This is a genomic window from Pantoea sp. GD03673, assembly GCF_029844725.1.
Lineage (GTDB): Bacteria > Pseudomonadota > Gammaproteobacteria > Enterobacterales > Enterobacteriaceae > Pantoea.
Genome location: NZ_JAOCKJ010000004.1, coordinates 57397 through 171980, shown reverse-complemented (window position 1 = coordinate 171980; position 114584 = coordinate 57397). Strand labels below are relative to the sequence as shown.

Genomic DNA, 114584 nt, shown 5'->3' with positions numbered 1-114584 from the left:
GTGATCATTTGCGAGCGCGGGATCATGATGTCACGCACGCGCTGCTCCGCAATATCCAGAACCCCTTCAAGCATGTCGCGGGTGTCCTGGTCAATCAGCTCTTTGTTATTCGAGTCGCGGATCAGCTCCAGTAGCTCGTCACGGTTTTTCGGTTCACCGTGAAAGAGTTGGTTGATCAACAGGGAAAAGAATCCCTTTTTACTACTGGGTGCATCGCTGTTTTGAGAATGGTCGTCGCTCATGGCGGTTTTTAAAGATCTCTCTGGTGAGGAATGAGTGCTGTCAGCATGCTGTGCTGACAGCCGGATAGCCTGAATTCAGGATTCAGGCGTCTTCTTTCTCCGAAATGTACGGATCAGGATACCCAAGAGCAAGCATTATCTCGGTCTCCAGTCCTTCCATCTCGTCAGCTTCGTCGTCTTCAATGTGGTCGTAACCCAGCAGATGCAGCGTGCCGTGTACCACCATATGAGCCCAGTGGGCTTCAACGCTTTTCCCCTGCTCAGCGGCTTCCTGCTCAACCACCTGACGGCAGATAATCAGATCGCCCAGCAGCGGCAGCTCAATGCCCGGCGGGGCTTCAAACGGGAAGGACAGGACGTTGGTCGGCTTATCTTTGCCACGATACGTCAGGTTAAGCTCATGACTTTCCGCTTCATCAACCAGACGCACAGTCACTTCGCTTTCAGGCTGAAAAGGGGCGACGGCGGCTGAAAGCCAGCGATGAAACTGGCTTTCATCAGGCAGATCAGCGGTATTGTCACAGGCGACCTGCAGGTCAAGAATCACCTCGCTCATTTGCTCTCCTGCGTTGCGCTCTGTGCAGCCAGCGCTTCGCGTTTGCGCTCTTCGGCCTGCTGGTCACGGCGGGTCTGATCGGCCGCTTCCCAGGCTTCATAAGCGGTAACGATACGGGCAACCACCGGATGACGCACCACATCTTCACTGTGGAAGAAGTTGAAGCTGATCTCCTCAACATCTGCCAGCACTTCAATGGCATGACGCAGGCCTGACTTAACGTGACGCGGCAGGTCAATCTGCGTGACGTCACCGGTGATAACCGCTTTCGAGTTAAAGCCGATACGCGTCAGAAACATCTTCATCTGCTCAATGGTGGTGTTCTGGCTTTCATCAAGAATGATAAACGCATCATTCAGGGTACGACCGCGCATGTAAGCCAGTGGCGCGACTTCAATGACGTTGCGCTCCATCAGCTTTTCAACCCGCTCAAAGCCGAGCATTTCAAACAGCGCATCGTAGAGCGGGCGCAGATAAGGGTCGACTTTCTGGCTCAGATCGCCAGGCAGGAAGCCCAGTTTTTCACCCGCTTCTACCGCCGGGCGGGTCAGCATGATGCGGCGTATCTCCTGACGCTCCAGCGCATCGACTGCCGCAGCCACCGCCAGATAGGTTTTACCGGTACCCGCAGGGCCAACGCCAAAGGTAATGTCGTGGTCGAGCACATTGGCGATGTACTGGGCCTGGTTCGGCGTGCGCGGCTTAATCACGCCACGTTTGGTCTTGATATTGACCGCTTTACCGTACTCCGGCACGCTTTCGGCAGTTTGTTCCAGTACCCGGCTCTCTTTGATCGCCAGATGAATCTGGTCAGGTTCGATATCCGGGATCTCGCCACGCATCGGCGCGGTATCGACATACAGGGTTTTCAGAATATCTGCGGCGGCATTGACGCAAAGTGGGCGTCCCACCAGCTTAAAGACGTTGTCACGACGATTGATCTCAATGCCCAGACGACGCTCAAGCTGTTTTACATTGTCGTCGAAAGGCCCGCACAGGCTCATCAGTCGACGGTTATCAGCCGGTTCAAGGGCGATTTCACGAGTTTCGATATTCAAACGAATCCTTTGGGTCACTCAGGGCCAGTTATGGGATGTGTCTGACACACCGGTGGGCTTAACCGGATGCACCATAACGAAATTATTTATGCCGTAACGCCTGGGCGCAAGCGTAAGGAGAGATATTTGGGCGACACTTTCAGAAACCAAGTGTCGCGGCGTGAAAATGGCGGCAACGCAATGCGCGCTGCCGCACAGTAAAGCAGGCATCACGGCTGGAACAGACCCACGCCGATTTCATTTTCCTTGCGGGTACGGGCAATCACAGACGCCGGGCTTTGCGCCATACGCAGGCCCATCTCTTCTTCAGTACGCACCAGTTTGCCGCGCAGCGAGTTGGTGTAGACATCGACAATTTCAACATCCACAAAGCGGCCAATCATCTCAGGTGAGCCTTCGAAATTCACCACACGGTTGTTTTCGGTGCGGCCAGAGACTTCCATGACGTTCTTGCGGGAGATGCCTTCAACCAGAATACGCTGCACGGTGCCGAGCATGCGGCGACTGATCGCCTGCGCCTGCTGGTTAATGCGGTCCTGCAGAATCCACAGACGCTGCTTTTTCTCCTCTTCGCTGACATCATCCGGCAGATCAGCGGCTGGCGTACCGGGACGGGCGGAGTAGACAAAGCTGAAGCTGACGTCGAAATTGATGTCGGCGATGAGCTTCATGGTCTGCTCGAAATCCTGCTGTGTTTCACCGGGGAAGCCGATGATGAAGTCGGAACTGATCTCAATATCCGGGCGTGCCGCACGCAGCTTGCGGATAATCGCCTTGTACTCCAGCGCGGTGTGAGCACGCTTCATCAGCGTCAGAATACGGTCTGCGCCACTCTGCACCGGCAGATGCAGAAAACTCACCAGCTCCGGGGTATCGCGATAGACATCAATGATGTCATCGGTGAACTCAATCGGGTGGCTGGTGGTGAAACGAATGCGGTCGATACCGTCGATGGCCGCGACCAGGCGCAGCAGCTCGGCGAAGGTACAGATCTCACCATCAAAGGTGGCACCACGATAAGCGTTGACGTTCTGCCCAAGCAGGTTAACTTCACGCACGCCCTGCGCCGCCAGCTGGGCGATCTCCAGCAGAATGTCATCGCTGGGACGGCTGACTTCCTCGCCACGGGTGTAAGGCACCACGCAGAACGTACAATATTTGTTGCAGCCTTCCATGATGGAGACAAAGGCTGTCGGCCCTTCTGCACGCGGTTCCGGCAGGCGGTCAAATTTTTCGATTTCCGGGAAGCTGATGTCGACTACCGGGCTTTTGGTGCCGCGCACGGTGTTGATCATTTCCGGCAGGCGGTGCAGCGTCTGCGGACCAAATACGATATCCACGCAGGGCGCACGCTGGCGGATATGATCCCCTTCCTGTGACGCCACACAGCCGCCCACACCGATAATCACATCCGGGTTACGCTCTTTGAGTTTTCGCCAGCGTCCCAGCAGGTGGAAGACCTTCTCCTGCGCTTTTTCACGGATGGAGCAGGTGTTAAGCAGCAGAATATCCGCCTCTTCAGGGACCTCGGTCAGCGTATAGCCGTGCGTACTGTTCAGCAGATCAGACATCTTGGATGAATCATACTCATTCATCTGACATCCCCAGGTTTTGATATGCAGTTTTTTTGTCATCGCGCTAGCCATTGATTCAGTGCAGTGAAGTGAGGGGCGCGTATTGTAATGCTTTGATGCTGTGGTGACCAGCCTGAGGGCTTTTCTGCCAGCCACCGGGTTTTCCGGTACACTTTGCTCTATTCAGCCCATGATGCGCAGGCTGGCGGGAATAAGAGAGGGATAATAGCAATGCAGGATAATCAGTTTGATGTAGTGATTGTCGGCGGTGGCATGGTCGGTGCTGCACTGGCCTGCGGACTGACGCAGCAACATTTTCGTGTGGCGGTGATTGAGCGTGCCGAACCCGCGCCGTTTGATGCCGACAGCGATCCCGATCTGCGAATTTCAGCGATTGGATCCGCCTCGGTAGCGTTACTGAAGCAACTCAACGTCTGGCCGCGGGTAGAAGCGATGCGCAGCGCACCCTATCGCAGGCTGGAAACCTGGGAGTGGCAAACGGCGCAGGTAAGTTTTGATGCTGCCTCGCTGGGTCTGCCCGAGCTGGGTTTTATGGTCGAGAACAGCGTGCTTCAGCGGGCGTTATGGGAAGAGATGCAGTCGCTGGGCGTAACCTGCTTTTGCCCGGCCACGCTGGAGAACCTGCAGCCAGAAAATGGCGGCTGGCGCGCCGACCTTAACGACGGCGTTGCTTTGCATACCCGTCTGGTGATTGGTGCCGATGGCGCAAATTCTCAGGTGCGACAGATGGCCGGGATCGGCATTCATGGCTGGAGCTATGCGCAGTCCTGTTTGCTGATCAGCGTGACCTGCGAACATCCGGCTGGGGATGCGACCTGGCAGCACTTCACGCCTCAGGGGCCTCGTGCCTTTTTGCCGCTGTATGACAACCGGGCCTCGCTGGTCTGGTATGACGCGCCCGCCAGAGTGCGTCAGCTTCAGGCGATGCCGATAGCCCAGCTGGAAAAAGAGATTGCCAGCCACTTCCCGGCACGCCTGGGCCGCTTCAAAGCGCATGGCGCGGGCGGCTTCCCGCTGGTCCGGCGTCATGCTTCACGCTATGTTCTGCCGGGTCTGGCGCTGGTTGGCGATGCCGCGCATACCATCAATCCGCTTGCCGGGCAGGGTGTGAATCTGGGCTATCGCGATATCGATGCGTTGATTGATGTGCTGGTCAGCGCACGCGGTGCGGCGGAAGACTGGGCATCGGAGCGGGTATTGCAGCGTTATCACCGGCAGCGTCGCAAAGACAATATGCTGATGCAGGGAGGAATGGATCTGTTTTACTTTGCCTTCAGCAATCAGCTGGCACCGCTGCGGTTTGCCCGTAATCTCGGGCTGATTGCCGCCGAACATTCCGGGGTACTGAAGCGGCAGGTATTGCGTTACGCGCTGGGACTGTAGCCGTTTGCGCGTTATGGCTCGCCGCAGGGCGGGCCAGCAATGAAGAGGGTGGGAAAGGTACAAAAACAACAAAGCCCGCAAAAGCGGGCCTGGTTGTGCAATTTGGCTGGGGTGCAGGGATTCGAACCCCGGAATGCTGGTATCAGAAACCAGTGCCTTACCGCTTGGCGACACCCCAATAATGGGTTTTTCAAATTGTCTTTGTATGGCTGGGGTGCAGGGATTCGAACCCCGGAATGCTGGTATCAGAAACCAGTGCCTTACCGCTTGGCGACACCCCAATTATATGGTGGCTACGACGGGAATCGAACCTGTGACCCCAGCATTATGAGTGCTGTGCTCTAACCAGCTGAGCTACGTAGCCAAATTGTACTGCATTTCAATGATGGCTGGGATACCTGGATTCGAACCAGGGAATGCCGGTATCAAAAACCGGTGCCTTACCGCTTGGCGATATCCCATTCGTCCGTTCTCAGCCTCGAGAATCATCGAAATTGGCTGGGATACCTGGATTCGAACCAGGGAATGCCGGTATCAAAAACCGGTGCCTTACCGCTTGGCGATATCCCATCCACGCTGCCGAATAATGAAATGGTGCGGGAGGCGAGACTTGAACTCGCACACCTTGCGGCGCCAGAACCTAAATCTGGTGCGTCTACCAATTTCGCCACTCCCGCAAAAAAAGATGGTGGCTACGACGGGAATCGAACCTGTGACCCCAGCATTATGAGTGCTGTGCTCTAACCAGCTGAGCTACGTAGCCATCTTTTTTTCGCGTTACCTTCATCGGCGTTGCGGGGCGCATTATGCGGAGTTGACCAGACAGCGTCAACAAGTTTTTTACCGTTTTTTGCCAGATAATCGCTGTTTGACTGGCTTATAACCAGCCTGGCGGTTTATTCGGCAATTTTTCAGTGAATACAAGGCTAATCGTAAAAAAAATGGGCCGCAGCGGGCCCATTCTGGCTGCTTTCTGTCGGCTTATTTATAGGCTGACTGATGCACACCCACGGCACGTCCGGAAGGATCGTCCATGTTTTTAAACGCTTCATCCCATTCAATCGCTTTAGCAGAAGAACAGGCGACGGATGGACCGCCAGGCACACACTCTGCCGCGCTCGCTAACGGGAACAGCTCTTCAAAGATCTCACGATAGAGATAAGCCTCTTTCGAACCCGGCGTGTTGAACGGGAAGCGGAAGTGGGCGGTAGCCAGCTGCTGATCGCTGATTTGCTTCGCAGCCACCTCTTTCAGTGAGTCGATCCAGCTGTAACCCACGCCATCGGAGAACTGCTCTTTCTGACGCCAGGCCACGCTCTCTGGCAGGTAAGAGGAGAAACATTCACGCAGAATGTGCTTCTCCATCTTACCGTTGCTGCCACACATTTTGTCGGCCGGGTTGATACGCATCGCCACATCCAGGAATTTTTTATCCAGGAAAGGTACGCGAGCTTCAACGCCCCAGGCGGACATCGCTTTGTTGGCGCGGGCGCAGTCAAACATATGCAGCGCCTGCAATTTACGCACGTTTTCTTCGTGGAACTCTTTGGCGTTTGGTGCTTTATGGAAATAGAGATAACCGCCAAAGACTTCATCTGCGCCTTCACCTGACAGCACCATCTTAATGCCCATCGCTTTGATTTTACGCGACATTAAATACATCGGCGTCGAGGCGCGAATGGTGGTGACGTCATAAGTTTCAATGTGATAAATCACATCGCGAATGGCATCCAGACCTTCCTGCACGGTGAAATGAATTTCGTGATGAACGGTACCCAGGTGTTCCGCGACAGATTTCGCCGCTTTTAAATCGGGTGAGCCTTCCAGCCCGACAGCAAAGGAGTGCAGCTGTGGCCACCACGCATCACTTTTATCCTGATCTTCGACCCGCTTCGCCGCAAAACGCTTGGTCACGGCTGAAATGATGGAGGAGTCCAGACCGCCCGACAGCAGCACACCATAAGGGACATCTGACATCAGGTGGCTTTTCACAGACTCTTCCAGCGCATGTTTCAGGCCTGCAGCGTCGGTAGTGTTGTGCTCGACGTTTTTGTACTCCATCCAGTCACGCTGCCAGTAACGACGGATCTCGCCATCGGTGCTGGAGAGGTAGCTTCCCGGCGGGAACTCTTTGATTGAACGGCAGGCTGGCACCAGCGCTTTCATTTCTGACGCAACAAACAGGTTGCCGTGCTCATCGTTACCCATGTAAAGCGGGATGATGCCGATATGGTCGCGGCCAATCAGATACGTTTTCTTCACGCTGTCATAGAGGATAAAGGCGAACATGCCTTCCAGCTCATCAAGGAAATCGACCCCTTTTTCCTGATACAGGGCCAGAATGACTTCACAGTCAGAACCGGTCTGAAACGCGTAGCGATCGCTGAGCTCAGCGCGCAGTGCCTGGTGGTTGTAAATCTCACCGTTAACGGCCAGTACGTGGGTGTGATCGGCGTTGTACAGCGGCTGTGCGCCGTTGTTAACGTCAACAATTGAGAGGCGTTCATGTGCCAGAATAGCCTGGTCATCTGCGTAGACGCCTGACCAGTCCGGGCCGCGATGACGCATTAAACGTGAACATTCCAGCGCTTTCTTGCGCAGCTCAACAGGATCGGTTTTCAGATCCAGCACACCAAAAATTGAACACATAACTGACTCCTGAGCTCACCTTACGGCGATGTTATCTTTTGCGTTGTCCGGCAGCCTGATGCTGCGTGATAGATAAGAAAATGCGCTATTTGGTGCGGTCAATGCAAGAGGAATCGTGATTTACTGATAAAAATATTGCTCACATGGCAATAAAATTGAATAAACGATAATTTAAATGGTGTTTCGTTGATGAATCGGCAATGAAACGGCAATTGTGAACAAAAAACAGGCGGCAGAAAGGGGGGCTGAAGGCGGGAAATGGCGTGACGCATCACAATTCAGCCGGATGCGTCATAAGCAAAATGAATCAGAACAGGTCGATATCGGCAACAGAAGGGTAGATCCAGTCCGGACGGAACGGCATGGCATCAATATCACTCAGCGTCGAAACACCTGACAGCACCAGAACCGTTTCCAGACCCGCCTGAAAACCAGCGAGAATATCGGTGCGCAGGTTGTCACCCACAATCACCGTCTCTTCGGAGTGGGCCTGCATTTTATTCAGCGCGGCACGCATGATGTAGGGGCTGGGTTTGCCCACAACAAAGGGGCTACGGCCTGAGATTTTCTCAATACCGGCACAGAGCGCACCACAGGCAGGAATAAATCCTCGCGCATGCGTATCGGGGTTGGTGGCAATAAAGCGAGCGCCGTTAGCCACGAAGAAGGCCGCTTTATGCATCATGTCCCAGTTGAATGAACGCGTCTCACCGACAATGACAAAATCGGGATTCACATCCGTAATGGTAAAGCCCGCCTTGTAGAGTTCATGAATCAGCGCACCCTCGCCAATCACATAGGCCTTTTTGCCCTCCTGACGGCGCAGGAAGTCGGCGGTGGCCATGGCAGAGGTATAGAAAACGGATTCGGGAACCTCAACGCCCGCCGAAGCAAATCGGTTAGCCAGATCCTGCTCGGTTTGCGAGGGATAGTTCGTCAGCACCACCAGCGGCATCTCTTTGGCCAGAATACGCTGTAAAAACTCCTGTGCGCCAGGAACGGCCGTGTTGTCGTGCATCAGCACGCCATCGATATCACAAATTACGCTTTTAATGGTCATAGTCAGATCCGATGTGGCCCGCCACAACAGCGGGTAAGCTTAGTCTTCCAGAAGATGTTGCAGCAGAATGCCGTTAAGCATGGCACGTTTAGCAAGCGCAAACGCGCCAATTGCAGACCGATGATCCAGGGTGGAACGCACGACCGGCAGATGTTTACGGAAGGCCTCTAATGCCTGGGTATTGATGCAGCCTTCGATGGCGGGCAGCAGCACTTTTTCTGCATCAGTAATCTCACCCGCCAGCACCACTTTTTGGGGATTAAACAGGTTAATGGCGATGGCGATCGCTTTGCCGAGATAACGGCCCACCTGTTCGACCACTTCACAGGCCAGCGCATCACCCTGATTAGCCGCTTTACAGATGTGAGATATCTGACACGCCTCCAGCGTCAGTACGCTGGGGTAGCCCTGGTTCAGCAGATGCCGCACGCGATTCTCAATAGCGCCATTAGCGGCAATGGTTTCAAGGCAGCCAAAGTTGCCGCAGTGACAGCGCTCGCCAAGCGGATCCACCTGAATATGGCCAATCTCGCCGACGTTGCCGTTGCTGCCGAGGAAGATGTGGCCGTTGGCAATGATGCCGGCACCCGTACCACGGTGTAAACGCACCAGGATTGAGTCAGCACAGTCGCGGCTTGCACCGAAGTAGTGCTCGGCCAGGGCCAGGCTGCGAATATCGTGCCCGACAAAACTGGTGACGTTAAACCGTTTTTTCAGACTGGCGACCAGCGGCCAGTGGCTGACAGCGATGTGCGGCATATAACGGATGACGCCGTTAATCGGATCGACCAGGCCTGGCAGGATGACGGAAATCGCGATCAGCTCGCGTATTTTACGCTGATGCTGCTCAATGAAGCCGCTGATGGCGTTAAACAGCGCATGTTCCAGCGTCTCCTGCGTGCGTTCCGGCAGCGCATAATCTTCCTGCGCCAGTGATTTACCGCTGAGGTCGAACAGGGTCAGAGTGGCATCGTTACGGCCCAGGCGGACCCCGATGGTATGGAAGTGGCGGGTTTCAGTGATAATCGAAATAGCGCGGCGACCACCGGTAGATGCCTGCTGGTCTACCTCTTTGATCAGACCGCGCTCAATCAACTGGCGGGTAATTTTGGTGACGCTGGCGGGGGCAAGATGGCTGAGTTCGGCAATCTGAATGCGCGATATCGGCCCCTGTTGATCAATCAGCCGGTAAACCGCTGCGCTATTAAGTTGCTTAACAAGATCGACATTTCCTATTTGTGACTGGCCGCCAGTGGTCATTCAGTGCTTACTCGCTCAGGACGTCGTCTCCGTTGACAAACGTCTTAATGATTTTAAAGTCGCGCGTAAACACAGCCAGGTTCGCGATTTTTCCTGCTTCGATCGAGCCTAACTGTTTTTCCACGCCCATCGCCCGTGCCGGGTAGAGTGATGCCATGCGCAATGCTTCGTCCAGTGCGATACCCACATGCTCGACGCTGTTCTGTACCGCTTCCATCATCGTCAGGGCTGAACCGCTTAATGTGCCGTTTTCGTCGACACAGAGCCCGTCACGATAATAGATTGTTTTTCCTGCGAAAATAAACTCGCTGATGTCAGCGCCAGCCGGTGCGGTGGCATCCGTTACCAGCACCAGTTTGTCGCCTTTAATGCGTTTCGCATTGCGCACGTTAGCGTAATGTACATGCAAACCATCCGCAATAATGCCGCAGTATACATCAGGCGAATCAAACAGCGCACCGATAAGGCCGGGTTCACGTCCGGCAAAGGTCGGCATGGCGTTGTACAGGTGGGTGGCGAAACTCACGCCCGCAGAAAAGCCCGCTTTCGCTTCTTCATAGGTCGCATTCGAGTGACCGGCTGAGACAATAATCCCGGCGTCAGTTAGCTGACGGATCACGTCGCTGCCTGCATTTTCCGGTGCCAGCGTGACTTTGGTGATGACGTCAGCATTGTCGCAAAGATACTGCACCATCGCCGCATCCGGCAGGCGAATCAGCGCCGGATCATGGGTGCCTTTTTTTGCCTTGCTAAGCCAGGGGCCTTCAAGATGCAGACCCAGCGCCTGATGCTGATGTTTCTGCAGGTAAGCGCGCATGGTTTCAATCGCCCGCTTCATCAGCGCGTCGCTGCTGGTGATCAGCGTCGGTAGAAAACTGGTGCAGCCAGATTTTTCATTAGCGCGCTGCATCGTTTCCAGCGTGTCCATGCTGAGCGCATCAAGGCTGTCATTGAACTGCACGCCACCGCAGCCATTGAGCTGGAGATCGATAAAGCCTGGCGCAATAATCGCACCCGCCATATCCCGCTGCTCAATATCGGCCGGGAGCGATTCACGCGGGCAGACGTGCGTAATTAGCCCGTCAGCAACCACGACCGCGTGATTATCCAGAATCTCATGGCCGCTGTAGATCCGACCGTTTACTAATGCGTACATCTTTCTTCTCCCGTCCCGTCCTGGCCTGCTGTCACTGAGGGTAACAGCAGGGCATGACAATGTTCTGTTACACGCCTTTCATATTTTCCGCTTCCATTTCGCGGAAATATTTCACGGTTTTCACTTTCAGTTCCATAGTGGCTGGTTCATCACATACCACCACCGATTTCGCATGCAGCTGCAGGCAACTGATGGTCCACATATGGTTAACGTTGCCCTCAACCGCCGCCTGCAGAGCCTGCGCTTTAACATGGCCGGTAACCAGAATCATCACTTCTTCGGCATCCAGCAGCGTGCCCACACCGACTGTCAGCGCATATTTAGGCACCTGATCAACGTCGCCGTTAAAGAAGCGAGAGTTCGCCACGCGGGTGTCATGGGTCAGGGTTTTAATGCGGGTACGGGAGGCTAATGAGGAAGCCGGTTCGTTAAATGCGATATGACCGTCGTTGCCGACACCGCCCATAAACAGGTGGATTTTACCCAGTGCGCGAATTTTCTCTTCGTACTGACGACATTCTGCGTCAATATCGGGCGCATTACCATTCAGCAGGTTGATATTTTCCGGTTGAATATCAACATGATCAAAGAAGTTGCGATACATGAAGCTGTGATAGCTTTCCGGGTGCTCTTTCGGCAGGCCCACATATTCATCCATATTGAAGGTCACGACATGTCTGAAACTGACCTGGCCCGCTTTGTGCATATCAATCAGGTGCTTGTACGCTTCCAGTGGCGTGCCGCCAGTTGGCAGACCGAGAACAAAGGGTCTGTCAGCCGTCGGGTTAAACGCATTGATGCGGTTAACAATGTGGCGGGCGGCCCATTTGCCCACCTGAGTTGGCGTCGCTAAAGGAATCAGTCTCATGTTTCACCTCAATAGAAAATGGAAAAGGGATCGCTAAACCGTTGCGTTAGTCTTCAGCCTGAGCAGATGATCTATTCTCGCCACGGGCGGAGCGTAATTCAATATTTCGGATCATAAAATAAGTTTGTAGTGATAGCCAGATGTTGCCGTGCTGCATGATGTTTTTTAGTGATAAAAATCACATTTACCGGGTATTAATTTGCGAAGCGAATTAATTTTTCATTACACTTCCCGGCGTGATAGGAAGTGTATTAACGATCTTTGCAGCTGACATAACAACTTTAAGCGGCGCAAAGTGACCAGTCAGGCTCATAGGGGGAAGGGGATATGTTAGGTTATTTACAAAAGGTGGGGCGCGCACTGATGGTGCCGGTCGCAACCCTGCCAGCAGCAGCAATATTGATGGGTGTCGGCTACTGGATTGATCCCGACAGCTGGGGGGCAGGTAATGCGCTGGCTGCGTTACTGATCAAATCCGGTGCGGCAATCATTGAGCACATGTCGGTGCTGTTCGCGATCGGTATTGCCTATGGCATGTCAAAAGATAAAGATGGCGCGGCGGCCCTGACTGGCTATGTCGGCTTTCTGGTTGTCACCACGCTCTGCTCACCCGCTGCAGTGTCGATGATTCAGAAAATTCCTTTGGATCAGGTACCCGCTGCTTTTGGCAAAATCGAAAACCAGTTTGTCGGCATCCTTGTCGGTATTCTGTCGGCAGAAGTCTACAACCGCTTCAGCCACGTTGAACTGCCTAAGGCACTCTCTTTCTTCAGCGGACGCCGGCTGGTGCCGATTCTCGTTTCGTTCCTGATGATCTTTGTTGCTTTTATCCTGATGTATATCTGGCCTGTGGTGTTTAATGGTCTGGTTAACTTTGGTGAGCATATCCAGAAGCTCGGTTCTGCCGGTGCCGGTATCTACGCCTTCTTCAACCGTCTGCTGATTCCGGTCGGTCTGCATCACGCGCTGAACTCCGTCTTCTGGTTTGATGTTGCGGGCATTAACGATATTCCTAAATTCCTGGGCGGTGCGCAGTCACTGGCTGATGGATCGGCAACCGTGGGCATCACTGGCCGTTATCAGGCGGGCTTCTTCCCGATTATGATGTTTGGTCTGCCGGGTGCTGCGCTGGCTATCTACCACTGTGCGCGTCCTGAGAACCGTGTCAAAGTCGGCAGTATTATGCTGGCTGCGGCGTTTGCTGCTTTCTTTACCGGTATCACCGAACCGCTGGAGTTCTCCTTCATGTTCGTGGCACCGGTGCTTTATCTGATCCACGCCGTTCTGACCGGCATCTCGGTCTTCATCGCGGCCAGCATGCACTGGATTGCCGGGTTTGGTTTCAGTGCCGGGCTGGTGGATATGGTGCTGTCGACCCGCAACCCGCTGGCCACACACTGGTACATGCTGATCCCACAGGGCCTGGTCTTCTTCGTTATCTACTACGTGGTGTTCCGCTTCACCATCAAAAAATTCAACCTGATGACGCCGGGCCGTGAGCTGGCGGTTGCCGGTGATGAAAGTGACGGTTATGACGTTAACGTGGATACAACGGACAATGGCGAAACGGCCACTGAATCGCTGGCGCGCCGTTACATTGGTGCGGTGGGAGGTTCAGCCAACTTAACCAGTATTGATGCCTGTATTACCCGTCTGCGTCTTAACGTGAATGATTCGGCTCAGGTAAATGAGGGCGTGGCGAAGCGTCTCGGTGCATCCGGTGTGATCCGCCTTAACAAGCAGAGCGTGCAGATCATCGTGGGCACCCAGGCCGAAAGCATCGCCTCGGCCATGAAAAAAGTGCTGACCAAAGGTCCGGTTGCGGCAGCCAGCACCAGCGGTGCGCCAGCAGAGCCTGACGTTAAACCGCAGGCCGTGCTGAACAGTGAGAAGCGTGTTATCGCGACACTGCTTGCACCTGTAACCGGTGAAATCGTCGCGCTGGATGATGTGCCGGATGAGGCCTTTGCCAGCAAAGCGGTGGGTGATGGTCTGGCGATCAAACCCAGCGACAAATGGGTAGTGGCACCGATTGCCGGTACGCTGGTCAAAATCTTCAACACCAATCACGCCTTCTGTCTTGAAACGGAAAATGGGGTTGAGATTGTGGTGCACATGGGGCTGGATACCGTGGCGCTGGACGGTAAAGGCTTTACCCGTCTGGCTGAAGAGGGGGCCAGCGTGGCCGCCGGTCAGCCTGTGCTGGAAATGGACCTTGAATTCCTTAACGCCAATGCCCGCTCGATGGTGAGCCCGGTGGTCGTCAGCAACAGCGATGATTTCGCCGGTCTGACATTACTGGCCCGCGGTCAGGTGGTAGCGGGTGAAACGCCGCTGTATGAAGTGAAAGGCTAATCCCCGTAACAGAACCCCACAGGCAGGAAGCGATTCCTGCCTTTTTTGTTTTAAAGGCTTAACAAACGGTTGTTTCCCTCAGACGCTTTGTGGATCATACTCCGTTACTTCGTGGTACAAATCACCCGTTATTCGTATTGAGGATTTTTGAGATGAGTGAGGCTGAAGCCCGCCCAACTAACTTTATTCGTCAGATCATTGACGAAGATTTGGCGAGCGGTAAGCACAGCAGCGTGCATACCCGTTTCCCGCCGGAGCCCAATGGCTATCTGCATATTGGTCATGCGAAATCGATCTGTCTGAATTTTGGCATTGCCCAGGATTATCAGGGGCAATGCAATCTGCGTTTCGACGATACCAATCCGGTTAAAGAGGATATGGAATTTGTTGAATCCATCAAGCGTGACGTCCAGTGGCTGGGTTTTGAGTGGAGCGGTGAGGTCTGTTACTCATCAAACTATTTTGATCAGCTTTACAACTATGCCATCGAGCTGATTTCTAAAGGTCTGGCCTACGTCGATGAACTGAGTCCGGATGAGATTCGCGAATATCGTGGCACCCTGAAAGAGCCCGGCAAAAACAGCCCTTACCGCGATCGCAGTGTGGAAGAGAACCTGGCCCTGTTTGAAAAGATGCGAAACGGTGAGTTTGCCGAAGGCAGCGCCTGTCTGCGTGCCAAAATCGACATGGCCTCCAATTTCATTGTGATGCGTGACCCGGTGCTTTACCGCATCAAGTTTGCGGAACACCACCAGACCGGCAACAAGTGGTGCATCTACCCGATGTATGACTTTACCCATTGCATTTCCGATGCGCTGGAAGGCATTACGCACTCGCTCTGCACGCTGGAGTTCCAGGACAACCGCCGTCTCTATGACTGGGTGCTGGATAACATCACGATTCCGGTTCATCCGCGTCAGTATGAGTTCTCGCGCCTGAATCTGGAGTATGCGGTGATGTCAAAACGCAAACTGACGCAGCTGGTGACCGGAAAGCACGTAGAAGGCTGGGACGACCCGCGCATGCTGACCGTTTCAGGTCTGCGTCGTCGCGGTTACACCGCCGCTTCTATCCGTGAGTTCTGCCGCCGCATTGGCGTGACCAAACAGGATAACATCGTGGAGATGGCTTCGCTGGAGTCCTGTATCCGCGATGATCTCAACGAGAACGCACCGCGCGCCATGGCTGTGCTGGACCCGCTTAAAGTGGTGATCGAAAACCTGCCAGCAGGCCACAGCGAAATCATCACCATGCCAAATCATCCGGGCAAGCCTGAGATGGGGACGCGTGAGGTGCCATTCAGCCGTGAGATCTGGATTGATCGTGCAGATTTTCGTGAAGAGGCCAACAAGCAATATAAGCGTCTGGTGCTGGGCAAAGAAGTTCGCCTGCGCAACGCCTATGTGATCCGTGCTGAGCGGGTTGCTAAAGATGAAGCGGGCAACATTACCTGCATCTACTGCACCAGCGATGTTGATACGCTGAGCAAAGACCCTGCTGATGGCCGCAAGGTAAAAGGGGTGATTCACTGGGTTTCTGCGGATCATGCGCAGCCTGCTGAGTTTCGCCTGTATGACCGTCTGTTCAGCGTGCCAAACCCGGGCGCAGCAGAGGACTTCCTGGCGGTGATCAACCCTGATTCACTGGTGATCAAACAGGGCTTTGTTGAACCGAGCCTGCGTGATGGTGAAGCGACGATACCGTTCCAGTTTGAGCGTGAAGGGTATTTCTGCGCCGACAGCGTTTATTCGAAGCCGTCGCAACTGGTGTTTAACCGCACCGTCGGTCTTCGCGATACCTGGGCGAAGATCGGCGAATAATCCTTTTTGCGGCTAACCTCATAAAATGACAAAAGGGCGATTGATCGCCCTTTTTTATTGTCCCTATTTCTCCCCTTGCCGACGTTTGTTCTGCACTAACTGCAACCTCTGAAATGCCGCATTGTGAGAGAAATCTGAGTTTAAAAAAATTAATCAGTTTCCGGATGTGAATTATCCGCTTTCAGGTAGGCTATGCGCTCTAAGAGGTTGCAAAGCGGGTTACAGAGGGAAAAAAAATGACCGTTCTCGCCCAGGAAGCCAGAAACAGTGTTGTCGTTTTACATCAGCTCATTGAACGTATTTTTAATCAGCCTGCCGGATCTGACGACAGTTTTGAGCTGCTGATGTCCTATTTTCATCCTGAATTCCGCATGGTGACCCCAAAGGGCAAAGAGTACAATCTGAACGAAGTTGAGGATCTTTTCCGTCAGTTGCAGGGGCAACGGGAAGGGATGCGCATTGCCACCTGCGAACATGTGATCCTCTCTCATCATGATAAAGAGATCACCGTGCAGTATCGCGAAATGCAGATGATGAATGGCAACAACCATAGTCGTATTTCGCTGGCGATCCTTGACTGCAGCAGCTCCATTCCACGCTGGCGTTATTTGCAGGAGACGCTGGTGGCCTGAGGCTGACGCATAAACAGACGAAAAAAAACCGGTGAAATCACCGGTTTTTTTATTTCAGGCCGCGTTACTGGTCGTGCAGGGTTTCGTCTTCCCGGCAATCGCCCAGTGTGCAGTGTCCATAGAGATAGAGGCTGTGGTTGGTCAGCTTAATGCCATGGCGGGTCGCGATTTCACGCTGACGCGTTTCGATCGACTCATCGCTGAACTCAATTACCTTGCCGCAATCCAGGCAAATAAGGTGATCGTGGTGATGCTGCTGCGTCAGTTCGAAAACAGACTTGCCACCTTCAAAGTTATGACGGGTCACGATACCGGCATCATCGAACTGGTTCAGTACACGGTAAACGGTAGCCAGGCCAATCTCTTCGCCGATGTCGATCAGGCGTTTGTACAAATCTTCCGCACTGACGTGATGGCACTCAGGTTCCTGAAGCACTTCCAGAATTTTCAGTCTGGGCAGTGTTACTTTCAGGCCAGCCTTCTTTAATGCGGTGTTGTTGTCAGTCATGCGGATTTTGTCCTGTTACTAATATTCACTTTTGTGGCTTGTCGCCTTGAATGTCGATCTGCGCTTATTCTCATTTGCGTCTCATTATAGAACTGAAGCGATGAAATGAAAACCAGAGGGCGTGCCTGAATCATCATGGGCTATGGGGGATAGGTCACCGGGCCGGGGAGGATTCTGGCAGATGTCTGTTGGTACATCGCTTAGTCTTGCCGTCTGAAAAAATAAGCGGAAGATCGATGCGGGTATTCTACAGATTAAACGGAGAAAGTTAAAAAAATGTGGCTATTATTTCTATAGGAATTTCCATTGGCCCAATGTGAGCTGGCGCTCACATTGAGTCGGGAAGGATCAGGCTTCGAGGATCTCTTTCAGCTGCAGTTCGTCAAAAATCTGCTTGACCCACTGCTCTACACGCTGGTTAGTCAGTTCAGGCTGACGATCTTCATCAATGGCCAGACCCAGGAAGTGGGTATCATCGGCCAGACCTTTGGAGGCTTCGAAGTGGTAGCCTTCGGTCGGCCAGTGTCCGACGATCACGGCACCGTGCGGCTCAATGATGTCCCGGATCGTGCCCATTGCATCACAGAAGTACTCTGCGTAATCTTCCTGATCGCCACAGCCAAACAGCGCAACCAGTTTTCCGTTAAAGTCGATCTCTTCCAGCGTCGGGAAAAAGTCATCCCAGTCGCACTGCGCCTCACCGTAGTACCAGGTCGGAATACCCAGCAGCAGGATGTCAAACGCTTCCAGATCTTCCTTTGTGCTTTTCGCGATGTCATGCACTTCTGCAACGTCTGTACCCAGCTGTTTCTGGATCATTTTTGCAATGTTTTCGGTATTGCCGGTATCGCTGCCAAAGAAGATGCCTACGAGTGCCATGAGTAAAATAACCTCTTAAATCCTGATAATGAGATGTGTGCCGCAGCACATTTCAGCGAATAATAGCAGACGAGAGAAAACCGGTGAACGGTTAAAGGCCCGACATTTGCTCCTGCGTGCGATTTGCCCGCGTTAATCCAGTTTGAGCTGTGCCAGCAGCATCTGTTCAATCAGCTCGCTGCGGCTGAGATTACGCTGTTCTGCCAGCGTGTTGAGTGCGTCGACGGCTTCACTGTTCATTTTCAGCTCGACACGACGAAGTCCGCGTCCTTTATCACGCTTCAGTTGATTGCGCTTGTTGATGCGCAGCTGTTCATCACGCGAAAGCGGACTGGTTTTGGGTCGACCAGGGCGGCGCTCATCAGCAAAGAGATCGAGCGTCGTGCGGTCAGTCTGTTCTTTTGCCATGGCTTAGTAAAACTGAATGGGGGCGGGCGCCAGTCACTCACCGCGCAGATTATAAATTATTGGCCATTGCCGCAGCAAAACTGACCTGCGGCAAAATTTTAGCGCGCCATCATACTTCACGCTCACTCCGGACGCCAATCCTAAACCTTTGCCGCCATCTATTTGCTTTTAAAGCGCAAAAAAGCGACGGACACTGCGCAAAACAGCATCGGGTTTCTCGGCATGAACCCAGTGACCCGCGCCGCCAATCACATGCGCCTGCGCGGCCGGAAACTGCTGCAGCAACGCATCACGATAGCGGTTATCCAGATAGCTGGAGTCGCCGCCGCGAATAAACAGCGCCGGATGATCCCAGGCAGGAACCGGCTGCCAGCCCGAAATCGTGGTGTAGTTATCCCACAGCACCGGCACGTTAAAGCGCCACGCGCCCTCCTGAAACGACTTCAGCAGGAACTGAATCACCCCTTCTTCATCTATAAGGGTGCGCATAATCTTCGCCGCCTCGCTGCGGGATGAAACGCCTGCGTCGGTTACAGCACGAATACCGGCAAAGATCTCATCGTGGCGACGGGTCTGGTAGTCGACCGGCGCGATATCGATCATCACCAGCCGCTCGATGCGGTCCGGCACCAGCGCGGTCATGGTCATGGCGATCTTCCCGCCCATTGAGTGGCCGATCACCGCGACGCGTTCAATGCCGTGTGCATCCAGCGTGTCAACCATGTCCTGCGCCATTACAGCGTAGTTCATCTCGTCAGATCGGGGTGAGAGTCCGTGGTTGCGGACATCAACCTGCAGCAGCGGCCCGGCATCTTTGAGCCCGCGTGCCAGCACGCCAAGGTTATCCAGACTGCCAAACAGACCGTGGATGAGCAGGACAGGCAGGGAATCAGCAGGAGATTGTTCAGTTTGCAAACGGGCGTTCAAAATCATATCAAAGTTCTTAAGTTTGAGACCTGTGCTTAGGTTATCATGGTTTCACCTTTTCAGGCGCGCCGGTTCCGGCGGCATTAGGACATATTCTGACTTTTGCCCGTAAACCGTTTGATTGCTAACAACCCGCCTGAATTTAACTTTATAATCCTGATGTTAGAACCCACACATCCGTTGAATTGCCTGACTATACTCAGAGCTTTTCAGGAAACAGGTGGTTCTGTCATGAGAAAGAACCGTACGGAATAAGATGAAAACGATCGAAGTTGACGAAGAGCTCTACCGTTATATTGCCAGCCACACGCAACACATTGGTGAAAGCGCATCCGACATTCTGCGTCGTATGCTGAAGTTCACTGCCGGTCAGACTGCACCCGCTTCGCCTGCTCAGCCAGCCTCAAAAGATGCAGCGAAAGAGTCTCAGCCTGCGTCTGTGGGATCACGCCCGCAGGATCGTGTCCGCGCGGTGCGTGAGCTGCTGCTCTCCGATGAATATGCGGAGCAGAAGCGGGCGGTGAATCGCTTTATGCTTATCTTGTCAACGCTCTATCGTCTTGATACCGCAGCTTTTGCTGAAGCTACTGCATCTCTGCAGGGCCGCACCCGCGTCTATTTTGCCGGTGATGAGCATACGCTGTTACAGAATGGCACCCATACTAAGCCGAAGCATGTGCCCGGCACGCCGTACTGGGTGATCACCAACACCAATACTGGTCGTAAATGCAGCATGGTCGAACACATCATGCTCTCGATGCAGTTCCCTGCGGAACTGACCGAGAAAGTTTGCGGCACCATTTAAAACTTAAGCGTCAGGGAGCAGCGCCAATGGCCAATCACCCACGTGCCGGGCAACCCGCCCAGCAGAGCGATTTGATTAACGTTGCACAATTAACGTCACAATATTATGTCCTGCAGCCCGATGTGGCGAACCCGGAACATGCGGTGAAATTTGGCACCTCTGGCCATCGCGGCAGTGCAGGGCGTCAGAGCTTCAACGAGATGCACATTCTTGCTATCGCTCAGGCCATTGCTGAAGAGCGTAAAAAGAACGGTATCACCGGGCCGTGCTACGTCGGTAAAGACACCCATGCGCTGTCAGAGCCGGCTATGCTGTCGGTGCTGGAAGTGCTGGCGGCGAACGGCGTGGATGTGATTGTGCAGCAGGACAACGGCTATACGCCAACCCCTGCGATCTCCAATGCCATCCTTGAGCACAATAAAGCGGGTGGCCCGCTGGCTGACGGCATCGTGATTACGCCGTCGCACAACCCACCGGAAGATGGCGGCATCAAGTACAACCCACCTAACGGCGGACCGGCTGATACCAACGTCACCAAAGTGGTAGAAGATCGCGCCAATCAGCTGATCAAAGCGGGGCTGAAAGAGGTGAAGCGTCTGCCGCTGGAGCAGGCGATGGCGAGTGGTCATGTGGTCGAGAAAGATCTGATCCAGCCTTACGTTGAAGGTCTGGCTGAGATTATCGACTTCCCGGCTATTCAGAAAGCCGGCCTGAAGCTGGGCGTTGATCCCCTGGGTGGTTCCGGTATCGCTTACTGGCAGCGTATTGCTGAGCACTACAAGCTGGATCTGACGCTGGTGAATGACGCGGTTGATCAGACCTTCCGCTTTATGCATCTGGATAAAGATGGTGTAGTGCGCATGGACTGCTCGTCTGAAAGCGCAATGGCAGGCCTGCTGGCTTACCGTGACAAGTTCGACCTGGCCTTCGGCAACGATCCCGATTATGACCGTCACGGCATTGTGACCCCGGCGGGTCTGATGAATCCAAACCACTATCTGGCGGTCGCGATCAACTATCTGTTCCAGCACCGTCCACAGTGGGGCCAGGATGTTGCCGTGGGGAAAACCCTGGTGTCCAGCGCCATGATTGACCGCGTCGTCAATGAAATTGGCCGTAAGCTGGTGGAAGTGCCGGTGGGCTTCAAATGGTTTGTTGATGGTCTGTATGACGGCAGCTTCGGTTTCGGTGGCGAAGAGAGCGCGGGTGCGTCATTCCTGCGTTTCGACGGCACACCGTGGTCAACGGACAAAGATGGCATCATCATGTGTCTGCTGGCGGCTGAAATTACGGCTGTGACCGGTAAAAATCCACAGCAGCACTATGACGAGCTGGCCGCACGCTTTGGTGCACCAAGCTATAACCGCCTGCAGGCATCAGCCACGTCAGCGCAGAAAGCCGCGCTGTCTAAGCTGTCACCAGAGATGGTGAGCGCGGATACCCTGGCGGGTGATCCTATCACCGCACGTCTGACCGCAGCGCCAGGCAATGGGGCTTCGATCGGCGGTCTGAAAGTGATGACGGAGAACGGCTGGTTTGCTGCCCGTCCGTCAGGCACCGAAGATGCCTACAAGATCTACTGTGAAAGCTTCCTGGGCGCTGAACACCGCGCACAGATCGAAAAAGAAGCTGTAGAGATTGTCAGCGAAGTGCTGAAAAACGCCTGATAAGTCAGCATAAAAGGTGCCTCTGGCACCTTTTAGCGTGTTGACAAAGTCCACTCCGGTTAGCTGCGGGAAGGTGCCAGCACAGGAAACGCGGCCAGATCGGAAAGACGCAAAAGCCGTCATCCATGCCCGGCTTGGCCCGCACCACTCCTGGCGCGGGACGCCTTCCTCTTCTGGCCGTATTCTCTGCGCTTTGAGTTTATTCATTGCGGTAAGATTTACAGGATCAGGCTTTATCAGCTGTCTGAAGGTGCCTCTGGCACCTTTTTTTATGGCATAAAACGGTAGCCGATCCCGGTTTCGGTCAGCAGATGGGCCGGTTGGGTCGGATTCGCTTCCAGCTTCTGACGCAGATGCCCCATGTAGATGCGCAGATAGTGGCTGTGCTCCACCGCATTGGGCCCCCAGACCTGGCTCAGCAGCTGCCGCTGCGTAAGCACCTTTCCGGCATTGTTCAGCAGAATACTCAGCAGACGAAATTCAATGGGCGTGAGGTGAATCTCACTGCCGCCGCGCTGTACCCGGCGTGCGGCAAAATCGACGCTGACATCGGCAAAATGAATTCTGGCGTCAGGCTGCTGACCACCGTGACGGCGCAACGCAACGCGGACCCGCGCCAGCAGTTCGCCAATGCCAAAAGGTTTGGTCAGGTAGTCATCCGCCCCGGCATCCAGGGCGGCGATCTTGTCCTGCTCATCACTGCGCGCCGACAGCACAATCACCGGTATGGCACTCCACTGACGCAAGTCGCGAATAAAATCGGTGCCATCCCCATCCGGCAGGCCCAGATCAAGGATTACTAAATCGGGTTTGCGGGTCGCCGCTTCAATCAGTCCGCGCTGCAGCGTATCGGCATCAAACACTTTCAGATCTTCATTTTCCAGTGCCAGCCGGACAAAGCGGCGGATCTCTTTTTCATCTTCAACGATCAAAACCGTGGTCACGCAATACCTGCCTTGAGTGGGGGCCGAAGCGCTACTTTATCAATATTTTACGCTGCCGTCCGCGCACTTCATCTTTCGCGTATTCCAACCCTTGCGTAACCGATCTGCAACTTACGTGTAACTTAATTACAGGTTAATTCTTAAACAGCAAAAATAGCGGCAAATAAGTGGTCAGATGAGTAGTAAAATTACACAACCTGGCGTAAAGTCAGACCCAGATCACATTCGCACATTTTTCATTCGCCGGGAGGAGAAACCATGTATCAGGCTTATCCACGTTACAAAATAATCGCACGTCGTACGCTGGTGGTGCTTCTCGGCGTTCTGGCGCTGCCGGTTATGCTGTTCCGACAGGATCGGGCACGCTTCTACAGTTATCTGCACCGCGTCTGGTGTAAGACCAGCGCAAAGCCGGTCTGGCTGGCGCAGTCTGAAGCCGGTGGTGGCGCATTCTGGTAATTTGCCCTGCCGCTGAACAGGCCTGGTCACCCGACCGGGCTTTTTTTTGCGTTTTTTCTGAGAATAAGCGGCCCGGAACAGCGTTTTAACCCTTTATTCCTGACCATTTTGCGCTAGACTTAAACCTCTACAAGATTTTGGAGGTTGTACAAGTATGAGCAAAAAAATCCCCGTTGGAATCAGTGCGTGCCTGCTTGGCGATAGCGTAAGGTTTGATGGTGGCCATAAGCGTCTTACTTTTGCGACTGAGGATCTTACGCCATTTGTCCGCTTTGAACCGATCTGTCCTGAAATGGCAATTGGTCTGCCAACGCCGCGTCCAGCCCTGCGTCTGGTGAAACAGGGTGATGATGAGCTGCATCTTTGCTTCAGCAAAGATGGCGGTGAAGAGGTGACCACGCAGATGCGTGACTGGTCTGCCGAGCGGGTTAAATCGCTGCATCATCTCTCTGGTTACATCCTGTGCGCCAAATCGCCCAGCTGTGGGATGGAGCGCGTGCGGGTCTACGAACCCGACAACAACAATAATCGCAAAGTGGGCACCGGAATTTTTGCTGAATTCCTGCAGCGTGAAATGCCCTGGCTGCCGCTGGAAGAGGATGGTCGTCTGCACGATCCCGCCCTGCGTGAGAACTTCATCGGCCGCATCTGCGCCCTGCACGAATTTAATCAGATGTGGGAAAACGGCCTGACCCGTCAGGGGCTAATCGCTTTTCACAGCCGCTACAAACTGATGATGCTGGCGCACTCGCAGGAGAAATACCGCGAGCTGGGGCCTTTTGTCGCCTCAATGAGCCAGTGGGCGTCGCTGGAGGCCTTTGCTTTTGAATATCGCAATCGCATGATGGCCCTGATGTCACGTCCCGCCTCACGTCGCAACCACACCAACGTGCTGATGCACGTACAGGGCTACTTCCGTCGCCAGCTGAGTTCACCGCAGCGTCAGGAGCTGGCAGCGTTGATTGATCGCTATCGTCAGGGCACACAACCGCTGCTGGTGCCCATTACTATTCTCAAGCACTACATGGCGGAGTTCCCGCATCCGTGGCTGGCACAGCAGCGTTATTTCGATCCCTATCCCGAAGCCTTGTGCTTACGCTACGGACAGTAATTCAGGAGGAGTATGACCACGCATCTGGTCTGGCTGCGTAATGATTTACGCATTAACGATAACCTGGCGCTACACGCTGCCTGCCGCGACAGCAAGGCGAACGTTATTGCGCTGTTTCTTGCTACGCCGGAGCAGTGGCACCAGCACGACATGTCCCCCAGACAGGCGGCATTTATTCACGCCAGCCTGGTGGAAGTACAGAATGCGCTGGCTGAGCGGGGCATTGCGCTTCACTATCAGGCATGTCATGCCTTTAGCGACAGTATCGATGCGCTGGCAGAATTCTGCGAGAAGCACCAGGTCGGACAGCTCTTCTACAACTACCAGTATGAGGTTAACGAGCGCCAGCGCGATGCGGAGGCTGAAAAGCGTCTCAACGATGCGGGCGTAATCTGTCAGGGCTTTGACGACAGCCTGCTGCTGCCACCGGGTAGCGTGCAGAGTGGCGATCGCTCGATGTACAAGGTCTTTACGCCGTTCAGCAAAGCCTTTGTCCGCCGTTTGCAGCAGAGTCTGCCGGAGTGCGTGCCTGCGCCTAAGCCGCGCGAAGGTGCGCCAGTGAAAACCACCCGGATCCCTGCGTTTGATTATCCGACCGAAGCGTTCGATCAGGACCTCTTCCCGGCAGGCGAAGCGGCCGCGCTGAAGCGGTTACGCCATTTCGCCACACAACCGGTTATCGACTATCCCGCAAAACGTGACCTTCCGGCGCTGGATGCCACCAGCCGTCTGTCGGTTTATCTGTCAACCGGCGTGCTGTCGCCACGTCAGTGTCTGCATCGCGTGTTGCATGAACATCCCGATGCACTGGACAGCAGTCGCGCATTTACCTGGCTTAACGAGCTGATCTGGCGTGAGTTCTACCGTCATCTGCTGGTGGCCTGGCCGTCACTGTGCCGGCACAAGCCGTTTATAGACTGGACACGCAACGTGGAATGGCAGCGTGATGACGCGCATTTTGACGCCTGGAAAGCGGGTAAAACCGGTTATCCGATTGTCGATGCTGCCATGCGCCAGATGAAGGCGCTGGGCTGGATGCACAACCGCTTGCGGATGATTACCGCCAGTTTCCTGGTCAAGGATCTGCTGATTGACTGGCGCGAAGGCGAACGCTATTTCATGCAACAGCTGATTGATGGTGACCTGGCCGCAAACAATGGCGGCTGGCAGTGGGCGGCCTCAACCGGCACAGACTCAGCACCTTATTTCCGCATTTTTAACCCGACCACGCAGGGTGAGCGCTTCGACAGGCAGGGCGAATTTATCCGTCACTATCTGCCGGAACTGGCAGACGTGCCTGACAGCCATATTCATCAGCCTCATCTGTGGGCGGAGAAGCATCACAAGAAACTCGATTATCCGGCACCAATCGTGGATCATAAGGCAGCCCGTAAAAAGACATTAGACGCCTTTGAGCGCGCTAAAAGCGCCGCCTGAGGCCTCGAAGGAGCCTGAATGAACCATTACGAATTAGAGACGCTGATCAATCAGCAGCTCGATAGCCACAGCTTCAGTGATTACGCCCCCAACGGTTTGCAGGTTGAGGGACGCCGTGAGGTCAAAACAATCATCACCGGCGTGACGGCCTGTCAGGCGCTGCTGGATGAGGCAGTGGCCCGTCAGGCCGATGCGATAATCGTCCATCATGGCTACTTCTGGAAAAGTGAACCGGCTGTGATTAAAGGCATGAAGCGCCGCCGTCTGCGCACGCTGCTGGCTAACGACATTAACCTTTATGGCTGGCACCTGCCGCTGGACGCGCATCCCGAATTAGGCAACAACGCCCAGCTGGCAAAAGGGCTGGAGATTGACGTGCGTGGCGAAGTCATGCCGCTGGTGTTCTGGGGAGAGCTGGCTGAGCCAATCTCTGGCGAACAGCTGGCCCGCCGAATCGGGGCGCACTTAGGACGTGAACCGCTGCATTGTGGTGACAATGCACCCGCGCTGATTCGTCGTATCGCCTGGTGCAGCGGTGGCGGGCAGGGCTTTATTGACCAGGCTGCTGCCGCAGGCGTCGATGCCTACATAACCGGCGAAGTCTCTGAACAGACCATTCACAGCGCACGCGAGCAGGGGCTGCATTTCTTTGCTGCGGGCCATCACGCCACCGAGCGTGGGGGTGTAAAAGCGCTGGGCGACTGGCTGGCACAGCATCACGATCTTGACGTCACCTTCATCGATATTCCCAATCCTGCCTGATTACCTCGCCTGTCCTGCGCGCCTGCGCAGGACCTAAATCTGTTGACACATCCCTGACACTTTCGCATAACTGTTTGCTTTATGTAGATAAGCCATCGGCTGATCCGGGCATCTGGCCCGATCGGCCGGGCACGATCGCCACCAGGCGGGAGGTAGCTGTTGCAACGAGCACGGTGTTATTTATTGGGGGAACGCGCTGTCGTGCTGGAGCTGGAACCGCCGGTCTCACTGGAGAGTCAGCAACGCATCTGGGGACTAAACCAGCGACTGCAGTCAGATGCGGGCGTGCTGGAGGTCATTCCCGGCATGAACAACATCACCCTGATCCTGCGTGATCCCCAGCAGAATGCGCTGGACGCAATAGAGCGGCTTCAGCGCTGGTGGGAAGAGAGTGAAGCGCAACTGCCTGCGTCGCGTCTGGTGGAGATCCCGGTGATCTACGGCGGTGAATATGGCCCCGATCTGGCGGTGGTGGCGGAACATGCCGGGCTGACGCCCGCGCAGGTGGTTGAGCTGCACAGCAGCTGCGACTATGTGGTGTTTTTTGTGGGTTTTCAGCCGGGTTTTCCCTATCTGGGAGGGCTGGATCCGCGCCTGCACATTCCACGTCGGGCTGAGCCCAGGGTTACGGTGCCCGCCGGATCGGTTGGCATCGGCGGCAGCCAGACAGGCGTCTATCCCCTGGCTTCACCCGGCGGCTGGCAGCTGCTCGGCCAGACGCGCACGGCGCTGTTTGATCCCCTGAAGCAACCGCCGACGCTGCTCCGCCCCGGCGACAGCGTTCGCTTTGTGCCGCAACAGGAGGGCGTATGTTAAATATTCTGCGAGCCGGACTGGCCGCCACGATTCAGGACGCGGGCCGCTACGGTTTGCGTCAGTATGGCATCAGCCCCGGTGGCGTGCTGGATCATCCTGCGATGTTCACCGCTAACCTGCTGGTGGGCAATGCGCCTGACAGCGCCGTGCTGGAAATGGTTCTGGGTCAGTTCAAAGCGGAGTTTACCCGCGACGGCTGGTTCGCACTAACTGGCGCAGGCTGTCAGGCACAGCTTGACAGTCAGCCCGTCTGGACGGGCTGGCGTACCCAGGTGAAACGCGGGCAGGTGCTGTCGCTGGCGATGCCGCAGCGCGGCATGCGCAGCTATCTGGCGGTACAGGGCGGTTTTGACATCCCCCTGGTACTTGGCTCTGCCAGCACCGATCTGAAAGCAAAATTTGGCGGATTTCACGGGCGCACCTTACAGGATGGCGATCAACTCCCGCTGGGTAAACCGACGCGTCAGTTCGACCAAAAAGTCGGGGTGCGGCAACTGCTGTGGGGCAACCGCATCCGCGCATTACCGGGCCCGGAGTATCACGCGTTCAGCCGCGACGCGCAGCAGGCGTTCTGGCGCACCGCATGGAAACTCAGCCCGCAAAGCAACCGGATGGGATACCGGCTGGAGGGGCGTGAGCTGAAACGCGAGCATCCGCGCGAGATGCTGTCGCATGGCGTGATGCCGGGTGTGATTCAGGTGCCGCCGAACGGGCAGCCCATCGTGCTGATGGCGGATGCCCAGACCACCGGTGGCTATCCGCGCATCGCGTCGGTTATCGAAGCCGATCTCTACCACCTGGCGCAAATCCGCCTTGGTGAACCGATTCACTTTATTCACTGCACGTTACCGGAAGCCATGCTGGCACGTCAGCACCAGCAACGCGCACTGGAGCAGATGAAATGGGGACTCAATGAACATTGATTTAAACGCCGACCTGGGCGAAGGCTGTGCCAGCGATCAGGCGCTGCTGCAACTGGTGAGCTCCGCCAACATCGCCTGTGGCTTTCACGCAGGGGATGCGCAGACCATGCTGCAGTCGGTGCGCTGGGCGAAGGCATCCGGCGTTGCCATCGGCGCACATCCCGCTTTTCCCGATCGGGAGAACTTTGGCCGCAGCGCCATGCAGCTGCCGCCGGAAACGGTCTATGCCCAGATGATCTACCAGATTGGCGCGCTGAAAAGTCTGGCAGAGAGCGAAGGTGCGCGGCTGGTTCACGTTAAGCCGCACGGCATGCTCTATAACCAGGCTGCCGCTGATCCGGTGCTGGCTGATGCCATTGCCCGCGCCATCAGGGCGGTTGACAGCCAGCTGATTGTGGTGGGGCTGGCGAACAGTGAATCGATACGTGCCGCATTACATTACGGCTTACGTACGCGGGAAGAGGTGTTTGCCGATCGTGGCTATACCCGCAATGGTGCGCTGGTGCCGCGCAGCGAGCCGGGCGCGCTCATTGACGATGAGCAGCAGGCTATCGATCAGACGCTGGCGATGGTACAGCAGGGCAAAGTAAAAAGTATCACGGGAGAATGGGTGGCAGTGAATGCGCAGACCGTCTGCTTACATGGTGACGGCCCGCACGCCCTGCAGTTTGCACAGCGGTTGTGTGATGCGTTTGCCGCTCAGCAAATCCGTGTCACCAGCGCCTGAAAGACAATGCTTAACCCGGCTTATGTCGGGTTTTTTAACTCTGGGAGAAATACATGGAAAGTGCAGTGAATCTCTGGCCTTTACTGGGCATTGCCGCGATCGTCGTCGGCTTCGTCTTACGTTTTAATCCGGTACTGGTGGTGATCGTCGCCGGGTTTGTGACCGGTCTGGCGGCGATGATGCCGCTGGCCGATATTCTGGAAAAGCTCGGAGCCGGTTTTCTTAACACCCGTAACCTGCCGCTGATCCTTCTGCTGCCGCTGGCGGTCATTGGACTGCTGGAGCGTCACGGGCTGAAGGAGCGGGCACAGGCGTGGATCGCTCAGATCAAAACCGCCACCGCCGGACGTCTGCTGATCGTCTACCTGTTTGTGCGTGAAATCACCGCTGCGCTGGGTTTAACCAGCCTTGGTGGGCATCCGCAGATGGTGCGTCCACTGCTGGCTCCGATGGCAGAAGGCGCAACGGAAAACCGCTATGGCGGGATCTCACCTGAACTGCGCCATCGGCTGCGTGCGATGTCAGCAGCCACCGATAACGTCGGCCTCTTCTTCGGTGAGGATATCTTCGTGGCATTTGGCGCGATTATCTTTATGCATAACTTTATGCAGGAGTCTGCCGGGATTCAGACCGAACCGCTGCATATTGCGCTGTGGGGCATTCCGACCGCTGTTGCCGCGTTCCTGATCCACTCGGCGCGTCTGGTGCGGCTGGATCGTCAGCTGGCGCGTGAGTTGCAGCAGCTGAACAATCAGGCGCTGAAAGCCAAAGGAGGTCAGTAATGTTCCAGCAACAATATCTGATGTGGCTGGCAGGCATTATCCTGCTGGTCGTCGCTGTCCTCTCCTGGCGTGACAGCGCCAATCCGCGTCGCTTTACCACCGGGCTGTTCTGGGCCTTATACGGACTGGTTTTTCTGGTCGGTGACTGGACGACGCAGCTGATGAGCGCCTGGATGGGGTCAGATGCCGCGGGCACACGTATGCTGCACATTGGCATCGGCGTCATTGTAGTGGTGATGGCGCTGATTGCGGGGTTTGGCGGTGTCCGGCTGGGTCGCTATCATCAGCGCAGCGATGAAGAAAAGCAGGCCAGTGCGCTGCGTCTGCGCAATAAGCTGTTTCTGCCTGCGCTGGCGATTCCGGTCGTGACCGTGGTGGGTGTGCTGGCGTTTAATCATATTCCTGGTCTGCAGGATGCGGTGTTCGGTCCCGGTAATCACGCAACGCTGGTGACACTCTTTTCAATGATGGTCGGCTGCATAACTGGCTGGCTGGTGGCGCTAAAACTCACCCATGAAAAGGCAGTCCAGTCGATGCAGGAGACCCGTCGCCTGCTTGATTCGATTGGCTGGGCCTTTATCCTGCCGCAAATCCTTGCCACCCTCGGACTGCTGTTTACCAGTGCGGGCGTAGGCGGCGCTATTTCCCATCTGACCGAAACCTGGCTGGCGGTGGATAACCGGTTCGTCGCGGTAACGGTTTATGCCGTCGGGATGGCGCTGTTAACCATGATCATGGGTAACGCCTTTGCCGCGTTTCCGATTATTACCGCAGGCGTTGGGATTCCGATTCTGGTATTGCAGCACGGTGGAAATCCGGCAGTGATGGCGGCGATTGGTATGTTCTCCGGTTACTGCGGCACACTGATGACGCCGATGGCGGCCAACTTCAACATTGTTCCCGCGGCGCTGCTGGAGCTGCCCGACCGCAATGCGGTGATCAAGGCTCAGATCCCGACCGGTGTGCTACTGTTAATCGTTAACATTTTCCTGCTCTATTTCCTGATGTTCCTGTGAGGCTGCATGAAAACTGTCCTGATGACCGCCTTTGAACCTTTTGGCGGTGAAACGATTAATCCCTCCTGGGAAGCGGTACGCGCGCTGGAAGGTAAACAGATTGGCGGGGCGACGATAGTTATCCGCCAGCTGCCCGTGGTGTTCAGTGAGGTGCTCAACGTACTGAACCGGGCACTGGAAGAGGTCAAACCGGACGCGGTGCTGTCGGTCGGGCAGGCGGGCGGGCGCAGCGACATTACCGTTGAACGTATCGGGATTAATGTTGATGACGCCCGTATCCCGGACAACGCCGGTCAACAGCCGGTCGATGAACCGGTTGTTCCGGGCGGCCCGGCTGCCTATTTTTCCCGTTTGCCCATCAAAGCGATTGTGGCAGCAGTGCGCGACGCGGGAATCCCCGCGTCGGTATCACAAACGGCAGGCACCTTTACCTGTAACCGCGTGATGTATGGTCTGCTGCACTGGCTTGAGCAGCAGGGCAGTGCGGCACGGGGTGGCTTTATCCATATTCCTTATCTGCCTGCCCAGGCGGCGCTGCATCCCGGCGCGCCGAGCATGGCGGTGGAGACCATTATTCAGGCGCTGGAGATCGCGGTAAAAGTCACGCTGGAGACCGGCGACGATATTAAACAGGCTGGCGGCGCTACCCATTAAGAGGATGTACGATGCCTGAAGGACCGGAAATTCGCCGTGTGGCGGATAAACTTGAAGCCGCCATTGTGGGGCAGCCGTTAACGGAAGCGTGGTTCGCGTTTCCTCAGCTTAAAACTTATGAACCTTCTCTGATTGGTGAGCAGGTGCAGGCGATTGAGACGCGGGGTAAAGCGCTGCTGACACATTTCAGCAATGGCCTGACGCTCTACAGTCACAACCAGCTTTATGGTGTCTGGCGCATTGTGAAACCGGATACTGAACTCAATACCACGCGACAGTTGCGGGTACGGCTGGCGACGGCGGGTAAAGCGATTCTGCTCTACAGTGCCTCAGATATTGAACTGCTTAATGCGGATACGCTGGCGGCACATCCGTTTCTTACCCGCATCGGGCCGGATGTGCTGAACAGTGCGCTGAACGTGGACGAGGTGAAAGAGCGGCTGCTGTCACCGCGTTTCCGGCGACGTCAGTTCAGTGGTCTGCTGCTGGACCAGGCTTTTCTGGCCGGGCTGGGAAACTATCTGCGCGCTGAAATTCTCTGGCTGGCGCAACTGCTGCCGCAGCATCGGGCGCAGGATCTCAGTGAAGACCAGCTGACTGCTTTCAGCGAGGCGCTGCTCTCGGTGCCGCGCCACGCCTATCGGATGCGGGGCACCATGAAGAAATATCATGAAGAAGCGGCGTTTCAGTTTGAGGTATTTCATCGGCAGGGCAAAAAATGCCGGCGCTGCGGAACAGTGATTGAAAAGGGCACGCTATCGTCACGGCCTTTTTACTGGTGTCCGGGCTGTCAGAGATAGAAAGGGCATGAAGTTAAAAGCGGGTGAGGGTAGAAACAGGCAGCTGTAAGACCGGGCCTGCTCAGGAAACACGGTCAGATCGGAAAGACGCTAAGGCCAGTCCATGACATGCCCGGCCCGCGCGATTACGCACCTCTTCCCTGAGGTGCGCCGTTGCCGGGCCAACGCGTTGCGTTGTTCAAAAACGCTTCCGGCGTTTTTTTCCCTGGCGCGGGACGCTTTCCTCTTCTGACCGTGTTTCCTGCGCGTTGAACTTATTCGTTGCGGCCAGATTCACCCGTATGCAGGCTTATCAACTGGCTGAGCGGAAATCCCTCTCCGCTATCCATCAAATCTTACTTCTTCAGCTGTGAGCTGAACTCGCGCTCGGTATAACCGGTGTAGAGCTGGCGCGGACGGGCGATCTTCATGCCTTCGTCGTGCATCTCTTTCCAGTGTGCAATCCAGCCAACGGTACGGGCCATCGCGAAAATAACCGTAAACATGGAGGAGGGAATCCCCATCGCTTTCAGAATGATACCGGAGTAGAAGTCCACGTTTGGATAGAGTTTACGCTCAATGAAGTACGGGTCGTTCAGCGCAATGTGTTCCAGCTCCATGGCCACTTCCAGCAGGTCATCCTTCATACCCAGCTCATTCAGTACTTCATGGCAGGTGTCGCGCATCACGGTCGCACGGGGATCGTAGTTTTTGTAAACACGGTGACCAAAGCCCATCAGACGGAAGGAGTCATTCTTGTCTTTGGCGCGTTTAACAAATTCCGGAATGTGTTCAACGGTGCTGATCTCTTCCAGCATACGCAGAGTCGCTTCGTTAGCACCGCCGTGCGCCGGTCCCCACAGGGAGGCGATCCCGGCGGCGATACAGGCAAACGGGTTCGCGCCGCTTGAGCCTGCGGTACGAACGGTAGAGGTAGAGGCGTTCTGCTCATGGTCAGCATGAAGGATCAGGATGCGGTCCATGGCGCGTTCCAGAATCGGGTTCACTTTGTACTCTTCACACGGTGTGGCAAACATCATGTGCAGGAAGTTACCGGCATAGGAAAGGTCGTTGCGTGGATAAACAAACGGCTGACCGATGGAATATTTGTAACACATCGCTGCCATCGTCGGCATTTTAGAGAGCAGACGGAATGCCGCGATTTCGCGGTGACGCTCAATGTTTACATCCAGTGAATCGTGGTAAAACGCAGCCAGTGCGCCAGTAACACCGCACATTACCGCCATCGGATGCGAATCACGACGGAAGCCGTGGAACAGGCGGGTAATCTGCTCATGAATCATGGTGTGGCGGGTAACGGTGGTACGGAACTCATCAAACTGCTTCTGATCTGGCGCTTCGCCGTTCAGCAGGATGTAACAGACTTCCAGATAATTAGAGTGGGTCGCCAGCTGGGAAATCGGGAAACCACGGTGCAGCAGAATACCTTCATCACCATCGATGAAGGTGATTGCAGATTCGCAGGACGCAGTAGACGTAAAACCGGGATCGAAGGTGAACAGGCCAGTTGAACCCAGAGCACGGACATCAACCACATCCTGGCCCAGCGTACCTTTCAGCACGTCCAGTTCAACAGATGTTCCATCTTGCAGGGTTAGCGTTACTTTTTTATCTGTCATTTTCGTCTCCATAGCGCCTTATGTAGGTAAGGATCTTTAGACACCTGAAACGCGTTCATGTTGCGGTTGGCAAAACTACACGGTATCACTCTGCGGGAATAAAGCGGGTGCAGGGTACAGAGTGAGCGGCGCGTTCCCAGCGGGAACCGGTGAGCCATGGACATGCTGCATATCGCGGTTGTTAAAGATCCGGTCAGGACATAACTTCTTGGTAACCAATAACCTGATGCTTTTTAAAGCTCATCTTCGCAATGTTACATAACTTGCGCTTAGGGGAAAGTGTATCCCCATAACTTTTGTGCATCATAGGAATTTACAGGCTTAGTTTGTAACTGAATTGTTGAACTATTGTCAAATCAGATAATTAAAATTGTATCAATTGTGAAAATCGTGAGTATGATCACTGTTCCACCTAAAATATACCAAAGAGTTTGTAGGGGAATTGTAATCAGAATGTGATCCTCCTATACTCCAGGCAGGTCTCCGGAACACCCTGACACCAGGAGCCACCCAGCGTTTACTACCGCGTCAATTAACACTGGATGTTGCTTTTTTGGTGACGGTTAAAGTCTGCCACGCGTTGTGATTAGACTCCGCCTCAGGTCCGGAGGAAGCAAAATAAAAAAGAGCTGTGTGGGCAAAACCGTGAAAAAACAAAGACCTGTCAACTTGGATCTCTCGACGATCCGGTTTCCCGTTACTGCAATATCGTCCATTCTTCACCGCGTCTCCGGCGTAATCACCCTGGTTGCCATTGGCATCCTGCTGTGGCTGCTCGGTCTCTCTCTCTCTTCTCCTGAAGGTTTCCAGCACGCTGCGTCCATCATGGATGGCTTCTTCGCGAAGTTCATTATGTGGGGCATCTTAACCGCGCTGGCCTATCACGCGGTGAGCGGGATTCGTCATATGTTGATGGATTTTGGTTATCTGGCTGAAACGCTGCAGGTTGGTAAGCGTTCTGCTCATATGACTTTTGTGATCACTGTCGTGCTGGCAATTCTGGCGGGAGTCCTCGTATGGTAAGCAATGCATCCGCGTTGGGTCGCAACGGCATTCAGGACTGGCTGCTGCTGCGTGCAACTGCAATTCTCATTACGCTCTACATCGTCTACATCCTCGGTTTCGTGGTGATGACAGACACGCTGACTTATGACCTGTGGCGTGGCTTCTTCGCTTCCGCATTCACAAAAGTGTTCACGCTGCTGACGCTGTTCTCCATCCTGATTCACGGCTGGATCGGCATGTGGCAGGTGTTAACCGACTACGTTAAATCACTGCCAACCCGCCTGTTGTTGCAGTTTGTGATTGTCGTGGCACTGTTGTGGTATGCGATTTATGGATTTGTTGTGGTGTGGGGTGTGTAAATGAGTTTGCCAATCAGAGAGTTTGATGCCGTGGTGATCGGCGCAGGTGGCGCAGGAATGCGGGCCGCACTGCAAATCTCCCAGGCCGGCCAGAGCTGTGCCCTGTTGTCGAAAGTTTTCCCGACCCGTTCCCACACCGTATCTGCGCAGGGCGGTATTACCGTTGCGCTGGGTAATACCCATGAAGATAACTGGGAATGGCATATGTACGACACCGTCAAAGGTTCCGACTACATCGGTGACCAGGACGCGATTGAATATATGTGCAAAACCGGCCCGGAAGCGATTCTGGAACTGGAACACATGGGCCTGCCGTTCTCGCGTCTGGATGATGGTCGTGTCTATCAGCGTCCGTTTGGTGGTCAGTCGAAGAATTTCGGCGGCGAGCAGGCGGCACGTACAGCAGCGGCTGCTGACCGTACCGGTCACGCCCTGTTGCACACCCTTTATCAGCAGAACCTGAAAAACAAAACCACTATCTTCTCTGAGTGGTACGCGCTGGATCTGGTGAAAAACGCCGATGGTGCGGTGGTCGGTTGTACCGCTATCTGCATCGAAACCGGTGAAACCGTCTACTTCAAAGCGAAAGCGACGATTCTGGCAACCGGCGGCGCGGGCCGTATCTACCAGTCCACCACCAACGCCCACATCAACACCGGTGACGGTGTCGGTATGGCGCTGCGTGCGGGCGTGCCGGTGCAGGATATGGAGATGTGGCAGTTCCACCCAACCGGTATCGCCGGTGCGGGCGTACTGGTTACCGAAGGCTGCCGTGGTGAAGGCGGCTATCTGCTGAACAAACATGGCGAACGCTTCATGGAGCGTTACGCGCCGAACGCTAAAGATCTGGCGGGCCGCGACGTGGTTGCGCGCTCGATGATGATCGAAATTCGTGAAGGTCGCGGCTGTGACGGTCCGTGGGGTCCGCACATTAAGCTGAAACTGGATCACCTGGGTAAAGATGTGCTTGAGTCACGTCTGCCAGGCATCCTTGAACTGTCACGCACCTTTGCCCACGCCGATCCGATCAAAGAACCTATTCCGGTTATCCCGACCTGTCACTATATGATGGGCGGTATTCCGACCAAAGTAACGGGTCAGGCACTGCGTGTGAATGAGCAGGGTGAAGATGTGGTGATTCCTGGCCTGTTCGCCGTCGGCGAAATTGCCTGTGTATCGGTCCACGGTGCTAACCGTCTGGGCGGTAACTCACTGCTTGACCTGGTGGTCTTTGGCCGCGCAGCAGGTCTGCATCTGCTGGAGAGCATTCAGGAGCAGGGCGACCTGCGTGATGCCACCGAAGATGAGATCGCTGTGGCGATGGCGCGCTTCAACCGCTGGGAAAACAACACCACCGGTGAAGACCCGGTTGAGATTCGCAAAGCACTGCAACGCTGCATGCAGAACAACTTCTCTGTATTCCGCGAAGGCGATGCAATGGCGCAGGGTCTGGAAGAGCTGAAAGAGATTCGCCAGCGCCTGAAATCAGCGCGTCTGGATGACCGCTCACCGGATTTCAACACCCAGCGTATTGAGTGTCTGGAACTGGATAACCTGATGGAGACGGCCTTTGCCACGGCGGTAGCGGCTAACTATCGCACCGAGAGCCGCGGTGCGCACAGTCGCTTCGACTTCCCGGATCGTGATGATGAAAACTGGCTGTGCCACAGTCTTTATGTCCCGGAAACCGAAAGCATGACCCGCCGTGAGGTGAACATGCAGCCGAAACTGCGCGCGGCCTTCCCGCCGAAAGTGCGCACCTACTAATTCCGGAGACGATGATGAGACTCGAGTTTTCAATTTATCGCTACAATCCAGACGTCGACGACAAACCGCGCATGCAGGATTACACCCTGGAATCGGAAGATGGTCGCGACATGATGCTGCTGGACGCGCTGATTCGCCTGAAAGAGAAAGATCCGACGCTGGCGTTTCGTCGCTCCTGTCGTGAAGGCGTCTGCGGTTCTGATGGCCTGAACATGAACGGTAAAAACGGCCTGGCCTGCATTACGCCGGTATCGGCCCTGGGCAACGGAAAACAGAAAATTGTTATCCGTCCATTGCCAGGTTTACCGGTTGTGCGTGACCTGGTCGTAGACATGAGCCAGTTTTATGCGCAGTATGAGAAAATTAAGCCTTTCCTGTTGAATAATGGGGAAAATCCGCCAGCACGTGAGCATCTGCAGTCACCGGATGAACGCGAGCACCTGGATGGGCTTTATGAGTGTATTCTCTGTGCCTGCTGCTCAACCTCATGCCCATCATTCTGGTGGAACCCTGAGAAGTTCATCGGTCCTGCTGGCCTGCTGGCTGCCTACCGTTTCCTGATTGACAGCCGCGACACCGAAACTGCGTCGCGTCTCGACAATCTGAATGATGCTTTCAGTGTATTCCGCTGCCATAGCATCATGAACTGTGTGAGCGTATGTCCTAAAGGGCTGAACCCGACGCGCGCCATCGGCCATATCAAGTCGATGCTGCTGCAGCGCGGCGCTTAAGCAGTCTCTGCCGGGAACCTCAGGTTCCCGGTGTTTTAACGGAAGCCTCTGTAAGCGCGGTGATGACCACGTTTACAAAGGTTCCCTTACGGGCCACGCGCGCTGCGCAAAGTGCTCGTATCGCTGAACTCACTACGGCAAACCGCGAAAGCGGCAACAAATGAAACCTCAAAAAAGCATAGCAATGCTTAAGGGATCACAATGCAGAACAGCGCGATGAAGCCCTGGCTGGACTCTTCCTGGCTGGCCGGCGCGAATCAGTCTTACATAGAGCAGCTCTATGAGGATTTCCTGACCGATCCTGACTCTGTCGATGCAGTGTGGCGCTCGATGTTCCAACAGTTACCGGGCACCGGAATGAAACCTGAGCAGTTTCACTCCACCACACGTGAGTACTTCCGTCGCCTGGCGAAAGACGCATCTCGTTACACCTCATCTCTCTCCGATCCGGAAACCAACTCTAAGCAAGTGAAAGTGCTGCAGCTGATAAACGCGTTTCGTTTTCGCGGTCATCAGCATGCGAATCTCGATCCGCTCGGCCTGTGGAAACAGGATCGGGTCGCCGATCTTGATCCCGCTTTTCATGACCTGACCGAGGCCGATTTTCAGGAAAGCTTTAACGTAGGCTCCTTTGCCATCGGCAAAGAGACCATGAAGCTGGCCGATCTCTTCGACGCGCTGACGCAGACTTACTGCGGCTCAATCGGTGCGGAATATATGCACATCAATAACACGGATGAGAAACGCTGGATTCAGCAGCGCCTTGAGTCTGTGGCAGGCCGTGCAGCGTTCAGCAACGACGAGAAAAAAGGTTTCCTGAAAGAGCTGACCGCTGCAGAAGGGCTGGAAAAATATCTGGGCGCGAAATTCCCGGGTGCGAAACGCTTCTCGCTGGAAGGCGGCGATGCGCTGGTCCCGATGCTGCGCGAAATGATTCGTCACGCCGGTAAGAGCGGTACCCGTGAAGTTGTGCTGGGTATGGCGCACCGTGGTCGTCTCAACGTGCTGATCAACGTATTGGGTAAAAAGCCACAGGATCTGTTCGACGAGTTCGCCGGTAAGCATAAAGAGCATCTTGGCACCGGTGACGTGAAGTACCACATGGGCTTCTCGTCTGACGTGGAAACCGAAGGCGGCCTGGTTCACCTGGCGCTGGCGTTTAACCCGTCACACCTGGAGATCGTCAGCCCGGTGGTCATGGGTTCTGTACGCGCCCGTCTGGATCGTCTGGATGAGCCAGCCAGCAACAAAGTTCTGCCGATCACCATTCATGGTGACGCGGCGGTGATTGGTCAGGGCGTGGTTCAGGAAACCCTGAACATGTCACAGGCACGCGGTTATGAAGTGGGCGGTACCGTTCGCATCGTCATCAACAACCAGGTTGGTTTTACAACTTCCAACCCGAAAGATGCGCGTTCAACCCCTTACTGCACCGATATCGGTAAAATGGTGCTGGCACCGATTTTCCACGTCAATGCTGACGATCCGGAAGCGGTCGCCTTCGTGACCCGTCTGGCGCTCGACTATCGCAACACCTTTAAGCGTGATGTGTTTATCGATTTGGTCTGCTATCGCCGTCATGGTCACAACGAGGCGGATGAGCCAAGTGCGACCCAGCCGCTGATGTACCAGAAAATCAAAAAACACCCGACCCCACGCAAAATCTACGCCGACCGTCTGGAAGGGGAAGCCGTTGCCACGCAGGAAGATGCGACCGAAATGGTCAATCTTTACCGTGACGCGCTGGATGCGGGCGAGTGCGTAGTGCCGGAATGGCGTCCGATGAGTCTGCACTCCTTTACCTGGTCACCTTACCTGAATCATGAGTGGGATGAGCCATACCCGGCTCAGGTCGACATGAAACGTCTGAAGGAACTGGCGCTGCGTATCAGCCAGGTGCCTGAAGAGGTTGAGGTGCAGTCGCGTGTTGCCAAAATCTACAATGACCGTCGTCTGATGGCTGAAGGCGAAAAAGCCTTTGACTGGGGCGGCGCGGAAAATCTGGCGTACGCCACGCTGGTTGATGAAGGCATTCCTGTGCGTCTGTCGGGCGAAGATACCGGTCGCGGAACCTTCTTCCACCGTCACGCGGTTATTCATAACCAGGCGAACGGCTCAACTTACACCCCTCTGCACCATGTCCACAGCGGCCAGGGCCAGTTCAAAGTGTGGGACTCCGTGCTGTCTGAAGAAGCGGTACTGGCCTTTGAATATGGCTATGCCACTGCAGAGCCGCGCATCCTGACCATCTGGGAAGCGCAGTTTGGTGACTTCGCCAACGGTGCTCAGGTTGTTATCGACCAGTTCATCAGCTCCGGTGAGCAGAAGTGGGGCCGGATGTGTGGCCTGGTGATGCTGCTGCCGCACGGCTACGAAGGTCAGGGGCCAGAGCACTCCTCTGCGCGTCTGGAGCGTTATCTGCAACTCTGCGCTGAGCAGAACATGCAGGTCTGCGTGCCGTCTACGCCTGCGCAGGTTTACCACATGCTGCGTCGTCAGGCATTGCGCGGTATGCGCCGTCCGCTGATTGTGATGTCGCCGAAATCGCTGCTGCGTCATCCGCTGGCGATCTCCACGCTGGATGAACTGGCTAACGGCAGCTTCCAGCCAGCAATTGGCGAGATTGATGATCTGGATCCGCAGGGCGTGAAACGCGTCGTGCTGTGCTCCGGTAAAGTCTATTACGACCTGCTTGAGCAGCGTCGTAAAAATGAGCAGACCGATGTGGCTATTGTCCGTATCGAGCAGCTCTATCCGTTCCCGCATCACGCGGTACAGGAAGCATTAAAAGCGTATTCTCACGTGCAGGATTTTGTCTGGTGTCAGGAAGAGCCGCTGAATCAGGGCGCCTGGTATTGCAGCCAGCATCATTTCCGTGAAGTTGTGCCGTTTGGCGCGACCTTACGTTATGCAGGTCGCCCGGCATCTGCCTCACCGGCCGTGGGTTACATGTCCGTACACCAACAACAGCAGCAAGACCTGGTTAATGACGCGCTGAACGTTAATTAATTAAAAGGAAAGATAATGAGTAGCGTAGATATTCTCGTTCCCGACCTGCCTGAATCGGTTGCCGATGCCTCTGTGGCAACCTGGCACAAAAAACCAGGCGATGCAGTGACTCGCGATGAAGTGCTGGTCGAAATCGAAACCGACAAAGTGGTGCTGGAAGTGCCAGCCTCGGCTGACGGTATCCTGGAAGCGGTTCTGGAAGAAGAGGGCGCAACCGTCACTTCACGCCAGATCCTGGGTCGTCTGAAAGAGGGCAACAGCGCCGGTAAAGAGACCAGCGCGAAGGCTGAAAGCAAAGAGTCTACCCCGGCTCAGCGTCAGACTGCGTCACTGGAAGAAGAGAGCAACGATGCGCTCAGCCCGGCTATCCGCCGTCTGATTGCCGAGCACAATCTGGATGCCTCGCAGATCAAAGGCAGCGGTGTGGGCGGACGTCTGACCCGTGAAGATGTTGAAAAACATCTGGCCAGCAAGCCGCAGGCTGCCAAAGCCGCCGCGCCAGCTGCTGAAACGGCTGCCGTACAGCAGCCCGTGGCGAATCGCAGCGAAAAACGCGTGCCGATGACCCGTCTGCGTAAGCGTGTTGCCGAGCGTCTGCTGGAAGCGAAAAACAGCACCGCTATGCTGACCACCTTCAACGAAATCAACATGAAGCCGATCATGGATCTGCGCAAGCAGTATGGTGAGGCATTCGAGAAGCGTCACGGTGTGCGTCTGGGCTTCATGTCCTTCTACATCAAAGCGGTTGTTGAAGCGCTGAAACGCTATCCGGAAGTGAATGCGTCCATCGATGGCGAAGATGTGGTTTACCACAACTACTTTGACGTCAGCATCGCTGTTTCCACGCCGCGCGGTCTGGTAACGCCGGTTCTGCGTGACGTTGATGCGCTCAGCATGGCGGACATCGAGAAGAAAATCAAAGAGCTGGCAGTGAAAGGCCGTGACGGCAAGCTGACCGTTGACGATCTGACCGGCGGTAACTTTACCATCACCAACGGTGGCGTCTTTGGTTCCCTGATGTCTACCCCGATCATCAACCCACCGCAGAGCGCCATCCTGGGCATGCACGCTATCAAAGATCGCCCGATGGCGGTCAATGGTCAGGTTGTGGTGCTGCCAATGATGTACCTGGCGCTCTCCTACGACCACCGTCTGATCGATGGCCGTGAATCAGTTGGTTATCTGGTTGCAGTGAAAGAGATGCTGGAAGATCCGGCGCGTCTGCTGCTGGATGTCTGATTTTCACCGGGCGCGCCTCGCGCGCCCAACCTCAATACTCTTTTCAGACCTGAATGGATAGAACATCATGAACTTACACGAATACCAGGCGAAACAACTGTTTGCACGGTATGGCATGCCGGCACCAACGGGTTACGCCTGTACTACACCACGTGAAGCGGAAGAAGCAGCCTCTAAAATTGGCGCAGGCCCGTGGGTAGTTAAATGTCAGGTTCATGCCGGTGGCCGCGGTAAAGCGGGCGGTGTGAAAGTGGTTAACAGCAAAGAAGAGATTCGTGCTTTTGCTGAGAACTGGCTGGGCAAACGCCTGGTGACCTATCAGACAGATGCAAACGGCCAGCCGGTCAACCAGATTCTGGTTGAAGCCGCGACCGACATCGATCAGGAGCTTTACCTGGGCGCAGTGGTCGATCGCGCAACGCGCCGCGTTATTTTCATGGCCTCGACTGAAGGCGGCGTGGAAATTGAAAAAGTGGCGGAAGAAACCCCGCACCTGATTCACAAAATGGCACTTGATCCACTGACGGGCCCGCAGCCTTATCAGGGCCGCGAGCTGGCATTCAAACTGGGCCTGACCGGTAAGCTGGTTGGCCAGTTCACCAAGATCTTCATGGGTCTGGCAACGCTGTTCCTGGAGCGCGATCTGGCGATGGTTGAGATCAACCCGCTGGTGATCACCAAACAGGGCGATCTGATCTGCCTGGATGGCAAACTGGGTGCCGATGGCAATGCCCTGTTCCGTCAGCCAGAGCTGCGTGAAATGCGCGATCCAAGCCAGGAAGATCCCCGTGAAGCACATGCGACACAGTGGGAACTGAACTATGTTGCGCTGGAAGGCAACATCGGTTGTATGGTGAACGGCGCAGGTCTGGCGATGGGCACCATGGACATCGTTAAGCACCACGGCGGTCAGCCAGCCAACTTCCTTGATGTCGGCGGCGGCGCAACGAAAGAGCGCGTGACGGAAGCCTTCAAAATCATCCTGTCTGACGATGCGGTTAAAGCCGTTTTCGTTAACATCTTCGGCGGTATTGTACGCTGTGACCTGATCGCCGACGGCATCATCGGTGCAGTGGCTGAAGTGGGTGTCAACGTGCCAGTAGTGGTACGTCTGGAAGGTAACAACGCCGAGCTGGGCGCACAGAAACTGGCGGACAGCGGTCTGAACATCATTGCAGCAACCAGCCTGACAGACGCCGCACAGCGTGTTGTTGCTGCCGCGGAGGGTAAATAATGTCCATTCTGATCGACAAAAACACCAAAGTCATTTGCCAGGGTTTCACCGGTGGCCAGGGGACTTTCCATTCTGAGCAGGCGCTGGCCTACGGTACTCAGCTGGTTGGCGGCGTTACGCCAGGCAAAGGCGGCACAACGCATCTCGGCCTGCCGGTGTTCAACACCGTGCGCGAAGCTGTAGAAGCGACAGGCGCAACGGCGACCGTCATCTACGTTCCGGCTCCTTTCTGCAAAGATGGCATCCTGGAAGCGATCGAAGCAGGTATCAAACTGATCATCACCATCACCGAAGGCATCCCGACCCTGGATATGCTGACCGTGAAAGTGAAGCTGGATGAAGCAGGCGTGCGGATGATTGGTCCAAACTGCCCGGGTGTGATCACCCCAGGCGAATGTAAAATCGGCATCATGCCGGGCCACATTCACCAGCCGGGCCGCGTCGGCATCGTTTCCCGTTCAGGCACGCTGACCTATGAAGCGGTTAAGCAGACCACGGACATTGGTTACGGCCAGTCGACCTGTGTGGGTATCGGCGGCGACCCGATCCCAGGCTCAAACTTCATCGACATCCTGAAAATGTTCCAGGACGATCCACAGACTGAAGCGATCGTGATGATCGGTGAGATCGGGGGTAGCGCAGAAGAAGAAGCCGCAGCCTTCATCAAAGAGCACGTGACCAAGCCGGTTGTGGGCTACATTGCGGGCGTCACCGCGCCGAAAGGCAAGCGTATGGGCCATGCGGGTGCCATCATTGCCGGTGGTAAAGGTACAGCAGATGAGAAGTTTGCTGCACTGGAAGCGGCAGGCGTGAAGACCGTACGCAGCCTGGCTGACATCGGTGACGCGGTTAAAGCCGTATTACCGGCAAAATAAGCCGTTATCATCTGACATTAAGCCACCTTCGGGTGGCTTTTTTTATGCCGGTTACTCGCCGTCCTAACGCAGGCTATTAATGCAAAGAAGGCAGGATCAGTTAACCTGACTCGGGTTAATTGCGTTAATAAAAAGTGGCAAAGGTAAACTATTTTCCCCCACCTTATTTCATTAATGACATCTCATTAACAAGAAACCCACCTGACTCCATCTGGAAACTTATTGCGTTAATCCAGATCAATTAACCGCGATTTATATCCAACTATATCGCTGGCAAAGCGCAACGCTAAGAGCGTAAATTGCGCTGCATCAATCCAGCCTTTTACACAAATTTTCAAACGTCTGCTCAACCCGGGATGACACCCGCTTTTCTCCTGTTAAAGCACGCGTTAATGAAAGCGCTGATTGACAATTTTCAGAGCTGCTTCATTCGCTACTCGCCTGTTCGGGCAGCTCACAGACCTGTTCTGCGGGTAACAAATACTGGAATCAATAAACAGTCGTTCCTGACTCTGATGATGTGCGAGCCAATCGCGTGCATGACAGAGACAAAGCGAGGAGCAAGGAGTCCTTATGTTAGATATCGTCGAGCTGTCGCGGTTACAGTTTGCCTTAACGGCGATGTACCATTTTCTGTTCGTTCCTTTAACGCTGGGTATGGCGTTTCTGCTGGCGATCATGGAAACGGTTTATGTCCTGAGCGGCAAACAAATTTATAAAGATATGACGAAGTTCTGGGGGAAGTTATTTGGTATTAACTTTGCGCTGGGTGTCGCCACCGGCCTGACCATGGAATTTCAGTTCGGAACGAACTGGTCATATTACTCTCACTACGTCGGTGATATCTTCGGCGCGCCGCTTGCCATTGAAGGTCTGATGGCGTTTTTCCTGGAATCCACCTTTGTTGGCCTGTTCTTTTTCGGCTGGGATCGGATGGGTAAAGTGCAGCACATGGCAGTGACCTGGCTGGTGGCGCTGGGCTCGAATATGTCTGCGCTGTGGATTCTGGTCGCTAACGGCTGGATGCAGAATCCCATCGCCTCTGAATTCAACTTCGAAACCATGCGCATGGAGATGGTCAGCTTTTCAGAGCTGGTGCTGAACCCGGTGGCCCAGGTGAAATTTGTTCACACCGTTGCGGCGGGTTACACCACCGGCGCGATGTTCATTCTGGGCATCAGCGCGTGGTACATGCTGAAAGGGCGTGATCTTGCTTTTGCCAGACGCTCGTTCGCTATCGCGGCCAGCTTTGGCATGGCAGCGGTGCTGTCAGTGATTTTGCTGGGCGATGAGTCAGGCTATGAAATGGGTGACGTGCAGAAAACCAAGCTGGCGGCTATCGAAGCAGAGTGGGAAACCCAGCCAGCACCGGCCGCATTCACGCTCTTTGGGCTGCCCGATCAGGCCACGCAGGAGAACCGGTACGCCGTACAGATCCCGTGGCTGCTGGGGCTGATCGCTACCCGATCCGTTGATAAGCCGGTCACCGGCCTGAAAGATCTGATGGTCCAGCATGAAGTGCGTATCCGCAATGGTATGAAAGCTTACACCCTGCTGAATGAACTGCGCAGCGGCAGCCAGGATCCGGCGGTTCGTGATGCGTTCAACAGCCACAAGCAGGATCTCGGCTATGGTCTGCTGCTGAAGCGCTATACCGACAATGTCGCGGATGCGACCGAAGCGCAGATCAAACAGGCAACTCAGGACTCTATTCCGCGTGTCGCTCCGCTTTATTTTGCCTTCCGCATCATGGTGCTGTGTGGCGTGCTGCTGCTGGGTATTATCACGCTCTCCTTCTGGAGCGTAATACGCAATCGCGTGGGTAAAAACCGCTGGTTACTGAAAGCAGCGCTGTTTGGTATTCCCTTACCCTGGATTGCTGTCGAGTCAGGCTGGTTCGTCGCCGAGTATGGTCGTCAGCCCTGGGCTATCGGTGAGATTCTGCCGACGGCGGTGGCCAACTCCTCCCTGACTGTTGGCGATCTGCTGTTCTCCATGATCCTGATCTGCGGACTCTACACGCTGTTCCTGGTGGCAGAGATGTACCTGATGTTCAAATTCGCCCGCCTTGGGCCGAGCAGCCTGAAAACCGGGCGTTATCATCATGAGCAAATCACGGCAACCACTCAGCCGGTTCAGGGATAAGGAGAGCGACCATGTTTGATTATGAAGTTCTGCGCTTTGTCTGGTGGCTGCTGATTGGCGTGCTGCTGATTGGCTTTGCCGTTGCCGATGGCTTTGATATGGGCGTCGGGATGCTGACGCGTATTCTGGGCCGCACCGATACTGAACGTCGCATCATGATTAACAGTATTGCTCCGCACTGGGACGGTAACCAGGTCTGGCTGATCACCGCCGGTGGCGCACTGTTTGCGGCCTGGCCGATGGTCTACGCGGCGGCCTTCTCTGGCTTCTACGTGGCGATGATTCTGGTGCTCGCGTCACTGTTCTTCCGTCCGGTCGGCTTTGATTATCGCTCGAAGATTGAAGACAACCGCTGGCGCGGTGCCTGGGACTGGGGCATTTTCATTGGCAGCTTCGTGCCGCCGCTGGTGATCGGCGTGGCATTTGGCAACCTGTTACAGGGCGTGCCGTTCCATGCCGATGAGTATCTGCGCCTGTTCTATACCGGCAACTTCTTCCAGCTGCTGAATCCGTTTGGACTGCTGGCGGGTGTGGTCAGTGTGGCGATGATTCTGGCGCAGGGCGCAACCTACCTGCAGATGCGCACAACCGGCGAATTGCATCTGCGGTCGCGTACCGCTGCACAACTTGCCGCGCTGGTGATGATGGTCTGCTTCATTCTGGCGGGCGTCTGGGTGAAATACGGCATTGATGGCTATGTGGTGACCAGCGCGATGGATCACTTCGCCGCCTCTAACCCACTGGGTAAAACCGTGGTGCGCGAAGCGGGTGCCTGGATGGTTAATTTCCAGACCCATCCTGTGCTGTGGCTGTTCCCGCTGCTGGGGGTCGTGCTGCCGCTGATGACCATACTCTGCTCACGGGTTGAGAAGGGTGCCTGGGCGTTCCTGTTCTCCTCGCTGACGCTGGCCTGCGTCATCATGACTGCCGGTATTGCGATGTTTCCGTTCATCATGCCATCCAGCACCGTGCCGGGGACCAGCCTGACGATGTGGGACGCAACATCCAGCCTGCTGACACTGCAAACCATGACCGTTGCCGCCGCTATTTTCGTGCCGCTCATTCTGATTTACACCACCTGGTGTTACTGGAAGATGTTTGGTCGCATCACCAAAGAGCAGATTGAAAGCAACAGTCACTCATTCTATTAATATAAGGAGACGTCGCATGTGGTATTTTGCCTGGATTCTCGGCACGTTGCTGGCCTGTGCCTTTGGTATCGTGACGGCGCTGGCGATTGAACACGTTGAAGCGCAGGATGAGCCTCACTGATGCGTACGCGCATTCGGATGCTGTATGATCTGATGGATAAGGGCCCTCTGCGGGCCCTTTCCCTGCTGCTGGCGCTGCTGACGGCGGGAGGCGTGATGTGGGATCCGACCCGTTTTGCCAATCAGGCGGGCCAGTTACCTGCTCTGCAGGGGCTGGTGCTGATCTGGGCGGTCTGTTGCGGGGTGATCCACGGTGTGGGTTTCCGGCCACAGAAAACCCGATGGCAGGCGCTGTTTACGCCGTTACCGGCCGTGCTGGTGTTATTTATTGCGCTTTACCGTTTTTACCTTTAACTCCCCGCCTCACCGGCGCTGTCAGTGAACATTTGTCAGCGTCTGGTCAATAAATCTCTCTGAAATCGTTCCGTTTGTTACGGAGCGATAATTATTTTCGCCTGGCTCTGGCGACCCATTCCCAACCCCAATTCTCTTGCGTATAGTAGCAACGTTTAAAACGAGGCCGGGATGTAGAGTGAGTACAACGCTGTTTCGCTGGCCGGTTCGGGTCTACTACGAAGATACTGATGCCGGTGGTGTGGTTTATCACGCCAGCTATATCGCTTTTTATGAACGAGCACGTACCGAAATGTTGCGACAGCATCATTTTAATCAGCAGACGCTGTTAGAACAGCAGATCGCTTTTGTGGTACGGCGCATATCGGTGGACTATCTGGCGGCGGCGCGTCTTGATGACCTTCTGGAGATCCAGAGTGAGGTTACATCAATGACACGGGCTACCATGACGTTCACGCAGCGTATCGTGAATACTGAAGGCAAAGTGCTCAATGAGGCAGAAGTCCTGATTGCCTGCATTAACCCACATCTGATGAAGCCGATTGCGCTTCCCAAGTCTATTGTCGCGGAGTTCAAGCAGTGACTGACATGAACATTCTTGATTTGTTCCTGAAGGCGAGCCTTCTGGTCAAACTTATCATGTTGATTTTGATCGGCTTTTCTATTGCCTCCTGGGCCATCATTATTCAGCGCACACGTATTCTGAATGCGGCGGGAAGAGAAGCGGAGGCGTTTGAAGACAAATTCTGGTCCGGCATCGAACTCTCTCGCCTGTACCAGGAGAGCCAGGAACGCCGGGAAGAACTGGGCGGATCGGAGCAGATTTTCTATTCCGGCTTCAAAGAGTTTGCCCGCCTGCATCGCGCCAATAATCATGCGCCCGAAGCGGTCATCGACGGGGCGAGTCGTGCTATGCGCATCTCAATGAACCGCGAGCTGGAAGCGCTGGAAAACCACATTCCGTTCCTGGGAACGGTCGGCTCTATCAGTCCCTACATCGGGCTGTTCGGCACCGTCTGGGGCATTATGCACGCTTTTATCGCGCTGGGCGCGGTGAAGCAGGCGACGCTGCAGATGGTCGCGCCGGGTATCGCTGAAGCATTGATTGCGACCGCTATCGGTCTGTTTGCCGCGATTCCGGCGGTAATGGCGTACAACCGTCTGAACCAGCGCGTGAACAAACTGGAGCAGGGCTACGACAACTTTATGGAAGAGTTCACTGCCATCCTGCATCGCCAGGCTTTCTCCAGCGATAGCGCTAAGTAAATAGAGGTTAATGATGGCCAGAGTACGTGGTCGCAAAAGCCGCGACCTGAAGTCGGAAATCAACATCGTTCCGCTACTGGACGTCCTGTTGGTGCTGCTGCTGATCTTCATGGCGACGGCACCCATTATTACCCAGAGCGTGGAAGTGGATTTGCCAGATGCGACCGACTCTAAAACGGTTTCCAGCGATGATAATCCGCCGGTGATTGTCGAAGTGGCGGGCGTGGGGCAGTACAGCCTGGTCGTGGATCACGACCGTATGGATCAACTTCCCCCTGAGCAGGTGATCAGCGAAGCGCAGCGTCGACTGGAAGCGAATCCTAAGACGGTCTTTTTAATCGGGGGCGCGAAAGAGGTGCCTTACGATGAAATTATCAAAGCGCTCAACCTGCTGCATCAGGCGGGTGTTAAATCTGTCGGTTTGATGACGCAGCCGATTTAAAATCGAACCGTTTTTTGGGAACCGAGTGTGTCGAAGGCAACCGAGCAAAACGAGAAGTTAAAGCGCGCGATAATCATTTCGGTGATTCTGCATATCGTGCTGATCGCGCTGCTGATTTGGAGCTCGTTTAATGAGCATGTTGACCCCAGCAGTGCGGGTGGCGGCGGCAGCGATATTGATGCAGTCATGGTCGATCCCGGTGCCGTGGTGAGTCAATACAACCGTCAGCAGAATCAGCAGAGTGACAGCCAGCGGGCTGAGCAGCAGCGTAAAAAGCAGGCGCAGCAGCAGGCTGAAGAGCTGCAACAGAAACAGGCCGCTGAACAGCAGCGTCTGAAAGCGCTGGAAAAAGAGCGTTTAGCCGCGCAGGAAACGGCAAAAGAAGAGGCTAAACAGCAGGCTGAGCAGCAGAAAGCCGCCGAAGAGGCTGCTAAGCAGGCTCAGGAACAACAGAAAACGGCAGAAGCAGCGGCAGCAAAAGCCAAAGCAGATGCAAAAGCTCAGGCCGATGCCCAGGCGAAAGCCGCAGCTGAACAGGCGAAACAGGCCGCCGCCGAAGCAAAGAAGCAGGCTGACCAGCAGGCGAAAGCCGCTGCAGCGGCTGCGGCAAAAGAGAAAGCCGTAGCAGAAGCGAAGGCCAAATCTGAAGCAGATGCGAAAGCCGCAGCGGAGGCCAAAGTGAAAGCGGCCGCCGAGGCGAAAGCCAAAGCTGCTGAAGAGGCGAAAGAGAAAGCCGCAGAAGCGAAAGAAAAGGCCGCAGAGGCAGCGAAAGAGAAAGCAGCAGAAGCCGCAAAAGCGAAAGCAGAAGCCGCGAAAGAGGCCGCGAAAGAAGCGGCCAAAGAGAAGGCGGAAGCAGCGGCTAAAGCGAAAGCGGATGCCGCAGCAAAAGCCAAAGCCGATGCGGCTGCCAAAGCGAAAGCCGATGCCGCTGCTAAGGCCAAAGCGGATGCGAAAGCGAAAGCCGCTGCTGATGCTGCTAACGACAGCGATGTCGATGATTTACTGGGTGGACTCGCGTCCGGCAAAAATGCACCGAAAAGCGGCACCTCTGGCGCCGCAGCAGGGCAGGGAAACCAGAAGAAAGCGGGCGCATCAGGCGCGGAAATCAACTCCTACATGGGGCAGGTGGTCAGTGCGATTCAGAGCAGATTCTACGATGCAGATCTGTATCGCGGAAAAACCTGTGATTTGCGGATTAAACTTGCGCCAGATGGCTTGTTAATTGATGTTAAGTCAGAGGGTGGCGACCCCGCGCTCTGTCAGGCTGCGATTGCTGCCGCAAAACAGGCACGGATTCCGAAGCCGCCTTCGCAGGCGGTCTACGAAGTGTTTAAAAACGCCCCGATGCGTTTTAAACCGCAATAATGCAGTAACGGGCGGCAAGTTGTTCTATGTTTAGCTTGCCGTACTTAAGTTGTACTCGTGGTTTCCAGGAACAGTGCCAATTATCGTGGACTGAGGTTCAGATAAGGGAGATAAAATGAAGCAAGCTCTTCGCGTTACGTTAGGCTTTTTTATCCTGCTGTGGGCAGCCATGCTGCATGCAGAAGTTCGAATTGAGATCACCCAGGGTGTCAACACCGCACGCCCGATTGGTGTGGTGCCGTTTAAATGGGCGGGTGCGGGTGCCGCGCCGGAAGATGTCGGCGGTATCGTAGCGGCTGACCTGCGCAACAGTGGCAAATTTAATCCACTGGATCGCTCGCGTCTGCCACAGCAGCCTGCCAGCGCCCAGGAAGTTCAGCCTGCCGCCTGGAGCGCGCTGGGCATTGATGCCGTTGTCGTCGGTCAGGTTGCGTCTAACCCGGATGGCAGCTATCAGGTCTCTTACCAGCTGGTTGATACCGGCGGTGCGCCAGGTACCGTACTGGCTCAGAACTCTTACAAAGTGACGAAGCAGTGGCTGCGCTATGCGGCCCACACTGCCAGTGATGAAACGTTCCAGAAGCTGACCGGAATCAAAGGGGCTTTCCGTACCCGTATCGCCTATGTCGTCCAGACCAACGGCGGTCAGTTCCCGTACGAGCTGCGCGTTGCTGATTACGATGGTTACAACCAGTTTGTTGTACATCGTTCACCACAGCCACTGATGTCGCCAGCCTGGTCTCCGGATGGCAGCAAAGTTGCCTATGTGACCTTTGAAAGCGGCAAATCTGCGCTGGTGGTTCAGACGCTGTCTAACGGTGCTATCCGTCAGGTCGCCTCTTATCCACGCCATAACGGTGCGCCTGCGTTTTCGCCAGATGGCTCTAAGCTCGCTTTCGCGCTCTCTAAAACCGGCAGCCTGAACCTCTATGTCATGGATCTGGCGTCAGGTCAGACCCGTCAGGTGACGGATGGTCGCTACAACAGCACTGAACCGACCTGGTTCCCGGACAGCCAGACGCTGGCTTACACCTCCGATCAGGCGGGTGCGCCTCAGATCTATAAAGTCGGCCTTAATGGCGGCGCGCCACAGCGTATTACCTGGGAAGGTGGTCAGAACCAGGATGCGGATGTCGCAACAGATGGTAAATCTATGGTGATGATTAGCACCAGCGGTGGTGCTCAACACGTCGCCAAACAGGATCTGGAAACGGGAGCCGTTCAAACGTTAACGGACACGTTCCTGGATGAAACGCCGAGCCTGGCACCAAACGGCACAATGGTAATCTATAGCTCTACTCAGGGGATGGGTTCCGTGTTGCAGTTGGTTTCAACCGACGGTCGTTTCAAAGCGCGTCTTCCGGCAACTGATGGACAGGTCAAATTTCCTGCCTGGTCGCCGTATCTGTAATGTCTGAGCGTTCAGACATCGCAAACAATAAACAATAATGGGATTTTTGAAATGCAACTGAACAAAGTGCTGAAGGGTTTGATGCTGGCTCTGCCGGTTCTGGCAGTAGCGGCTTGTAGCTCACACAAAAACAACAACAATGACCAGACTGGCATGGGCGCTGATGGCGCTTACGGTGCAAATTCTGGCATGAACGGCAACGGCGGCAACATGTCTTCTGACGAGCAGGCTCGTCTGCAGATGCAGCAGCTGCAGCAGAACAACATCGTGTACTTTGGCCTGGACAAATATGACGTTCAGTCTGATTACGCACAGATGCTGGATCAGCACGCCACCTTCCTGCGCAGCAACCCATCATACAAAGTGACCATCGAAGGTCATGCGGATGAGCGCGGTACGCCGGAATACAACATCGCCCTGGGCGAACGTCGTGCTAACGCGGTTAAAATGTACCTGCAGGGTAAAGGCGTGTCGGCTGATCAGATGTCTATCGTTTCTTACGGTAAAGAGAAGCCAGCCGTTCTGGGTCATGACGAAGCTGCGTATTCTAAAAACCGTCGTGCCGTACTGGTCTACTAAGAGAATCACATGGTTAGTAACTTCAGACGTCATCTGTTGAGTCTGTCGTTACTGATTGGCGTAGCGGCCCCCTGGGCCGCTAATGCCCAAGCGTCAATCAGTAGCGTTGGCTCCGGCTCGGTCGAAGACCGTGTCACCACTCTTGAACGAATCTCTAATGCCCAGGCACAGCTGATGCAGCAATTGCAGCAGCAGATGAGCGATAACCAGCGTGATATCGACGCGCTGCGTGGGCAAATCCAGCAAAACACGTATCAGTTGAATCAGGTGGTTGAGCGGCAGAAGCAGCTTTACCAGCAGATTGACAGCCTGAGCAGCGCCAGCACCAGCGGCGGGCAACAGGCCGCCGGCAGCGATGCCGCAGCGGATACAGGTGCAGCAGCCACCGCAGGCGCGGCAGCATCAACCGAGAGCGCACCTGCGCAGACCGGTGACGCTAACAGCGATTACAATGCGGCTGTGGCGCTGATTCTGGAAAAGAAACAGTATGATCAGGCAATCAGCGCGCTTCAGGCGTGGGTTAAACGTTATCCTGATTCGACCTATCAGCCGAATGCGAATTACTGGCTGGGTCAGCTGAACTACAACAAAGGCAAAAAGGACGATGCGGCGTATTATTACGCCACGGTAGTGAAGAACTATCCGAAGTCGCCTAAAGCTGCAGAAGCGTTGTTGAAAGTGGGTGTGATCATGCAGGAGAAAAAAGACACAGCGAAAGCGAAAGCGGTCTTCCAGCAGGTGATCAAACTTTATCCAGACACCGATTCTGCAAAACAGGCGCAGAAACGTCTGGCAAGCCTGTAATGTGTCCGGTTCAGACCAGATATCGTGTGATTTCTGGTCTTGCCGTATGAAAGGTAAGCAACTGAGGCATTTAGCAGAAATAAGAGTTGCGCTACCTCGCTAAATCAGTAATATATGCCGCCGTTGCCGGGACACATTGCAAAGTGTCTGGTAAGCCTGAAGATGGGTCGTTAGCTCAGTTGGTAGAGCAGTTGACTTTTAATCAATTGGTCGCAGGTTCGAATCCTGCACGACCCACCATCTTCTCAGGACGCGCGTTTACCGCGTGCTTTTAAGAAGAACACTTCAGCATTGCTTCACAACCTAAGATGGGTCGTTAGCTCAGTTGGTAGAGCAGTTGACTTTTAATCAATTGGTCGCAGGTTCGAATCCTGCACGACCCACCATCTTATCTCAGCCGCCTGGCGCGCTGAACGGTTGTAAGCCCCCAGCGGGTCGTTAGCTCAGTTGGTAGAGCAGTTGACTTTTAATCAATTGGTCGCAGGTTCGAATCCTGCACGACCCACCAATTAAGAATAAAGCGCCTAGAAGGCGCTTTTTTCGTTTCTGCGGTATCAGCTTAAAAGCACCGTGCCTCTGGCATTTGACGCTGGAGATAAAGTTTGTCGTTGCCGCGGTGAGAGGCAGCCTGCGCAGAAAACACAGACGCAAAAGCCGTTATCCACGACACGCTCGGCCCGCGCGATGACGCATGAGGTGCGCCCGTTGCCGGGCCAGCGCGTTGCGTTGTTCAAAAACGCGCCCGGCGTTTTAATCCATGGCGCGGGGCGCGTTCCGCTTCTGACCCAGTTCACTGCCCGTTTTGCTTCTGCGTTGCGGGAAGATTTAAGGTGGTCTGGCTTTCTCAGCAGTTTGAACGACTCTTACGCCACTATCATCATTTCTGCGATACTCACTGTGCGGGGCAATGTGTCAACCTGCCTCCCCACACCCGCCGTCACGCCTTTTTCTTCACCTTCGCCACGGCAAGGCTCTCCCAGATATGCATCACCGCATAGCTGCGCCAGGGACGCCAGGATTGCGACCGCGCTTCTGCTTCTTTGGATGACATGCCGCCCAGATTATTACGGATGGCGATATCCTCTTTCGGAAAGGCATCCGGCCAGCGCAGGGCACGCATCGCGATGTAGTGCGCAGTCCAGGGGCCAATGCCCGGCAGGCTGACCAGCTTTTTTATCACTTCGTCAGGCTGCTGAGCGGCACTCAGACGCAAATCGCCGCTGGCGCAGGCGGTGGCAAAGCCGATGATGGCCCGGGAACGTGCGGCGCTGACAATGCCCATCGGCGCAACATCGTCCACCGTCAGTCCGGCGATGCGCTCAGGAAGCGCGGTATAGCGGGTCAGATCGGCAAAGGGCGTCTCGCAGGGCTCACCGTAGGCGGCGGCAAAACGGCTGCTTACCGTGGTGGCCGCTTTGACCGTTACCTGCTGGCCAATAATGGCGCGTACCCCCAGCTCAAAGGCGTCAAATGCGCCGGGCACCCGCAGACCCGGATGCGCGATCAGGCTGGGTGCCAGTAGCGGATCCTGTGCCAGACAGGCGGCGATACGCTGCGGCTGAGCGTCGAGGTCGAACAGATCGCGCAGACGACGCAGCAGCAGAGGCAGCACCGGCGTCAGCGACGTTGAGAGCGTCACCTGCAACGCGTTTTTCTGCGGCAGATGCGAAACGCTGACCCAGCCCCGGCAGCGCCCCAGCGCCACGGTACGTCGCCAGCTGCCATCTTCCACCGCTTCGACCTCCTTCATCAGGTGCGTCTGCAAAAACCAGAGCATCGCCGCCCAGTCATAGGGGGGACGATAAGCCAGCCGCAGCGTCACACGGTCGCCGGGCTGTGCGCGTTGAGTGCCCGTATCGTTCCGGCGCAGTGCGCCCGGCGTCATGCGGTAACGCGCCTGGAACACATCGTTAAAACGGCGCAGGCTGCCAAAGCCGCTTGCGTAGGCGACGTCGATGATCGGCAGTTGTGTCTCTGTCAGAAGCTGCTTCGCCAGCAGCATACGCCGCGTCTGCTTCAGCTCCAGCGGCGAAACGCCAAGTTCATGCTGCACGATACGGCGCAGCTGACGCAGGCTGAGTCCGAATTCAGCGGCAATCGCTTCCAGCCCTTCGCGCTCCTCCAGCATGCCTTCTTCAATGCGCTGAATCAGCCGCTCCGCAACGCGATGCGGCTGATCAACAGGCGCATTGCCGGGTGCCAGTTCTGGCCGACAGCGCAGGCAGGGGCGAAAGCGTGCTTTTTCCGCCGCCTCGGCGCTGCTGAAGAAAAGGCAGTTCTTCTGCATGGGCGCTTTGACCGGGCAGACCGGACGACAGTAAATACCGGTAGAGGTGACGCCCACAAAGAAAACGCCGTCAAAGCGGGTATCACGGGAGGTCAGAGCCTGATAGGCAATGTCGGGATCGAGCATGGCATTTCTCCGGCAAATAGAAACAGCCTATACCGGCAGGATCCGTCAGACTGGCTGTTTTCGAACAGCACAACAGTTTAACCTCATGACCGGAAACAGCCAGTCAGGCAGAAGAAAAGTGCGATACTGGACGTCGGAACCGTTACGGGAGACTCACCATGTACTACTTCAAACCGATCGTGACTCCGGTCGGCGAACTTAAACTGGTCGCCAGCGACAGTGGCCTGGCAGGCATCCTGTGGGAAAATGACGATCCAAAGCGCACCCGATTTTTGCCCCAGATGCGCGATGACGATCATCCCATTCTGATCGAAACCGGGCGTCAGCTCAGCGAGTACTTTAGCGGCACGCGTCGCTGCTTTGAGCTGCCGCTGGATTTTGTCGGCACGGCGTTTCAGAAAAAGGTCTGGCAGGCGCTGGTGGCGATCCCGTTTGGTGAGACGCGCAGCTACAGCCAGATTGCGCGGGAGATCGGCCATCCGCTCGCCGTGCGGGCGGTGGGTGCGGCCAACGGGCGTAATCCCCTTTCTATTGTTGCGCCGTGTCACCGGGTGATCGGTGCCAACGGCAAGCTGACCGGCTTTGCGGGCGGGCTGGACATCAAAGCTTTCCTGCTGGCGCTGGAAGGGCCGCAGACACGGCAGGTGCTGGCCGATGAAACGCAGCCGGGCAGGGCAGGCGCAGTGATGCAGGCAGAATAAATATCGCACGACACAGTCTGGCTTTTCCGCTATCGTGTTTAGCATATAAAACAAGATGGCTGATTCTAAGCCCCTCGTCGCCTTAGCAGGCGAGTTTCGTTAATTAGATAAAACGAGAGCTGTGTCATGAGTGTGATGTTCGATCCTGAAAGCGCCGTCTATCCTTTTCCGCCTAAACCTGCCCGCCTGAGTGATGATGAGAAGGCGTTTTACCGTGAGAAAATCAAAACGCTGCTGAAGGCACGTAACGCGGTGATGGTGGCGCACTACTACACTGACCCGGAAATTCAGGCGCTGGCGGAAGAGACCGGCGGCTGCGTTTCTGACTCACTGGAGATGGCGCGCTTTGGCAGTCATCATGCGGCAACCACGCTGCTGGTGGCGGGCGTGCGTTTTATGGGCGAAACCGCCAAAATTCTCAGCCCCGAAAAAACCGTGCTGATGCCCACCCTGCAGGCGGAGTGCTCACTGGATCTCGGTTGCCCGATTGAAGAATTCAACGCCTTCTGCGATGCCCATCCCGATCGCACCGTGGTGGTCTACGCCAACACCTCGGCAGCCGTGAAAGCGCGTGCCGACTGGGTGGTGACCTCCAGCATTGCGGTTGAGCTGATTGAGCATCTCGACAGCCTGGGCGAAAAGATTATCTGGGCACCGGACCGCCATCTTGGTCGCTATGTCACCCAGAAATCGGGTGCGGACGTGCTGTGCTGGCAGGGTGCCTGCATTGTGCACGACGAGTTCAAAACCCAGGCGCTGCAGCGCATGAAAGCGCTCTATCCCGACGCAGCGGTGCTGGTACACCCGGAGTCACCGCAGGCGATTGTCGATCTGGCGGACGCCGTTGGCTCGACCAGCCAGCTGATTCAGGCTGCGAAATCCCTGCCACATCCGCAGATGATTGTGGCGACCGATCGCGGCATCTTCTACAAAATGCAGCAGGCAGTGCCGGATAAAGAGCTACTGGAAGCGCCGACTGCGGGTGAAGGCGCAACCTGTCGCAGTTGTGCGCACTGCCCCTGGATGGCGATGAACGGCCTCAAAGCCATCGCAGAGGCGCTGGAGTCGGGCGGTGTGGAACATGAGATTCAGGTGGATGAGACGCTGCGTGAGGCGGCGTTACTGCCGCTTAATCGCATGCTATCCTTTGCAGCGGAACTTAAACTTAACGTGAAGGGAAACGCATAAGCGTTTGCCGGACAGGTGCTTCGCATGGACTTCTTCAGCACACACAATATCCTGGTACACATTCCTCTGGGTGCCGGCGGCTACGATCTCTCCTGGATTGAGGCTATCGGCACGCTGGCAGGCTTACTCTGTATCTGGTTTGCCAGCCTGGAAAAAATCATCAACTATCCGTTCGGCCTGATTAACGTCACCCTGTTTGCGGTGATCTTCTTTCAGATCCAGCTCTATGCCAGCCTTCTGCTGCAACTCTTCTTTTTTGCCGCCAACCTCTATGGCTGGTATGCCTGGAGCCGCCAGACCGCCGATCATCAGGCTGAGCTGAAAATCCGCTGGCTGCCGCTTCCCAAAGCGCTGGCCTGGACGGCGGGCTGTGTGATTGCCATTGCGCTGATGACCGTCTATATCGACCCGGTGTTTGCGCTGTTAACCCGTGCAGCAGTCACGCTGATGAACGCGATCGGCCTGTCGGTGGCAATGCCCGCGTTGCAGCCTGATGCGTTCCCGTTCTGGGATTCCTGCATGATGGTGCTGTCGATTGCGGCGATGGTGCTGATGACGCGCAAATACGTTGAGAACTGGCTGCTGTGGGTCATCATCAACGTGATAAGCGTGATGATATTCGCCCGTCAGGGCGTCTATGCGATGTCGCTGGAGTATGTGATTCTGACGCTGATTGCGCTGAACGGATCACGCATGTGGATGCGCAGCGCACGGCAACAGGGTTCCCGCGCGCTGTCGGCTCAGTGAGTGTGCGCTTCGCCTTTAGCGTGAGCAGGGTCATGATCATGATCGTGAGAATGACGGTGATCGTGGCCGGTGACAGCCGCGCTGCTTAAGCCGAGTTCACACTCGGTACCGGCACAGGGCTGATACTCCATCTGCACCGTGGCATGCGCAATCTGGTAGTTCTGGCGCAGATAGTCGTGAATACGGTGCAGCAGCGCATCGTGATCGTAAGGCGGGATCACCTGCGCATGCAGCGTCAGCAGCGGCTTCTCACCAACCTGCCACAGATGCACATGGTGAACATTGCGCACTTCGGCGATGTTCAGCGTCAGATCCCGTATCAGCCGGTTCACATCCAGCGAATGCGGTGCCCCCTCAAGTAACTCCTGCAGGCTTTCACGCAGCAGCGCCCAGGCGCTGCGCAGTACCAGCAGTGACACCAGCAACGACAGAATCGGGTCGATGGGTGTCCAGCCGGTCAGCAGAATAATCACCGCCGCCACAATCGCGCCCACTGAACCCAGCAGGTCGCCCATCACATGCAGCGCCGCGGCCCGCACGTTGAGGTTCTTCTCTCCGCTGCCGTGATGCAGCAGCCAGAATGACAGAAGATTAGCCAGCAGGCCGCCAATCGCGATCCCCAGCATCAGGCCGCCGGTCACCGGTTGCGGATCGGTAAAGCGGCGCACCGCTTCCCAGACGATGAGGGCAGTAATGCCCAGCAGTGCGATGGCGTTAACAAACGCGGCCAGTGTTGTCAGACGCAGCAGGCCAAAGGTGTGGCGTGCATTAGGTTTACGGCGCGAAAACTGCACCGCCAGTAACGCCATCAGCAGCGCGGCGGCGTCGGTCAGCATATGACCGGCGTCCGCCAGCAGCGCCAGTGAACCTGAGATCCAGCCGCCAATGACTTCAGCAACCATGAAAACGACGGTCACCCCGAAGGCGGCCGCCAGACGCGTGCGATTACTATCCTGCCCGCTATGAGTGTGGGTATGTGCCATAAGATTCCAGTTTTTTCAGTAACCTGTTTGCGAATAATATCAGTAATTGCCACGTCTCAGACGTGTCCTGATGCTGTTTAACCTGCTCCGTCAGCTGCTGGCTTAGCTGTGCACCCTGTTCCAGCCCTACCAGTAACCAGCTTCCTTTCATCCGGTGTGCCGCATCGGCGAACTGCGTCCAGTCCGCGCGCTCGTGCGCCTCGCGCATTGCAGCCAGATCCTGCGTCACCGTGCTGTGCAGCGTCTGGCTCAGACGGCTGAGGAATTTGTCATTCTGCTGCGCCAGCTGCCACAGGTTGTCATCCAGTGCCGCCAGCGGATCGTCCTGCCATTCCCCCAGCAACGCGCTGAGATCGGCTAACTGCACCGGTTTAATCAGCACCCGCTCGCCTGCCTCAGACGGCCGCGATAACAGCTGCGCGTCAGCCGAGCAGAGCACCCGCATTGCCTGACGTCCCCGCTGGCGGTCACGCCGGCGCAGCAGCCGCAGCAGCAGCGTCCCGTCAGGACGCGGCATCATCTGGTCGATAAACAATAGATCATAAGGCTGCTGCGCGTCGGCCCGCAGCAGTGCGCGTCCTTCATCGAAGATGTCAGCCTGAATCGCAAAGCGCGCCAGCTGCTGCTGCATCACCAGTAGATTGGCTGGATGGTCATCAACAATCGCCACCCGCAGCTGCGGAAAGCCGGGCAGGGAGGTCTCGTCCGCGTGGCTTACCGGCGCACAGATCTGCAGCGGCAGCGTGACGGTGACCTGCGTTCCGCGACCGGGTTCAGAGGCGAGGCGGATATCGCCGCCCATCCGCAACACCATCTCACGGCAGATAAACAGCCCCAGCCCGCTGCCCTGCACCGAAACGGATTTCCCGGACGGTGCCTGATACCAGGGGTCAAACAGCTTCTGCTGCTCCTCTGGCGGAATACCGCTGCCGCTGTCGCTCACCGTCAGAACCAGCTGCTGATCGGCGGCCAGGGTCAGTCGAATCGCGCCGTGACGGGTAAATTTCAGGGCATTGGTCATCAGGTTGTTGACCACCTGCTGCAGGCGGTCGGCATCAATCATTACCGTGTCAGGCAATGGTGTCAGCGCCTCGACGATCAGACGCGGGCCGTCCGCGTGCATTAAGGGGTGATAAAAGTGCTGCTGTTGATCGAGCCACTGCGGCAACGCCAGCGGGCGGGGTGCCAGGGTAAAACTGTTGCTCTCGATGCGCGCATGATCCTGCAGGTCATTCAGCAGGGTCAGCAGCGATTGTGCGCTGCTGTGCAGCAGCGTCAGGTTCGGGCTGCTGTGCTGCTGCTTCTCCAGCTCCAGCAGCCCGAGGATCGCCTGCATGGGGGTTCGCAGCTCGTGACTGACGGTCGCCAGAAACTGGCTTTTCATTGCGTTGGCGTGCTCCGCCTGTTCACGCTGCTGACGTTCACGACGCTGTTGCCAGTAGCGCCGCGCCAGCAGCAATAGCAGCAGGGCAATCGCCGCACCGGCCACCGCCAGCACCATCATCGGCAGCGAACGCATCACCATTACGCTGCCGGGCTGCGGCGGCGTTGACCAGCTATCGCGCATCTGGCTCTGCGTGTCTGCCGGAATCTGCTGTAACGCACGATCCAGCAGGGTGCGCAGGACCGGCTGGCCGGGCGTGACGCCCAGCGCGATCGGCCACGCGATGTCGCTGGCGGCAAAAGCGAGGTGAATGCGCGCATCGTCGCGGCTGGCGATACGCCAGCGGGCGGAGAGCACGTTATCGACCAGCGCATCGATTTGCCCCTTTGCCAGCGCGTCATAGAGGCTATTTCGATCGGCAAACGGCAGCGGCTGCAGATCCGCAGGCAACAGACGCAGTGCCAGATCATCCTGCAACACCCCGATCCGTTTGCCGCGCAGGTCGCGCCAGTGCGCCAGTGGTTCGGACTGGATGCTGTAGATGCCCCACAGCGCCCGCCAGACCGGCAGCGAGGTGCTCTGCATCGCATCGCCGTTCAGCGGCTGCATCAGCTGCAGCATCGCCTGCTGCTGCTGAATCAGCGTGCTGGCCTGGCGCGGATTACTGACCCACACCGGTTCAAACGCTAATCCGGTACTCTGCGCAATCGCTTTCAGCAAATCCACGCCATAGCCTCGGGCGGTTCCGCTGGCATCGCGGTAGCTCCAGGGATAGTTGTCCGGTTCGGCGGTGTAGGTGATACGCGGATGATCGGCAATCCAGGCCCGTTCAGCCGGGCTGAGCATCAGGGTCTGCGTATCCTGATAGCGCGGCAGGCTGCTGCTCCAGCGCGCCTGCAGCGTAGTCATCAGTTCCGCAGGCAGCTGACGCAGGCTCTGATTGATCCAGCTGATAAGCCGGGGATCGCGCGCCACCGCCCGCAGGTCGAGCTGGCCCGCCTCGATGTGGGAGGCGATTTGATAAATCTGGCCCTGCTGCAGCTGGCTCAGGAGAAAACCGGCGCTGGCCTCATCTGCCACCACATAATCATTCTGCTGATTAAGCAGGGTGTAGAGCGCCTGCAAATCGCTGCTGTAGCGCCGCCAGCTGTGGCGGGCTGCCAGTGCAGGTGGCAGTTGTGCCAGCGTGCTGTCACTGATCGCAAGCGAGGCATTCTGGCTGTTAAACATCACGGCTCGCTGATTTTGCTGATTGCGGTAAACCCGCAGCGGACTGCTGTACCAGTTGTCGCTGCTCAGGGTGCCAGTGGGCAGCGGGGCGATCCACATGCCCAGGGCAAAATCGATCTGGCCGCTGGTCAGCGCCTGCATCAGATGCGGCTGATCGCGGTAGAGGCTGAGGGTGAACTGCGCGCCGGTCAGCTGTCGCAACGCGGAAAGATAGTCCGCGTTAATGCCATAAAGGTCATTGCCGATACGCATCGCCCAGGGGGCGTGGTTCTCTTCGAGCAGGCCGACGCGCACTATCTTGCCCTGCATGGTTTCCGCATGCGTTACCGGCAGCATCATCGGCAGATTAACGCTGCTCACCGGACGCACCTCAGCCAGGCAGGCTCCGCACCCTAACAGCAGGATCAGCAGCAGCATTCTCACTGCTGCGCTTTCCACAGGTCAGCCAGTTCCACCACCGAGCGGGCACCGGTTTTTTCCAGAATGTTCTTTTTATGGGTACTGACCGTTTTGTTACTGATGTGCAGCTGCGCGGCGATTTGCAGATTGGACAAGCCGCTGGCCAGCAGCGCAAGAATCTGACGCTCCTTCTGCGTCAGCGGCAGCTCAGGCTCATCATCCATCACCGGAAAGGCGGTCTGACCGCCCAGCACCGCCAGAATGGCGCTGAGCAACTGCGTCATACGCTGACTCTTGACCACGTAACCGGCCGCACCCAGCGCCTGTGCGCGTCGCACATAGTGCCGGGTCTGCTGCGCGGAGTAGATCAGGACCGGGCAATCAGGCCGATGGATTTTCAGGCGACGAAGAAATTCCAGCCCATCACTGTCCGGCAGGCCGATATCCAGCACGATAATGTCCAGTGGCTGCTGAAGTAAGGGACGGGCGGCTTTTTCACTGCTGGCAGAGAGGAGCTGGACGGGTATGGGCGACTGACTCAGTGCGGCGTCAAGTGCAACTTCAACCAGCGGATGATCGTCAATCAAAAGCAAAACGGCCATGAAGGATTTCCTGTAAATTTCACAGGATTAGCATAGCGGAAGAGTGGGGCAGAGGGGAGAAAAACCAGGAGCGCTTCCGCTCTCCTGGTTAAACAGAATTACTGCGTTGTTCCATCGGTTTTGGTATTTACATCACCGCCGCCGACTTTCGTTTCAACTTTTCTGTTGATATTCGGACATTTGCCATCTTTACACTGGCTGTTCTGGTCAATTTCATTAGCAGACATATTACCCTGGCTGGTCGTGCTGCCAGACGTTGCAGGATTCGTGTCGTTGCCGGTGTTATTAATTTTGCTGTTATCGACATTATTTGGCGGCAGATTCTCTTTCGCGCCACCCGCTGCTGCGCCTGCACTGGCTGCCTGATTTGCTGTACCGTTATTGCTGCTGCTGTCTGCAGCCAGTACCGCGCCACTGCTCAGTGTCATTGCTGCTGTCAAAAAGAGTAAGGCAAACTTTTTCATCATTATGCTCCCGTTAATAAATGAAGAGGCTTTGAGCCCAGAGGTGCAATTTCGGGTAAAAAAATCCCTGACGAAATAAAATTCGCCAGTTAACTAAAACAGGGTGATTAAATAATGTAAGCGGGACTTTCCTCAGTGCTTACCATTAAAAAGTCTAGTCGCTAACCTGATTAATGCAAATATGACCCGCACATTTAACCCGCAGCGGGAATTTACACCCCTGGCGCTTCGGGCTACATTGGGCAGGTTGTGTCCGGCGGGCGCCGGGCAAGAAAAAATATGGAATCAGTATGAATTACCAGAACGATGATTTACGCATCAAAGAGATTAAAGAGCTGTTACCTCCGGTTGCGCTGCTCGAAAAATTCCCGGCGACCGATCGTGCTGCACAGACCGTTTCACAGGCCCGTCAGGCGATTCATCACATCCTGCAGGGCAAGGACGATCGCCTGCTGGTGGTGATCGGCCCCTGCTCAATTCATGACACTGAGGCGGCAAAAGAGTATGCCGGTCGCCTGCTGGCGCTGCGCGATGAGCTGAAAGGCGAGCTGGAAGTGGTGATGCGGGTCTATTTTGAAAAACCACGCACCACAGTGGGCTGGAAAGGGCTGATCAACGACCCGTACATGGATAACAGCTATCAGCTTAACGACGGTCTGCGTCTGGCGCGTAAACTGCTGCTGGAAATCAACGACAGCGGCTTACCGGCAGCGGGCGAGTTTCTGGATATGATTACGCCGCAATATGTGGCTGACCTGATGAGCTGGGGCGCGATTGGTGCGCGTACCACGGAATCTCAGGTGCACCGCGAGCTGGCATCCGGTCTTTCCTGCCCGGTTGGCTTTAAAAATGGCACCGATGGCACCATCAAGGTCGCGATTGATGCAATTAACGCAGCAGGATCGCCACACTGTTTCCTGTCAGTCACGAAGTACGGTCATTCCGCCATTGTGGAAACCAGCGGCAACGGTGATTGCCACATCATCCTGCGCGGCGGCAAAGAGCCTAACTACAGTGCGCAGCATGTCGCTGAGGTCAAAGAGGGCCTGGCAAAAGCGGGTCTGCCACAGCAGGTGATGATCGACTTCAGCCATGCGAACAGCAGCAAGCAGTTCCAGCGTCAGATGGTGGTGGCAGATGATGTCTCACAGCAGCTGATCAACGGTGAGCAGGCGATTGTCGGTGTGATGATTGAGAGTCATCTGGTGGAAGGCAATCAGAGCCTGGAGAGCGGCGAGCCGCTGGTCTATGGCAAAAGCGTCACCGACGCCTGTATCGGCTGGGAAGATACTGACAAGGTGCTGCGTCAGCTGGCGGCGGCGGTTAAACAGCGCCGCAGTTAAGTGTTCGCGGTCTGGAGTGACTATTGGCAGCGTCTGTCTGAATTCGCTGTGGAGAGTGAGCCTGCTCAGGAAACACAGTCAGATCGAAAAGACGCAAAAACCGCCATCCATGGCACGCTCTGCCCGCGCGATGACGCACCTCATCCCTGAGGTGCGCCCGTTGCCGGGCCAGCGCGTTACGTTGTTTAAAACGCTCCCGGCGTTTTTTCCGGGCGGCGGGACGCTTTCCTTTTCTGACCCTGTTCCCTGCGCATTGAGCTAATTTACTGCTGCCAGACTTAAACGGATTTGAATATGTGATGAGTCCGGGACGAACTGACATCCTGGCTTTTACGCTGACAGTGAAAGATGACGCGTAGCATTGCCGTGCGCCGCCCAATAAAAAAGGCCAGACTTTCGTCTGGCCTTTTTGCCTGTCAGCGAAAAATTACTTCGCTTTACCCTGGTTCGCAACGGCTGCGGCTTTCGCTGCAATCTCGTCCTGGTCACCCAGGTAGTAGCGTTTCAGCGGTTTGAAGTTTTCATCGAACTCATACACCAGCGGTACGCCGGTTGGGATGTTCAGTTCGAGAATTTCATCTTCGCTCAGGTTATCCAGATATTTCACCAGTGCACGCAGTGAGTTGCCGTGTGCGGCAATGATCACTTTCTCACCGCTTTTGATGCGCGGCAGAATGGTATCGTTCCAGTAAGGGATTACGCGATCGATGGTCAGCGCCAGGCTTTCGGTGGTTGGCAGCTGCTCCGGGGTCAGTGATGCGTAACGCGGGTCATGGCCCGGGAAACGCTCATCTGCACGATCCAGCTCTGGCGGAGTAACGGCAAAGCCGCGACGCCACTGCTTAACCTGCTCGTCGCCATATTTGGCCGCTGTTTCCGCTTTATCCAGACCCTGCAGCGCACCGTAGTGACGCTCGTTCAGACGCCAGGTTTTCTCAACCGGCAGCCAGGCCTGATCCAGCTCATCCAGCACATTCCACAGCGTGTGAATCGCACGCTTCAGTACGGAGGTGTAAGCAAAATCAAAAACAAAGCCCTCTTTTTTCAGCAGCTGACCTGCTGATTTGGCTTCGCCACGACCCTTCTCAGAAAGGTCAACATCATACCAACCGGTAAAGCGGTTTTCGTTGTTCCACTGGCTTTCGCCGTGTCGCACCAGAACCAGCTTAGTTACAGCCATAGCTTAACTCCTTAATACTGTGATGTTTCTGTGAGATTGGAAACCTGCTGCTGCCCGCCTGATACACGAGCTGATTGCGCCATACCATAACGGAAAAGCGCGCAGCGCGTAAGCCTGTGTGTGACGCACTGCGCGTTTTTCAGCCGGAGGCTCAGCGTGGCGTGAAGCGATAACGCGTCACGGATTCCCAGCGATCTCCCGGCTGCAGCCAGCAATCTGGCTGAGGCCACTCAGCATGATTAGGCGAATCCGGTAAAAATTCACTCTCCAGCGCAATGCCCTGAAATGCAGTATAGCTCGCCTGCTCACGGGCACGGGTGCCTGCCAGATAGTTGCCGGTGTAGAACTGCAGCGCCGGTGCCGAGGTGGTGACACTGAGCTGCAGTCGGCCATCTTCCGACCAGAGTTCTGCCGCAGGCTGCGTGTCGTCGCCTGCGCTGTTAAGCAGAAACGCATGGTCATAGCCCTTCACCGCACGCTGATCGTCGTCTGCCAGAAAGTCCTGCGCCACGACTTTAGCCTGACGGAAATCAAAACTGGTTCCGGCGACGGCTTTCAGCGGCGCATTCGGAATGCCTTCACTGTCGACCGGCAAATAGTGGTCGGCGTGCAGTTGTAAGCGATGCTGGCGGGCGTCGCCATGATGCGCATCAAGGTTAAAGTAGGCATGGTTGGTCAGATTGACCGGGCAGGGCCGATCGCAGCGCGCTTCATAGCGGATGCTCAGGCAGTTCTGATCATCTAACTGATAGTGCAGGTCGGCAATCAGATTGCCCGGATAGCCCTGATCCCCGTCAGGCGAATCGATGCGGTAGTGCACCTCGCTGTCGGACTGGCTGACAATTTGCCAGCGGCGTTTATCAAAGCCCTCTGGCCCGCCATGCAGCTGATGCGCACCCTGGTTCGGCACCAGTGCGCGGTTCAGTGTGGTCAGTTTTGCCCCGGCGATACGGTTAGCGTAGCGGCCCACCGTGGCCCCCAGATAGGCATCCTGATGCAGATAGTCAGAAGGCGTGGCACAGCCGAGCAGCGCTTCACGTACCGTGCCATCCTGCATCGGCACGCGGGCAGAAAGCCAGGTCGCGCCCCAGTCCATAAAGGTCGCCAGCATGCCGTTGGCGTTGCGCAGCACCGTTATGCGCCACGGCTGACCGTCGGGCGCATGGGAGTTAACGTCGTTCAGCATTGACCCGCTCCTTCAGAGGCTTTACAGACGTAGAAGGTCTCTTTGATCCCGGTCTGCGCTTCATACTGTTCCGCGACAGCGGTTTTGACCTGATCAACCAAATCCAGCGGCATCAGTGCCACGATGCAGCCACCAAAGCCGCCGCCGGTCATACGCACACCGCCGCGATCACCGATCTGCGCTTTCACAATCTCAACCAGGGTATCGATTGGTGGCACGGTGATCTCGAAATCGTCACGCATCGAGGCGTGTGATTCAGCCATCAGCTGGCCCATACGCGTCAGGTCGCCCCGGGTCAGCGCATCAGCCGCTTCCAGCGTGCGGGCGTTTTCGGTGATGACGTGACGCACGCGCTTTGCCACCTGCGGGTCAAGCTGCGCCTGCGCCGCTTCAAACCCGGCCAGATCAACATCACGCAGCGCCTTCTTATTGAAGAAACGTGCGCCCGCTTCACACTGCTCGCGGCGGGTGTTGTATTCGCTGCCAACCAGGGTGCGTCGGAAATTGGAGTTGATGATCACGACAGCGATATCCTCCGGCATCGATACCGGACGCGTGCCCAGCGTGCGGCAGTCGAGCAGCATGGCGTGATCTTTCTGGCCCAGCGCGGAAATCAGCTGATCCATGATGCCGCAGTTACAGCCAACGAACTGGTTTTCGGCTTCCTGACCATTAACGGCAATCGCCGCGCCATCCAGCGGCAGGTTATAGAGCTGCACTACCACGGTGCCGACCGCCACTTCCAGCGACGCCGATGAGCTCAGGCCCGCGCCCTGTGGCACGTTGCCGCTGATCACCATATCGATGCCGCCAAAATCGGCATGACGCTGCTGCAGATGTTTCACCACGCCGCGTACATAGTTGGCCCACATCGGTTCCTGCACGCTGACGATCTCTTCATCCAGCGAGAAGGTGTCCTGCGCATTTTCATAATCTGCGGCGACAACGCGAATCTGGCGATCGTCACGGCGGGCACAGGCGATGACCGTCTGGTAGTCAATCGCACACGGCAGCACAAAGCCGTCGTTATAGTCGGTGTGCTCGCCAATCAGGTTAACGCGGCCCGGCGCCTGGATCGTGTGTGTGGCGGCGTAACCGAAGGTGTCAGAGAAAAGCTGCTGCGTGATGGTTTTTAAGCTCATTGTTGTGCCTCACGGAAGTGAACGTCGCTGACAGAACGCAGACGTTCCGCCGCCTGTTCCGCCGTTAAATCGCGTTGGGTTTCGGCCAGCATTTCATAGCCAACCATAAATTTACGCACCGTTGCTGAGCGCAGCAGCGGCGGATAGAAGTGCGCGTGTAACTGCCAGTGGTCGTTGGTTTCGCCATTAAACGGCGCGCCGTGCCAGCCCATGGAGTAGGGGAAAGAGCACTGGAACAGATTGTCATAGCGGCTGGTGAGCTGCTTGATCGCGAGCGCCAGGTCAGAACGCTGCGCCGCAGTGAGGTCGGTAAGACGTTTGACGTGCGTTTTCGGCAGCAGCAGGGTTTCAAATGGCCAGGCGGCCCACCACGGCACAACGGCCAGCCAGTGTTCGGTTTCTACCACGGTGCGGCTGCCATCCTGCTGCTCACGTGCCAGGTAATCGACCAGCATCGGCGAGCCGTGTTTCGCGTAATAGTCGCGCTGATGATCGTCCTCACGCTGCGCTTCATTGGGCAGGAAGCTGTTAGCCCAGATCTGTCCATGCGGATGCGGGTTGGAGCAGCCCATGGCCGCGCCCTTGTTTTCAAACACCTGCACCCAGGGATAGTGCTGACCCAGATCGGCGGTCTGCGCCTGCCAGGTGCGCACCACTTCTTCCAGCGCACTCAGTGACATTTCCGGCAGGGTTTTGCTGTGATCGGGCGAGAAGCAGATGACCCGACTGGTGCCGCGTGCGCTTTCACAGCGCATCAGGATATCGTCGCTCACGGGCGCGTCAGGCGTGTCGGTCATCAGCGCTGCAAAGTCATTGGTAAAGACATAAGTGCCCGAATAATCCGGGTTTTTATCACCGGTGATGCGGGTGTTTCCGGCACACAGGAAGCAGTCCGGATCGTGCGCCGGTAAGGTATTAACGGCGGGGGTTTCCTGCGCGCCCTGCCACGGACGTTTAGCCCGATGAGGTGAAACTAAAATCCATTGATCAATCAGTGGATTGTAACGGCGATGTGGGTGATCGACCGGGTTGAATTTTTCCATGTGAGGTCCTGGTAAGCGTCAAAAGCCAAAGAGGCATCGGTAAAAAGTAGCACATCAGCGCGCCCGAAAGCGTGATCAAGTCTGGATAAATGGTATCGCTTACACAAGCTGACTATTCTTATTTCACGGCATTGAAAGGGAGGCTTGAGGATGAAAGGCGGGTCTGAATGGTAACGATTACACTAAGGCGCGTGTAAACGCCGCCGCAGCGGCGTCCGGGGGGCGTTGTAAGAAGGTTAGCGCAGCGTATCCTGCTGGAAGTGATAGCCGCCCTCACAGGGAACAAAGCTCAGGCGATGCGTGATACAGGCGGGGGCATCTTCGGCGTGGTGTGAAACAAACAGCAGCTGCGTCCGGCCTTCGCCAATCAGCACATCGACAAAGCGCCGCACCAATTGGCGGTTGATTGGGTCAAGTCCCTGAAGTGGCTCGTCCAGAATCAGCAGTGTCGGATGCTTAACCAGTGCGCGGGCAATCAGCACCAGCCGCTGCTGCCCCCATGAGAGCGAGTGGAACGGCGCATCGCCCAACCGGTTATCCATGCCCAGCAGTGCCAGCCACTGCCGGGCCAGCGCTTTCTGCCGATCGGACGCCGCCTGATAAAGCCCGATGGAGTCGAAGAAGCCCGACAGGATCACCGTCCGTACATTGGTGCTGACACGGTAATCCAGATGCAGGCTGCTGCTGACATAGCCAATGTGCTGCTTAATATCCCAGATGGTTTCGCCACTGCCGCGACGGCGGCCAAACAGGGTTAAATCATTGCTGTAGCCCTGCGGGTGATCGCCGGTCACAAGGCTTAACAGGGTCGATTTTCCGGCACCGTTCGGGCCAGTGATCTGCCAGTGTTCGCCTGCGTTGACCTGCCAGTTCAGCCCCTGAATCACGGGCCGATCGTGGTATGAGACGGTGCCGTTGCGCAGGATAACGCGCGGCGCATCATCCGCCAGTGTTGGACGCTGATCCGGGACATCTGCCTCGGGCAGCGCCATGCCCATCAGCTGTTCACTGTGTGCCAGCTGGGCGACCAGCGCCTCTGTTAAAATGGCCTGGCGCGGCCCGCTGTGGGTGAGAGTACACTCTGCCAGCACGCCAACCTGCTGAATGAAATCGGGGATATCGTCAAAGCGATTGAGCACCAGCACCAGGGTGAATGCCGGTTGCTGCAGGTTGCGCAGCGTGTCGGTGAGGCTGGCACGCGACGCCACATCCAGTCCGTCAAACGGCTCATCGAGAATCAGCAAGTCTGGCTGGTTCATCAGAGCCTGACAAAGCAGGGTTTTACGGGTTTCGCCGGTAGAGAGATATTTGAAGCGGCGTGACAACAGCGGTTCGATACCAAACTGGCGGGCGAGCTGCCCGCAACGTTCCGGCTGCTGCACCTCCGCCTGAATCACCTCGGCCACGGTCAGCCCGGTATCCTCTTCGCCTTCGCTGAGCATATCGGTGTTATTGCGCTGCCACTCCTGCGCCACCAGGGTCTGTAGCTGCTCCAGAGACAGCCGGACCGGCCTTGTGAAATCGTTGCTGACTTTACCGGCCAGCGGCGGCAGTTCACCGGAGAGTGCGCGCGCCAGTGATGATTTACCGCTGCCGTTGGCACCGACGAAGGCCCAGCTTTCGCCGCGCTGCAGTTCCACGTGATCCAGACTGAGTACCCGGGTATCACTAAGGTGAAACGTGCCTTGCAGAATATGCAATGAAGCCATGATCTGTTCCATTTTTTGCATCAGGTTACTGAGTTGTAACGATTGCCCGCAATGAAGTCAACTCAGCCACTAGAGCAGGGTGGCGACGATGGCGTTCTCCGCATTGAAACTGGCGATCACCGCGTCGCCGGGCTGCAGCTTCAGCTGCTGTAACTGTTCATGACTCAGGGTGGCACACAGGGTTTCCCCGCTGGCGAGCTGCATCAGCACTTCGCTCATCTGCTCGCCAGGTTCGATGGCACTGACCGTGGCCGCCAGCTGATTGTCTTCCTCTGCGGCGTCACGGCTGATGCGGATCCACGGCGCTTTGATCAACACCAGCACCTCTTTACCTGCCGCCAGATGAAGGCGATCGGCGCTGCGCTGGGTCAGCGCCACGTTGAGCTGCGTCACGCCATCGGCCAGCTGAATCATCAGATGCTGAACCACCTGCTGCGCATCGTTACTGATCACGGTGCCGAACAGCTGGTTGCGGGCGCTGGTCTGCAGTGAAAAGCGGGCGATTGCCGCCAGCAGACTGTCGAGTGGCAGCGTATCCTGCTGCAGCGCATCAAAGGCTTTCTGCTGAATCTGCTCCATCAACTGAAACAACTGGATCAGGCGTTCACCGTAGCGGGTCAGCGTGGCACCGCCACCGCCTTTGCCGCCGGTTGCCCGCGCCACCAGCGTTTCATCCGCCATCTGGTTCATCTCATTAATCGCATCCCAGGCACTTTTGTAGCTGATGCCAGCCAGTTTCGCCCCCTGACTGATCGACCCGGTCTGCTGTACGCGTTTCAGCAGCTCAATACGGCGGGGATCGGCAAACAGTTTTTGTTGTAAACGGATATGGAGGGACAGTTCAGCTTCCATGACAGCTCCGGCAAAGGGTTAAGGCGAAGGCCGATGATAGCGGCGTTTTGTGACCAAAGTAAAAGCACGAAAAGGGCTGCGCAAAATTTTCCTGACCCGTTACAATCACTTTTTTGTTAGCAAAGTGAGACTCTCCATGCTGGAATTACTGAAAAGCCTCGCCGTGGCCGTACTGATGGTCCCTGTGGTAATGGCGCTGATGCTGGGTATGATTTATGGCCTGGGTGAAGTGTTTAACATCTTCTCTAAAGTGGGTCATCGCGAAAAATCGTCAGCCCGTTCGCACAATTAATTTCTGCCACGCCCGCCCTCCCCGGCGGGCGTGTCATTTTTATCCCGCCCCCATTCAACCTTCTGTTGCGCCTGCCGATAATTTACTGAACCTCCCTGATAATGCGTTATATTATCGGCTACACAACGAATAGCCGGAGAGAATCATGTCATTAAATTACACACGCTGGAGCGTCGCGGCGCTGGTTACCGTGTCGCTGGCCGGACAGGCTGTGGCCGCTGACAATATCACCGTGTTTGCTGCTGCTTCGCTGACCAACGCGATGCAGGATATTGCCAGCCAGTATCAGAGGGAAAAGGGCGTGACGGTCGTCTCGTCGTTCGCCTCCTCCTCTACGCTGGCGCGTCAGCTTGAACAGGGTGCGCCTGCCGACCTGTTTATCTCTGCCGATCAGCAGTGGATGGATGATGCCGTCGCGAAGAAAAGCGTCATTGCCCATAGCCGCTTTACCCTGCTGGGCAACGATCTGGTGCTGATTGCGCCACGCAGTGCCCCCGCCAAAACGGTGACGCTGAATGCGCAGACGGACTGGAAAACGTTGCTGCACGGTGAGCGTCTGGCGGTGGGCGACCCCGACCACGTTCCGGCGGGCATCTACGCCAAAGAGGCGTTGCAAAATCTGGGTGCCTGGCAGCAAGTTGCGCCCGCGTTAGCGCCCGCCAATAATGTGCGGGCAGCCCTGGCGCTGGTGGAGCGTAACGAAACCCCGTATGGCATTGTCTACGGGTCTGACGCGGTCGCCAGCGACAAGGTGCAGGTGGCGGGACGTTTTCCGGCCAGCAGCCATAAACCGGTAGAATATCCGATGGCGATCGTTAACGATCACGATACGGCTGCCGTTAAAGCGTTTTATGATTACCTGAAAGGGCCGCAGGCCGCGGCGATCTTCACACATTACGGATTCACACCGACGAAATGATACTCAGCGATCCCGAATGGCAGGCGGTACTGCTTAGCCTTAAAGTGTCTGGCATAGCCGTGCTTGTCAGTCTGCCGTTTGGCATCCTGATGGCGTGGATTCTGGTGCGCTGCCGTTTTCCGGGCAAAGCGCTGCTCGACAGCCTGATCCACCTGCCGCTGGTGCTGCCACCGGTGGTGGTGGGTTATCTGCTGCTGATTAGCCTGGGACGACGCGGCATCATTGGCGAAAAGCTGTTTGACTGGTTCGGATTCAGCTTTGCATTCAGCTGGCGCGGGGCCGCGCTGGCGTCTGCCGTGATCGCCTTTCCGTTGATGGTGCGCGCTATCCGGCTGGCGCTGGAGGCGGTCGATAGCCGCCTGGAGCAGGCGGCGCACACGCTGGGTGCCGGGCGCTGGCGGGTCTTTTTCACCATCACGCTGCCGCTGACCCTGCCGGGCATCATTGTGGGAACGGTGCTGGCATTTGCCCGATCGCTGGGCGAATTCGGTGCCACTATTACCTTTGTTTCCAATATTCCCGGCGAGACGCGAACGCTTCCGCTGGCGATGTTTACCCTGATTGAAACCCCCGGTGCCGAGGGCGCGGCGGCGCGGCTCTGCGTCATTGCTATCGTGCTGGCCCTGGCGTCACTGCTGGCGTCGGAATGGCTGGCGCGCGCAGGCCGTAAGCGGATGGAAAGCTGATGCTATCACTCAACTTTATGCAGCAGCAGGGCGATCACCAGCTGGAGGTTGACCTGCAGATCCCGGCCAAAGGCATCACCGCCATTTTCGGTGTTTCCGGTGCCGGTAAAACCTCACTGATCAATGCGATCAGCGGCCTGACCCTGCCGCAGCGTGGGCGAATTGAACTTAACGATCGTCTGCTGTTTGATGCGGAGCAGAAGGTTGCGCTGCCGCCGGAAAAACGGCGCATCGGTTATGTGTTTCAGGATGCGCGGCTCTTTCCGCACTACCGGGTCCGGGGCAACCTGCAATATGGCATGGCCCCGTCGATGAAAGCGCAGTTCGACAGTCTGGTTTCGCTGCTGGGGCTGGAGGCGCTGCTTTCGCGTTTTCCGCTGTCGCTGTCGGGCGGTGAAAAGCAGCGGGTCGCGATAGGTCGTGCGCTGCTGACCGCACCGGATATGCTGCTGCTGGATGAGCCGCTGGCGTCGCTGGATCTGCCGCGCAAACGTGAACTGATGCCCTGGCTGCAAAAGCTGGCGAAGCAGGTCGATATTCCGATGCTTTACGTCTCGCACAGCCTGGATGAGATCCTGCATCTGGCAGATAACGTGCTGGTGCTGGATGCGGGCAAGGTCAAAGCCTTTGGGCCGCTGGAGCGGGTCTGGAGCAGCAGCGCAATGCGGCCCTGGCTGCCGGTGAGCGAACTGACCAGCGTACTGCGGGTGCAGGTGCTGGAGCAGCATCCTGACTACCCGATGACCGCGCTGTCGCTGGGCGATCAGCACATCTGGGTGAGTCGGGTGAATCAGCCGGTGAAAACCCCGCTGCGTATTCGCATCGCCTCGTCCGATGTTTCGCTGGCGCTGCAACCACCGCAGCACACCTCCATCCGCAACATTTTACCGGCACAGGTGGTCGAGCTGCTGGAGGTCGGGGATCAGGTGGAAGTGAAACTGCGCATCGGCATCAGCGAACTCTGGGCACGCATTACGCCCTGGGCGCGGGATGAACTGGGCATCCGCCCCGAACAGTGGCTTTATGCCCAGATCAAAAGCGTCTCGGTGACGCCCTGATTACAACACGTACTGATAGAGGGTGTCTGCAATGCTGGTTTCAAGGTTGGTGCCGATCACCTTTTTCGCCCGCGCCTTGATTGCTTCGTCAGCATTGCCCATCGCCACGCCCAGTCCGGCCGTTTCCAGCATGCTGAGATCGTTATAGTTATCACCGAACGCGATCACATCCGCCATGCTGAGCCCCAGCGATTCAACCCACTGCGCCAGCCGTTTGCCCTTACTGTTGCCGCCTTTGGCGATATCCACCTGATCGTGCCATGACCATTCGCAGGCCAGCCCCAGCTCTGCTTCCACCGTTGTGGCGAACTGTTGCAGCTCCGCATGGTTGTCGTGCGACAGGGCAAATTTCCAGATTGAACCGGCGTCTCGCGCCGCCTGGGCTAAGTCAGGCACCTGACGGAACAGCGGACGCTGATGCTCAGGCAGGGATTCGGCCCATTTCAGGGTGCGCATCACATGCCCGGTTGGGGTCTGATAGAGCATGGCGTCATCCACGTAGAGCAAGCCGTGAATCTGCTGCTGATCCAGCATCTCAATCACCCGTAATGCGAGCTGCGGGTCGAGAGGATCGGACGCCAGCACCTTTTTCGCCTGATAATCATACAAATAGGTGCCATTACAGCAGATTGCGGGTGTATCCAGTTGTAACGCCTGATAAAAAGGGTGGATAGCGCAGTGATGCCGTCCGGTCACGATAGCGACATGAACACCCGCCTGGCGGGCCTGGTTCAGCGCGTCAATTGACTGCGGCAGAATCGTTTTGGCTGGGGTCAGCAGCGTGCCGTCGAGGTCGAGGGCAATTACCCGGTAGCTCATTTATCCTCTCATTTATTCAGGTTTGCAGGGGCTGAAGTCTACACCCGACTCCGGCCCGGAGACAAAAAACAGGGCACAAATGATTCCAGCGTGGGGCAATAAAACGCGCTACAGTGATTCACAGTTCATGATCAGGCAGCAAAAAAGGAGAATGCATGAAACAGGTTGTCTACACCGCCAGTCCCGAAAGCCAGCAGATTCACGTCTGGCAGATGAATGATGAGGGTGCGCTGACGTTGCTTCAGGTGATTGATGTCGCCGGCCAGGTTCAGCCGATGGTGGTGAGTCCAAAACGCGATTTTCTTTATGTCGGCGTGCGTCCCAATTTCCGCGTGCTGGCGTTCCAGATTGCCGCCGACGGCACGCTGACCGAAGCTGGTCAGGCACCGCTGCCCGGCAGTCCGACCCACATTTCCACCGATCGCCAGGGCAGGTTCCTGTTCTGCGGCTCCTACAATGATGCCTGCGTCAGCGTCAGCCCGATTGGCGATGACGGCATCCCGCAGGCCCCGCAGCAGGTGATTAACGGCCTGGAGGGATGCCACTCGGCCAATATCGATACGGACAACAGAACCCTCTACGTGCCTGCACTGAAGCAGGATCGTATCTGCCTGTTTGCGCTGGGCGCAGACGGTCAGCTGACGCCGCGTAAACAGGCGCAGGTCACGACGGTAGAAGGCGCTGGTCCGCGTCATATGCAGTTCCATCCGGGTGGCCAGTTCGCTTACTGCGTAAACGAACTCGACAGCACGGTAGAGGTCTGGGCATTAAATACGGGTGAGGGCGAAGCAGAAAGCGTGCAGACGCTGGATATGATGCCGCCTGATTTCAGCGGCACGCGCTGGGCAGCGGATATTCATCTGACGCCGGATGGCCGTTTCCTTTATGCCTGCGATCGCACCAGCAGCACGCTGGCGGTCTTCAGCGTCAGCGAACTGGGCGATGAGCTGACCCTGGAAGGATTCCAGCCAACGGAAACACAGCCGCGTGGTTTCAACATCGATAACAGCGGACGCTATCTGGTGGCGGCGGGACAGAAATCGCATCACATCGAAGTGTATGCAATTAGCGAACCGAAAGGGCTGTTACAGCCGCTGGGTCGTTATGCGGTAGGGCAGGGCCCGATGTGGGTGGTGATTCACCCGCTGCAGGCGTAACGCATGACGAAAACGCCTCTCCCGGGCGGGAGAGGCATTCCGATTTGACCGAATTTCCTGCGCTGGCTCGGTCTCACCGCTGACCGGGACAGACTTTTAAGTACACCGCTCCCGGTCGGGAAAGATGTACTGAATTACTGATAATTCACGGTCAGCGAGGCGCTCGCCAGTGCGTGAAAATGCACATTAAAGCCGACCATTGCGCCACTGGCACCTTCATCCACCTCAATGGTCTCCACATCCAGCGCATGCACGGTGAAAATGTAGCGATGGGTTTCGCCCTGTGGCGGTGCCGCGCCGCCGTAGCCTGCCTGACCAAAATCAGTACGGGTCTGAATAGCGCCTGCGGGCAGCGACGCTTTGCCGGAACCGGCACCCTGCGGCAGTGAGGTGGTGCTGGCCGGAATATTCGCCACTACCCAGTGCCACCAGCCGGAACCGGTCGGGGCATCCGGATCGTAGCAGGTCACCACGAAACTTTTGGTGCCTTCGGGGGCCGCTTCCCAGGCAAGGTGAGGAGAAATATTCTCGCCCTGATACCCCATGCCGTTGAAAACATGCTTTTCTGGCATCTTCTCGCCGTCATTAAAATCCTGACTAAAAACGCGCATCACATCTCCTTCACTGTCGATGAATAGCCTTTCATCATAACCAAAAGCGCCACCAGCGCCAGCGGTCAGCCCGCTTCAGGCGGCAAAATGTTGCGAATGCGCCAGCGCGTCGCTGATTGCCTGCACCAGCTGACTCAGCGCCTGTGGGGTAATGATGTAAGGGGGCATCAGGTAGATCAGCCGCCCGAAAGGCCGGATCCAGACACCCTGTTCAACGAAGAACTGCTGAAGTGCCGCCATGTTAACCGCCTGATGGGTTTCCACGACGCCAATCGCCCCCAGCACGCGTACATCGGCCACCTGCGGTGAAGACCGCAGTGGCAGCAGCTCCGTCCGTAGCTGCTGTTCAATCGCCGCCACCTGCTGCTGCCAGTGACCTTCTGCCAGCATGGTCAGGCTCTCCGCTGCGACCGCGCAAGCCAGCGGGTTCCCCATAAAGGTCGGGCCATGCATAAAACAGCCCGCTGCGCTGCGGCTGATGGTCTCGGCCACGTCGCGGGTGGTCAGGGTCGCCGCCAGCGTCATCATGCCGCCCGTCAGGGCTTTACCGACGCAGAGAATATCCGGCGTAATGCCCGCATGTTCACAGGCGAAGAGCTTGCCAGTACGGCCAAAGCCGGTGGCGATCTCATCCGCAATCAGCAGCACGCCATAACGGTCGCACGCCTCACGTACCTGCTGCAGATAGCGCGGATGATAGAAACGCATGCCGCCAGCACCCTGCACAATCGGTTCCAGGATAACCGCCGCCAGCTGCCGGTGATGTTTTTCGATCAGCCTGGCGAAATCATCGAAATCACGATCGTTCCACGCATCATCAAAGCCGCAGGCCGGGGCCGCCGCAAAGTGGTGCTCAGGCAGATAGCCGCGCCACAGGCTGTGCATCGAATTCTCAGGGTCGCACACCGACATCGCGGCAAAGGTGTCGCCGTGATAGCCGCGTTTCAGCGTCAGAAACTGCTGGCGTGTCTCGCCCTTGCCCAGCCAGTACTGCAGCGCCATTTTCATCGACACTTCCACCGCTACCGAGCCGGAATCGGCCAGGAAAACGCACGTCAGCGCCTCGGGCGTCATCGCCACCAGCTGACGGCAGAGCGCCACCGCCGCCGGATGGGTAATGCCGCCAAACATCACGTGCGACATCTGTGCGACCTGCGCGGTCAGCGCCTGGTTCAGGCGGGGATGGTTGTAACCGTGAATCGCCGCCCACCAGGAGGACATGCCATCCACCAGCGCCCGGCCATCAGCCAGCTGCAGCCGGAAACCCTGCGCGGCAACCACCGGGTAGCAGGGCAGCGGATCCTGCATGGAGGTGTAGGGATGCCAGATATGCTGGCGGTCAAAACGGGCATCATCTGAGGAGAACTCGGGGACAGTCATCGGAGTTGTAAACCAAAATAAAAAAATATAGTTTACAAGTATACCCCTGCTTTCTGTCGGGATGACACCCTTTTCTGGAGTACGTAATGGCTCAACGCTGGACAATTGCGCAGGCGCAAGCGCTGTTTGATCAACCTTTTCTCGAACTGATGTTTCAGGCGCAGCAGGTGCATCGTCAGCACTTCGATCCGCGTCAGGTGCAGGTCAGTACCCTGCTGTCGATTAAAACCGGTGCCTGCCCGGAAGACTGTAAATATTGCCCGCAGAGTGCGCGCTACAAGACCGGTCTGGAGTCGGAACGTCTGATGGAGGTGGAAGAAGTACTGACCTCCGCGCGTCAGGCCAAAGCCGCCGGTTCAACCCGTTTTTGCATGGGTGCCGCGTGGAAAAACCCACACGAACGCGATATGCCGTATCTGGAAAAGATGGTCGAAGGCGTAAAAGCGATGGGAATGGAGACCTGCATGACGCTCGGCACCCTCAGCGAACAGCAGGCGCAGCGACTGGCGGGCGCGGGTCTCGATTTCTACAACCATAACCTCGACACCTCACCGGAATTCTACGGCTCCATCATCACCACCCGCAGCTATCAGGAACGTCTGGATACGCTGGGCAAAGTGCGTGACGCCGGGATCAAAGTCTGTTCAGGCGGCATCGTCGGTTTGGGTGAAACCGTAAACGACCGCGCCGGTCTGCTGGTGCAGTTAGCTAACCTGCCCGTGCCGCCGGAAAGTGTGCCGATCAACATGCTGGTGAAGGTCAAAGGCACCCCGCTGGCGGACAACGATGACGTCGAGCCTTTCGATTTCATCCGCACTATCGCGGTTGCGCGCATCATGATGCCGACCTCGCACGTGCGCCTTTCTGCAGGCCGCGAGCAGATGAGTGAGCAGACCCAGGCAATGTGCTTTATGGCCGGGGCGAACTCCATTTTCTACGGCTGCAAACTGCTGACCACGCCTAATCCGGAAGAGGATAAAGACCGCGTGCTGTTCCGTAAACTGGGGCTTAACCCGGAACATACCCACACGCAGCACGGCGATCAGCAGCAGGAGCAACAGCTCAGCGAGCAGCTCTTCCATGCCGACACTGAACAGTTCTACAACGCGGCGCTGTAATGAGCTGGCAGCAACGACTCCGGCAGGGGCTGGCGCAGCGCCGTGCCGCCGATGGCTGGCGGCAGCGTCGGGTTATCGATCAGCAATCGACCCGCACGCTGCAGAGCGGTGGCCGCAGCTATCTCCATTTCTCCAGCAATGACTATCTTGGCTTAACCCGGCATCCGGCGGTGATTGCAGGCTGGCAGCAGGGCGCGGCGCTGGCGGGCGCGGGCGCGGGTGCGTCGGGGCATGTCACCGGTTATCACCGCCAGCATGCCGATCTCGAAGCGCAGCTGGCCGACTGGCTTGGCTACGACCGGGCGTTGCTGTTTATCTCCGGCTTTGCGGCCAATCAGGCGGTGATCCATCTGCTGGGCGAAAAAAACGATCGCATCCTGGCCGATAAACTCAGCCATGCCTCGCTGCTCGACGCCGCCAGTCACAGCCCGGCACAGCTGCGGCGTTTCAGCCACAACGCACCGGAGAGCCTGGCCTCAAGGCTCGCGTCACCCTGCGCGGGCGAAACGCTGGTGGTGACCGAGGGTATTTTCAGTATGGATGGCGACAGCGCGCCGCTGGCTGCTCTGGCGCAACAGACGCGTCAGGCAGAAGGCTGGCTGCTGGTGGATGATGCGCACGGCATCGGCGTGGTAGGTGAGCAGGGGCGCGGCAGTTGCTGGCAGCAGGGTGTTAAACCGGAACTGTTGGTGGTCACCTTTGGCAAAGCGTTTGGCGTCAGCGGTGCCGCGCTGCTGTGTGACGCGGACACCGCTGACTATTTTCTGCAGTTCAGTCGCCATCTGATTTATTCCACTGCCATGCCCGCCGCGCAGGCTGTCGCGCTGCAGGCGGCGCTGAATGAGATCCGGCAGGGCGATGCACTTCGCCAGCAGCTGCAGCAGAACATTGCGCATTTCCGGCGCGGCGCGGCCTCGCTGCCGTGGCAGCTGATGAACTCAGGCAGTGCAATTCAGCCGCTGCTGGTGGGCGAAAACGGTGATGCGATGGCGCTGTCAGCGAGGCTGGCGGAGGCGGGCTGCTGGGTCAGCGCGATCCGGCCGCCGACCGTACCCCCAGGGACGGCCCGGCTGCGCATCACTCTGACCGCGGCCCATCGCCCTGAAGACATTGATCGGTTACTGGAGGCGCTGCATGACGCTGCGGGTTGACAAGCAGGCGGTCGCACGCGCCTTTGGCCGGGCCGCCAGTTATTACGATGCCCATGCTGCGCTGCAACGCCTCAGCGGCGATGCGCTGCTGGCACGTGCCCCCGCGCACAGCGGGGTGCAGCTGCTGGATGCGGGCTGTGGCACCGGCTGGTACAGCAAACTGTGGCGCGAACGTGGCAAACAGGTGACGGCACTGGATCTTTCTCCCCGGATGCTGCAACAGGCGCGGGAAAACGACGCGGCGCAGCGCTATCTGGCGGGCGACATCGACGCACTGCCGCTTGCGGATAACACCATTGACCTGGTATGGAGCAATCTGGCGGTGCAGTGGAGTGAGGATCTGCCTGGCGCGCTGCGTCAGTTCCGGCGCGTACTGCGTCCTGATGGCACGCTGCTGTTTTCCACGTTGGGCGACGGCTCGCTGCGGGAGGTGCATGAGGCCTGGTCCCATCTCGATACGTTGCCGCACGCCAACCGCTTTCTCAGCGAGCCGCAGATTGCGGCGGCCTGCCACGCAGAGCAACTGCACTGCAGCTCAGAAACGGTAACGCTGCATTTTCCCGATGCGCTCAGCGCCATGCGATCCCTGAAAGGAATTGGGGCAACCCATCTGCATCAGGGCCGCAACGGGCAGGTCTTAACCCGACAACGACTCAGGCAGTTAGAGGCGCACTGGCCACGCGATCGGCACGGCTATCGCCTGAGTTACCATTTAATTTATGGAGTAAGTGCATCATGAAACGGGTGTTTATCACCGGCACCGACACCGAGGTCGGTAAAACTGTCGCCAGTGGCGCACTGTTGCAGGCGGCAGCCGCTGCGGGCTATCGCTGCGCGGGTTATAAGCCGGTGGCGTCGGGGTGTGAGATGACGCCGGAGGGGATCCGCAACAGTGACGCGCTGGCGCTGCAGCGCTTCAGTAACGTGCCCTTAACCTATCAGCAGGTGAATCCGCTGGCGTTTATGGAGCCCACCTCGCCGCACATTGTCAGCGCCGAAGAGGGCAGGCCGATTACCCATCTGGCGCTGTCTGCGGGTCTGGCGGCGCTGGAGCCGCTGGCGGACTGGATTCTGGTTGAGGGAGCCGGCGGCTGGTACACCCCGCTGTCAGAGACGCACACCTATGCGGACTGGGTGGTCAGCGAAAATCTGCCCGTGATTCTGGTGGTGGGGATTAAGCTCGGCTGCATCAACCACGCGCTGCTCACCGCCGAGGCGGTGCGGGCGAGTGGCCTGCCGCTGGTGGGCTGGATAGCCAACACCGTTGAACCCCCTGGCAAACGCTATCAGGCGTATCTTACCACCCTGATGCAGCGACTGCCTGCGCCCTGCCTGGGCACGATTCCGTATCTCACCGATGTGGCACAGCAGGCATCCTGTGGCCACTACCTGTCACTGCCAGCGTAAAAACCTGGCCCATCACTGTCACCCTGAACCGGCGCGGTGCGCACAGTCCTCACGGGCTTTGTGATCGCCTGTGCTGGTTCGCGCGCTCCGGGGCCGGACGCCAGCAAAGCTCTGCGCGCCGGGGCAGACGTCAGGCGACCGTCAGCCACTTATCTATGGTGTGGTCATCGAGCTGTTCCATGCTGCCCTGCGCCACATTACGGCCGCGGTGCAGCAGCAGAAAATAGTCCGCCACCCGACGGATCAGCGACAGGCGCTGCTCCAGCAGCAGGATAGTCAGCCCGTAGTCCAGGTTCAGTCGGCGAATCAGGTTACCCATCTCTTCTTCCAGCCACGGCGACATCCCGTCGGTGGGCTCATCGAGAATCAGCAGTTTAGGTTGCAGCACCAGCGCACGCGCCAGGGCCAGCTGTTGCTGCTGATCGATGGGCAGATCACCGCTGCGCTGCTGGCGCAATGAGTAGAGCGCCGGAAACAGATCAAACACCATTTCAGGGATGGCGCGATGACGATCGTGCTGGCTGGCACCCGCCAGCAGGGCAATCAGCAGGTTATCTTCCACGCTCATCTGGGTAAAAATATGGCGACCCTGCGGCACATAGCCAATTCCCATCTGGGCCCGCTGTTCCGCCGGTTGCAGCAGCAGATCTTCCGGCGGCGAGCCATCCTCTTTCCAGGAGATAGAGCCGCTGTTAATCGGCAGTCTGCCCATGATGCAGTTCACCAGCGTGGTTTTGCCCATGCCAGGACGACCCAGAACACCGGTGCAGGTGCCAGGCGACAGATCCAGGTCCACATCCCACAGAATATGGTTTTGACCGTAAAATTGATTCACCGAACGTAAACTCAGCATCTGACACTCTCCTTCCCGATCATTAGCCTGATTGCTTCCGCTCTCTGTCGTCTGGCAAACAAGTCATCAGCAACGGCCGCCTCGCCATTGCAGCAATGTGCGCGTAAAGCGCGGTGACGCCAGTCACTCCTGCAATTCCCAGGCCAGATCTAAAAACGGTCCTGTTTCCAGCCGGAAGGGCAGGTTTCAGGAATAAAAGGTGAGAAAAACTTATCAATTGCCCACGGTCATCACGCCGCTGCACTTTTGCAGTGCCTCGGGGCGCTGTTTATGGTGCAGACGTGCTGCGACAACGCAGAATGTCTGATTAAGAATCTTAGTGGAACGGCGAAAATTTGCGTGCTGCGCCAGATGACAGATTAAAAATGCAGAATAATCCGTCAGCCGCCGACGCGAAATTTAACGCAAAAAAAATTATTTTTACCGGGGCGGGAGGGCAGGGAAAAATTATACACAGCTGATGGCGGCGGGGCTGCCATCACTTATCCACCATTCCTGTGGATAACCTTGTGCATTAGGTAATGAAAACCGGTTGGAAGCGAGGAAATACGCGGCCTGGTAACATAATGACGAGAATCTGGCCTTATGAGCTAAAACCAGAAAAATCAGCTGGTTAGTAAAAAACAAGCCTGCGAATTATCTGCCAGGTAACCGAACTGTAATTTTGTGACGTTCTATTGACAAATGTTAAATCAGATCCCTGTCTGGGGATAACATTGCGCAACACCCTTTGCGATAGCGGGCAGACAATGCGGGTGGAGCGCGTCCAATCCTGATGGCGTTAACTTTGCACGATTACTGTTTTTATATCCAGTATTATTTTCTGGCAAAATCACCATAGCGGAGTAAAATAAGTGCCTGCCCGCCGACTTCTCCAGCAGGAACTGCATTCATGACCAAAGCTTTTAAACTGAATTCCGCCTTTAAACCTTCGGGCGACCAGCCTGAGGCGATCCGTCGCCTGGAAGAGGGGCTGGAGGATGGGCTGGCCCATCAGACCTTATTAGGCGTGACCGGCTCCGGTAAAACTTTTACCGTCGCCAACGTGATTGCCGACCTCAACCGCCCGACGATGGTGCTGGCACCGAACAAGACGCTGGCGGCCCAGCTCTATGGCGAGATGAAAGAGTTTTTCCCGGATAACGCCGTGGAGTTTTTCGTCTCCTACTACGACTACTATCAGCCTGAAGCCTATGTGCCGAGCTCCGACACCTTTATCGAAAAGGATGCGTCGGTAAACGAACATATTGAACAGATGCGTCTGTCGGCGACCAAAGCGCTGCTGGAGCGGCGCGATGTCATTGTGGTGGCGTCGGTCTCGGCTATCTACGGCCTGGGCGATCCCGATCTCTATCTGAAAATGATGCTGCACCTGACACGCGGCATGATTATCGATCAGCGCAGTATTCTGCGCCGTCTGTCAGAGCTGCAGTACACCCGCAACGATCAGGCGTTCCAGCGCGGCACCTTCCGCGTGCGCGGCGAAGTGATCGATATCTTCCCGGCAGAGTCGGATGACATTGCGCTGCGCGTCGAGCTGTTTGACGAAGAGGTGGAGCGTCTGTCGCTGTTTGATCCGCTGACCGGCCAGATCGATTCGGTCGTGCCGCGCTTTACCATCTACCCTAAGACGCACTACGTCACCCCGCGTGAGCGCATCCTGCAGGCGATGGAAGAGATCAAAGTGGAGCTGGCGGACCGTCGCCGGGTGCTGCTGGAAAACAACAAGCTGCTGGAAGAGCAGCGTATTACTCAGCGTACCCAGTTTGATCTGGAGATGATGAGTGAGCTGGGCTACTGCTCCGGCATTGAAAACTACTCGCGCTACCTCTCGGCTCGCGGGCCGGGCGAAGCGCCCCCGACGCTGTTTGACTATCTGCCCGCCGATGGCCTGCTGGTGGTGGATGAGTCCCACGTGACCATCCCGCAGATTGGCGGCATGTACAAAGGTGACCGGGCGCGCAAAGAGACGCTGGTGGAGTATGGCTTCCGCCTGCCGTCGGCGCTGGACAACCGTCCGATGAAGTTTGAAGAGTTTGAAGCGCTGGCACCACAGACCATCTATGTGTCGGCGACGCCGGGCAAATATGAGCTGGAAAAATCGGGCGACGAAGTGGTCGATCAGGTAGTGCGCCCCACCGGCCTGCTGGACCCGATCATCGAAGTGCGGCCGGTCGGGACGCAGGTCGACGATCTGCTGTCGGAGATCCGTCAGCGTGTGGCGATCAACGAACGTGTGCTGGTGACGGTGCTGACCAAACGCATGGCGGAAGACCTTACCGAGTATCTGACGGAGCACGGCGAGAAGGTGCGTTACCTGCACTCCGACATCGACACGGTGGAGCGTATGGAAATTATCCGTGACTTACGTCTGGGTGAGTTTGATGTGCTGGTGGGCATCAACTTACTGCGTGAGGGGCTGGATATGCCGGAAGTGTCGCTGGTGGCGATTCTGGATGCGGACAAAGAGGGCTTCCTGCGTTCTGAGCGATCGCTGATTCAGACCATTGGTCGTGCGGCGCGTAACATCAACGGTAAGGCGATTCTCTATGGCGATAAAATCACGCCGTCAATGGCGCGCGCCATTGAAGAGACCGAGCGCCGCCGCGAGAAACAGCAGCTGCACAACGAAAAGAATGGCATTGTGCCGCAGGGCCTGAACAAGAAGATCACTGATATTCTGGAACTGGGCAACAACGTGGTGAAAACCCGCGGCAAAGCGAAACCGGCACGTCCTGGCGAAGCCCAGGCCCTGGCCGATTTGCAGCTGCTCACGCCGCAGGCTTTGCAGAAGAAGATCCACGAACTGGAAGGGCAGATGCAGCAGCACGCACAGAACCTGGAGTTCGAACAGGCGGCCAGTGTGCGCGATCAGCTGCATGAGCTGCGTACCCTGTTTATTGCGGCCTCGTAGCGCCGTTAAATCCCTGAATGGCGTGTTCCAGCGCCACCCGTAGCAGCTGGCGGTCGTGACGATATCGGATGTCGGCGGCCTCCAGCGGTTCACGGACAATCAGTCGGTTTTCAATGCCCTCTGTGGCGACGGCCGGACCGACCACGACCGCATCAATCACCCGCTTGCCGATATAACGCTCCATCATCTGAAGCTTGTCAGCCACCGAGAGACTGGCGGCGGCGGGGCTGAGCTCGCGGCCCAGATTGCCAATAAACACCATGGTGGCAGGCGTGCGACGCAATGCCTGCGCCATCTCTTCCATCAGCAGAATTGGCATCAGGCTGGTGTAGAAACTGCCCGGACCAATCAGGATCAGATCCGCTTCGCCAATCGCCTGCAGCGCTTCCCGCGTCGGCTGGACGTTGGGATGCAGCATCAGCTCCTGCGGCGGCTGCTTCATCTCATCAATCGCGGTTTCGCCGTAAACCATATTGCCTTCGGCATCCATCGCCACCAGATCCACCGGCTGTTCCGACATCGGAATCAAAAAGGCGTCAACCTTCAGCAGGTTACGGATGATGTTAATGGCTTCCAGCGGGCGAACGCTCAGGTGATCCAGCGCCCGCAGCATCAGATTACCCAGGTTGTGACCGGCCAGTTCGCCGTTACCGGCAAAACGGTACTCAAACATCGCGGAGGCGACGCTGGGCTCCGCAATCAGCTGGTTAAGGCAGTTGCGCATGTCTCCCCAGGCGATACCGCCTTCGGATCGGCGTATACGGCCGGTGGATCCGCCGTTGTCGGTGGTGGTGACGATGCCGGTGAGACGCGAGCCCAGCGGGGAAAGCGCCGACATCACGCGGCCTAAACCGTGTCCGCCGCCCAGTGCCACAACGCGATCAAGATCGGCCAGTGTGCGATTCATACTTCTCCTTACCATCTCTTCGCATGGCGTGGCTCTAAACGCTAAGCCCGCGCGGATGACTTACGTCAAAATCGGGATCGCATTTTAACGTATCCTGTCGCGAAAATGCGGTGAAAATTCGATATGTATAAGAATATATAGCGAAAAGAGCAAATGGAAGAGTGGCGTAATTCACGCTACCATCATGTTTACCGCGCTGATCAAGGGGTCAGCGTACACTCTAGCCTGAATGCCTAAGTCTGCGGATAGGGGGTTCAGGCCGTAGCCATTGAGCTGCCAGGGTGCAGGAAGAAATGACTGCATCTCCCAATCTGGAAAGGTGTTCTGGTGTCACAATTTACTGATGCATACGCGCGTAAGTTCTATTACCTGCGCCTGTCGGTCACGGATGTCTGTAATTTCCGCTGTACCTACTGTCTTCCTGACGGCTACAAACCGCAGGGAATTCGTAACAAAAGCTTTCTCTCACTGGATGAAATTCGCCGTGTGACGCGGGCCTTTGCCGCTGCCGGAACCGAAAAAGTCCGTCTGACCGGTGGCGAGCCGTCGCTGCGCCGCGATTTCACCGACATCATTGCGGCGGTGCGTGAAAACGCCTCAATCCGCCAGATCGCAGTAACCACCAACGGCTACCGGCTGGCGCGTGACGTTAAACAGTGGCGTGACGCGGGCTTAACCGCGCTCAACGTCAGTGTCGACAGTCTGGACGCCCGCCAGTTTCACGCCATCACCGGACAGGATAAATTCCATCAGGTGATGAGCGGTATTGATGCTGCTCTGGACGCGGGTTTTCGCCAGGTCAAAGTGAACAGCGTGCTGATGCGCGATCTCAACAGCCGTAATCTGGCCACGTTCCTCGACTGGATCCGCACCCGTCCGATTCAGCTGCGCTTTATCGAACTGATGGAGACCGGCGATGGCGGCACGCTGTTCCGCGATCAGCACGTGTCCGGCATGGTGATCCGCGATCAGCTTATCGCCCAGGGCTGGCAGCGCCGTGAAAGCGGGCGCAGCGATGGCCCGGCGCAGGTTTTTTATCATCCCGATTATGTTGGCGAGATTGGCCTGATTATGCCTTACGCCAAAGATTTCTGTGCCAGCTGCAACCGTCTGCGCGTGTCGGCGCAGGGAAATCTGCACCTGTGCCTGTTTGGCGACGGCGGCATACCCCTGCGCGACCTGCTGGCATCCGATGAGCAGCAGGCTGAACTGCAGGCGCGTATCGCCAGCAGCCTGGGGCAGAAGAAGCAGACGCACTTCCTGCATCAGGGCAACACCGGCATCACACAGAATCTCTCTTACATTGGCGGCTAATTTCAGGAGGAAGTATGGGTAAACCAGCCAGCGAATTTCAGGCCGTGCAGATTGCGGTGATGACGGTGTCAGATCGCCGCGATGCCAGCAACGATACCTCCGGCGACTATCTGCGTGAGGCGGCTGCGGAAGCGGGGCATGAAGTTGTCGATCACGCCATCGTGCCCGATAACCTTTATCGCATTCGCGCTACCGTGTCGCGCTGGATCGCCAGTGATGATGTACAGGTGGTGGTGATTAATGGCGGCACCGGCTTTAACCTGAAAAACAGTACGCCGGAAGCGCTGCTGCCGCTGTTCGACCGCGAAATTGAGGGGTTTGGCGAACTGTTCCGGATGATCTCTTATGAAGAGATTGACGGCTCGACGCTGCAGTCGCGCGCCATTGCCGGTCTGGCTAATGGGACGCTGATCCTGGCCGTACCGGGTTCCACCAGCGCCTGCCGCACCGCCTGGGAACGCATTATCGCTGACCAGCTTGATGCGCGTACTGCGCCCTGTAATTTTGTCTCACATCTCAAGAAACGGTAAGTATGTCTCAACTCACACACATTAACGCCGCGGGCGAAGCACACATGGTGGATGTTTCCGCCAAGGCTGAAACCGTGCGCGAAGCGCGGGCCGAAGTGCTGGTGCTGATGCAGCCGGAAACGCTGCAGATGATTATCGAGGGCAGCCACCACAAAGGGGATGTCTTTGCCACCGCACGCATCGCCGGTATTCAGGCAGCCAAACGCACCTGGGAGCTGATTCCGCTCTGTCATCCGCTGATGCTGAGCAAAGTCGAAGTAAATCTGGAAGCGGAACCGGCGCATAACCGGGTCCGCATCACCTCACTCTGCCGCCTGACCGGCAAAACCGGGGTCGAAATGGAAGCGCTGACGGCCGCCTCCGTTGCCGCGCTGACCATCTACGACATGTGCAAAGCGGTGCAGAAAGATATCGTCATCGATCAGCTGCGCCTGATCAGCAAGAGCGGTGGCAAAAGCGGCGATTTTCAGGCGGTTACGCATGATTAAGGTGCTGTTTTTCGCCCAGGTGCGGGAGCTGACCGGCACCGCATCTCTTGAGGTGAGTGCTGACTATCCGGATGTGGCCGCGCTGCGGTCTGCGCTGGCGGAACGTGACGATCGCTGGGCGCTGGCGCTGGAGCCGGGCAAACTGCTGGCGGCGGTCAATCAGACGCTGGTATCAATGGGGCATCCGCTGCGCGCCGGTGATGAAGTCGCCTTTTTCCCGCCCGTGACCGGAGGCTGAGATGGAAACGCAGATTCGCGTCGGCCCCGCGCCCTTTGACATGGCGGAAGCGTATCGCTGGCTGGCGGCCTGTGACGAAGATGGGGCGGTGGTGACCTTTACCGGTAAAGTCCGCAACCACAATCTGGGTGACAACGTGGCGGCGCTCACGCTGGAGCACTATCCCGGCATGACGGAGAAAGCGCTGCAGGAGATTGTTGATGCAGCGCGTGAACGCTGGCCGCTGCAGCGCGTCACGGTGATCCATCGCGTCGGCGAGCTGTTTCCCGGCGATGAGATTGTGCTGGTGGGCGTCACCAGCGCCCATCGCGGCAGCGCCTTTTCTGCCGCAGAGTTCATCATGGATTACCTGAAAACCCGCGCCCCCTTCTGGAAGCGTGAAGCAACAGAGCAGGGGAGTCGCTGGGTGGATGCCCGCGACAGCGACCACCAGGCCGCTCAGCGCTGGGATTAGGGCCGCAATGATGCAGCGGGCAGAGGTGTCTCTGCCCGCTGTGTTGCCGCTGCGCCACGCGCCCCCGCATCACACGACTCAACGCAACTTAGGGCTTCAGCTGCTCCGCCGGGCCAAAGCCGGTCTTGCCGTGGCGGTGTTCACCGCCGCCCTGGGTGCGCTTCAGCTGAATAACCTCGCCCTGCTGCCAAGCGTTCGCACCCGGTGCCGCCGGATGCGCCACAATGTCCGCACGCTGAGCGCGGATCTGTTTGCTGTCGACGTCAAAACGGCGATCGCGGTCTGCCAGCAGCCGTGAATCCATCTGACCATCCTGGGTAAAGCCCATCATCAGGGCCGGAATGCCAGTCGGCAGCGTTTTGTCGCGATCGGTATGCCAGGTGTGCCAGGTTTTCCCGTAGGTATTTACAATGCGCGTCATCAGCGCATGGTCGGCGACGGCCGGTAAGCCCGGCGCAATCAGCGTGCCGGACTTTACCTCATACTGATGACTGTGCCAGAGCGCCTTCTCTTCAGGTGGCAGGGTCTTAAACAGACGTTCGCTGATAATGTACTCCACGCCCATCAGCCGCGCGTCACGCGTGTTGCCGTCGTAAATCACGGCCTGCATCACATCGTCGTTCAGCACGGTGATATAGTGGTGCGCCTCCATCTGACCGTTTTTATCGCCGTTATAAAAATGGAAGCCGTCGAGATAGGTGTTGATGGCGTCGATAGGGGGACGTGACTGCATCACGCTGGCCCCCTTCTCCAGCACTTTCAGCGAGGAGGAGGCAGGTGCGCCCGGTGACTGCACCTGGGGGGGCGTATTATTGGCACCGCAGCCGGTTAATAACAGGCTGAATGCCGCAACAGGCCAGAGTTTAAACATCGTAAGGTCCTTTAACGTTAAAAAAGTAACCTTAGTTCAGTTCTCTCCTGCCTGTGAAACGCTGGCGATGATAGAGTAGGGCTTTGGTTCATTCTGAGGACAGGCATGTCATCCACCCCGATTCTGCAACGCCTGACACTGGTCGCCGCACTGGTGCTGGCAGGTTGTAGCAGCAAGAAAACGCCAGAGGCGCCCGTGCGGCAGCCTGAAGATGTCAAAGCACAAATCCAGCGGCTGCTGCCGTCGCACGTCAGCAACAAAGCGGCGTGGCGTGACGACATCTACACCACCTTCCGCACACAGCAGATCGATCCCAGCGCCAGCAACCTGTGCGCGGTGATCGCCGTGGCGGATCAGGAGAGCAACTTCAGCGCCGAGGCTGCCGTGCCGGGGCTGCCGAAAATCGCCTGGGGTGAGATCGATCGCCGGGCGGCAAAAGTGCACGTTCCGGCATTTCTGGTGCGCACCGCGCTGCTGATTAAATCGCCGACCGGGGAAAGCTATGCTGCCCGGCTGGATAGCGTGCGCAGTGAAAAAGATCTCAGCGCCATTTTTGACGATCTTATCGACATGGTGCCGATGGGCCAGACGCTGTTTGGCAATCTCAACCCGATCCACACCGGCGGGCCGATGCAGGTCAGCATTGCGTTTGCCGAAGCGCATGCCAAAGGTTATCCGTGGCCGGTTGATGGCACGATCCGGCGCGAAGTTTTCACCCGTCACGGCGGGATCTACTTCGGCACGATGCACCTGCTCGGTTATCCGGCGGACTACAGCCAGCCGCTCTACCGCTTTGCCGACTACAATGCAGGCTGGTACGCCAGCCGCAACGCGGCGTTCCAGGCGGCCGTGTCGCGTGCAACCGGCATGAAGCTGGCGCTGGATGGCGATCTGATCCTCTATGGCTCAGACGCGGCGGGTGGCACTGAACTGGCGGTGCGCACCCTGTCGAAGCAGATCGATATGAGCAACAGCGCCATCCGGCGCGATCTGGAGAAAGGGGAGAAAGCGTCGTTCAGCGACAGCGAACTCTGGAAGCAGGTCTTTACCCTGGCGGATAAAATGGCCGGTCGCAGGCTGCCGCGTGAAATGCTGCCGGGCATCAAGCTGGAAAGCCCGAAAATCACCCGCAATCTCACCACGGCGTGGTTTGCACAGCGTGTCGACAGTCGTTATCAGCAGTGTCTGTCGCGGCGTTAAGCGGCATGTTGTGGCACAGTTGAGCTGGGCTGTGCCACACTTAACATCTGACACAGGCTCCCTGTGGAGCGTCTCACCACTCATCCCTTAACAAGAGGTGCATCATGGATCGATATCCACGAAATGATTCCATCGTTCAACCCGCATCTCGCGGGCTACAAGCCTACATGGCACAGGTCTATGGCTGGATGACCTGCGGTCTGTTATTAACGGCGTTTGTCTCCTGGTTTGCGGCGCGCACGCCCGCAGTGATGGAGCTGGTGTTTGCTAACCGGATTACCTTCTTCGGACTGATTATCGCGCAGCTGGCGCTGGTGTTCTTCCTGTCAGGTATGGTGCATCGCCTGAGCGGAGCCGTGGCAACCGGGCTGTTTATGCTCTATTCAGCGCTGACCGGCCTGACTATGGCGAGCATCTTTCTGGTCTATACCTACTCCTCTATCGCCAGCACCTTCTTTGTTACGGCGGGCATGTTCGGTGCGATGAGCTTCTACGGCTACACCACCAAACGCGACCTGAGCCGGTTTGGCAGCCTGCTGTTTATGGCGCTGATTGGCATTGTGCTGGCGTCGCTGGTGAATTTCTGGCTGAAAAGCCCGGCGCTGATGTGGGCGATTACCTACATCGGGGTGGTGGTATTTGTGGGATTAACCGCCTATGACACGCAGAAACTGAAAAACATCGGTGAGCAGATTGACGCCCGCGACACGGAAAACCTGCGTCGCTATTCGATTATGGGCGCACTGACGCTCTATCTCGACTTCATCAACCTGTTCCTGATGCTGCTGCGGATTTTCGGCAACCGCCGTTAAATCAGTGGGGAATAGCGGGGGAGGCGCACTGTCTGCGCCTCCCCTTTTTTACGACTTCTGTAACTTCTGCTCGTTCTTCTGACGCAGATGCTTCGCCCGGCTTTCCAGCCCCAGATAGAGCACCAGCGCCAGCAGCAGCGGCAGGATGAAATAAAGCACGCGGTAGGCCAGCAGCGCCGCAATAATGGTGCCATGGGAAGCGTGCTGACCGCTGAGCAGCGCCAGGAAAACCGCTTCCAGTACGCCAATGCCCGCCGGGATATGAATGATGACTCCAGCAATACTGCTGATCAGCAGCACGCCCAGCACCATCGGATAGCCCACGTCGCGTCCCAGCAGCAGCCAGATAATCGCCCCCATCACCATCCAGTTGGCACAGGAAACCGCAAACTGCAGCAGCGCCATGCGCAGCGAGGGCAGCTGAAGCGTCTGGCCTTTTACCGTCCAGCGCCGCTGTTTTGAGAAGGCACAGGCCCAGAGGTAGATCGCCACCAGTACCAGCAGCACCACACCAATCAGTCGCAGGGTGGTTTCACCAATAAACCAGCCGCTGGGAATGGAAACCATGCCGGCACTGAATACCACGCCCGCCAGCAGAATATAGCCCAGCCAGTTGGTGGCGATGCTCAGAGAGAAGATGCGGGTGATGGTGGCGCTGTCCAGGCCGAGCCGTGAGTAGAGCCGGTAGCGCATGGCGACGCCGCCCACCCAGGTGCTCAGCGTCAGGTTAAAGGCGTAACAGATAAACGACACCAGCATCACCTGTCGCTTCGCCAGCTTATGGCCGCAGTAGGCGCGACCAATCAGGTCATAACAGCCGTAGACCAGGTAACTCAGCACCACCAGTCCGGCGGCGGTCAGTACCACAAAGCGGTTGTAGTTAACGATGACGTCATAAACATCTTCCCAGTTCACTTTGCGGGCATAAACCACCAGCAGCACCACTACCGCGATGAAAAACAGCACGGTGAGGATTTTTTTCGCCAGTTGCCAGCGTGGATGTTTTTTTGCCATCAGGATTTTGCTCCAGGGTTATCAGCTTCAACGCGATCCTGTGTCTCCATTTCAGGCTGCACCGGCGCACTGACCTGAGCCAGCTGCGGTGTGTGCGCCGGAAGCCAGCCCGCGATGGCCGGGAAGTGGCGCAGGAAGTGGAAGACCACCACGCTTTTACTCAGTTGCCACCAGTTGCGCGGCGGTAAGCGGTCCTCCTGTACGCGCTGGCAGTCATTGGCCAGCAGCGCTTCAAGGTTGTCACGCAGCGTCTGGTTAAACGGCCGGTCGTGGATAATCAGGTTAGCTTCCAGGTTCAGAGAGAGGCTCAGCGGGTCAAGGTTGCTGGAGCCGACGGTGGCCCAGTGATCGTCTTTTACAGCGATTTTGCCGTGCAGCGGACGGCGGATATATTCGTAGACCTCAACGCCACCCTCGACCAGATAGTTGTAGAGCAACTCTGCGCCCACTTTCACAATCGGCATATCCGGCTCACCCTGCACAATCAGTCGCACCCGGACGCCACGCTGGGCGGCATTGCGCATCTCGCGCAGCAGCCGGTAGCCGGGGAAGAAGTAGGCGTTGGCGATAATCACATCCCGCTTCGCCTCGCGCAGCATCTCCAGGTAATGCATTTCGATGTCATCGCGATGCTCGTCGTTATCACGGTAAACATAGAGCACCTGGGCATCGCCTGGCGTGGCGTTCACCGCCGGACGATGCGAGCGCGAGCCCCACCAGCGGCGGGTATGCTGCTCGCTGCCAATGGCCTGTTGCAGATAGCGGGCGATGTCAGCCACGACCGGGCCTTTGACCTGCACGGCGTAATCCTGCTTCGCTTCCGGACCGTAATCGGTGTTGTGCTCTGCCGAGAAGTTGATGCCGCCAACAAAGGCGACCACGTCATCCACTACCACGGTTTTGCGGTGCAGACGGCGGAACACGTTAGTGCGCATCCCCATGACCAGCGGACGCGGGTCGTAATAGATGAAACGCACGCCCGCGCTGGTCAGGCTGTTGACAAAGTGGTCAGAGAGCTCGGCGGAGCCGTACCCATCGACCATGATTTCGACCCGCACGCCGCGCTGGGCTGCCGTCAGCAGTTCACGATGCAGGGCGTTGCCCACCTCATCCTCAAACAGAATAAAGGTTTCGATTAAAACCGTGCGTTCTGCCCGCTGGATCGCGCCAAAGACGCGCGGGAAAAACGCCTCCCCGTTTTCCAGCAACAGCAGCCGGTTGCCTTCCTGCCAGCTAAAATTCATAGGTGAATCTCCACCGCCAGCGGCGCGTGATCGGAAAGATGGGACCAGGGCTTACGCGGCAGCGCCCAGGGATGACTGACGGTGGCGTTGCGGACATAGATGCGGTCAAGTCGCAATATCGGGAAGCGCGCCGGGAAGGTGCGCGCCGGGCGTCCGGTTTTCATGCTGAATACCTCTTTCAGGCCTGCGCCCTGTTTTAAAATGGCGTTAGCGCGTCGCTGCCAGTCGTTGAAATCACCCGCCACCACCACCGGTGCATCGGGCGGCAGCGAATTGACCATGTCACACATCTTCTTCATCTGCGCGTGACGATGCGCCTCTTTCAGACCCAGGTGAACACAGATGACATGCAGCGTGCCGTGTGGCGCGGGGAGGGCGATCTGGCAGTGCAGCATGCCGCGATTTTCACTGCCTGCTACCGAGATATCCCGATTCTCATAGTCGGTTATCGGGAAGCGCGACAGCACCGCATTGCCGTGATGGCCCTCGGGATAGACCGCATTACGTCCATAGGCAAAATCGTTCCACATCGTGTCAGCCAGAAACTCATAGTGCGGTGATTCGGGCCACTCCTCATGGTTAAGAGAATGGATGGCGTGCGTGCCCATCACCTCCTGTAAAAAGACCACATCCGCCGAGGTTGCGCGTACCGCGTCGCGCAATTCCGGCAGGATGAAGCGGCGATTAAACGGGGCGAAACCCTTGTGTGTATTGATCGTCAGGACTTTTATTGAAAATCCTTGCGTGTTTTGTGGCATACTCGCGACGCACTCCTTTTCATCATCAACAGAATCAAAGTGTAGTCTTTGTCACAAATGGGTGGTGAGAGAGCGCGATATTTAGGGCGTTATCCGAAAATTGTTTTACATTGAGGAAACCGTTTCCGGCTTGTGCCGGTAGCACTTGGGCGACCTGTTGGGTCTGCCAGGAGAATTGAATGAAATGGTCTAATCGTATTCAAATCATCACGGGTCAGACGTTGTTGCATATCGCTATGCATCTGCTGGTGATCGCTGCGCTGATCTGGGGCTGGAAACACAAAGCCCTGGTGGATGTCTGCAGCACACTGGTGGCGATGTACGCACTGGTTTTTGTCGCCATGCTGGCGACACAGCGCATTGCCCGTTTACGCACGCTCGGCGATTATCTTGAAGAAGCGACCACCACTTACTACTTTGGCGCTGCCATGATGACACTGTTCCTGGTGTCACGGATTTACCACAACACCCTGCTGCTGGCCTGTCTCGGCGTGGTGATGTTGCTGGGTCCGGCGCTGGTTTCACTGCTGGCGAAAGAGCCACCGCGGCGCATCGAAAATAAACGTAGTTAAGTTGAAGGCCACCGAAAGGTGGCCTTCCTGTTTCAGCACAGGTAAGTTGTGTCAGGAAATGTGAGCTATCTCGCACACTTCATTTAAAGCTGCTACACTCGCCCGCTTACGCATCGTAGTTTGTGCCCTTTTCACGCGTCAGCCCCAGCTGCCGTCACTATCCCTCTGAAAACTACACCGTGAATCACGGCCAGAGCGGACCGGAGTAAACCACGTAATGTCATTTGACTCTCTCGGCCTGAGTGCCGATATTTTGCGCGCGGTTGCCGAACAAGGCTACAGCGAACCTACACCTATCCAGCGCCAGGCGATTCCTGTGGTGCTGGCTGGCCGCGATCTGCTGGCGAGTGCCCAGACCGGCACCGGCAAAACGGCCGGTTTTACCTTACCGTTGTTACAGAAACTCTCTGCCACCGCTACGCCTGTGCGCGGTCGTCGCCCGGTGCGCGCCCTGATCCTGACGCCAACCCGTGAACTTGCGGCGCAGGTTGGCGAAAACGTCAGCGACTACAGCAAATACCTCTCGCTGCGTTCGATGGTGGTGTTCGGTGGCGTCAGCATCAACCCACAGATGGTGAAACTGCGTGGCGGCGTTGATGTGCTGGTGGCAACGCCAGGCCGCCTGCTGGATCTGGCGCAACAGAATGCCGTTGACCTGTCACAGGTTGAAATTCTGGTGCTGGATGAAGCAGACCGTATGCTGGATATGGGCTTTATCCACGACATCCGTCGCGTGCTGGCGCGTCTGCCAGCCAAACGTCAGAACCTGCTGTTCTCGGCCACCTTCTCAGATGAGATCAAAGGCCTGGCTGAAAAACTGCTGACCAACCCGGAAATGGTGGAAGTGGCTCGCCGCAACACAGCCTCTGAGCAAGTTGCGCAGCAGGTGCATTTTGTTGATAAGAAGCGCAAGCGGGAACTGCTGTCGCAGCTGATTGGCGAAGGCAACTGGCAGCAGGTGCTGGTCTTTACCCGTACCAAGCACGGCGCTAACCACCTGGCCGAGCAGCTGGGCAAAGATGGCATCACTGCTGCTGCGATCCACGGCAACAAGAGCCAGGGTGCGCGTACCCGTGCGCTGGCCGACTTTAAGTCAGGCGGCATTCGCGTGCTGGTTGCGACCGATATCGCGGCCCGTGGCCTGGATATTGAAGAGCTGCCACACGTTGTGAACTACGAGCTGCCTAACGTCGCTGAAGATTACGTTCACCGTATTGGCCGTACCGGCCGTGCGGCGGCGACCGGTGCTGCACTGTCGCTGGTTTGCGTAGATGAACACAAACTGCTGCGTGACATTGAACGTCTGCTGAAGCGTGAAATCCCGCGTCTGGCGATTGCCGGTTATGAGCCCGATCCGAGCATTAAAGCGGAGCCGATCATTAACGGTCGTCAGCAGCAGTCGCGTGGCGGTGCCGGTGGCGGCGGTCGTGGTCGTGGTCAGGGCGGACAGGGTGCAGGCGCACCACGTTCATCCGGTGACAAACGTCCTCAGGCGCGTCGTCAGGGACAGGCTGCGCCTCAGGGCGATAAGCCTGCTGCCCGTCCGCGTCGTCCCGCGCCGAAGCGTACCGGAAACGTCTGAGTAATGCGGGTTTTACTGGCTCCGATGGAGGGCGTGCTGGATTCACTGGTGCGCCAGCTGTTATCAGAAGTGAACGACTACGATCTCTGCATCACTGAGTTTTTGCGCGTGGTCGATCAACTGCTGCCGGTAAAATCTTTCTACCGCCTCTGCCCCGAACTGCATCATGCCAGCCGTACGCCTTCCGGCACGCGGGTGCGCATGCAGCTGCTGGGGCAGCATCCCGAATGGTTAGCTGAGAATGCCGCACGTGCGGTGGAACTGGGCTCCTGGGGTGTTGACCTCAACTGTGGCTGTCCCTCTAAACTGGTCAACGGCAGCGGAGGCGGCGCAACCCTTCTTAAAGATCCCGATCTGATCTATCGCGGCGCGAAAGCGATGCGTGAAGCGGTGCCTGCCGATTTGCCGGTGACGGTAAAAGTGCGGCTCGGCTGGGACTCCAGCGCCCGCAGTCTGGAAATTGCCGATGCGGTTCAGCAGGCGGGTGCCAGCGAGCTGACGGTACACGGGCGAACCAAGGAAGAGGGCTACCGTGCAGAGGCGATCAACTGGCAGGCGATTGGCGAAATCCGTCAGCGGCTGCGCATTCCGGTGATTGCCAACGGCGAGATATGGGACTGGCAAAGCGCACAAAACTGTCTGGCGGTCACCGGCTGCGATGCGGTGATGATTGGCCGCGGTGCTCTGAACGTCCCCAACCTGAGCCGGGTTGTAAAATATAACGAGCCGCCGATGGCCTGGCCTGATGTGGTGCGGTTATTGCAGAAATACAGTCGGCTGGAGAAGCAGGGCGACACCGGCCTTTATCACGTAGCGCGTATCAAGCAGTGGTTAGGTTATTTACGAAAAGAATATGATGAGGCATCAGAACTATTCTCTCGAGTTAGGGCGTTAAAAACGTCAAAAGAAATAGCTTTAGCTATTGAGCAAGCTTGATTTAACTTTATATATAAAGTATAAAATAGTACAGGGTGTTATTGAATGTTACTTAGTTTTCTACTTAAAAAATTAATAAAAATACAATGAAGTGGATACTAAAAAATACTATTTTTAAATTGTAATGAATTTAATGAATAAAAGCATAAGTCAAAAGTATTGTACTTTAACTCATGCTTCAGTTTTCACATTCCAGCATGTTCACTAAATGTCTTCTGACTCGCTTTTAATTATACCTAAAAAATCAAGTTCGTCTTTATAAGGCATAATTTGCTCGTAAATTTTGTGGTAGGCTCTTCCAATAGCGCCTCTGAATTGTATTAGGTTAGGTCTTGATTCTCCAATACTTAGTATATGACTTATAGCTATGCCGGGATAAGGATCTATAAAGACAATATCTTTGATTCCAAGTTGATATGCCTTTTTCGCACACAATTCGCAAGGGCTAGCAGTAGTGTATAACTTTCCCCCTTCAATACCCATCCCACCATATTTAGATATTTGTAAAAAAGCGTTTTCCTCCGCGTGCAAAGCCCTGGTATGTACTTGGTTTTTATCCAGGTCAACGCTGTTTTTTAAACTCTTAAAGCAATAGCTGAGGTTGTATCCTGAGGTTTTTTCTCCCTTACTTTTAAATATCATTAGCTTTTGATAAGCTTTTTCTCTAAATTTTTTATCATTTCTTTCAAAATCACTATAAATAATAGGATCAAAGTCCTTCAAAACACCATCTAGCGAGCGGAGTGAGCAGGGTACTTGCCCTTTGGCAACATCGTTCCATCCAATTGCCTTAACAGAATTATTTTGATCTGTTAATACAGCACCAACTTGGCGTGATAAACATCCAGAGTTTAATTTTGCCGTAAAAGCAATTTGCATAACCCTCTCCATAGCTGTGGGTGTTATTAAACCTGGGTGCAGCATTAATGCAATATACCAATATAATTGTGCTTTGAGTATATTGTTGTTTTCTAATTCATTTCTTGGATTGAATAAATGGATGTCTGATATTTCTATGCATCTCTTAACATTCTGTGAAATGAATTCAAAATAATAATCTGTAGGTTTTTTTATGTCTGATTCTTTTCCATCTAACCGGTTTTCTTCAGATGTATCTTTTTTTAACTTATCTCCAGATTCACGAGTATCTAAATCAGCAAGCTGATCTGTAGTGAATTTATGAACATTCTGCAAATATCTCTTTCTATCTTTGTCAGGTGCATTTATTGAAATTAGGTGGAATGCTGAATATCTATCCCGAAAAAATTTAACCTCGTATGGGTTTCTTATTGCATCTATAACAATAAAAGTTTTATCTTGATTTTTTCTTAAAAGCTTTATTATTCTATTCATTGTTTCAGGAAGATGAAAAACGTGTTTTGGCGAAAAATTATCATTTTTATACGTGCTTTTAATGTTTGCTATTTTTCTGATTGAGTTTCCTGCATCTTGATATACTGAAATATACAGGCCTTGTGATATTTCATTTAGACCTTTTTTGAAACTTGCTGTGAATCTTCTTATGACTTCTAAAAATTTGATAAATTCTGCATTGTTTACTCTTATGTCATTAATGTCATTTTTGTGGTTGAGTAGTTTCTCTAGCATTTCTCGATATGTAATTGGAACAGACATTGCACTGGAATTATTTGTTATCGGTTTATTAGATTTTGCTAAAGATTTTTCAAATGCAGATTTACTTAAGAATTCCTTGAGGTGATCTTCATTTACTGATTTTTTGGAGTCAGTTGCTGAGGTTAAAATAAATTTTTGAACTTCCTCAGTTTCTTGAAGTAGTATGTAAGCTGAAATGAGATCACTAACCTTAATTGAAAAAAATTTATTCCAATGTTGGGATATGTACTTTTTTACAATTAAGTATCTTTTGATATCCAGTCCACTATAAAAGTTATTGATTTGATGCTCATCAGGTATGTCCACTTTATCGCATTCTAAAATTTTTGCCGCTGTTGTACATCCAGATCCTGTTCTGCCAGTTAAGCCAATAAGAACAAATTTTTTATTCTCCATGAATAGTTCACTAATCATTTTTTCCATTACATTACCCTTTATTTTTTTTGGTATGGAGAAAATACAATAGGATTAACCCTAATTCAGTGATGAGCGCCACTAAACATCAATAATTTTTATCATTTTTTAACCATTTTAGCTCTAGGGTCGGCCAGTATTGCTTTGGTTCAAACAAGAATTTATACCCTAATTAATGACTGCAGGTAGGATCAAGGCTGTGAGGTAAGTAACGGCCTATTTAATCGAGCTTGCTCACATTCGCTTTGCGAAGCCGATGGCTTATTCAGTGAAATCCGTGCGTTGAAAAATTCGGGCGACATCGCACAGGCGATTGATCGTCACGCGATTGTTCATGGTTTGTGATAAAAAACCAGGCGACCCCTTAGCGGCCTGACGGTATAGTGGGCAAAATTTCCCACACCACAAGCCTGCTATGTCTGACACCGCTGTGTTGAGCAACAGTCAGCTCAACAAACGAATCCTCTCTGTTATCATCTTCACTTTCTTCTGCTATCTCTCCGTCGGACTGCCACTGGCCGTGCTGCCGGGCTTCGTCAAAAATCATCTGGGCTTCAGCTCGTTTATTGCCGGACTGATTATCAGCATTCAATATTTCGCGACGCTGCTCAGCCGCCCGCAGTCGGGCCGTCTTGCCGATCGCCTGGGGCCAAAACGGGTGGTGATGCTGGGACTGCTCTGCTGCGGTATGAGCGGGGTGCTGACTATTGTCGCTGCACTGCTGAGCCACTGGCCCTGGCTGAGTCTGGCGCTGCTGGCTATCGGGCGGCTGTTTCTTGGGGTAGGGGAAAGCTTCAGCAGCACAGGCTCCACGCTCTGGGGCATGAACATCGTCGGACCGCTGCAGACCGCGCGTGTGATCTCCTGGAACGGTGTCGCCACTTATCTGGCGATGGCTGTCGGTGCGCCGCTGGGCGTGCTGCTGAACGGTGAGTTTGGGATGAGTGGATTTGCCGGACTGATTGCGCTGATGGGGGGCGTCGGTTATCTGATGGCCAGCCGCAAACCTGCCGTAACGGTCAGCATGGGCGAGCGCATTCCGTTTCATCGGGTCTTCTCCCGCGTCTGGCTTTATGGTCTGGCGCTGGGCTTTGGCACCATCGGCTTTGGCGTCATCGCCACCTTTATCACTCTCTATTTTGCCAGCCGTGACTGGCAGGGCGCGGCTTATGCGCTGACGCTGTTCAGCCTGGGGTTCGTGCTGGTGCGGTTGGGCTTCGGTCGCTTTATTACCCGTTTTGGCGGGCTGCGCGTGTCGCTTTTCTCTTTCCTGCTGGAGTGTCTGGGACTGCTGATTATCTGGCAGGCGGACAGCGCCTGGCTGGTGGGTGCAGGCGCGTTCCTCACCGGCAGCGGCTTTTCGCTGGTCTTTCCGGCGCTGGGCGTTGAGGCGGTAAAAAGGGTTGAGCGTCAGGATCAGGGCTCGGCGCTGGGCACCTATTCCGCGTTCCTCGATCTGGGACTGGGCTTAACCGGCCCGGTGGCGGGACTGTTTATCGGACACTGGGGGATGCAGTCGGTCTATCTGGCTGCCGCCCTGATGGTGCTGGGCGCGCTGCTGATTACGCTGCGGCTTTATGCGCAACAGCGCCTCACCACCTGACCGGGGTCAGTAACGGCTCACTGCCTGACCCGCAGTGAGCCAGCGTGCCCTCAGAAATGTGTGAAGAGCCAGTAAAGCAGGGCTGACAGCAGAATGGAGACCGGCAGCGTTAATACCCAGGCGACAGCCAGATTACGCAGGGTCGAAAATTGCAGGCCAGAGCGGTTGGCCGCCATAGTGCCCGCCACGCCGGACGACAGCACATGGGTGGTCGACACCGGCAGACCAAAGCCATCGGCTGCCCCAATGGTGGCCATCGCCACCAGCTCGGCGCTGGCTCCCTGAGCATAACTCAGATGGGTTTTCCCGATCCGTTCTCCCACCGTTACCACAATCCGACGCCAGCCCACCATGGTGCCGAGCCCCAGCGCAATCGCCACCACCACTTTCACCCACATCGGAATAAAGCGCGTTGCACCGTCGAGTTCGGTTTTCACCGCTTTCAGATTGCGTTCGGTCTCCTGCGGCAGTGTGACTTTGGCGGTCTGCAGATGCCTGATTGATTCCGAGGCCAGATACATCTGGTTGCGGGTGTTGGTCACCGCCTGGGCAGGAATGTTATCCATCGAGCCGTAACGGCGAATCTGATCCCCCACCTCGTTAAGCGTCATCGCCAGCGCCGGTAAAACGCCGGCATTCATCTGGTTGCTGCCGATAAAGGCGGTCAGCACGTCGCGTGCCGCCGGGGGCTGTGCCGCCGCCGGTTGCAGTTGCCGTAGCTGATGCGCGGTGACTTCGGTCAGCGCAGCCACGCGTGGGATCTGATCGGCGGGCAGCGATCGGTTCAGCGCGTAGGCGATCGGCATGGTGCCCACCAGGATCAGCATAATCAGCCCCATCCCTTTCTGCCCATCGTTGGAGCCGTGCGCAAAAGAGACGCCGGTACAGGTCAGGATCAGCAGGCCACGGATCCACACCGGTGGCGGCTGGTCACTTTTCGGGGCCTGATAAAGCTGGCGATTGCGGATAAATATCTTCATCACCCACAGCAGCAGCCCGGCACAGACAAAACCGACCACCGGTGACAGCAGCAGGGCATAACCGACCTTCAGCGCCTGATCCCAGTCCACGCCGCTGAGTCCGCTGCGACCGTGCAGCATGGCGTTAGCCACCCCGACGCCGATAATCGAGCCAATCAGCGTATGCGACGATGACGAAGGAAGGCCGAAATACCAGGTGCCGAGATTCCAGATAATGGCGGAAAAGAGCAGCGCATAGACCATAGCAAAGCCGTTGCCGCTGCTGGCCTGCAGGATCAGCTCGACCGGCAACAGCGAGATAATGCCAAAGGCCACTACGCCGCTGGAGAGCAGCACGCCCATAAAGTTACAGAAACCGGACCAGACCACCGCCACGCCGGGCGTCAGCGAATGGGTGTAAATCACCGTGGCGACCGCATTGGCGGTGTCGTGAAAGCCATTGACGAACTCAAAGCCAAGTGCAATCAGCAGCGCCAGTCCCAGCAGAAAGAAGGGCAGATAGCTGGTGACCGGCATATTGGTCTCTTCAACATCATTGACCAGGTTGAGCCCGGCGAACGCCAGTCCGGCAACCAGCAGAATGAAAAACAGCGGTTTGCTGAAGCGACTGCCTTTGCTGTTGAAATCGGGACGTCCCTGGGCTGATGAGGAGGAGAGACTGTTTTCGCTCATGATGTACCTCATGTGGCTGATGCCGGATGCTGATTTGCAGCGGGTTAACGGAGTGTGATACGCGCTTTATATGACAGAAAAATGATGGCCGGGCGGGGAACAGCGCGGAGGATGGGAGTTAAAACGCCTGACGCAGGCAATAAAAAAGCCAGCGACAGGCGCTGGCTTCTTAAAGCAGGGCGGCGATTACGACTGGGTCGTGGCCGCTGCTGCTGGTGCTGCTGGTGTGACCGGTGCAGCGGGCTCAGTCGCGGGCTGCTGTGGCTGCGCGGCACCGTTTGCACCCTGTGGGGTTACCGGCGTCATAGGCTGTTCCTGTGGCGCAGCCTGCGGGTTTTCCGGCATCGGAACCGGTGCGGTCTGGATATTATTCTCCACACCGTTCACTTTTACCGGCATACCGGTACGGCCCTGAATCGCGCCGTTAACCTGATCCTGGTTGACGCTGGCATCAACCAGCACTTTGCTCACCGCCTGAGTCAGCGTAATCGGCACCAGCTCACGTGAGTTGAACTGCTCTTCGGTAGTCGACAGCGGGTTATGAACTTCAACATAACGTGAACCGTCTGGCTCTACGGTCGCTTTTACCGGCTGATCAACGAACTGGACACGCGTGCCGACCGGCACGTTCTGATACAGCCATTTGATATCGTCAGCGCGCAGACGGACACAGCCGTGGCTTACGCGCAGGCCAATACCGAAGTTAGCGTTGGTGCCGTGAATCGCATAGAGGCGACCGATGTAGAGCGCGTAAAGGCCCATCGGGTTGTCCGGGCCTGCCGGGAACACGGCTGGCAGCGTTTCACCGCGTGCCGCGTAATCCGCATGCATACCTTTGGTTGGCGTCCAGGTCGGGCCATCTTTCTTACGTTCTACCGCCGTGGTCCAGTTGATCGGGGTATCTTTACCCAGTTCACCGATACCAATTGGCAGCACCACCACGGTTTTGCTGCCTTTCGGGTAGTAGTAAAGACGCATCTCTGCGCTGTTAATCACAATGCCTTCACGCGGTGCGTCAGGCAGGATCAGCTGCTGTGGGATAATCATTTTGCTGCCAGCTTTAGGCAGATAAACGTCAACACCCGGATTGGCTTCCAGCATATTGCTGAGGCCCATCTGGTACTGCGCCGCAAAAGCTTCCAGCGGCAACTTGCTGTCTTCAGGAACAGTAATTTCAATATTTTCCCCGATCAGACGGCTGTTGGCCGGCGGTAACGGGTAAACCACAGCGAAGGCTGACTGACTGAACGCCGCCAGGGTCAGAGCGATTGAAGCGAAAGCGCGAATAATTTTCATATTTTACAAGTCTTTATCGCCATATTTCAGGCTGGTCTATGTGTCGAATTCATGCTGGCCAATGTGACCTGCTGCGCATTATATGTTCATTAATCTTACGTTGTGAATCGGGAATTTAACCTGCCTGTAATACTTTACGTAAATTCACGACGGATGTTAGCGCATTTCAGGAAAGCAGGGCGTTTAAAATAGGGCTTTCCGGGGCGCGTCCTGATTAAGGTTGCCACTGCGTCTGTTCGCCGCTGAGTTTGCGGTTCAGGAAAAAAGCGGCACTGATTAAGGCCAGATGCGTCAGCGCCTGCGGGGTGTTGCCCAGCGCGTGACCGTGGCTGTCAAACTCCTCGGCGTAGAGGCCCAGCGGATTGGCATAGCTCAGCAGTTTCTCGAATTCAAAATGCGCTTCCTGAATCCGGCCTGCGCGCGCCAGACACTCGACATACCAGAATGAGCAGGCACCAAAAGAGCCTTCCGATCCCTTCAGGCCATCGGCGGGCGTCTCATGCGTATTGTAACGTCGCACCATACCGTCGCTGACCAGATTGGCTTTGATCGCATCCAGCGTGGCAATCCAGTCCGGGTCGGTGGCACCCACGAAGCGCACCAGCGGCATCAGCAGCATTGAGGCGTCCAGATAGTCGCCGTGGCGGGTCGAGGAGAAATGGCCGCGCTCCTTATTCCAGAAGTTGGCCCAGATATCTTCGCGGATCTTACGCCGCGCCTCATCCCAGCGCTGATAGGGCATCGGCAGCGATCGTTTCATGCCGAGACGCAGCGCACGATCCATCGCCACCCAGCACATCAGGCGTGAGTGCAGAAAATGTTCCGGTTCGCCGCGCATCTCCCAGATCCCGGCATCGGGCTGGTCCCAGTTGTCGCACAGCCAGTCGATCATCTTCACCACGTGCTCCCAGCCGCGCTGGGAGATCGCCTCACCATACTTATTGGCCAGATAGACCGCATCCATCAGCTCGCCATAAATATCGAGTTGGGTCTGCTGCCAGGCGTCATTGCCGATGCGCACCGGACGGGAGTCGGCGTAGCCGGAGAGATTGAGCAACTCCATCTCATGCAGCTCGGTGCCGCTGTCCAGCCGGTACATCACCTGCAGCCGCATCTCATCGTGATGGCTGTTTTCAACACAGCGGCCAACCCAGTGAGTAAAATGTTTGGCTTCTTCGGTATAGCCCAGGCGCATCAATGCATACATGCTGAACGAGGCGTCGCGGATCCAGGAGGCGCGATAGTCCCAGTTGCGTTCGCCGCCCGGCTCTTCAGGCAGGCCAAAGGTTGCCGCCGCCGCAATCGAGCCGTGCTGATGGGAAGTCAGCAGCTTCAGGACCAGCGCTGAACGCTGCACCATCTCGCGCCAGCGCCCCTGATAGGTGCTGTGGGCGCTCCAGCGTCGCCAGTAGTTCAGCGTCTCTTCAAAGCAGTGTTCGGTCGCCAGCGCTTCGATGTGTGCATCATCCACGCTGCCAAATTCAAACTGCGCATGCTCGCCGGGCTGTAACGTAAAGAGGGCGGTGGCACTCTCATCTTCCAGCGTCATGACCACGGAGGCGGCAAGGCGCAGCGACGGCTGACCCTCAGCATGAAAGTCGATGCAGCCGTTGTGCGCTTCGGCGCGGGTCTGCGCCCGGGCGTAGTCGTGGCGCGGTGAACAGCGCAGGGCAAAGGTCGCGCTGCCGCGAACCATTTTAACCCGGCGGATCAGGCGCGGCAGCTTGCGCTTGTCATCACAAATCGGCATGTAGTCGGTGATTTCTGCCACGCCTTCATCATCCAGCCAGCGGGTCTGCAGAATGTTGGTATCGGGCAGGTAGAGTTGCTGACGCCGGGCATTGGGCCAGTCCGGGGCGAGGGAGAAAAGGCCGGCATCATCGCTGTCGAGCAGGGCGGCAAAGACCGACGGGCTGTCGAGTTCAGGCCAGCAGAGATAATCAATGGTGCCGTCATTCGCAACCAGCGCGCAGGTCCGCAAATCGCCGATAACGCCGTGGTCTTCAATCTTACGTTTTACCTTACTCATTCTTCTCTCCCTGTCAGTGTCCATCCTAACTATAGCTGAGCCATCCGATGCGGCTTCGTTTGGGCACAGATGGTTAACGCGCGGTTGAATAAGGGAAGAGAAGCAGGCGGGGCGGGTAAGTCTCACGCCCTTGCCAGCAGGGTCATCTGAAGCAGGTGACCAGAACCGCCGGGCTATGATCAATTCCTGGCGGCGGCCTCTGCTGGCGACGCTGCTGTTCAGCCGTTACTGATCCGCCCGGCGGTTGTGCCAGCGGCGGATCACCCAGCGCAGCACAAAGGCAAAGACTACCGCGCCGACCAGCCAGAGCAGGTGCTTCAGGTGCTGGTCGAGTTTATGCAGCCACGGCGCGATAATACCACCCGCGAAATAGCCGAGCGTCACAAAGATCAGTGACCAGATGGCTGCCCCGATAACGTTAAGAATAAAAAACTTCATCGGGTTGAGGCGGCTGGCACCGATGATGATCGGACCAATCAGCCGGAAGCCATACATAAAGCGCACGCCAATCACGAACAGGCTGGGGCGACGTTTAATCAGCCGGTTTGCCTTCACCAACTTGTCCTGATGCTTCCTGAAGCGGCGCAGGATGCGCGTGCCCCAGCGGCGTCCGACCCAGTAGAGCAGCTGATCGCCGACAATGCCGCCCCCCATTGCCGCCAGCACGACGCCCGCGTAATGCAGCAGCCCCTCATGCGCGGCGACGCCGCCCAGCAATGTGAACGTTTCCCCCTCGGCAATACAGCCAATAAACAGTGCCAGATAACCGTACTGCGTAATTAATGCGTTGATATCCAGATGCAAAATGACTCTCCCTGTTCGGTAGTGGTTTCTTTCAGTCTATACGCGATTTGGCTTCGCTTCTGCCCGGCTACCACGGGCTCGTTTATTTATGCTGTTTTTTTGTCCGGCCACCACGAAAGTTTTACTGCCGTTTATACTTGATATGACGCTGCCCTGAAGACGCATGCATCACCGGGCGGCCCATCGCATCAGAGGAGTGATTGTATGAACCATGTCTGGGGACTTCTGGCGCATCCGAACCAGGAAATGCGTCATATCAAGCAAGAGAATGAGAGCGTATCGCACCATTACACCCACCATGTTCTGCTGATGGCGGCGATCCCGGTGATCTGCGCTTTTATCGGTACAACGCAGCTGGGCTGGAATCTGGGCGAGGGGCAATATGTGCAACTTAACCTGGCGACCGGCATCGGGCTGGGCATCCTGTTCTACCTGATTATTTTAGGCGGCGTTGCGGTCATGGGACGCGTGATTCACTGGATGGCGCGTGATTATCCGCAGCGTCCCGGCGTTCAGCGCTGTACGGTGTTTGCCGGTTATGTCGCCACGCCGCTGTTTCTCAGCGGGCTGGTGGCACTCTATCCGCTGGTCTGGCTCTGCGTACTGGCAGGCGCGCTGGCGCTGCTTTATACCGGCTATCTGCTCTATATTGGCATTCCTTTATTTCTGAATATCGATCGTGAAGAGAGCCTGCGGTTTTCCGGCTCAACGCTGGCCATTGGCGTGCTGGTATTTGAAGTGTTACTGGCACTGACGGTGGTGCTGTGGGGATATGGACCGCATCTGTTCTGACGGACCGCTGCCGCCGCGCTGGCGGCAGTTCTCTTTTTACGCCCGGAAACAATCTCGCCAGGAAATTTCTTAGCCTTAAGAGTATGATGCTGCTGCCAGCCCGCGCACCGACGTGACTGAGGCGGGCGGCCTGTGTCGGTCTGACACAGTACACAATCATAACCGGGTTTTTTTCTACGATGCCTGCAAAAATTCGCTCCACCCTGCTTTCGCTGGCGCTGCTCGTTTCCGGGCAGATTGTTTCACTTCCGGCGCAGGCGACGACGTCGCTGTCGCAACTTGCGCCAATTGCCCAGCCGCAGATCGCTTCTGGCAGTGCGATGATTGTCGACCTCACCACCAATAAAGTGCTCTTTTCCAGCCACCCGGATCGGGTCAGGCCTATTGCGTCCATCACCAAGCTGATGACCGCCATGGTCGTACTGGATGCGCATCTGCCCATGAACGAGATGCTGACGGTTGATGTCAGCCAGACGCCGGAAATGCGGGGCGTCTTCTCACGCGTTAAGCTCAACAGCCAGATCAGTCGCCGTAATATGCTGCTGCTGGCGCTGATGTCCTCGGAAAACCGCGCTGCTGCCAGCCTGGCTCACGCCTATCCGGGCGGTTACCACGCCTTTATCCAGGCGATGAACGCCAAAGCGCGGTCACTCGGCATGAAGCAGACCCGCTATGTGGAGCCAACCGGCCTTTCGACGCAAAACGTCTCCAGCGCGCAGGACCTGGTGAAGTTACTGAAAGCGACGCGGGAATATCCGCTGCTTGGCGCGCTCAGCACAACCAAAGAGGAGACGGCGGTGTTTGCCCATCCGAGCTATGCGCTGCCGTTCCGCAACACCAACCATCTGGTCTATAAAAATGACTGGCACATTCAGCTGACCAAAACCGGTTACACCGACGAGGCGGGCCACTGCCTGGTCATGCGTACCATGATTAACAATCGTCCGGTGGCGCTGGTGGTGCTGGATGCCTTTGGCAAATATACCCACTTCGCGGACGCTAACCGACTGCGCAGCTGGATTGAAACCGGCAAAGCTGCCCCGGTGCCCGCTGCCGCCCTGGCGTATAAAAAACAGAAGTCGGGTCAGGTTGCCAGCAATGGTGCCAGCAGTGCCGAGGTTGAGTAGAACATAGCGGGTGTCGCGCGTTGCGCGCACTGGCGTGGCCTGCAGGCTGAGCAGGCATCCGGGAACAAACAGGCAGCGGCGTACAGCGATTTTCACGCCGCAGCCTGTCCCGAATCAGCCCGAAAAATGCCCGTTATTCCTATATTGCCATCCCTTGTAAAGCCCTAAACTTACGCGCGACTGGCGAGGGACGATCGCCTGATTTATGCTGCCGGAATCTTACTCATATGTTTAAGCTACGATCCTTTTTTGCATTGTTAATGCTGGCGCTGGTGGCGTTTGCCCCGGCGCTGACGCTGGCCGCGGATGATACGGCCAGTGCTGCTCAGGAACAGGATGCTCCGCCGAAGCTGAATGCCGCGGTTGAACTGCCGAAAATGCAGAAGATCCTCGACAAAATCAAAAGCCAGGTTTCCGTTGATGCTGGCGAAAACAAGCTGACGCAGCTGAATGAAATGGCGCTGGAGTTATCGGGCAATGCCGACACGCTGGGTCAGGCGCTGGTTCCCGATCGCCAGCAGCTGGAGGCCCAGCTGCAGGTGCTGGGGCCCGCTCCGAAAGCCGACAGCGGCGTTAAAGAGACGCCGGAAGTGACGCGCAAGCGTAACACGCTGGAGAGCCAGAAAAGCAAACTCGACGACCAGATTAAACAGGCCGAAGGCATCAAAAATGGCGCGCTGATGCTCTCCTCGCAGATTGTTAACCTGCGTCGCGATCAGCTGAAAAGCCAGCTGGCGCTCAACTCCGGCAGTATTCTTGGGGCGCGCTTCTGGTCACCGTTGCTGAGTACGCAGGATCTGGACGGCGAGAAAATTGGTGAATTCCTGCAGGAGCTGCAGGATACCGCTGCGCTTTCATGGGAACCGGGCTGGCGCATGGGCAGCGTCTTCTGGCTGCTGGCTGCGCTGCTGGTGATGACGGTGGGCCGTCGTTACAGCGAAGAGTTTCTGGCCTGGGTCAGCATTAATAAACTGCCGGAAGGGAAGCTGCGTCGCAGTTTCCTGGCGGCAGCGATAGCCCTCACCACGCTGGTGGCGGTTGTCCTCACCTTTAACTTTATCGCCCTGGCGTTTACCCGCCGTGATGAGGTTTCTGAAAACGTTCAGGACTTTGTTGATCGGCTGGTGCAACTCAGCGTCTTTTGTGGCCTGATTGCCGGACTGGGACGCGCGTTCCTTTCTACCCGTCGGCCCAGCTGGCGCTTACCGACCATCTCCAATGAAGTGGCGATGGCGTTAAAACCGTTTCCACCGATTACCGCGGTGCTGGTCTTTATTTTCCAGACGGTTGAAGCGTTCAACTACAGCGTCGGCACCAGCCTGAACACCACCATTTTTGCCAACGGCCTGACCGCACTGCTGATTGGCACCACCGCGCTGGCGATCAGCATGCGCACTAACCGGGTGCGTCGTCGTATGACGCTGGCGGGCACCCCGCCGGAAGCACGCTCAACGCTGGTCGGGCTAATCCAGATGGGTCTGACGCTGACCGCGATTGCGATCCTGGTATCGCTGCTGATCGGTTACGTCACCCTGGCACGCTTCCTGAGTTATGAGGTGATCTGGTGCGGCCTGCTGTTTGGCTCATTCTACTTCCTGAGTCACCTGCTGAATGATGGCTGTGAGAGCCTGTTTTCCACCAGTAATGCCACCGGCCGCCGCATTCAGAGTTCGCTCAATATCAATGAGCGTCACCTGCAGCAGACGGCCACGCTGCTGACGGCCATCGGTAAAACGTTCCTGGTGCTGGTTGTGGCGCTGGCGCTGGTCAACGGCACGTTTGCCTCCTCAACGCCGATTGAGCTGCTGCAAAAAGTGATTGAGTTCTGGGGCGGTAAGGGACTCGAATCCCTGAACATCGTGCCCGCGCACATGGTGAATGCGATAATCTGCCTGATTGTCGGTATTTATGTGCTGCGATCGGTGCGCCGCTGGCTCGACACCGATTTCCTGCCAAAAACCACCATGGATGTGGGGATGCGGGTGTCGCTGGTGACGCTATTCAGCAACATCGGTTATGTGCTGATTATCCTGCTGACTCTGTCCATCATGGGGCTGCAGTGGAACAAGCTGGCGTGGATCGTCAGTGCGTTGTCGGTAGGTATCGGTTTTGGCTTACAGGAGATTGTGAAGAACTTTATCTCGGGGCTGATTCTGTTAACCGAGCGGCCAGTCAAGGTTGGCGATCTGGTGAGCATCAGCGGCATTGAAGGGGATATTCGCCGGATTAACGTGCGCGCCACCGAGATCCAGCTGGGCGACAAGTCCACCGTGATAGTGCCTAACTCGCAATTTATCTCGCAGAACGTGCGAAATGCCACAATGGGCAATGCGCAGGGTGTGGTCACGATTACGCTGACCTTCCCGCTGGATATCGACCCGGTGAAGGTGCGCGATATTCTGCTGGAGGTTTACAACGAGAATGAACGCATTCTGGAGACGCCGGAGCCGTCTGTTTCGTTTAAAGATCTGACCCAGCAGGGGATTGTGCTGAGCGTCACCGGTAACGTGGCGGGTCAGCGTCAGATCTCAGGTGCCAAGAGCGACCTGCTGTTCGATATTCTGACGCGGCTGCGTAAAGAGGGCATTCTGCTCTCCACACCGCAAACCATGATCATTGAGCGCCGTCAGATGCCGGGTGTGGAGTCGCCGGTACCCGAAGAGAAGCTGGTTTAGGTGTGAAAGGGGCTGGAGTGTGTGGGCTTTGAAGGTAATAAAGTCTGGCCTGTTTAGCTGCGTGATCGAGCTGGCACAGGGAACACGGTCAGATCGGAAAGACGCAAAAGCTGTCATCCATGACATGCCCGGCCCACGTGATACGCACCTCATCCCTGAGGTGCGCCCGTTACCGGGCCAACGCGTTGCGTTGTTCAAAAACGCTCCCGGCGTTTTTGTCCCAGGGCGTGGGACGCTTTCCTCTTCTGACCGTGTTCCCAGCGCATTACGTTTCTTCATTGCTGCCAGATTTCCCATGCTTCAGCGTTGGCAGCAATCAAAAGGCCGACTTATGTCGGCCTTTTTTACTTTTAACGCGCTGGTTTCTTAGCCCAGTGCCACTCCCGCTTTCTACAGCGTCTCAACGCGGCTGGTGCGCTGCCCGTCACTGCTCACCGAGCGGATAGAGACGGCACCGCTGACGTGCGGCGGTCTGTTAGCATCGTAACGCTGCCAGTAAGTGCCGTTATCCAGGCTGTATTCCAGCGTAATGCCAGGCAGGGCCACATTCATCGACAGAATGCCGTCAACAATTCTGGCGCCCGGCACCGGCAGACGATAATCGATACCCGCCTTATCCAGTTTCGCCAGTTCCCGCTGGCCCAGCAGGTTGGCAAACCGCTGCCAGTCATGCAGACGTGCGTGCTGATCGACATGATGCGTTTTCCCGCCGGTGTACTCCTGTCCAGGCTGGTAATCCCGCTCCCAGCTGGCGCGGTGCCAGCTTCGTTCCGCGACCGCAAACAGACGCGGATAAATCATGTACTCCATCTGGTCGTCAGTACGCACAGTTTCGCTCCACAGCTGGGCCGAAATACCATACGCACCGCGCCACGGTTTCTCTGATTTAGCGCTGAAGACGTTGCCGTCGCGATCTCGCGAGGTCTCCGCATTCTGCGGCAGATTGTCCGGTGCGAAGCCAAAAATTTTACGCTCGTCGTTGAAGCGCGTGCCCCAGTAATAGCCCCGCTCCAGCGGGTTCACTTCATACGG

At 56.3% G+C, this 114584-nt stretch carries 105 protein-coding genes, 10 tRNA genes and 1 riboswitch (2 of these 116 only partly in view); of the genes, 67 read left to right on the top strand and 48 right to left on the bottom strand.

Annotated features, from left to right (window positions below; genetic code table 11):
* The 4 genes from corC to miaB all read right to left on the bottom strand — a co-directional run.
* Positions 1-242 carry the 5' portion of a CNNM family magnesium/cobalt transport protein CorC gene (gene corC / locus N5J69_RS08990; RefSeq protein WP_013357111.1) on the bottom strand. Its footprint begins 640 nt before the window's first position, so 242 of the gene's 882 nt are visible here — the first part of the coding sequence; its start codon is at positions 240-242; its stop codon lies beyond the left edge, outside the window.
* Positions 243-324: 82 nt separating this feature from the next.
* On the bottom strand, positions 325-798 hold the full coding sequence (gene ybeY / locus N5J69_RS08985; RefSeq protein WP_279769686.1) for an rRNA maturation RNase YbeY: 474 nt from the start codon (positions 796-798) through the stop codon (positions 325-327).
* Entirely contained in the window at positions 795-1856 is a 1062-nt protein-coding gene (locus N5J69_RS08980; protein ID WP_013357113.1) for a PhoH family protein, read from the bottom strand. The genes ybeY and N5J69_RS08980 overlap by 4 nt, the downstream gene beginning before the upstream one ends.
* Before the next feature lie 209 nt (positions 1857-2065).
* Positions 2066-3490: a tRNA (N6-isopentenyl adenosine(37)-C2)-methylthiotransferase MiaB gene (gene miaB / locus N5J69_RS08975; RefSeq protein WP_279769683.1), complete on the bottom strand. Its 1425-nt coding sequence runs from the start codon at positions 3488-3490 to the stop codon at positions 2066-2068.
* A gap of 171 nt (positions 3491-3661) precedes the next feature.
* On the opposite strand from miaB, the gene ubiF reads away from it, so the two are divergent.
* Positions 3662-4834, top strand: a complete 1173-nt coding sequence (gene ubiF, locus N5J69_RS08970; RefSeq protein ID WP_279769681.1) for a 3-demethoxyubiquinol 3-hydroxylase — start codon at positions 3662-3664, stop codon at positions 4832-4834.
* Positions 4835-4937: 103 nt separating this feature from the next.
* On the opposite strand, the gene N5J69_RS08965 is transcribed toward ubiF, so the two are convergent.
* From N5J69_RS08965 to nagB, 12 genes are all read right to left on the bottom strand, one after another.
* Positions 4938-5012 (bottom strand) — tRNA-Gln (locus N5J69_RS08965).
* Positions 5013-5040: 28 nt separating this feature from the next.
* Positions 5041-5115: transfer RNA gene (locus N5J69_RS08960), tRNA-Gln, on the bottom strand.
* Between the two features lie 6 nt (positions 5116-5121).
* A tRNA-Met gene (locus N5J69_RS08955) sits at positions 5122-5198 on the bottom strand.
* 22 nt (positions 5199-5220) lie between these two features.
* Positions 5221-5295, bottom strand: a tRNA-Gln gene (locus N5J69_RS08950).
* A gap of 34 nt (positions 5296-5329) precedes the next feature.
* Positions 5330-5404: transfer RNA gene (locus tag N5J69_RS08945), tRNA-Gln, on the bottom strand.
* Positions 5405-5426: 22 nt separating this feature from the next.
* Positions 5427-5511 (bottom strand) — tRNA-Leu (locus tag N5J69_RS08940).
* 9 nt (positions 5512-5520) lie between these two features.
* Positions 5521-5597 (bottom strand) — tRNA-Met (locus tag N5J69_RS08935).
* 218 nt (positions 5598-5815) lie between these two features.
* Entirely contained in the window at positions 5816-7483 is a 1668-nt protein-coding gene (gene asnB, locus N5J69_RS08930) for an asparagine synthase B (protein WP_279769679.1), read from the bottom strand.
* A gap of 307 nt (positions 7484-7790) precedes the next feature.
* Positions 7791-8543: an HAD-IIA family hydrolase gene (locus N5J69_RS08925; protein WP_013357117.1), complete on the bottom strand. Its 753-nt coding sequence runs from the start codon at positions 8541-8543 to the stop codon at positions 7791-7793.
* A 39-nt stretch (positions 8544-8582) separates the two neighbouring features.
* Positions 8583-9803, bottom strand: coding sequence for an N-acetylglucosamine repressor (locus tag N5J69_RS08920; protein WP_279769677.1), 1221 nt, complete (start codon positions 9801-9803; stop codon positions 8583-8585).
* Positions 9804-9810: 7 nt separating this feature from the next.
* On the bottom strand, positions 9811-10959 hold the full coding sequence (nagA, locus tag N5J69_RS08915; protein ID WP_279769676.1) for an N-acetylglucosamine-6-phosphate deacetylase: 1149 nt from the start codon (positions 10957-10959) through the stop codon (positions 9811-9813).
* A 67-nt stretch (positions 10960-11026) separates the two neighbouring features.
* Complete coding sequence (gene nagB, locus N5J69_RS08910) at positions 11027-11827, bottom strand: glucosamine-6-phosphate deaminase (protein WP_279769674.1); 801 nt, start codon at positions 11825-11827, stop codon at positions 11027-11029.
* Positions 11828-12154: 327 nt separating this feature from the next.
* Here nagB and nagE point away from each other — a divergent pair, with 327 nt between their 5' ends.
* From nagE to N5J69_RS08895, 3 genes are all read left to right on the top strand, one after another.
* Positions 12155-14182, top strand: a complete 2028-nt coding sequence (gene nagE / locus N5J69_RS08905) for an N-acetylglucosamine-specific PTS transporter subunit IIBC (RefSeq protein ID WP_279769672.1) — start codon at positions 12155-12157, stop codon at positions 14180-14182.
* Between the two features lie 152 nt (positions 14183-14334).
* On the top strand, positions 14335-16002 hold the full coding sequence (gene glnS, locus N5J69_RS08900) for a glutamine--tRNA ligase (RefSeq protein ID WP_279769670.1): 1668 nt from the start codon (positions 14335-14337) through the stop codon (positions 16000-16002).
* A gap of 236 nt (positions 16003-16238) precedes the next feature.
* Positions 16239-16634 carry a hypothetical protein gene (locus N5J69_RS08895; protein ID WP_279769668.1) on the top strand — a complete coding sequence of 132 codons (396 nt, stop codon included), beginning with the start codon at positions 16239-16241 and terminating at the stop codon, positions 16632-16634.
* Positions 16635-16698: 64 nt separating this feature from the next.
* On the opposite strand, the gene fur is transcribed toward N5J69_RS08895, so the two are convergent.
* The 4 genes from fur to ybfF form a co-directional block, all read right to left on the bottom strand.
* Positions 16699-17142, bottom strand: coding sequence for a ferric iron uptake transcriptional regulator (gene fur / locus N5J69_RS08890; protein WP_009091454.1), 444 nt, complete (start codon positions 17140-17142; stop codon positions 16699-16701).
* Between the two features lie 348 nt (positions 17143-17490).
* Positions 17491-18021: a flavodoxin FldA gene (gene fldA / locus N5J69_RS08885; protein WP_279769666.1), complete on the bottom strand. Its 531-nt coding sequence runs from the start codon at positions 18019-18021 to the stop codon at positions 17491-17493.
* Between the two features lie 132 nt (positions 18022-18153).
* The gene (gene ybfE / locus N5J69_RS08880) at positions 18154-18429 is read right to left on the bottom strand and encodes a LexA regulated protein (RefSeq protein WP_003852811.1); all 276 of its coding nucleotides are present in this window, start codon (positions 18427-18429) and stop codon (positions 18154-18156) included.
* Positions 18430-18597: 168 nt separating this feature from the next.
* On the bottom strand, positions 18598-19362 hold the full coding sequence (gene ybfF / locus N5J69_RS08875) for an esterase (RefSeq protein ID WP_279769664.1): 765 nt from the start codon (positions 19360-19362) through the stop codon (positions 18598-18600).
* 250 nt (positions 19363-19612) lie between these two features.
* Here ybfF and seqA point away from each other — a divergent pair, with 250 nt between their 5' ends.
* Together seqA and pgm are read left to right on the top strand one after the other, a co-directional pair.
* On the top strand, positions 19613-20161 hold the full coding sequence (gene seqA / locus N5J69_RS08870) for a replication initiation negative regulator SeqA (protein WP_122889098.1): 549 nt from the start codon (positions 19613-19615) through the stop codon (positions 20159-20161).
* A gap of 26 nt (positions 20162-20187) precedes the next feature.
* Complete coding sequence (gene pgm, locus N5J69_RS08865; RefSeq protein WP_279769663.1) at positions 20188-21828, top strand: phosphoglucomutase (alpha-D-glucose-1,6-bisphosphate-dependent); 1641 nt, start codon at positions 20188-20190, stop codon at positions 21826-21828.
* 269 nt (positions 21829-22097) lie between these two features.
* Here pgm and kdpE read toward each other — a convergent pair whose 3' ends face one another.
* Complete coding sequence (gene kdpE, locus N5J69_RS08860; protein ID WP_279769662.1) at positions 22098-22772, bottom strand: two-component system response regulator KdpE; 675 nt, start codon at positions 22770-22772, stop codon at positions 22098-22100.
* A 258-nt stretch (positions 22773-23030) separates the two neighbouring features.
* Between kdpE and N5J69_RS08855 the strand changes: the two genes are divergently transcribed.
* The 11 genes from N5J69_RS08855 (at position 23031) to nei (ending at position 32259) form a co-directional block, all read left to right on the top strand.
* Entirely contained in the window at positions 23031-23231 is a 201-nt protein-coding gene (locus tag N5J69_RS08855; RefSeq protein ID WP_090962986.1) for a DUF2517 family protein, read from the top strand.
* A gap of 154 nt (positions 23232-23385) precedes the next feature.
* A complete protein-coding gene (locus tag N5J69_RS08850; RefSeq protein ID WP_279769660.1) occupies positions 23386-24342 on the top strand; it encodes a 2-thiouracil desulfurase family protein in 957 nt (318 codons plus the stop codon).
* A gap of 12 nt (positions 24343-24354) precedes the next feature.
* On the top strand, positions 24355-25779 hold the full coding sequence (phrB, locus tag N5J69_RS08845) for a deoxyribodipyrimidine photo-lyase (RefSeq protein ID WP_279769659.1): 1425 nt from the start codon (positions 24355-24357) through the stop codon (positions 25777-25779).
* A gap of 18 nt (positions 25780-25797) precedes the next feature.
* On the top strand, positions 25798-26541 hold the full coding sequence (locus N5J69_RS08840) for a type 2 GTP cyclohydrolase I (RefSeq protein WP_279769657.1): 744 nt from the start codon (positions 25798-25800) through the stop codon (positions 26539-26541).
* Positions 26542-26700: 159 nt separating this feature from the next.
* Positions 26701-27357, top strand: a complete 657-nt coding sequence (pxpB, locus tag N5J69_RS08835; protein WP_279769656.1) for a 5-oxoprolinase subunit PxpB — start codon at positions 26701-26703, stop codon at positions 27355-27357.
* On the top strand, positions 27351-28280 hold the full coding sequence (gene pxpC / locus N5J69_RS08830; protein ID WP_279769654.1) for a 5-oxoprolinase subunit PxpC: 930 nt from the start codon (positions 27351-27353) through the stop codon (positions 28278-28280). The genes pxpB and pxpC overlap by 7 nt, the downstream gene beginning before the upstream one ends.
* A complete protein-coding gene (gene pxpA, locus N5J69_RS08825) occupies positions 28270-29007 on the top strand; it encodes a 5-oxoprolinase subunit PxpA (protein WP_279769652.1) in 738 nt (245 codons plus the stop codon). The genes pxpC and pxpA overlap by 11 nt, the downstream gene beginning before the upstream one ends.
* A gap of 53 nt (positions 29008-29060) precedes the next feature.
* Positions 29061-29789 carry a DUF969 domain-containing protein gene (locus N5J69_RS08820; RefSeq protein ID WP_279769651.1) on the top strand — a complete coding sequence of 243 codons (729 nt, stop codon included), beginning with the start codon at positions 29061-29063 and terminating at the stop codon, positions 29787-29789.
* Entirely contained in the window at positions 29789-30805 is a 1017-nt protein-coding gene (locus N5J69_RS08815; protein WP_279769650.1) for a DUF979 domain-containing protein, read from the top strand. The genes N5J69_RS08820 and N5J69_RS08815 overlap by 1 nt, the downstream gene beginning before the upstream one ends.
* 6 nt (positions 30806-30811) lie before the next feature.
* Entirely contained in the window at positions 30812-31459 is a 648-nt protein-coding gene (pcp, locus tag N5J69_RS08810; protein ID WP_279769648.1) for a pyroglutamyl-peptidase I, read from the top strand.
* 11 nt (positions 31460-31470) lie between these two features.
* Entirely contained in the window at positions 31471-32259 is a 789-nt protein-coding gene (gene nei, locus N5J69_RS08805; protein ID WP_279769647.1) for an endonuclease VIII, read from the top strand.
* Positions 32260-32594: 335 nt separating this feature from the next.
* Here the strand turns inward: nei and N5J69_RS08800 are convergent, their stop codons facing one another.
* Positions 32595-33878: a citrate synthase gene (locus tag N5J69_RS08800; RefSeq protein WP_279769645.1), complete on the bottom strand. Its 1284-nt coding sequence runs from the start codon at positions 33876-33878 to the stop codon at positions 32595-32597.
* A 633-nt stretch (positions 33879-34511) separates the two neighbouring features.
* On the opposite strand from N5J69_RS08800, the gene sdhC reads away from it, so the two are divergent.
* The 22 genes from sdhC (at position 34512) to N5J69_RS08690 (ending at position 54182) form a co-directional block, all read left to right on the top strand.
* On the top strand, positions 34512-34901 hold the full coding sequence (gene sdhC / locus N5J69_RS08795) for a succinate dehydrogenase cytochrome b556 subunit (protein ID WP_029519433.1): 390 nt from the start codon (positions 34512-34514) through the stop codon (positions 34899-34901).
* Positions 34895-35242, top strand: coding sequence for a succinate dehydrogenase membrane anchor subunit (sdhD, locus tag N5J69_RS08790; RefSeq protein ID WP_009091417.1), 348 nt, complete (start codon positions 34895-34897; stop codon positions 35240-35242). The genes sdhC and sdhD overlap by 7 nt, the downstream gene beginning before the upstream one ends.
* Positions 35243-37009: a succinate dehydrogenase flavoprotein subunit gene (gene sdhA, locus N5J69_RS08785; protein WP_279769642.1), complete on the top strand. Its 1767-nt coding sequence runs from the start codon at positions 35243-35245 to the stop codon at positions 37007-37009.
* 14 nt (positions 37010-37023) lie between these two features.
* Positions 37024-37740, top strand: coding sequence for a succinate dehydrogenase iron-sulfur subunit (locus N5J69_RS08780; protein WP_279769640.1), 717 nt, complete (start codon positions 37024-37026; stop codon positions 37738-37740).
* A gap of 201 nt (positions 37741-37941) precedes the next feature.
* The gene (gene sucA, locus N5J69_RS08775) at positions 37942-40749 is read left to right on the top strand and encodes a 2-oxoglutarate dehydrogenase E1 component (protein ID WP_279769638.1); all 2808 of its coding nucleotides are present in this window, start codon (positions 37942-37944) and stop codon (positions 40747-40749) included.
* Positions 40750-40764: 15 nt separating this feature from the next.
* On the top strand, positions 40765-41988 hold the full coding sequence (odhB, locus tag N5J69_RS08770; RefSeq protein WP_279769637.1) for a 2-oxoglutarate dehydrogenase complex dihydrolipoyllysine-residue succinyltransferase: 1224 nt from the start codon (positions 40765-40767) through the stop codon (positions 41986-41988).
* Positions 41989-42055: 67 nt separating this feature from the next.
* Positions 42056-43222: an ADP-forming succinate--CoA ligase subunit beta gene (gene sucC, locus N5J69_RS08765; protein WP_003853151.1), complete on the top strand. Its 1167-nt coding sequence runs from the start codon at positions 42056-42058 to the stop codon at positions 43220-43222.
* Positions 43222-44097, top strand: a complete 876-nt coding sequence (gene sucD / locus N5J69_RS08760) for a succinate--CoA ligase subunit alpha (protein ID WP_013357147.1) — start codon at positions 43222-43224, stop codon at positions 44095-44097. Before sucC ends, sucD begins: the two co-directional genes overlap by 1 nt.
* A 573-nt stretch (positions 44098-44670) precedes the next feature.
* Positions 44671-46242 carry a cytochrome ubiquinol oxidase subunit I gene (cydA, locus tag N5J69_RS08755; RefSeq protein ID WP_279769634.1) on the top strand — a complete coding sequence of 524 codons (1572 nt, stop codon included), beginning with the start codon at positions 44671-44673 and terminating at the stop codon, positions 46240-46242.
* Positions 46243-46253: 11 nt separating this feature from the next.
* Positions 46254-47393, top strand: coding sequence for a cytochrome d ubiquinol oxidase subunit II (gene cydB, locus N5J69_RS08750; protein WP_279769632.1), 1140 nt, complete (start codon positions 46254-46256; stop codon positions 47391-47393).
* 16 nt (positions 47394-47409) lie between these two features.
* Positions 47410-47514 (top strand): cytochrome bd-I oxidase subunit CydX, encoded by a 105-nt coding sequence (gene cydX / locus N5J69_RS08745; protein ID WP_072040350.1) that lies wholly within the window; start codon positions 47410-47412, stop codon positions 47512-47514.
* Complete coding sequence (gene ybgE / locus N5J69_RS08740) at positions 47514-47807, top strand: cyd operon protein YbgE (protein WP_279769630.1); 294 nt, start codon at positions 47514-47516, stop codon at positions 47805-47807. Before cydX ends, ybgE begins: the two co-directional genes overlap by 1 nt.
* Before the next feature lie 178 nt (positions 47808-47985).
* On the top strand, positions 47986-48390 hold the full coding sequence (ybgC, locus tag N5J69_RS08735; protein WP_010260759.1) for a tol-pal system-associated acyl-CoA thioesterase: 405 nt from the start codon (positions 47986-47988) through the stop codon (positions 48388-48390).
* Entirely contained in the window at positions 48387-49073 is a 687-nt protein-coding gene (tolQ, locus tag N5J69_RS08730; RefSeq protein ID WP_003853142.1) for a Tol-Pal system protein TolQ, read from the top strand. Before ybgC ends, tolQ begins: the two co-directional genes overlap by 4 nt.
* Before the next feature lie 13 nt (positions 49074-49086).
* On the top strand, positions 49087-49515 hold the full coding sequence (gene tolR / locus N5J69_RS08725; protein ID WP_013357153.1) for a colicin uptake protein TolR: 429 nt from the start codon (positions 49087-49089) through the stop codon (positions 49513-49515).
* Between the two features lie 27 nt (positions 49516-49542).
* The gene (gene tolA, locus N5J69_RS08720) at positions 49543-50880 is read left to right on the top strand and encodes a cell envelope integrity protein TolA (RefSeq protein ID WP_279769626.1); all 1338 of its coding nucleotides are present in this window, start codon (positions 49543-49545) and stop codon (positions 50878-50880) included.
* A gap of 115 nt (positions 50881-50995) precedes the next feature.
* Complete coding sequence (gene tolB, locus N5J69_RS08715) at positions 50996-52291, top strand: Tol-Pal system beta propeller repeat protein TolB (RefSeq protein ID WP_279769624.1); 1296 nt, start codon at positions 50996-50998, stop codon at positions 52289-52291.
* Positions 52292-52342: 51 nt separating this feature from the next.
* On the top strand, positions 52343-52870 hold the full coding sequence (pal, locus tag N5J69_RS08710) for a peptidoglycan-associated lipoprotein Pal (RefSeq protein ID WP_003853135.1): 528 nt from the start codon (positions 52343-52345) through the stop codon (positions 52868-52870).
* Between the two features lie 9 nt (positions 52871-52879).
* The gene (cpoB, locus tag N5J69_RS08705) at positions 52880-53674 is read left to right on the top strand and encodes a cell division protein CpoB (protein WP_279769622.1); all 795 of its coding nucleotides are present in this window, start codon (positions 52880-52882) and stop codon (positions 53672-53674) included.
* Between the two features lie 164 nt (positions 53675-53838).
* Positions 53839-53914 (top strand) — tRNA-Lys (locus N5J69_RS08700).
* A gap of 70 nt (positions 53915-53984) precedes the next feature.
* Positions 53985-54060: transfer RNA gene (locus N5J69_RS08695), tRNA-Lys, on the top strand.
* Between the two features lie 46 nt (positions 54061-54106).
* Positions 54107-54182, top strand: a tRNA-Lys gene (locus N5J69_RS08690).
* A gap of 429 nt (positions 54183-54611) precedes the next feature.
* On the opposite strand, the gene N5J69_RS08685 is transcribed toward N5J69_RS08690, so the two are convergent.
* Positions 54612-56087, bottom strand: coding sequence for an AlkA N-terminal domain-containing protein (locus N5J69_RS08685; RefSeq protein WP_279769621.1), 1476 nt, complete (start codon positions 56085-56087; stop codon positions 54612-54614).
* Between the two features lie 158 nt (positions 56088-56245).
* Here N5J69_RS08685 and N5J69_RS08680 point away from each other — a divergent pair, with 158 nt between their 5' ends.
* The 3 genes from N5J69_RS08680 to pnuC all read left to right on the top strand — a co-directional run bounded on the left by N5J69_RS08680 (position 56246) and on the right by pnuC (position 58723).
* The gene (locus tag N5J69_RS08680; protein ID WP_279769620.1) at positions 56246-56788 is read left to right on the top strand and encodes a methylated-DNA--[protein]-cysteine S-methyltransferase; all 543 of its coding nucleotides are present in this window, start codon (positions 56246-56248) and stop codon (positions 56786-56788) included.
* Positions 56789-56914: 126 nt separating this feature from the next.
* The gene (gene nadA, locus N5J69_RS08675) at positions 56915-57976 is read left to right on the top strand and encodes a quinolinate synthase NadA (protein WP_279769618.1); all 1062 of its coding nucleotides are present in this window, start codon (positions 56915-56917) and stop codon (positions 57974-57976) included.
* Positions 57977-58000: 24 nt separating this feature from the next.
* Positions 58001-58723 (top strand): nicotinamide riboside transporter PnuC, encoded by a 723-nt coding sequence (pnuC, locus tag N5J69_RS08670; protein ID WP_279769616.1) that lies wholly within the window; start codon positions 58001-58003, stop codon positions 58721-58723.
* Here the strand turns inward: pnuC and zitB are convergent.
* The 4 genes from zitB to N5J69_RS08650 all read right to left on the bottom strand — a co-directional run bounded on the left by zitB (position 58717) and on the right by N5J69_RS08650 (position 63788).
* Complete coding sequence (gene zitB, locus N5J69_RS08665) at positions 58717-59706, bottom strand: CDF family zinc transporter ZitB (protein ID WP_279769614.1); 990 nt, start codon at positions 59704-59706, stop codon at positions 58717-58719. The two genes, pnuC and zitB, sit on opposite strands and share 7 nt — an antisense overlap.
* Positions 59684-62737 (bottom strand): ATP-binding protein, encoded by a 3054-nt coding sequence (locus tag N5J69_RS08660; protein ID WP_279769612.1) that lies wholly within the window; start codon positions 62735-62737, stop codon positions 59684-59686. Before N5J69_RS08660 ends, zitB begins: the two co-directional genes overlap by 23 nt.
* Before the next feature lie 2 nt (positions 62738-62739).
* Complete coding sequence (locus N5J69_RS08655) at positions 62740-63321, bottom strand: response regulator transcription factor (protein WP_279769611.1); 582 nt, start codon at positions 63319-63321, stop codon at positions 62740-62742.
* Between the two features lie 98 nt (positions 63322-63419).
* Positions 63420-63788, bottom strand: coding sequence for a YbgS-like family protein (locus N5J69_RS08650; RefSeq protein WP_279769610.1), 369 nt, complete (start codon positions 63786-63788; stop codon positions 63420-63422).
* 287 nt (positions 63789-64075) lie between these two features.
* Here N5J69_RS08650 and aroG point away from each other — a divergent pair, with 287 nt between their 5' ends.
* Positions 64076-65128, top strand: coding sequence for a 3-deoxy-7-phosphoheptulonate synthase AroG (aroG, locus tag N5J69_RS08645; RefSeq protein ID WP_279769609.1), 1053 nt, complete (start codon positions 64076-64078; stop codon positions 65126-65128).
* A gap of 427 nt (positions 65129-65555) precedes the next feature.
* Here aroG and gpmA read toward each other — a convergent pair whose 3' ends face one another.
* From gpmA to modE, 6 genes are all read right to left on the bottom strand, one after another.
* On the bottom strand, positions 65556-66308 hold the full coding sequence (gene gpmA, locus N5J69_RS08640) for a 2,3-diphosphoglycerate-dependent phosphoglycerate mutase (RefSeq protein ID WP_128086309.1): 753 nt from the start codon (positions 66306-66308) through the stop codon (positions 65556-65558).
* A gap of 151 nt (positions 66309-66459) precedes the next feature.
* The gene (gene galM / locus N5J69_RS08635) at positions 66460-67494 is read right to left on the bottom strand and encodes a galactose-1-epimerase (RefSeq protein WP_279769606.1); all 1035 of its coding nucleotides are present in this window, start codon (positions 67492-67494) and stop codon (positions 66460-66462) included.
* Positions 67488-68636 carry a galactokinase gene (galK, locus tag N5J69_RS08630; RefSeq protein WP_279769604.1) on the bottom strand — a complete coding sequence of 383 codons (1149 nt, stop codon included), beginning with the start codon at positions 68634-68636 and terminating at the stop codon, positions 67488-67490. The genes galM and galK overlap by 7 nt, the downstream gene beginning before the upstream one ends.
* Positions 68633-69679, bottom strand: coding sequence for a galactose-1-phosphate uridylyltransferase (galT, locus tag N5J69_RS08625; RefSeq protein WP_279769603.1), 1047 nt, complete (start codon positions 69677-69679; stop codon positions 68633-68635). Before galT ends, galK begins: the two co-directional genes overlap by 4 nt.
* A 236-nt stretch (positions 69680-69915) precedes the next feature.
* The gene (gene modF / locus N5J69_RS08620) at positions 69916-71388 is read right to left on the bottom strand and encodes a molybdate ABC transporter ATP-binding protein ModF (RefSeq protein ID WP_279769601.1); all 1473 of its coding nucleotides are present in this window, start codon (positions 71386-71388) and stop codon (positions 69916-69918) included.
* A gap of 69 nt (positions 71389-71457) precedes the next feature.
* Positions 71458-72240: a molybdenum-dependent transcriptional regulator gene (modE, locus tag N5J69_RS08615; RefSeq protein ID WP_279769599.1), complete on the bottom strand. Its 783-nt coding sequence runs from the start codon at positions 72238-72240 to the stop codon at positions 71458-71460.
* A gap of 136 nt (positions 72241-72376) precedes the next feature.
* Between modE and N5J69_RS08610 the strand changes: the two genes are divergently transcribed.
* The 4 genes from N5J69_RS08610 (at position 72377) to modC (ending at position 75195) form a co-directional block, all read left to right on the top strand.
* Positions 72377-72532 (top strand): AcrZ family multidrug efflux pump-associated protein, encoded by a 156-nt coding sequence (locus tag N5J69_RS08610; RefSeq protein ID WP_033731900.1) that lies wholly within the window; start codon positions 72377-72379, stop codon positions 72530-72532.
* A gap of 145 nt (positions 72533-72677) precedes the next feature.
* Positions 72678-73451 carry a molybdate ABC transporter substrate-binding protein gene (modA, locus tag N5J69_RS08605; RefSeq protein ID WP_279769597.1) on the top strand — a complete coding sequence of 258 codons (774 nt, stop codon included), beginning with the start codon at positions 72678-72680 and terminating at the stop codon, positions 73449-73451.
* Positions 73448-74137, top strand: a complete 690-nt coding sequence (modB, locus tag N5J69_RS08600; RefSeq protein WP_279769596.1) for a molybdate ABC transporter permease subunit — start codon at positions 73448-73450, stop codon at positions 74135-74137. Before modA ends, modB begins: the two co-directional genes overlap by 4 nt.
* Positions 74137-75195 carry a molybdenum ABC transporter ATP-binding protein ModC gene (gene modC / locus N5J69_RS08595; protein ID WP_279769594.1) on the top strand — a complete coding sequence of 353 codons (1059 nt, stop codon included), beginning with the start codon at positions 74137-74139 and terminating at the stop codon, positions 75193-75195. Before modB ends, modC begins: the two co-directional genes overlap by 1 nt.
* Here the strand turns inward: modC and N5J69_RS08590 are convergent, their stop codons facing one another.
* Positions 75196-76014, bottom strand: coding sequence for a pyridoxal phosphatase (locus N5J69_RS08590; protein WP_279769592.1), 819 nt, complete (start codon positions 76012-76014; stop codon positions 75196-75198).
* A 155-nt stretch (positions 76015-76169) separates the two neighbouring features.
* On the opposite strand from N5J69_RS08590, the gene pgl reads away from it, so the two are divergent.
* Entirely contained in the window at positions 76170-77171 is a 1002-nt protein-coding gene (gene pgl, locus N5J69_RS08585) for a 6-phosphogluconolactonase (RefSeq protein ID WP_279769591.1), read from the top strand.
* Between the two features lie 134 nt (positions 77172-77305).
* Here pgl and N5J69_RS08580 read toward each other — a convergent pair whose 3' ends face one another.
* Together N5J69_RS08580 and bioA are read right to left on the bottom strand one after the other, a co-directional pair.
* A complete protein-coding gene (locus tag N5J69_RS08580) occupies positions 77306-77782 on the bottom strand; it encodes a kinase inhibitor (RefSeq protein ID WP_013357177.1) in 477 nt (158 codons plus the stop codon).
* Between the two features lie 75 nt (positions 77783-77857).
* On the bottom strand, positions 77858-79162 hold the full coding sequence (gene bioA / locus N5J69_RS08575; protein ID WP_279769590.1) for an adenosylmethionine--8-amino-7-oxononanoate transaminase: 1305 nt from the start codon (positions 79160-79162) through the stop codon (positions 77858-77860).
* Positions 79163-79248: 86 nt separating this feature from the next.
* On the opposite strand from bioA, the gene bioB reads away from it, so the two are divergent.
* The 4 genes from bioB to bioD are packed head-to-tail and all read left to right on the top strand — an operon-like array spanning position 79249 to position 82838.
* The gene (bioB, locus tag N5J69_RS08570) at positions 79249-80280 is read left to right on the top strand and encodes a biotin synthase BioB (RefSeq protein WP_279769588.1); all 1032 of its coding nucleotides are present in this window, start codon (positions 79249-79251) and stop codon (positions 80278-80280) included.
* Positions 80280-81431 (top strand): 8-amino-7-oxononanoate synthase, encoded by a 1152-nt coding sequence (gene bioF / locus N5J69_RS08565; RefSeq protein WP_279769587.1) that lies wholly within the window; start codon positions 80280-80282, stop codon positions 81429-81431. Before bioB ends, bioF begins: the two co-directional genes overlap by 1 nt.
* The gene (gene bioC / locus N5J69_RS08560) at positions 81415-82170 is read left to right on the top strand and encodes a malonyl-ACP O-methyltransferase BioC (protein ID WP_279769586.1); all 756 of its coding nucleotides are present in this window, start codon (positions 81415-81417) and stop codon (positions 82168-82170) included. The genes bioF and bioC overlap by 17 nt, the downstream gene beginning before the upstream one ends.
* Positions 82167-82838 carry a dethiobiotin synthase gene (gene bioD / locus N5J69_RS08555; RefSeq protein WP_279769585.1) on the top strand — a complete coding sequence of 224 codons (672 nt, stop codon included), beginning with the start codon at positions 82167-82169 and terminating at the stop codon, positions 82836-82838. The genes bioC and bioD overlap by 4 nt, the downstream gene beginning before the upstream one ends.
* Positions 82839-82968: 130 nt before the next feature.
* On the opposite strand, the gene N5J69_RS08550 is transcribed toward bioD, so the two are convergent.
* Positions 82969-83691: an ATP-binding cassette domain-containing protein gene (locus tag N5J69_RS08550; RefSeq protein ID WP_279769584.1), complete on the bottom strand. Its 723-nt coding sequence runs from the start codon at positions 83689-83691 to the stop codon at positions 82969-82971.
* A gap of 892 nt (positions 83692-84583) precedes the next feature.
* On the opposite strand from N5J69_RS08550, the gene uvrB reads away from it, so the two are divergent.
* Positions 84584-86605, top strand: coding sequence for an excinuclease ABC subunit UvrB (uvrB, locus tag N5J69_RS08545; protein WP_279769583.1), 2022 nt, complete (start codon positions 84584-84586; stop codon positions 86603-86605).
* On the opposite strand, the gene yvcK is transcribed toward uvrB, so the two are convergent.
* Complete coding sequence (yvcK, locus tag N5J69_RS08540; RefSeq protein WP_279769582.1) at positions 86589-87512, bottom strand: uridine diphosphate-N-acetylglucosamine-binding protein YvcK; 924 nt, start codon at positions 87510-87512, stop codon at positions 86589-86591. The genes uvrB and yvcK overlap by 17 nt on opposite strands.
* 204 nt (positions 87513-87716) lie before the next feature.
* Positions 87717-87850: riboswitch (molybdenum cofactor riboswitch) on the top strand.
* Here yvcK and moaA point away from each other — a divergent pair.
* The 5 genes from moaA to moaE all read left to right on the top strand — a co-directional run bounded on the left by moaA (position 87840) and on the right by moaE (position 90536).
* On the top strand, positions 87840-88826 hold the full coding sequence (moaA, locus tag N5J69_RS08535; protein WP_061061958.1) for a GTP 3',8-cyclase MoaA: 987 nt from the start codon (positions 87840-87842) through the stop codon (positions 88824-88826). It overlaps the preceding riboswitch by 11 nt.
* A gap of 14 nt (positions 88827-88840) precedes the next feature.
* Positions 88841-89356, top strand: a complete 516-nt coding sequence (moaB, locus tag N5J69_RS08530; protein ID WP_279769581.1) for a molybdenum cofactor biosynthesis protein B — start codon at positions 88841-88843, stop codon at positions 89354-89356.
* Positions 89357-89358: 2 nt separating this feature from the next.
* Positions 89359-89844: a cyclic pyranopterin monophosphate synthase MoaC gene (gene moaC, locus N5J69_RS08525; RefSeq protein ID WP_279769580.1), complete on the top strand. Its 486-nt coding sequence runs from the start codon at positions 89359-89361 to the stop codon at positions 89842-89844.
* Complete coding sequence (gene moaD, locus N5J69_RS08520; protein WP_279769578.1) at positions 89837-90082, top strand: molybdopterin synthase sulfur carrier subunit; 246 nt, start codon at positions 89837-89839, stop codon at positions 90080-90082. The genes moaC and moaD overlap by 8 nt, the downstream gene beginning before the upstream one ends.
* A 1-nt stretch (position 90083) precedes the next feature.
* Complete coding sequence (gene moaE / locus N5J69_RS08515) at positions 90084-90536, top strand: molybdopterin synthase catalytic subunit MoaE (protein ID WP_279769576.1); 453 nt, start codon at positions 90084-90086, stop codon at positions 90534-90536.
* Between the two features lie 88 nt (positions 90537-90624).
* On the opposite strand, the gene N5J69_RS08510 is transcribed toward moaE, so the two are convergent.
* A complete protein-coding gene (locus N5J69_RS08510; RefSeq protein ID WP_279769574.1) occupies positions 90625-91407 on the bottom strand; it encodes an OBAP family protein in 783 nt (260 codons plus the stop codon).
* A gap of 105 nt (positions 91408-91512) precedes the next feature.
* On the opposite strand from N5J69_RS08510, the gene N5J69_RS08505 reads away from it, so the two are divergent.
* Together N5J69_RS08505 and N5J69_RS08500 are read left to right on the top strand one after the other, a co-directional pair.
* Positions 91513-92607, top strand: a complete 1095-nt coding sequence (locus tag N5J69_RS08505) for a DUF1615 domain-containing protein (protein WP_279769572.1) — start codon at positions 91513-91515, stop codon at positions 92605-92607.
* A gap of 104 nt (positions 92608-92711) precedes the next feature.
* Complete coding sequence (locus N5J69_RS08500; protein ID WP_279769571.1) at positions 92712-93419, top strand: Bax inhibitor-1/YccA family protein; 708 nt, start codon at positions 92712-92714, stop codon at positions 93417-93419.
* A 48-nt stretch (positions 93420-93467) separates the two neighbouring features.
* On the opposite strand, the gene N5J69_RS08495 is transcribed toward N5J69_RS08500, so the two are convergent.
* Genes N5J69_RS08495 through N5J69_RS08485 form a run of 3 tightly spaced genes read right to left on the bottom strand, consistent with a single transcriptional unit; the run spans position 93468 to position 96435 of the window.
* Positions 93468-94433 (bottom strand): lysylphosphatidylglycerol synthase domain-containing protein, encoded by a 966-nt coding sequence (locus N5J69_RS08495; protein WP_279769570.1) that lies wholly within the window; start codon positions 94431-94433, stop codon positions 93468-93470.
* Positions 94433-95677, bottom strand: a complete 1245-nt coding sequence (gene clsB / locus N5J69_RS08490) for a cardiolipin synthase ClsB (RefSeq protein ID WP_279769569.1) — start codon at positions 95675-95677, stop codon at positions 94433-94435. Before clsB ends, N5J69_RS08495 begins: the two co-directional genes overlap by 1 nt.
* Complete coding sequence (locus tag N5J69_RS08485; RefSeq protein WP_279769567.1) at positions 95674-96435, bottom strand: endonuclease/exonuclease/phosphatase family protein; 762 nt, start codon at positions 96433-96435, stop codon at positions 95674-95676. Before N5J69_RS08485 ends, clsB begins: the two co-directional genes overlap by 4 nt.
* Before the next feature lie 179 nt (positions 96436-96614).
* Between N5J69_RS08485 and N5J69_RS08480 the strand changes: the two genes are divergently transcribed.
* The 3 genes from N5J69_RS08480 to dusC all read left to right on the top strand — a co-directional run bounded on the left by N5J69_RS08480 (position 96615) and on the right by dusC (position 99525).
* Entirely contained in the window at positions 96615-97007 is a 393-nt protein-coding gene (locus tag N5J69_RS08480) for a YbhQ family protein (RefSeq protein ID WP_279769565.1), read from the top strand.
* 217 nt (positions 97008-97224) lie between these two features.
* Positions 97225-98589 carry an ATP-dependent RNA helicase RhlE gene (gene rhlE, locus N5J69_RS08475; RefSeq protein WP_279769564.1) on the top strand — a complete coding sequence of 455 codons (1365 nt, stop codon included), beginning with the start codon at positions 97225-97227 and terminating at the stop codon, positions 98587-98589.
* A 3-nt stretch (positions 98590-98592) separates the two neighbouring features.
* A complete protein-coding gene (gene dusC / locus N5J69_RS08470) occupies positions 98593-99525 on the top strand; it encodes a tRNA dihydrouridine(16) synthase DusC (RefSeq protein ID WP_279769562.1) in 933 nt (310 codons plus the stop codon).
* A gap of 204 nt (positions 99526-99729) precedes the next feature.
* Here the strand turns inward: dusC and N5J69_RS08465 are convergent, their stop codons facing one another.
* The gene (locus tag N5J69_RS08465) at positions 99730-101583 is read right to left on the bottom strand and encodes an anti-phage dCTP deaminase (protein ID WP_279769560.1); all 1854 of its coding nucleotides are present in this window, start codon (positions 101581-101583) and stop codon (positions 99730-99732) included.
* Between the two features lie 406 nt (positions 101584-101989).
* Between N5J69_RS08465 and N5J69_RS08460 the strand changes: the two genes are divergently transcribed.
* Positions 101990-103177: an MFS transporter gene (locus tag N5J69_RS08460; protein ID WP_279769557.1), complete on the top strand. Its 1188-nt coding sequence runs from the start codon at positions 101990-101992 to the stop codon at positions 103175-103177.
* A 50-nt stretch (positions 103178-103227) separates the two neighbouring features.
* Here the strand turns inward: N5J69_RS08460 and N5J69_RS08455 are convergent, their stop codons facing one another.
* From N5J69_RS08455 to N5J69_RS08440, 4 genes are all read right to left on the bottom strand, one after another.
* Positions 103228-104829: an inorganic phosphate transporter gene (locus N5J69_RS08455; RefSeq protein ID WP_279769556.1), complete on the bottom strand. Its 1602-nt coding sequence runs from the start codon at positions 104827-104829 to the stop codon at positions 103228-103230.
* Between the two features lie 186 nt (positions 104830-105015).
* The gene (locus N5J69_RS08450) at positions 105016-106125 is read right to left on the bottom strand and encodes a L,D-transpeptidase family protein (RefSeq protein ID WP_279769554.1); all 1110 of its coding nucleotides are present in this window, start codon (positions 106123-106125) and stop codon (positions 105016-105018) included.
* Positions 106126-106339: 214 nt separating this feature from the next.
* The gene (locus N5J69_RS08445) at positions 106340-108154 is read right to left on the bottom strand and encodes a glycoside hydrolase family 15 protein (RefSeq protein WP_279769553.1); all 1815 of its coding nucleotides are present in this window, start codon (positions 108152-108154) and stop codon (positions 106340-106342) included.
* Positions 108155-108379: 225 nt separating this feature from the next.
* Positions 108380-108958, bottom strand: a complete 579-nt coding sequence (locus N5J69_RS08440) for a DedA family protein (protein WP_279769551.1) — start codon at positions 108956-108958, stop codon at positions 108380-108382.
* Positions 108959-109162: 204 nt separating this feature from the next.
* On the opposite strand from N5J69_RS08440, the gene N5J69_RS08435 reads away from it, so the two are divergent.
* From N5J69_RS08435 to N5J69_RS08425, 3 genes are all read left to right on the top strand, one after another.
* On the top strand, positions 109163-109750 hold the full coding sequence (locus N5J69_RS08435; protein ID WP_033782385.1) for a Yip1 family protein: 588 nt from the start codon (positions 109163-109165) through the stop codon (positions 109748-109750).
* A gap of 179 nt (positions 109751-109929) precedes the next feature.
* Positions 109930-110877, top strand: coding sequence for a D-alanyl-D-alanine endopeptidase (gene pbpG, locus N5J69_RS08430; protein WP_279769547.1), 948 nt, complete (start codon positions 109930-109932; stop codon positions 110875-110877).
* 227 nt (positions 110878-111104) lie between these two features.
* Positions 111105-113552 carry a DUF3772 domain-containing protein gene (locus N5J69_RS08425; RefSeq protein ID WP_279769545.1) on the top strand — a complete coding sequence of 816 codons (2448 nt, stop codon included), beginning with the start codon at positions 111105-111107 and terminating at the stop codon, positions 113550-113552.
* Positions 113553-113942: 390 nt separating this feature from the next.
* Here the strand turns inward: N5J69_RS08425 and N5J69_RS08420 are convergent, their stop codons facing one another.
* Positions 113943-114584: the 3' portion of a beta-N-acetylhexosaminidase gene (locus tag N5J69_RS08420; protein ID WP_279769543.1), read on the bottom strand. The gene runs 2010 nt beyond the window's last position; only the last 642 of its 2652 coding nucleotides appear in the window; the start codon falls outside the window, past its right edge — the gene reads right to left on this strand; its stop codon occupies positions 113943-113945.

Bases quoted from the DNA above. Each gene is read 5' to 3' on its own strand.
- ybeY (WP_279769686.1), bottom strand. From the start codon at position 798: ATGAGCGAGGTGATTCTTGACCTGCAGGTCGCCTGTGACAATACCGCT.
- miaB (WP_279769683.1), bottom strand. From the start codon at position 3,490: ATGACAAAAAAACTGCATATCAAAACCTGGGGATGTCAGATGAATGAG.
- ubiF (WP_279769681.1), top strand. From the start codon at position 3,662: ATGCAGGATAATCAGTTTGATGTAGTGATTGTCGGCGGTGGCATGGTC.
- asnB (WP_279769679.1), bottom strand. From the start codon at position 7,483: ATGTGTTCAATTTTTGGTGTGCTGGATCTGAAAACCGATCCTGTTGAG.
- N5J69_RS08925 (WP_013357117.1), bottom strand. From the start codon at position 8,543: ATGACCATTAAAAGCGTAATTTGTGATATCGATGGCGTGCTGATGCAC.
- N5J69_RS08920 (WP_279769677.1), bottom strand. From the start codon at position 9,803: ATGACCACTGGCGGCCAGTCACAAATAGGAAATGTCGATCTTGTTAAG.
- nagA (WP_279769676.1), bottom strand. From the start codon at position 10,959: ATGTACGCATTAGTAAACGGTCGGATCTACAGCGGCCATGAGATTCTG.
- nagB (WP_279769674.1), bottom strand. From the start codon at position 11,827: ATGAGACTGATTCCTTTAGCGACGCCAACTCAGGTGGGCAAATGGGCC.
- nagE (WP_279769672.1), top strand. From the start codon at position 12,155: ATGTTAGGTTATTTACAAAAGGTGGGGCGCGCACTGATGGTGCCGGTC.
- glnS (WP_279769670.1), top strand. From the start codon at position 14,335: ATGAGTGAGGCTGAAGCCCGCCCAACTAACTTTATTCGTCAGATCATT.
- N5J69_RS08895 (WP_279769668.1), top strand. From the start codon at position 16,239: ATGACCGTTCTCGCCCAGGAAGCCAGAAACAGTGTTGTCGTTTTACAT.
- fur (WP_009091454.1), bottom strand. From the start codon at position 17,142: ATGACTGACAACAACACCGCATTAAAGAAGGCTGGCCTGAAAGTAACA.
- fldA (WP_279769666.1), bottom strand. From the start codon at position 18,021: ATGGCACTCGTAGGCATCTTCTTTGGCAGCGATACCGGCAATACCGAA.
- ybfE (WP_003852811.1), bottom strand. From the start codon at position 18,429: ATGGCAAAAGAACAGACTGACCGCACGACGCTCGATCTCTTTGCTGAT.
- ybfF (WP_279769664.1), bottom strand. From the start codon at position 19,362: ATGATTTTGAACGCCCGTTTGCAAACTGAACAATCTCCTGCTGATTCC.
- seqA (WP_122889098.1), top strand. From the start codon at position 19,613: ATGAAAACGATCGAAGTTGACGAAGAGCTCTACCGTTATATTGCCAGC.
- pgm (WP_279769663.1), top strand. From the start codon at position 20,188: ATGGCCAATCACCCACGTGCCGGGCAACCCGCCCAGCAGAGCGATTTG.
- N5J69_RS08855 (WP_090962986.1), top strand. From the start codon at position 23,031: ATGTATCAGGCTTATCCACGTTACAAAATAATCGCACGTCGTACGCTG.
- N5J69_RS08850 (WP_279769660.1), top strand. From the start codon at position 23,386: ATGAGCAAAAAAATCCCCGTTGGAATCAGTGCGTGCCTGCTTGGCGAT.
- phrB (WP_279769659.1), top strand. From the start codon at position 24,355: ATGACCACGCATCTGGTCTGGCTGCGTAATGATTTACGCATTAACGAT.
- N5J69_RS08840 (WP_279769657.1), top strand. From the start codon at position 25,798: ATGAACCATTACGAATTAGAGACGCTGATCAATCAGCAGCTCGATAGC.
- pxpC (WP_279769654.1), top strand. From the start codon at position 27,351: ATGTTAAATATTCTGCGAGCCGGACTGGCCGCCACGATTCAGGACGCG.
- pxpA (WP_279769652.1), top strand. From the start codon at position 28,270: ATGAACATTGATTTAAACGCCGACCTGGGCGAAGGCTGTGCCAGCGAT.
- N5J69_RS08820 (WP_279769651.1), top strand. From the start codon at position 29,061: ATGGAAAGTGCAGTGAATCTCTGGCCTTTACTGGGCATTGCCGCGATC.
- N5J69_RS08815 (WP_279769650.1), top strand. From the start codon at position 29,789: ATGTTCCAGCAACAATATCTGATGTGGCTGGCAGGCATTATCCTGCTG.
- pcp (WP_279769648.1), top strand. From the start codon at position 30,812: ATGAAAACTGTCCTGATGACCGCCTTTGAACCTTTTGGCGGTGAAACG.
- nei (WP_279769647.1), top strand. From the start codon at position 31,471: ATGCCTGAAGGACCGGAAATTCGCCGTGTGGCGGATAAACTTGAAGCC.
- N5J69_RS08800 (WP_279769645.1), bottom strand. From the start codon at position 33,878: ATGACAGATAAAAAAGTAACGCTAACCCTGCAAGATGGAACATCTGTT.
- sdhD (WP_009091417.1), top strand. From the start codon at position 34,895: ATGGTAAGCAATGCATCCGCGTTGGGTCGCAACGGCATTCAGGACTGG.
- sdhA (WP_279769642.1), top strand. From the start codon at position 35,243: ATGAGTTTGCCAATCAGAGAGTTTGATGCCGTGGTGATCGGCGCAGGT.
- N5J69_RS08780 (WP_279769640.1), top strand. From the start codon at position 37,024: ATGAGACTCGAGTTTTCAATTTATCGCTACAATCCAGACGTCGACGAC.
- sucA (WP_279769638.1), top strand. From the start codon at position 37,942: ATGCAGAACAGCGCGATGAAGCCCTGGCTGGACTCTTCCTGGCTGGCC.
- odhB (WP_279769637.1), top strand. From the start codon at position 40,765: ATGAGTAGCGTAGATATTCTCGTTCCCGACCTGCCTGAATCGGTTGCC.
- sucC (WP_003853151.1), top strand. From the start codon at position 42,056: ATGAACTTACACGAATACCAGGCGAAACAACTGTTTGCACGGTATGGC.
- sucD (WP_013357147.1), top strand. From the start codon at position 43,222: ATGTCCATTCTGATCGACAAAAACACCAAAGTCATTTGCCAGGGTTTC.
- cydA (WP_279769634.1), top strand. From the start codon at position 44,671: ATGTTAGATATCGTCGAGCTGTCGCGGTTACAGTTTGCCTTAACGGCG.
- cydB (WP_279769632.1), top strand. From the start codon at position 46,254: ATGTTTGATTATGAAGTTCTGCGCTTTGTCTGGTGGCTGCTGATTGGC.
- cydX (WP_072040350.1), top strand. From the start codon at position 47,410: ATGTGGTATTTTGCCTGGATTCTCGGCACGTTGCTGGCCTGTGCCTTT.
- ybgE (WP_279769630.1), top strand. From the start codon at position 47,514: ATGCGTACGCGCATTCGGATGCTGTATGATCTGATGGATAAGGGCCCT.
- tolR (WP_013357153.1), top strand. From the start codon at position 49,087: ATGGCCAGAGTACGTGGTCGCAAAAGCCGCGACCTGAAGTCGGAAATC.
- tolB (WP_279769624.1), top strand. From the start codon at position 50,996: ATGAAGCAAGCTCTTCGCGTTACGTTAGGCTTTTTTATCCTGCTGTGG.
- pal (WP_003853135.1), top strand. From the start codon at position 52,343: ATGCAACTGAACAAAGTGCTGAAGGGTTTGATGCTGGCTCTGCCGGTT.
- cpoB (WP_279769622.1), top strand. From the start codon at position 52,880: ATGGTTAGTAACTTCAGACGTCATCTGTTGAGTCTGTCGTTACTGATT.
- N5J69_RS08685 (WP_279769621.1), bottom strand. From the start codon at position 56,087: ATGCTCGATCCCGACATTGCCTATCAGGCTCTGACCTCCCGTGATACC.
- N5J69_RS08680 (WP_279769620.1), top strand. From the start codon at position 56,246: ATGTACTACTTCAAACCGATCGTGACTCCGGTCGGCGAACTTAAACTG.
- nadA (WP_279769618.1), top strand. From the start codon at position 56,915: ATGAGTGTGATGTTCGATCCTGAAAGCGCCGTCTATCCTTTTCCGCCT.
- pnuC (WP_279769616.1), top strand. From the start codon at position 58,001: ATGGACTTCTTCAGCACACACAATATCCTGGTACACATTCCTCTGGGT.
- zitB (WP_279769614.1), bottom strand. From the start codon at position 59,706: ATGGCACATACCCACACTCATAGCGGGCAGGATAGTAATCGCACGCGT.
- N5J69_RS08660 (WP_279769612.1), bottom strand. From the start codon at position 62,737: ATGCTGCTGCTGATCCTGCTGTTAGGGTGCGGAGCCTGCCTGGCTGAG.
- N5J69_RS08655 (WP_279769611.1), bottom strand. From the start codon at position 63,321: ATGGCCGTTTTGCTTTTGATTGACGATCATCCGCTGGTTGAAGTTGCA.
- N5J69_RS08650 (WP_279769610.1), bottom strand. From the start codon at position 63,788: ATGATGAAAAAGTTTGCCTTACTCTTTTTGACAGCAGCAATGACACTG.
- aroG (WP_279769609.1), top strand. From the start codon at position 64,076: ATGAATTACCAGAACGATGATTTACGCATCAAAGAGATTAAAGAGCTG.
- gpmA (WP_128086309.1), bottom strand. From the start codon at position 66,308: ATGGCTGTAACTAAGCTGGTTCTGGTGCGACACGGCGAAAGCCAGTGG.
- galM (WP_279769606.1), bottom strand. From the start codon at position 67,494: ATGCTGAACGACGTTAACTCCCATGCGCCCGACGGTCAGCCGTGGCGC.
- galK (WP_279769604.1), bottom strand. From the start codon at position 68,636: ATGAGCTTAAAAACCATCACGCAGCAGCTTTTCTCTGACACCTTCGGT.
- galT (WP_279769603.1), bottom strand. From the start codon at position 69,679: ATGGAAAAATTCAACCCGGTCGATCACCCACATCGCCGTTACAATCCA.
- modF (WP_279769601.1), bottom strand. From the start codon at position 71,388: ATGGCTTCATTGCATATTCTGCAAGGCACGTTTCACCTTAGTGATACC.
- modE (WP_279769599.1), bottom strand. From the start codon at position 72,240: ATGGAAGCTGAACTGTCCCTCCATATCCGTTTACAACAAAAACTGTTT.
- N5J69_RS08610 (WP_033731900.1), top strand. From the start codon at position 72,377: ATGCTGGAATTACTGAAAAGCCTCGCCGTGGCCGTACTGATGGTCCCT.
- modA (WP_279769597.1), top strand. From the start codon at position 72,678: ATGTCATTAAATTACACACGCTGGAGCGTCGCGGCGCTGGTTACCGTG.
- modB (WP_279769596.1), top strand. From the start codon at position 73,448: ATGATACTCAGCGATCCCGAATGGCAGGCGGTACTGCTTAGCCTTAAA.
- modC (WP_279769594.1), top strand. From the start codon at position 74,137: ATGCTATCACTCAACTTTATGCAGCAGCAGGGCGATCACCAGCTGGAG.
- N5J69_RS08590 (WP_279769592.1), bottom strand. From the start codon at position 76,014: ATGAGCTACCGGGTAATTGCCCTCGACCTCGACGGCACGCTGCTGACC.
- pgl (WP_279769591.1), top strand. From the start codon at position 76,170: ATGAAACAGGTTGTCTACACCGCCAGTCCCGAAAGCCAGCAGATTCAC.
- N5J69_RS08580 (WP_013357177.1), bottom strand. From the start codon at position 77,782: ATGCGCGTTTTTAGTCAGGATTTTAATGACGGCGAGAAGATGCCAGAA.
- bioA (WP_279769590.1), bottom strand. From the start codon at position 79,162: ATGACTGTCCCCGAGTTCTCCTCAGATGATGCCCGTTTTGACCGCCAG.
- bioB (WP_279769588.1), top strand. From the start codon at position 79,249: ATGGCTCAACGCTGGACAATTGCGCAGGCGCAAGCGCTGTTTGATCAA.
- bioF (WP_279769587.1), top strand. From the start codon at position 80,280: ATGAGCTGGCAGCAACGACTCCGGCAGGGGCTGGCGCAGCGCCGTGCC.
- bioC (WP_279769586.1), top strand. From the start codon at position 81,415: ATGACGCTGCGGGTTGACAAGCAGGCGGTCGCACGCGCCTTTGGCCGG.
- bioD (WP_279769585.1), top strand. From the start codon at position 82,167: ATGAAACGGGTGTTTATCACCGGCACCGACACCGAGGTCGGTAAAACT.
- N5J69_RS08550 (WP_279769584.1), bottom strand. From the start codon at position 83,691: ATGCTGAGTTTACGTTCGGTGAATCAATTTTACGGTCAAAACCATATT.
- uvrB (WP_279769583.1), top strand. From the start codon at position 84,584: ATGACCAAAGCTTTTAAACTGAATTCCGCCTTTAAACCTTCGGGCGAC.
- yvcK (WP_279769582.1), bottom strand. From the start codon at position 87,512: ATGAATCGCACACTGGCCGATCTTGATCGCGTTGTGGCACTGGGCGGC.
- moaB (WP_279769581.1), top strand. From the start codon at position 88,841: ATGGGTAAACCAGCCAGCGAATTTCAGGCCGTGCAGATTGCGGTGATG.
- moaC (WP_279769580.1), top strand. From the start codon at position 89,359: ATGTCTCAACTCACACACATTAACGCCGCGGGCGAAGCACACATGGTG.
- moaD (WP_279769578.1), top strand. From the start codon at position 89,837: ATGATTAAGGTGCTGTTTTTCGCCCAGGTGCGGGAGCTGACCGGCACC.
- moaE (WP_279769576.1), top strand. From the start codon at position 90,084: ATGGAAACGCAGATTCGCGTCGGCCCCGCGCCCTTTGACATGGCGGAA.
- N5J69_RS08510 (WP_279769574.1), bottom strand. From the start codon at position 91,407: ATGTTTAAACTCTGGCCTGTTGCGGCATTCAGCCTGTTATTAACCGGC.
- N5J69_RS08505 (WP_279769572.1), top strand. From the start codon at position 91,513: ATGTCATCCACCCCGATTCTGCAACGCCTGACACTGGTCGCCGCACTG.
- N5J69_RS08500 (WP_279769571.1), top strand. From the start codon at position 92,712: ATGGATCGATATCCACGAAATGATTCCATCGTTCAACCCGCATCTCGC.
- N5J69_RS08495 (WP_279769570.1), bottom strand. From the start codon at position 94,433: ATGGCAAAAAAACATCCACGCTGGCAACTGGCGAAAAAAATCCTCACC.
- clsB (WP_279769569.1), bottom strand. From the start codon at position 95,677: ATGAATTTTAGCTGGCAGGAAGGCAACCGGCTGCTGTTGCTGGAAAAC.
- N5J69_RS08485 (WP_279769567.1), bottom strand. From the start codon at position 96,435: ATGCCACAAAACACGCAAGGATTTTCAATAAAAGTCCTGACGATCAAT.
- N5J69_RS08480 (WP_279769565.1), top strand. From the start codon at position 96,615: ATGAAATGGTCTAATCGTATTCAAATCATCACGGGTCAGACGTTGTTG.
- rhlE (WP_279769564.1), top strand. From the start codon at position 97,225: ATGTCATTTGACTCTCTCGGCCTGAGTGCCGATATTTTGCGCGCGGTT.
- dusC (WP_279769562.1), top strand. From the start codon at position 98,593: ATGCGGGTTTTACTGGCTCCGATGGAGGGCGTGCTGGATTCACTGGTG.
- N5J69_RS08465 (WP_279769560.1), bottom strand. From the start codon at position 101,583: ATGGAAAAAATGATTAGTGAACTATTCATGGAGAATAAAAAATTTGTT.
- N5J69_RS08460 (WP_279769557.1), top strand. From the start codon at position 101,990: ATGTCTGACACCGCTGTGTTGAGCAACAGTCAGCTCAACAAACGAATC.
- N5J69_RS08455 (WP_279769556.1), bottom strand. From the start codon at position 104,829: ATGAGCGAAAACAGTCTCTCCTCCTCATCAGCCCAGGGACGTCCCGAT.
- N5J69_RS08450 (WP_279769554.1), bottom strand. From the start codon at position 106,125: ATGAAAATTATTCGCGCTTTCGCTTCAATCGCTCTGACCCTGGCGGCG.
- N5J69_RS08445 (WP_279769553.1), bottom strand. From the start codon at position 108,154: ATGAGTAAGGTAAAACGTAAGATTGAAGACCACGGCGTTATCGGCGAT.
- N5J69_RS08435 (WP_033782385.1), top strand. From the start codon at position 109,163: ATGAACCATGTCTGGGGACTTCTGGCGCATCCGAACCAGGAAATGCGT.
- pbpG (WP_279769547.1), top strand. From the start codon at position 109,930: ATGCCTGCAAAAATTCGCTCCACCCTGCTTTCGCTGGCGCTGCTCGTT.
- N5J69_RS08425 (WP_279769545.1), top strand. From the start codon at position 111,105: ATGTTTAAGCTACGATCCTTTTTTGCATTGTTAATGCTGGCGCTGGTG.